97 protein-coding genes (1 of these 97 only partly in view) are annotated in these 115,343 nt (G+C 50.0%); 13 read left to right on the top strand and 84 right to left on the bottom strand.

All coding sequences use genetic code 11. The features are described 5' to 3' along the window. The 11 genes from JW814_03845 to JW814_03795 form a co-directional block, all read right to left on the bottom strand. Positions 1-42, bottom strand: partial view of an SDR family oxidoreductase gene (locus tag JW814_03845; GenBank protein MBN2070570.1) — the 5' portion only. 705 nt of this gene lie to the left of the window's left edge; 42 of the gene's 747 nt are visible here — the first part of the coding sequence; it begins with the start codon at positions 40-42; its stop codon lies beyond the left edge, outside the window. A gap of 45 nt (positions 43-87) precedes the next feature. After that, positions 88-483 (bottom strand): carboxymuconolactone decarboxylase family protein, encoded by a 396-nt coding sequence (locus JW814_03840; protein MBN2070569.1) that lies wholly within the window; start codon positions 481-483, stop codon positions 88-90. Positions 484-538: 55 nt separating this feature from the next. Continuing rightward, positions 539-1,150, bottom strand: coding sequence for a DUF4203 domain-containing protein (locus tag JW814_03835; protein ID MBN2070568.1), 612 nt, complete (start codon positions 1,148-1,150; stop codon positions 539-541). A 211-nt stretch (positions 1,151-1,361) separates the two neighbouring features. Next, positions 1,362-2,009 carry a signal peptidase I gene (gene lepB / locus JW814_03830; GenBank protein MBN2070567.1) on the bottom strand — a complete coding sequence of 216 codons (648 nt, stop codon included), beginning with the start codon at positions 2,007-2,009 and terminating at the stop codon, positions 1,362-1,364. Between the two features lie 148 nt (positions 2,010-2,157). Continuing rightward, a complete protein-coding gene (locus JW814_03825; protein ID MBN2070566.1) occupies positions 2,158-2,778 on the bottom strand; it encodes a hypothetical protein in 621 nt (206 codons plus the stop codon). A gap of 42 nt (positions 2,779-2,820) precedes the next feature. Continuing rightward, positions 2,821-3,366, bottom strand: coding sequence for a hypothetical protein (locus tag JW814_03820; protein ID MBN2070565.1), 546 nt, complete (start codon positions 3,364-3,366; stop codon positions 2,821-2,823). A 256-nt stretch (positions 3,367-3,622) separates the two neighbouring features. Then, positions 3,623-4,723 carry a linear amide C-N hydrolase gene (locus tag JW814_03815; GenBank protein ID MBN2070564.1) on the bottom strand — a complete coding sequence of 367 codons (1,101 nt, stop codon included), beginning with the start codon at positions 4,721-4,723 and terminating at the stop codon, positions 3,623-3,625. Beyond that, the gene (locus tag JW814_03810) at positions 4,720-5,085 is read right to left on the bottom strand and encodes a C_GCAxxG_C_C family protein (protein MBN2070563.1); all 366 of its coding nucleotides are present in this window, start codon (positions 5,083-5,085) and stop codon (positions 4,720-4,722) included. The genes JW814_03815 and JW814_03810 overlap by 4 nt, the downstream gene beginning before the upstream one ends. 125 nt (positions 5,086-5,210) lie before the next feature. Further along, entirely contained in the window at positions 5,211-5,795 is a 585-nt protein-coding gene (locus JW814_03805; protein ID MBN2070562.1) for a GNAT family N-acetyltransferase, read from the bottom strand. Between the two features lie 41 nt (positions 5,796-5,836). Then, positions 5,837-6,037 carry a hypothetical protein gene (locus JW814_03800; GenBank protein ID MBN2070561.1) on the bottom strand — a complete coding sequence of 67 codons (201 nt, stop codon included), beginning with the start codon at positions 6,035-6,037 and terminating at the stop codon, positions 5,837-5,839. Positions 6,038-6,365: 328 nt separating this feature from the next. Then, positions 6,366-8,648, bottom strand: coding sequence for a vitamin B12-dependent ribonucleotide reductase (locus JW814_03795; protein ID MBN2070560.1), 2,283 nt, complete (start codon positions 8,646-8,648; stop codon positions 6,366-6,368). 394 nt (positions 8,649-9,042) lie between these two features. Here JW814_03795 and JW814_03790 point away from each other — a divergent pair, with 394 nt between their 5' ends. After that, positions 9,043-9,720: a hypothetical protein gene (locus tag JW814_03790; GenBank protein MBN2070559.1), complete on the top strand. Its 678-nt coding sequence runs from the start codon at positions 9,043-9,045 to the stop codon at positions 9,718-9,720. 123 nt (positions 9,721-9,843) lie between these two features. Here the strand turns inward: JW814_03790 and JW814_03785 are convergent, their stop codons facing one another. Then, entirely contained in the window at positions 9,844-10,611 is a 768-nt protein-coding gene (locus tag JW814_03785) for a Stp1/IreP family PP2C-type Ser/Thr phosphatase (GenBank protein MBN2070558.1), read from the bottom strand. Between the two features lie 60 nt (positions 10,612-10,671). Continuing rightward, positions 10,672-11,199 carry a GNAT family N-acetyltransferase gene (locus tag JW814_03780; GenBank protein MBN2070557.1) on the bottom strand — a complete coding sequence of 176 codons (528 nt, stop codon included), beginning with the start codon at positions 11,197-11,199 and terminating at the stop codon, positions 10,672-10,674. A gap of 87 nt (positions 11,200-11,286) precedes the next feature. On the opposite strand from JW814_03780, the gene JW814_03775 reads away from it, so the two are divergent. After that, positions 11,287-11,979 carry an HAD family phosphatase gene (locus JW814_03775; protein MBN2070556.1) on the top strand — a complete coding sequence of 231 codons (693 nt, stop codon included), beginning with the start codon at positions 11,287-11,289 and terminating at the stop codon, positions 11,977-11,979. Positions 11,980-11,998: 19 nt separating this feature from the next. Here JW814_03775 and JW814_03770 read toward each other — a convergent pair whose 3' ends face one another. The 7 genes from JW814_03770 to JW814_03740 all read right to left on the bottom strand — a co-directional run bounded on the left by JW814_03770 (position 11,999) and on the right by JW814_03740 (position 18,648). Beyond that, positions 11,999-12,664 carry a response regulator gene (locus JW814_03770; protein ID MBN2070555.1) on the bottom strand — a complete coding sequence of 222 codons (666 nt, stop codon included), beginning with the start codon at positions 12,662-12,664 and terminating at the stop codon, positions 11,999-12,001. A gap of 105 nt (positions 12,665-12,769) precedes the next feature. Next, a complete protein-coding gene (locus JW814_03765) occupies positions 12,770-13,798 on the bottom strand; it encodes a hypothetical protein (GenBank protein MBN2070554.1) in 1,029 nt (342 codons plus the stop codon). Positions 13,799-14,000: 202 nt separating this feature from the next. Beyond that, positions 14,001-15,338 carry a replication-associated recombination protein A gene (locus JW814_03760; protein MBN2070553.1) on the bottom strand — a complete coding sequence of 446 codons (1,338 nt, stop codon included), beginning with the start codon at positions 15,336-15,338 and terminating at the stop codon, positions 14,001-14,003. A gap of 17 nt (positions 15,339-15,355) precedes the next feature. Next, positions 15,356-16,297 (bottom strand): fructose-bisphosphatase class II family protein, encoded by a 942-nt coding sequence (locus JW814_03755; GenBank protein ID MBN2070552.1) that lies wholly within the window; start codon positions 16,295-16,297, stop codon positions 15,356-15,358. 16 nt (positions 16,298-16,313) lie between these two features. Next, positions 16,314-16,745 (bottom strand): zinc ribbon domain-containing protein, encoded by a 432-nt coding sequence (locus tag JW814_03750; protein ID MBN2070551.1) that lies wholly within the window; start codon positions 16,743-16,745, stop codon positions 16,314-16,316. Between the two features lie 132 nt (positions 16,746-16,877). Next, the gene (locus JW814_03745; GenBank protein ID MBN2070550.1) at positions 16,878-18,071 is read right to left on the bottom strand and encodes a hypothetical protein; all 1,194 of its coding nucleotides are present in this window, start codon (positions 18,069-18,071) and stop codon (positions 16,878-16,880) included. A gap of 85 nt (positions 18,072-18,156) precedes the next feature. Beyond that, positions 18,157-18,648 (bottom strand): hypothetical protein, encoded by a 492-nt coding sequence (locus JW814_03740; GenBank protein ID MBN2070549.1) that lies wholly within the window; start codon positions 18,646-18,648, stop codon positions 18,157-18,159. 387 nt (positions 18,649-19,035) lie between these two features. Here JW814_03740 and JW814_03735 point away from each other — a divergent pair, with 387 nt between their 5' ends. The 4 genes from JW814_03735 to pyrE all read left to right on the top strand — a co-directional run bounded on the left by JW814_03735 (position 19,036) and on the right by pyrE (position 23,565). Next, positions 19,036-20,295 (top strand): T9SS type A sorting domain-containing protein, encoded by a 1,260-nt coding sequence (locus JW814_03735; GenBank protein MBN2070548.1) that lies wholly within the window; start codon positions 19,036-19,038, stop codon positions 20,293-20,295. Between the two features lie 37 nt (positions 20,296-20,332). Next, the gene (locus JW814_03730) at positions 20,333-22,267 is read left to right on the top strand and encodes a family 43 glycosylhydrolase (protein ID MBN2070547.1); all 1,935 of its coding nucleotides are present in this window, start codon (positions 20,333-20,335) and stop codon (positions 22,265-22,267) included. Positions 22,268-22,333: 66 nt separating this feature from the next. Further along, positions 22,334-22,969, top strand: a complete 636-nt coding sequence (locus tag JW814_03725) for a hypothetical protein (GenBank protein ID MBN2070546.1) — start codon at positions 22,334-22,336, stop codon at positions 22,967-22,969. 53 nt (positions 22,970-23,022) lie between these two features. Continuing rightward, positions 23,023-23,565, top strand: coding sequence for an orotate phosphoribosyltransferase (gene pyrE / locus JW814_03720; protein ID MBN2070545.1), 543 nt, complete (start codon positions 23,023-23,025; stop codon positions 23,563-23,565). On the opposite strand, the gene JW814_03715 is transcribed toward pyrE, so the two are convergent. The 9 genes from JW814_03715 to JW814_03675 all read right to left on the bottom strand — a co-directional run bounded on the left by JW814_03715 (position 23,530) and on the right by JW814_03675 (position 33,071). After that, positions 23,530-24,069, bottom strand: a complete 540-nt coding sequence (locus JW814_03715; GenBank protein ID MBN2070544.1) for a hypothetical protein — start codon at positions 24,067-24,069, stop codon at positions 23,530-23,532. The two genes, pyrE and JW814_03715, sit on opposite strands and share 36 nt — an antisense overlap. Before the next feature lie 134 nt (positions 24,070-24,203). Next, positions 24,204-25,001, bottom strand: a complete 798-nt coding sequence (locus JW814_03710; protein MBN2070543.1) for a hypothetical protein — start codon at positions 24,999-25,001, stop codon at positions 24,204-24,206. A gap of 59 nt (positions 25,002-25,060) precedes the next feature. Further along, positions 25,061-26,056 carry a N(4)-(beta-N-acetylglucosaminyl)-L-asparaginase gene (locus tag JW814_03705; GenBank protein ID MBN2070542.1) on the bottom strand — a complete coding sequence of 332 codons (996 nt, stop codon included), beginning with the start codon at positions 26,054-26,056 and terminating at the stop codon, positions 25,061-25,063. A 147-nt stretch (positions 26,057-26,203) separates the two neighbouring features. Continuing rightward, entirely contained in the window at positions 26,204-26,917 is a 714-nt protein-coding gene (locus JW814_03700) for a succinate dehydrogenase iron-sulfur subunit (protein MBN2070541.1), read from the bottom strand. A gap of 14 nt (positions 26,918-26,931) precedes the next feature. Then, entirely contained in the window at positions 26,932-28,716 is a 1,785-nt protein-coding gene (locus JW814_03695) for a succinate dehydrogenase flavoprotein subunit (protein ID MBN2070540.1), read from the bottom strand. Between the two features lie 6 nt (positions 28,717-28,722). Further along, on the bottom strand, positions 28,723-29,085 hold the full coding sequence (gene sdhD, locus JW814_03690; GenBank protein MBN2070539.1) for a succinate dehydrogenase, hydrophobic membrane anchor protein: 363 nt from the start codon (positions 29,083-29,085) through the stop codon (positions 28,723-28,725). Positions 29,086-29,100: 15 nt separating this feature from the next. Next, entirely contained in the window at positions 29,101-29,475 is a 375-nt protein-coding gene (gene sdhC / locus JW814_03685) for a succinate dehydrogenase, cytochrome b556 subunit (GenBank protein MBN2070538.1), read from the bottom strand. A gap of 152 nt (positions 29,476-29,627) precedes the next feature. Then, positions 29,628-32,063 carry a DEAD/DEAH box helicase gene (locus JW814_03680; GenBank protein ID MBN2070537.1) on the bottom strand — a complete coding sequence of 812 codons (2,436 nt, stop codon included), beginning with the start codon at positions 32,061-32,063 and terminating at the stop codon, positions 29,628-29,630. Between the two features lie 54 nt (positions 32,064-32,117). Next, a complete protein-coding gene (locus JW814_03675) occupies positions 32,118-33,071 on the bottom strand; it encodes a ribonuclease H-like domain-containing protein (GenBank protein MBN2070536.1) in 954 nt (317 codons plus the stop codon). 302 nt (positions 33,072-33,373) lie between these two features. Here JW814_03675 and JW814_03670 point away from each other — a divergent pair, with 302 nt between their 5' ends. Then, positions 33,374-34,744 (top strand): peptidoglycan DD-metalloendopeptidase family protein, encoded by a 1,371-nt coding sequence (locus JW814_03670; GenBank protein MBN2070535.1) that lies wholly within the window; start codon positions 33,374-33,376, stop codon positions 34,742-34,744. Positions 34,745-34,764: 20 nt separating this feature from the next. Next, on the top strand, positions 34,765-35,358 hold the full coding sequence (locus JW814_03665; GenBank protein MBN2070534.1) for an epoxyqueuosine reductase QueH: 594 nt from the start codon (positions 34,765-34,767) through the stop codon (positions 35,356-35,358). An 80-nt stretch (positions 35,359-35,438) separates the two neighbouring features. Here JW814_03665 and JW814_03660 read toward each other — a convergent pair whose 3' ends face one another. The 7 genes from JW814_03660 to JW814_03630 all read right to left on the bottom strand — a co-directional run bounded on the left by JW814_03660 (position 35,439) and on the right by JW814_03630 (position 43,709). Further along, positions 35,439-35,609, bottom strand: a complete 171-nt coding sequence (locus tag JW814_03660) for a 4Fe-4S binding protein (protein ID MBN2070533.1) — start codon at positions 35,607-35,609, stop codon at positions 35,439-35,441. A 71-nt stretch (positions 35,610-35,680) separates the two neighbouring features. Beyond that, positions 35,681-38,347 carry an insulinase family protein gene (locus JW814_03655; GenBank protein MBN2070532.1) on the bottom strand — a complete coding sequence of 889 codons (2,667 nt, stop codon included), beginning with the start codon at positions 38,345-38,347 and terminating at the stop codon, positions 35,681-35,683. 99 nt (positions 38,348-38,446) lie between these two features. Continuing rightward, entirely contained in the window at positions 38,447-39,820 is a 1,374-nt protein-coding gene (gene lpdA / locus JW814_03650; GenBank protein MBN2070531.1) for a dihydrolipoyl dehydrogenase, read from the bottom strand. Positions 39,821-39,833: 13 nt separating this feature from the next. Then, a complete protein-coding gene (locus JW814_03645) occupies positions 39,834-40,610 on the bottom strand; it encodes a response regulator transcription factor (protein MBN2070530.1) in 777 nt (258 codons plus the stop codon). Next, positions 40,607-41,923 (bottom strand): histidine kinase, encoded by a 1,317-nt coding sequence (locus tag JW814_03640; protein ID MBN2070529.1) that lies wholly within the window; start codon positions 41,921-41,923, stop codon positions 40,607-40,609. The genes JW814_03645 and JW814_03640 overlap by 4 nt, the downstream gene beginning before the upstream one ends. A gap of 26 nt (positions 41,924-41,949) precedes the next feature. Next, the gene (locus tag JW814_03635) at positions 41,950-42,519 is read right to left on the bottom strand and encodes a TlpA family protein disulfide reductase (GenBank protein MBN2070528.1); all 570 of its coding nucleotides are present in this window, start codon (positions 42,517-42,519) and stop codon (positions 41,950-41,952) included. A 38-nt stretch (positions 42,520-42,557) separates the two neighbouring features. Next, on the bottom strand, positions 42,558-43,709 hold the full coding sequence (locus tag JW814_03630) for an acyl-CoA dehydrogenase family protein (protein ID MBN2070527.1): 1,152 nt from the start codon (positions 43,707-43,709) through the stop codon (positions 42,558-42,560). 191 nt (positions 43,710-43,900) lie between these two features. Between JW814_03630 and JW814_03625 the strand changes: the two genes are divergently transcribed. Beyond that, positions 43,901-45,184 carry a tetratricopeptide repeat protein gene (locus tag JW814_03625; GenBank protein ID MBN2070526.1) on the top strand — a complete coding sequence of 428 codons (1,284 nt, stop codon included), beginning with the start codon at positions 43,901-43,903 and terminating at the stop codon, positions 45,182-45,184. 118 nt (positions 45,185-45,302) lie between these two features. Here JW814_03625 and JW814_03620 read toward each other — a convergent pair whose 3' ends face one another. The 27 genes from JW814_03620 to JW814_03490 all read right to left on the bottom strand — a co-directional run bounded on the left by JW814_03620 (position 45,303) and on the right by JW814_03490 (position 77,948). Continuing rightward, a complete protein-coding gene (locus JW814_03620; protein MBN2070525.1) occupies positions 45,303-47,126 on the bottom strand; it encodes a hypothetical protein in 1,824 nt (607 codons plus the stop codon). Between the two features lie 268 nt (positions 47,127-47,394). After that, positions 47,395-48,258: a hypothetical protein gene (locus JW814_03615; protein ID MBN2070524.1), complete on the bottom strand. Its 864-nt coding sequence runs from the start codon at positions 48,256-48,258 to the stop codon at positions 47,395-47,397. 11 nt (positions 48,259-48,269) lie between these two features. Beyond that, positions 48,270-48,668, bottom strand: a complete 399-nt coding sequence (locus JW814_03610) for a hypothetical protein (protein ID MBN2070523.1) — start codon at positions 48,666-48,668, stop codon at positions 48,270-48,272. A 64-nt stretch (positions 48,669-48,732) separates the two neighbouring features. Further along, entirely contained in the window at positions 48,733-48,918 is a 186-nt protein-coding gene (locus JW814_03605) for a hypothetical protein (protein ID MBN2070522.1), read from the bottom strand. Between the two features lie 233 nt (positions 48,919-49,151). After that, entirely contained in the window at positions 49,152-51,518 is a 2,367-nt protein-coding gene (locus JW814_03600) for a T9SS type A sorting domain-containing protein (GenBank protein MBN2070521.1), read from the bottom strand. Positions 51,519-51,667: 149 nt separating this feature from the next. Next, on the bottom strand, positions 51,668-52,450 hold the full coding sequence (locus JW814_03595; GenBank protein MBN2070520.1) for a hypothetical protein: 783 nt from the start codon (positions 52,448-52,450) through the stop codon (positions 51,668-51,670). Continuing rightward, positions 52,434-53,669 (bottom strand): hypothetical protein, encoded by a 1,236-nt coding sequence (locus tag JW814_03590; protein ID MBN2070519.1) that lies wholly within the window; start codon positions 53,667-53,669, stop codon positions 52,434-52,436. The genes JW814_03595 and JW814_03590 overlap by 17 nt, the downstream gene beginning before the upstream one ends. 240 nt (positions 53,670-53,909) lie before the next feature. Further along, positions 53,910-54,203 (bottom strand): HU family DNA-binding protein, encoded by a 294-nt coding sequence (locus JW814_03585; protein MBN2070518.1) that lies wholly within the window; start codon positions 54,201-54,203, stop codon positions 53,910-53,912. Between the two features lie 204 nt (positions 54,204-54,407). After that, entirely contained in the window at positions 54,408-58,316 is a 3,909-nt protein-coding gene (locus tag JW814_03580) for a hypothetical protein (GenBank protein MBN2070517.1), read from the bottom strand. Between the two features lie 192 nt (positions 58,317-58,508). Next, positions 58,509-59,453, bottom strand: coding sequence for an ROK family protein (locus tag JW814_03575; protein ID MBN2070516.1), 945 nt, complete (start codon positions 59,451-59,453; stop codon positions 58,509-58,511). Between the two features lie 10 nt (positions 59,454-59,463). Next, positions 59,464-60,783, bottom strand: coding sequence for a hypothetical protein (locus JW814_03570; GenBank protein ID MBN2070515.1), 1,320 nt, complete (start codon positions 60,781-60,783; stop codon positions 59,464-59,466). A 52-nt stretch (positions 60,784-60,835) separates the two neighbouring features. Continuing rightward, positions 60,836-61,741 (bottom strand): acetyl-CoA carboxylase carboxyltransferase subunit beta, encoded by a 906-nt coding sequence (locus JW814_03565; GenBank protein ID MBN2070514.1) that lies wholly within the window; start codon positions 61,739-61,741, stop codon positions 60,836-60,838. Between the two features lie 148 nt (positions 61,742-61,889). Further along, the gene (locus tag JW814_03560; GenBank protein MBN2070513.1) at positions 61,890-62,741 is read right to left on the bottom strand and encodes a hypothetical protein; all 852 of its coding nucleotides are present in this window, start codon (positions 62,739-62,741) and stop codon (positions 61,890-61,892) included. Then, on the bottom strand, positions 62,725-63,183 hold the full coding sequence (gene rimI, locus JW814_03555; protein MBN2070512.1) for a ribosomal protein S18-alanine N-acetyltransferase: 459 nt from the start codon (positions 63,181-63,183) through the stop codon (positions 62,725-62,727). The genes JW814_03560 and rimI overlap by 17 nt, the downstream gene beginning before the upstream one ends. 57 nt (positions 63,184-63,240) lie before the next feature. Further along, entirely contained in the window at positions 63,241-63,972 is a 732-nt protein-coding gene (gene tsaB, locus JW814_03550; GenBank protein ID MBN2070511.1) for a tRNA (adenosine(37)-N6)-threonylcarbamoyltransferase complex dimerization subunit type 1 TsaB, read from the bottom strand. A gap of 2 nt (positions 63,973-63,974) precedes the next feature. Then, positions 63,975-64,457 (bottom strand): tRNA (adenosine(37)-N6)-threonylcarbamoyltransferase complex ATPase subunit type 1 TsaE, encoded by a 483-nt coding sequence (gene tsaE, locus JW814_03545; GenBank protein MBN2070510.1) that lies wholly within the window; start codon positions 64,455-64,457, stop codon positions 63,975-63,977. 16 nt (positions 64,458-64,473) lie between these two features. Continuing rightward, positions 64,474-66,024: a response regulator gene (locus tag JW814_03540; protein MBN2070509.1), complete on the bottom strand. Its 1,551-nt coding sequence runs from the start codon at positions 66,022-66,024 to the stop codon at positions 64,474-64,476. 26 nt (positions 66,025-66,050) lie between these two features. Continuing rightward, complete coding sequence (locus JW814_03535) at positions 66,051-67,307, bottom strand: HAMP domain-containing histidine kinase (protein MBN2070508.1); 1,257 nt, start codon at positions 67,305-67,307, stop codon at positions 66,051-66,053. Then, complete coding sequence (gene serS / locus JW814_03530) at positions 67,297-68,568, bottom strand: serine--tRNA ligase (protein MBN2070507.1); 1,272 nt, start codon at positions 68,566-68,568, stop codon at positions 67,297-67,299. The genes JW814_03535 and serS overlap by 11 nt, the downstream gene beginning before the upstream one ends. Before the next feature lie 20 nt (positions 68,569-68,588). Next, complete coding sequence (locus JW814_03525; GenBank protein MBN2070506.1) at positions 68,589-69,491, bottom strand: hypothetical protein; 903 nt, start codon at positions 69,489-69,491, stop codon at positions 68,589-68,591. A gap of 101 nt (positions 69,492-69,592) precedes the next feature. After that, positions 69,593-70,729, bottom strand: coding sequence for an undecaprenyl/decaprenyl-phosphate alpha-N-acetylglucosaminyl 1-phosphate transferase (locus JW814_03520; protein MBN2070505.1), 1,137 nt, complete (start codon positions 70,727-70,729; stop codon positions 69,593-69,595). A gap of 104 nt (positions 70,730-70,833) precedes the next feature. Continuing rightward, positions 70,834-72,354, bottom strand: coding sequence for a flippase (locus JW814_03515; protein ID MBN2070504.1), 1,521 nt, complete (start codon positions 72,352-72,354; stop codon positions 70,834-70,836). Positions 72,355-72,369: 15 nt separating this feature from the next. Further along, complete coding sequence (wecB, locus tag JW814_03510; protein MBN2070503.1) at positions 72,370-73,458, bottom strand: UDP-N-acetylglucosamine 2-epimerase (non-hydrolyzing); 1,089 nt, start codon at positions 73,456-73,458, stop codon at positions 72,370-72,372. Then, complete coding sequence (gene rfbB, locus JW814_03505; GenBank protein MBN2070502.1) at positions 73,455-74,483, bottom strand: dTDP-glucose 4,6-dehydratase; 1,029 nt, start codon at positions 74,481-74,483, stop codon at positions 73,455-73,457. The genes wecB and rfbB overlap by 4 nt, the downstream gene beginning before the upstream one ends. Continuing rightward, positions 74,484-75,800: a UDP-glucose/GDP-mannose dehydrogenase family protein gene (locus JW814_03500; GenBank protein MBN2070501.1), complete on the bottom strand. Its 1,317-nt coding sequence runs from the start codon at positions 75,798-75,800 to the stop codon at positions 74,484-74,486. 201 nt (positions 75,801-76,001) lie between these two features. Further along, positions 76,002-76,967 carry a GDP-mannose 4,6-dehydratase gene (locus JW814_03495; GenBank protein ID MBN2070500.1) on the bottom strand — a complete coding sequence of 322 codons (966 nt, stop codon included), beginning with the start codon at positions 76,965-76,967 and terminating at the stop codon, positions 76,002-76,004. 12 nt (positions 76,968-76,979) lie between these two features. Next, positions 76,980-77,948, bottom strand: coding sequence for a GDP-mannose 4,6-dehydratase (locus tag JW814_03490; protein ID MBN2070499.1), 969 nt, complete (start codon positions 77,946-77,948; stop codon positions 76,980-76,982). Positions 77,949-78,201: 253 nt separating this feature from the next. On the opposite strand from JW814_03490, the gene JW814_03485 reads away from it, so the two are divergent. Beyond that, entirely contained in the window at positions 78,202-80,292 is a 2,091-nt protein-coding gene (locus JW814_03485; GenBank protein ID MBN2070498.1) for a transglutaminase domain-containing protein, read from the top strand. Between the two features lie 112 nt (positions 80,293-80,404). On the opposite strand, the gene JW814_03480 is transcribed toward JW814_03485, so the two are convergent. From JW814_03480 to JW814_03470, 3 genes are all read right to left on the bottom strand, one after another. Then, entirely contained in the window at positions 80,405-80,857 is a 453-nt protein-coding gene (locus JW814_03480) for a hypothetical protein (GenBank protein ID MBN2070497.1), read from the bottom strand. Between the two features lie 108 nt (positions 80,858-80,965). Continuing rightward, positions 80,966-84,163, bottom strand: a complete 3,198-nt coding sequence (locus JW814_03475; protein MBN2070496.1) for a PD40 domain-containing protein — start codon at positions 84,161-84,163, stop codon at positions 80,966-80,968. A gap of 303 nt (positions 84,164-84,466) precedes the next feature. Further along, positions 84,467-89,782: a T9SS type A sorting domain-containing protein gene (locus tag JW814_03470; GenBank protein MBN2070495.1), complete on the bottom strand. Its 5,316-nt coding sequence runs from the start codon at positions 89,780-89,782 to the stop codon at positions 84,467-84,469. A 303-nt stretch (positions 89,783-90,085) separates the two neighbouring features. Between JW814_03470 and JW814_03465 the strand changes: the two genes are divergently transcribed. Further along, a complete protein-coding gene (locus JW814_03465) occupies positions 90,086-90,661 on the top strand; it encodes a class I SAM-dependent methyltransferase (GenBank protein ID MBN2070494.1) in 576 nt (191 codons plus the stop codon). 43 nt (positions 90,662-90,704) lie between these two features. Here JW814_03465 and JW814_03460 read toward each other — a convergent pair whose 3' ends face one another. Further along, positions 90,705-90,947, bottom strand: coding sequence for a hypothetical protein (locus JW814_03460; protein MBN2070493.1), 243 nt, complete (start codon positions 90,945-90,947; stop codon positions 90,705-90,707). A gap of 71 nt (positions 90,948-91,018) precedes the next feature. After that, a complete protein-coding gene (locus JW814_03455; GenBank protein MBN2070492.1) occupies positions 91,019-92,395 on the bottom strand; it encodes a hypothetical protein in 1,377 nt (458 codons plus the stop codon). 224 nt (positions 92,396-92,619) lie between these two features. Here JW814_03455 and JW814_03450 point away from each other — a divergent pair, with 224 nt between their 5' ends. After that, entirely contained in the window at positions 92,620-94,377 is a 1,758-nt protein-coding gene (locus JW814_03450; GenBank protein MBN2070491.1) for an aldehyde ferredoxin oxidoreductase family protein, read from the top strand. Between the two features lie 9 nt (positions 94,378-94,386). Here the strand turns inward: JW814_03450 and JW814_03445 are convergent, their stop codons facing one another. Both JW814_03445 and JW814_03440 read right to left on the bottom strand, forming a co-directional pair. Beyond that, a complete protein-coding gene (locus JW814_03445) occupies positions 94,387-96,630 on the bottom strand; it encodes a patatin-like phospholipase family protein (GenBank protein ID MBN2070490.1) in 2,244 nt (747 codons plus the stop codon). Between the two features lie 237 nt (positions 96,631-96,867). After that, on the bottom strand, positions 96,868-97,521 hold the full coding sequence (locus JW814_03440) for a site-specific DNA-methyltransferase (protein MBN2070489.1): 654 nt from the start codon (positions 97,519-97,521) through the stop codon (positions 96,868-96,870). 354 nt (positions 97,522-97,875) lie between these two features. Here JW814_03440 and JW814_03435 point away from each other — a divergent pair, with 354 nt between their 5' ends. Continuing rightward, on the top strand, positions 97,876-99,114 hold the full coding sequence (locus tag JW814_03435) for a hypothetical protein (GenBank protein ID MBN2070488.1): 1,239 nt from the start codon (positions 97,876-97,878) through the stop codon (positions 99,112-99,114). A 125-nt stretch (positions 99,115-99,239) separates the two neighbouring features. Here JW814_03435 and JW814_03430 read toward each other — a convergent pair whose 3' ends face one another. From JW814_03430 to JW814_03365, 14 genes are all read right to left on the bottom strand, one after another. Beyond that, entirely contained in the window at positions 99,240-101,456 is a 2,217-nt protein-coding gene (locus JW814_03430; protein MBN2070487.1) for an amino acid permease, read from the bottom strand. Positions 101,457-101,510: 54 nt separating this feature from the next. Beyond that, a complete protein-coding gene (locus tag JW814_03425; protein ID MBN2070486.1) occupies positions 101,511-102,779 on the bottom strand; it encodes an arsenic transporter in 1,269 nt (422 codons plus the stop codon). Then, complete coding sequence (pyrF, locus tag JW814_03420) at positions 102,772-103,509, bottom strand: orotidine-5'-phosphate decarboxylase (protein MBN2070485.1); 738 nt, start codon at positions 103,507-103,509, stop codon at positions 102,772-102,774. The genes JW814_03425 and pyrF overlap by 8 nt, the downstream gene beginning before the upstream one ends. Next, positions 103,475-104,428, bottom strand: coding sequence for a dihydroorotate dehydrogenase (locus JW814_03415; GenBank protein MBN2070484.1), 954 nt, complete (start codon positions 104,426-104,428; stop codon positions 103,475-103,477). Before JW814_03415 ends, pyrF begins: the two co-directional genes overlap by 35 nt. Continuing rightward, positions 104,425-105,237 (bottom strand): hypothetical protein, encoded by an 813-nt coding sequence (locus JW814_03410; GenBank protein MBN2070483.1) that lies wholly within the window; start codon positions 105,235-105,237, stop codon positions 104,425-104,427. Before JW814_03410 ends, JW814_03415 begins: the two co-directional genes overlap by 4 nt. Beyond that, a complete protein-coding gene (locus JW814_03405; GenBank protein ID MBN2070482.1) occupies positions 105,234-107,084 on the bottom strand; it encodes a tetratricopeptide repeat protein in 1,851 nt (616 codons plus the stop codon). Before JW814_03405 ends, JW814_03410 begins: the two co-directional genes overlap by 4 nt. 106 nt (positions 107,085-107,190) lie before the next feature. Then, positions 107,191-108,492, bottom strand: coding sequence for a dihydroorotase (locus JW814_03400; protein ID MBN2070481.1), 1,302 nt, complete (start codon positions 108,490-108,492; stop codon positions 107,191-107,193). A gap of 73 nt (positions 108,493-108,565) precedes the next feature. Beyond that, the gene (locus JW814_03395; protein MBN2070480.1) at positions 108,566-109,516 is read right to left on the bottom strand and encodes an aspartate carbamoyltransferase catalytic subunit; all 951 of its coding nucleotides are present in this window, start codon (positions 109,514-109,516) and stop codon (positions 108,566-108,568) included. A 50-nt stretch (positions 109,517-109,566) separates the two neighbouring features. Then, positions 109,567-110,283, bottom strand: coding sequence for a bifunctional pyr operon transcriptional regulator/uracil phosphoribosyltransferase PyrR (gene pyrR, locus JW814_03390; protein MBN2070479.1), 717 nt, complete (start codon positions 110,281-110,283; stop codon positions 109,567-109,569). Positions 110,284-110,576: 293 nt separating this feature from the next. After that, positions 110,577-111,422, bottom strand: coding sequence for an SMP-30/gluconolactonase/LRE family protein (locus tag JW814_03385; protein ID MBN2070478.1), 846 nt, complete (start codon positions 111,420-111,422; stop codon positions 110,577-110,579). A 70-nt stretch (positions 111,423-111,492) separates the two neighbouring features. Next, positions 111,493-111,798 (bottom strand): MTH1187 family thiamine-binding protein, encoded by a 306-nt coding sequence (locus JW814_03380; GenBank protein MBN2070477.1) that lies wholly within the window; start codon positions 111,796-111,798, stop codon positions 111,493-111,495. A gap of 226 nt (positions 111,799-112,024) precedes the next feature. After that, positions 112,025-112,735, bottom strand: a complete 711-nt coding sequence (locus JW814_03375) for a tetratricopeptide repeat protein (GenBank protein ID MBN2070476.1) — start codon at positions 112,733-112,735, stop codon at positions 112,025-112,027. A gap of 95 nt (positions 112,736-112,830) precedes the next feature. Further along, on the bottom strand, positions 112,831-113,676 hold the full coding sequence (locus JW814_03370; protein MBN2070475.1) for an EamA family transporter: 846 nt from the start codon (positions 113,674-113,676) through the stop codon (positions 112,831-112,833). After that, positions 113,673-115,277, bottom strand: coding sequence for a M2 family metallopeptidase (locus JW814_03365; GenBank protein ID MBN2070474.1), 1,605 nt, complete (start codon positions 115,275-115,277; stop codon positions 113,673-113,675). The genes JW814_03370 and JW814_03365 overlap by 4 nt, the downstream gene beginning before the upstream one ends. Positions 115,278-115,343: the final 66 nt, after the last annotated feature.

The following is a 115,343-nucleotide window of genomic DNA, read 5'->3' as shown; positions in this document are numbered from 1 at the left end:
GCTGCCTCCTGTTACGAGTACCGTCATCCCGCTGAGGTCCATATACATAGATTTCTCCCTTCAGATCGCCTGATCCCCGATCCGCTATCATTTCTTTTTTTTCAGGTCCCTTTTTCCAAACAGATCACGGGCCGTATAGAGGGCGTTCAAAGCCCTGGGAAATCCCGTATAGACCGCCATCTGCAGTATTACTTCTATTACCTCCTGGCGCGTAGCTCCCACATTGAGAGCGGCATGGATATGAAGGCGAAGCTGCGGTTCGCAATTACCCGAAGTGACAAGGGAAGCTATAGCCGCCAGTTCCCTCGTCCTCAGATCCAGCCCTGGACGCGAATATATATCCCCGAATGGAAACTCTATTATATAGCGGCCGATCTCCGGAACCAGTTCTTCGAGATCCTTTACCGCTTTCTCTCCTCCCTTGCCGTCGACTTCCCTGAATCTCTCGATTCCCCTTATATCGCCGCTTTCTTCCCTTTTCATCTTACTCCTGTCGGTCTTGTCCGGTTTGATCGATACGAGTGACCGGTAACGCAGATCACTTTTTCCCGGATCTCTTTTGCCCGGAAAATCTATACTGGAATACGACTCCCGATAAGGCAAGAAAAAACCAGCTTAAAAGCACGATGAGACGGGATCCAATATCGGGGAGGACTACCTGTCCAGGCACTCTGAATACCACCACTGATGCCAGCGCGCTTCTGAAGAAAAGCAATATTCCCGTAACAATGTACCAGGCTCCGATCACAGCCGTCGAGACTGTCAGGACGAATCGCTGGAATGAGACAGCGAGTATTCCACCTGCTGCCGCAAGGATTATAAACAGGATTATATTCATCCCGTTTCCAGCCATACTGGCCATCATTACACATGAAAGCCATCCGGCGGCAGCACCGACTATGAAGATTCCCATATAGTACAGTGTGACAAAGATCGATCCGACGATAAGACCTCCGGCAACACCGGCGATCAGGGCGACGATCCCGATCCCCCCGGTAAAGGTAGCCGTGACACCTCCGGCAAGCCAGGCCCCCGTGATGAAACCGATGATCCCCAGGACTGCCCTGAAAGCGCGATACCCCCAGAAACATGAGACGGCGCCGAAGAGGACAGAGATGACGGCGTAACCGTTAAGCGCACCGGTATTCATTATCGTATTTCCTTCCCGATCCTGTGATTGACGCAAGAAAGATTAACCGTTTAACGACTGTCCGTCAACATCGATAGTCTTTTTCCAGCCAGACGCGCTTCGCTACCGCGCCTAAGGAAGGTTTTTTCGAATGGAATAAGCTTGCTCGAGTGACGTAAAAACGGCCGGATAAAAATTCGCGGCCGTCTTTCCCGGAGACAAACAGGTCTTTTCACATGACTCTGATCCTGTCGAACCGTGGCATCAGCCTTTTACTGTCGAACGAGAACCAGCAGACCGAGAGCTTGCCTTCAATATTCCCCAGGGGAAGCAAGCCCCAGTACCTGCTGTCATAACTGTTTTCCCTGTTATCGCCCATCACGAATACGTACCCTTCGGGAATACTCATCTTCATATTATCCGCGTGCCTCGCGGAACGGATATGCTGGATCTTGTGCACCCTGCCAAAAAGATCCTCTTCATACAGATCGGCCTCACCGGTTTTGCCGATGGCCCTCTGATCTATTTTCTCTCCATTTATATGGAGCCTCCCGTTCCTGAACTCGACGATATCTCCCTCTACGCCGATCACCCTCTTCGTGAACAGGGACCTTTCCCTACCGGGGAACTTGAAGACGACAACGTCTCCCCTTTCCGGCGAAGACCATTCCACAATGCTTGTCTTGGTAAAAGGCACTTTCAAACGGTAAGCAAGCTTGTTTGAATAGAAGAAATCCCCTTCAAGGATCGTGGGCCGCATCGAACCGGTAGGAACCACATAACTGGCAAAGACAGACGACCTGACGCAAAAGAATATCAGTATGAAAGAGGAATAGAACAGAATATTCCGTATCAGGCCCTTTCTTGTCTCTATTTTCATGACAGACCTCCAGCAAGTTCGAATATAACTATCATCTCGTACTGATTATACGCCTGATTTCCGGGAATGTTTCGCTCAAGAGCGCCGCACAGTTCACACCGGCCTGGTGACTTCCATAATGGATACCCTGTCACCGGCTTTATTCAGTTTACGGCCTGCCTGTTTCGAAACCGGAAAATGTCCTGAAGCCCTTTACTGTCTCTTTCAGTCTCCACTTTCCGTCCTTTTTCAGAAAGAATGCTATATTCCTGGTCTTCGGAAGGATACGTTCATCGCTGCACCTGTAGGCATTGCAGAAGTAGACAAGCGCCTGCGACCGGTCAGAATTGAATCCTGCCCTGGACAGGACAAGTACTCCCGGAGTGTCAGGATAGATCCTGTCGAAATTATCCCAGTCCTGAGAAAGACTGTCACCGAGAATACTGAAATATTCTTCCATCGATATCAACCTGTAATCGGCATCGATCTTCAGCTTCCTTTCAAGAACCACGGCGCTGGCGTTACGCCTGATAATCGAATCAAATGTCTCATCGCTGAGTTCCTTCCATTTTTTCTTAATCTCCCCGAGGTGGACGACGATACACCACGGTTCAGTCATCTCGGCTATCAGGATCAGATCGATATCGCTCCCGTAATACGATTCCACCAGTGCCGAGATCACTTCATATTCATCTTCGGTTAGAGTCTCCCCGTAGCAGGTATTTGCTGAAGCAATGAACAGAAGAAAGATGAGGACTCCCGTTATAAGGGTTTTTCTTCCAGCGTTCATGATTGGTTCCCCCTCCCGTGATCAGGACTGTTCGATAGACGCCTATTCAAAACGGAATGTCGCGGCAGATCTCTCGAACATGTTTTTATACTCGTCATACTTCAAATCCTCGGCGACGCAACTTATCAGGCAACTTTTTCTGCCCCTGACCATGGTATAACTTATCACCCTGTTCTTTCCCTCGGCCATCGCGATATCGAATATCAGAAATTTCGCCTCTTCACCATTGATCCTGATATCCCCCCTCTCGATCTCCGCGAAATAGTCGAATTCCCCTGCCTGTTCCTCGACCATGCTGTCAAATAAATCTGAAAGGCCCGTCTTCTGCGGCATCTCCTCTATATCTATTCCGATATATTCTGAAAAGATGTCCTCATCGCTTTCCCATGGACTCACTGCTTCGGTAAAAGAGCCGCCGAACGAGTCTTCGACCTTGACCTGCCAGCCATCGGGAAAAACTATTGAGAACTCTTTGTCCGGACTGTAATACCGTCCCGGGTCCTGAGGCTTCTTCCCCGAGCAGAGAAGATTAAAAAGAGATATCGAGACTATGGCAGCGGCAAGAAAGCATCTTCTGCCTTTATTCATAAAATCGCTCTCCTTTCAGGAGAATGATCTGGAGTAACTCCCGTCTCGACTATGGACAAGACGGCGCACCAGCCAAACCCTCTTTGAACGAGCCTGAACAGGAATCAGACTGACTATACCCGCTTATATCCGTTCGTTCAATTACTATCATTCATTCATCTGCCTGATCATATTTCCCGATCGGGGCATTCAGGGAATCTGCGCGAGAGCAGCGGATTTCAGTCCCTCGTTTTAAGATAGACAGGTGATCGTGTATTCAGCGATCTCCACTGCCTCCACAATATCTGAGAAACCTGCCCAGAAGCTCCTCGGCCACTTTTTTTTCGAGAAGACCTTCCTCTGTCGATCTCTCGAAGACAAACTCCAGCAGTCTTCTGTTTTCAGGATCTGTGAAAGGTTTAAACCTGTTTGAAGTCTTTTTCCCACAGTCAGTAGTTATAAATCGGATCATCGGCTCCTGTTCAAAATCGAAATCGCCGACGCTTAAAGAATGGATCGCCGGTGAGCATCCGGTTCTTAAATGGATCCCACCCCCCATAATATCATATGCGATACTCCATTTCGTGTCATCCTGCCGAACCGAATCGAGTACAAAAAAAGCCGCTGATAAAGCCGCCTTGCTTTTTGATCTTTCTTCATCGCGCAAAAGAGCGACAGTCCTTACAAACCTCTCGGGCGAAGTCGCCCCCCCGGGAATGGCGATATCTCCTCCAAAACCGCGGTGGCGCCGGAGGTATCGCAGGGAATTCTCATAACTGTTATTGGTAAGGACCTCTACCGCCGCATCGGTACCGGTATACGACCTTACCTCTCCAGAGATGAATTCAATGATCGCCGCCTGACCGGTTCGATCACATAAAAAATAATGCAGCCTGACAAGCAATGGAGAGACAATTATCCTGTCAAGGCTTTCAAGCACCTGCGAGACCGATCCTGAATTGTCCAGATGGTACTGGATCCACTGGAATTCGTTGAGGAAAAAGTTGCCTGATCCGGGATAGTCTGACAGGTTATAGCTCAGTTCCTCGATTACAAGGCCTTTTTCATTCATCCCGCCGAGCGGGAATTCTTTTCCAAACTGGTTAAAGGTCACGCTTCCATAAAGCGATCTCCACTTAAGGGGCTTCGTACTACCTGCAGGAAATGACGATTTGTCCACACTCCTGCGGTTGACGCAGATAAATCCTTCCCCCACCGGCCAGTCAAGATTCTTCGCCAGAATGATACTGTCATCGCGTTTCAGCACAAAAGCCGTACAGGCTGATACCGATGACCATATCGAAAGAACAACGAGAACTGCGACGACTGCCTCCGACAGAATTAACGTCCATTTCCCCAGGCCTGCGTACCATCTCAATCGTTACCGCCTATCAGGTCGAGCGCGAACCCGGCTGCCTCAGAAACGTAGTCACTGCACTTCTCATGCAGGTCATCATCCTCGAAGGCTCGCTGGCCCCTCTCTGTCGCCAGATCGCATCCGGTCAGATCGAGACAGTTGACAGAACCGAATCTGTTATTGAATATCTCTTTCAATCTCTGAACCGCTTCATAGCACTGCTCGGCGGACTGCGCAGGCGAGTTTCTTCCCATAAAGATACTCACAGCCATTATCGCCCCGCTGAGAGCTCCACAGAGATATCCAGTCCTGGAGATACCAGCGCAGAATCCGGTAGCTATCTTCGGGATCAACTCCGAGACGAGTCCCTTGCTTTCAGTCACGGAAAGCAGAACGCTTTCAGCTCAGCAGTACCCTGAATCGAACAGATCCCTTCCTCTTTGCCTCACCTTGTCAGACATTCTATTCCTCTTTTCTTCAGACAATTTCCACCGGTCCTGTACCGGTATCAGGTCGATCGATCCTTCCGGTCTATCTCTACCCTCATGACAGGTCTTGCGGGCGAGCGTCTTGCGACCTCTGTGAAACCAGCCCGTATGAAAGCGGCGGGGATCCCGGTCCACGCGAACGCCGGAGGTATTTCCTTACCGGAAGAGGGTTCCACGGGATACCCTTCGACGATTTTCGCGCCCCGGGACCTGGCATATTCAATCGCCGCTTTCAGCAACTCTGTCGATACCCCTTTTTTCCTGTACGATTTTTCAATAAAGAAGCATGTCACCGACCAGCATGGCCGGTCGTCGACAGGACTGAGGATCCGTGATCTTTCCAAAGCGCAATAACTCTCTCTCGGACTTATCGCGCACCAGCCTACCGGCCGGTCGCCATCAAAAGCAAGGATACCGGGTACTTCTCCAGCATCGACAAGCGCCTTCATAGCGAGCCTGTTACCTTCTCCCTTGCCGGCCCGGAACTGCTTTGGTGGAAGACGCCACAACATGCACCAGCATCCGCCACAGGCGCCGCGCTCGCCAAAGAGAGCGGTAAAATCATTCCATCTCTCCGGGGTCAGTGGATTGAATGACAATTCCATAGGCAAATTCCTTTTACATCGATCCGAGAACAAGATCGCGCCTACCGCGATTTTCTCGAATCGATCAATCCTGATAAAGCAAGGGCGACTCCGATACCTCCTGTCAACCCTGTCAGGAAACCGGTGATGAAACTCCATGGACCTGTCAGATCTGTCGCTCCGAAAACCGGCCCTAGTATCATGCCGGCAGCTCCTATGATCGACATCACCGATCCGAGCGCCAGCCTCTTTTTGTGATTCATCTGATGACCTCCGCTGGTCTTATATCCCTTAATCGGACATTTATTTCCATCTTGATTATTAAACAGCCAGAGATTGAATCTCTCCTGCAAAGATCGACCTGTCGACTGCCGTGGCGATCGACACGGATGAGAAACAGATCAATACGTCGAGGGGATCGAATATCTTTTCGAAGATATGCAGGTTGAAAATCTTTTCTTCTTTAAACAAAACTGTCAATAAACAGACAATGAGAGATTTCCTGTCCGATCCCGCGTCACAAGTAATCCTGCCGCTGCGAGCATCCGGGTATAACTGCCAGGTCTCCCCCCGTATTAAAGGTCTCTTATACTATCCGCATTTCGAAAAACCGCATCCCCGGCATACCGCGCACCCACCCTCATGTTCCATCATTCCACCGCAATCAGGGCAAAGTCCCGCGACGCCCTTCTGCGAGACCGCGTGCACAGTCTTCTTGTTGACTTTCTCTCCGGTCTGCTGTTTTTCTTCAATGAAATGCCTTTCAAGCGCCTTCGCTATCGCGTCGCTGCAGGATAGTATCATGCCACCTTTCTCCCAACCGGGATTTGGACAGCGGATACCATGCAGTTGTTTGAGGATCGATTTTGGATCGATCCCGGCCCTCAGAGAAAGTGAGATAAGCCTGCTTATCGCTTCCGACTGGGAAGCGCTGCAGCCGCCGGCTTTTCCCATTTGCGTGAATACCTCAAAGGGACCATGTTCATCTTCATTAATCGTGACATAAAGGTTCCCGCACCCGGTCGTCATCTTCCACGTCTTTCCGACTGTCACAGACGGCCTTGCCCTGGGGGTCAAAAGGTGGCCAGCAGACGGTTCTGCAACCGACGCTTCACCGACACCCGATTCATCTGCCCGGTTGACCTTGCCGATATTGAGCACCTGTTCTTCCCTGCTACCGTCCCGGTATATGGTGACCCCCTTGCAATCGAGCTCATAAGCCTTGAGATAGACCTCCTCGACATCCTTCCTCGTCGCCGATTTTGGAAAGTTGACAGTCTTGGATACGGCATTATCGGTATATTTCTGGAAAGCTGCCTGCATCTTGATATGCCATTCGGGTTTTATGTCATGCGCCGTGACAAAGATACGTCTCCATTTTTCAGGCACCTCTTCGATCCCCTGCACCGTCCCTTCCCTGGCGATCTTTTTCATAAGTTCCTCACCATCGAATCCTTCTTCGACAGCTATTTTCCTGAACATCGGATTTACTTCCACCAGCTCATCGTTGTCCATCACATTTCTTATGAAAGCAATGGCAAAGAGAGGTTCGACTCCGCTTGAACACCCGGCGATTATGCTTAAGGTACCAGTCGGCGCTATCGTCGTGGTCGTTGAATTACGTACCTTGGGTGCTCCCTTTGTATCGTATACGCTCCCCTTGAAATTCGGGAAAGCCCCTCTTTCTTCTGCCAGCTCGATACTTACATCGCGAGATTCCTTCTGGATGAAGCCCATGACCTCTTCGGCAACTTCGAGAGCCTCATCAGAATCATAAGGGATACCGAGTTGAACCAGCATGTCGGCAAATCCCATCACTCCCAGACCGATCTTCCTGTTGGAAAGAGTCATCTCCTTGATCTTTTCAAGCGGATATCTGTTCCTGTCGATCACGTCATCAAGAAATCTGGTAGCGACCCTTACGGTCGATCCAAGCTTCGCGAAATCGATCGTTTTCCTCCCCCCGGTATCTTTCACCATCCGGGAAAGGTTGATCGATCCGAGATTACATGATTCGTAGGGAAGAAGCGGCTGCTCTCCGCATGGATTGGTGCTCTCTATCTCTCCGACATGGGGAGTCGGATTATTCCTGTTCATCCTGTCAAGAAAGACTATTCCCGGCTCTCCGTTCTTCCAGGCCAGTTCAACGATCATGTTGAATACGTTGCGGGCCGGTATCGAATCGATCACATCCCCTCCATGTGGATTAAGAAGTTCGTAATCCTTATCGGCCTTGACCGCTTCCATGAACTCCTCGGTGACTCCGACAGAGATATTGAAATTGTTGAGCTTCTTATTATCCTCCTTGGAGGTTATAAATTCGAGGATATCGGGATGATCGACCCGCAGGATAGCCATATTCGCTCCACGCCTCGTTCCCCCCTGTTTTACCGTCTCTGTCGCGGCATCAAAGACCGTCATGAAGGAGATAGGACCGCTTGATATCCCTTTCGTAGTCTTCACCCTGTCATTCTTGGGCCTGATCCTCGAAAACGAAAATCCCGTTCCACCCCCGCTTTTATGGATCAATGCCGTGTTCTTGATCGTCTCAAAGATACTTTCCATCGAATCGTTAATCGGAAGAACGAAACAGGCTGAAAGCTGTTGCAATTCGGCTCCGGCATTCATCAACGTCGGTGAATTGGGAAGGAACTCAAGTTGCGCCATCCGATTATAAAATTCATCCTCCCATTTTTTCCTGTTATCGTTGTCGCCGTAGCGTCTCTCTGCCCTCGCAATATCGGAAGCTACCCTGGAAAAGAGTTCTTCCGGTGTCTCAGTGATTATCCCTTTCACGTTTTTTCGTAGATATCTCTTTTCAAGGACCCTGAGAGCATTGTTCGATATTTGAGGTGCGAGACGACCAGAAGACATGTTAACCTCCGTTTTTACAATCGCTTATAATTATTTAGATTTCTTGCCGGTACCCTGTACATTATCTCAATATGTTGGGGCCAAGGGCATACTGCCACACAATATATTGTGGCGTCAAACAAAAAAATAGCAAATTATTGATTTTCTCGAAAAAAATACCCTTCTTTATTTAATTGATTATATTATAACATATTATGCTATAAGTTCATATCCGTGGACCTTCATTTTCCAGTACCCCGGTCTACCTTTTTTTGGGTACCGTAAATCAGCTTTTCTGTGATATATTATCGGTCACGGGCGCAGATAGCGGGGAGGTTCTCGTTAGTCCTTTCTCCCCGGTCCTGGAAGAAAACTCGTTGATCGATCATGCGAGACAGGAAAGAGGAAATTTATCTTGAAGAAAATAAATAGACTACCCGGAAAGCCCCCTGGTCAGCTTGTAAGAAATTCTCTTTTATTTTTTGCCGTTTTATCTTCAATGATCCCCTCTGCCAGGGTGGAAGCACAGACTTTCGGTCAGTACACGACCGCGACTGTCGCTTCAGAGGGAGAGGGAGGACTCTTCGCGTCAGTCGCCGACGAACAGTTCAGGACTGGAGCAATCGCCCGGTTTATGATAAGCGGCAGAAGTGATCTGGGATTCCAGCTTGGATTCGACCGGTCGGGCGGAAGGAATTCCGCCGGGTTCGGCGCCGATCTCAAATACATCGTTACTGGCGATGATTCGTCGGTACCGATCGATATGGCGCTCGATCTCTCGCTCGGTCACTTCCGTGCGGAAAGTAATGGTTACAGCCTGGTCGGGTTCGCCTTTCTGATCAGCGGGACTCTTATAGCCGAGACGCAGGTTCCTGTGGAGCCTTACGGATCGATCGGTCTCTATACCTCATTCCTGCACAATGGCGATCAATGCGAAGGTCTCGGCCCCGAATGCGACGATGACGACACCGATACCGAAACGATGATCCACGCCGGAGCGAAAATAAGATTCTCTGATGAATACCAGTTGCTTCTCGAGGTCAGGATCGATGGCAGGACATCTTTCGGTGTGGCGATAAACGTCGTCTTCTGAACGACCCCCTGCGGGGCCTGCCCGACCAAAGGCAGGTCTCTGGAGCACCGGGACCAGATCACCTGATCTTTGAGGGATCGACCGGTTCCTTATAGCCCCGACAGATCGGAGATACCCTCTTTTTTATCCCTTCGAACTGCTGGCGACGATGAGAGTTATATTATCGGCTCCACCAGCCTTGTTCGCCCTGTTTACGAGCTTCTGACACGCGGCGGATGGATCATTTTCCAGAACGGCTTTTTCTATCTCTTCATCAGAGACCATTGAGAACAAACCGTCAGAACAGATAAGAACGACATCACCTCTGACAAATCCAACCGATTCGTAAAGGTCAGGCGTCACATCCTCTCTGAGGCCTATCGCTCTTGTGATAACATTTCTCTGCGGGTGCGTCCTCGCTTCTTCGGCATCAAGCAACCCCTTTCGGAACATCTCGCCGACGACACTGTGGTCCTCGGTCAGCTGGGTGATCCGCCCCCCGTGCACGAGGTACGCGCGAGAATCACCGGCATGAGCAATATGAAAATGATCTGGAAAGAGGGCCAGAGCAGTGCATGTCGTACCGGCAAGTCCGCTTCTTCCCTCTCCTATCTCTTCAAAGACCTTTCTGTTTGCCTCCCGGAACGCGAGACCAAGCGCCTCCATGGAGGGTACTCCTTCCCCTCTGAAATACGCGTCTCCCATCACCTTCACGGCAAGACGACTTGCCTGCTCACCTGAAAAATGGCCGCCCATCCCGTCAGCGACTACCGCGAGTACTCCAAGATCGACAAGAAGTTCCTCTCTTTCCGGCTCGAAGATCCCGAAGTAATCCTCGTTTCTCACCCTCACCTTCCCTTTGTCACTCATCGCAAAAATGGAGAATTGCCGGTTAATATTTTCTGTCTTCATAAAATCTTTCCCGCGACCATGAGATGTCTTTATATTGAAAGTCAATATAACATAATCCGACTAAACTATCGGCCATTTTTTCGGCATTTTCAGAATCATCACAACGATACCGGCAATCTCGATATCCTGCAGATATTCAGTCTCTCTTATATGATCGGGTAGAGCACCCGATCTGGCCTGTTCAAATCCAAAACGTTCGAAAAAACCTTTCATCTCCGGAAGAGAAAGAGCGTAACATCTTTCACAGATCCCGGAGTAGGATGAAAGAAATCTCCCGGTCAACCCACTCCCCGTACCTTTGTTCTGATAATCGCTCCTAACGGCAAGATGCTTCAAAAGACAATCTCCGTCAAACCTCTTCCCGGTAACTACTCCGAGAAGACTCCCGTCACTTGAGAAAGCCCCGAATATATCTTCCGTCCTGGATTTTCGAGCGGTAGATCCTTCCAGTCCGGGGAGTCTTTCTATCTCTTTACGCAGTTCGGAGTGCAGATCAGTTATTTTATAGATCTCCGCCTCCATAATATTCCCCCGCTGGAAAGAACAGACCGGTTCCTGAAATATAATATTGTCGGAGAAATTAATCACAATACATCCTAAACGTCAATTAAATATTGACTTTCACACTGATATTAATTCTTATTCAGCATCATCCAGATTGAAAGGAGCCTGAATTTGGACAAAGCCAAGACCCTCAAATCGATCCTCGAAGAAAGCAAAGCTGTCATATTTGATTTTGATAATGTGATCGCAGATTCCGAGCCCGCGCACTACCGGGCATATTCCGCCGTTTTTGAGTCGAATGGCCATTTCATAGATATCGATGAATACTGGACAGAATGGACTTCGCGCGGTGGCGGAGCTGAAGGTGAGATCAGCCGTTACGATCTCGATCTTGATCCTGACGAGATCCGCCGCGAAAAGGACCCTGTCTTTTCGGAATATTGCGAGTCCGGCATGATCCCCGTATTCCCCGAAGCGTTGAAAATAATCGGCTCCTTTGCCCGGTCGGGATATATCCTCGCCATAGCTTCAGGTTCTTATGAGAGCAATATCAATACGATCCTTTCGTTGAACGGCATCGACCATCTTTTTTCATCAGTGACTGGAAAAGACAATGTGGCAAGGACAAAACCTGATCCGGAAGTCTACGTCAAGGCGATTGAAGCGCTCGGCCTCTCTCCACGGGAATGCTTCGCGATCGAAGATGCTGAAAAAGGAGTGATAAGCGCCCATGCTGCAGGAATAAAAGTCATTACTGTCGAAACGGCCGTTACGAAAGGTATTTATCCCGGCAAACCGGACCTGGCCCTTTCAGGCCTTGAAGAATTATACTCTCTGATGATCATGGCGGGATTGGAAAAGTGAACGGAGAGAGGGTAAGAATTTATATCCCTACAGTCTCCCCTTCCTCTACCGGTTCATAAAAACTGTCGATTTCCGACAGCATCTGGTTGAATACTTCCCTCATCTGCCGCCTGGCCATCTCGCATTCCCTGAGCGAATCGATCCCATTCTGATTATTTCCGATGATCTCTTCAAGCCTGAGGAATTCAGATCTTAATTTTTCGACCGGCATCGATATGCGTTCAGCCAACTCTTCAACGACCGCCAGAACGGTTTTTTCCTTTATCAGTCCGACTTCGTATTTTCTCGAATTATTCTTGGATATCTGCAGTTTTATCCTTGCTATCAGTTCCTTGAAATCGAACGGTTTGAGGACATAATCATCCGCATTGAATCCCATCGCCTTCACCTTGTCCTCAGTCGCTCCCCTGGCAGTCAGGAATATAATCGGTATATCTTTCGTCCTGTCCATCGACTTGAGCCTCTTGCAGACCTCGAACCCGTCCATCACCGGCATCATGACATCAAGCAGAATGCAATCAGGTATCTTTTCCCTCACCATATCCAGAGCGATCTGGCCATTCTCGGCAAGCCTCACCTTGAAATCTCCCGATTCCAGATCGAACTGCAGCAATCTCCGAAGATCCTTGTCATCTTCGGCAACCAGGATATCTTCCTTTTCCAGTATATTTGAATAATTGTCCAAACCGGTATACCTCCTGTACATTATATCCGTTCACACACAGGGAATCGACAAACCGGCACAATAACTTTATATTTTTTTATCGATTTTTACGATCCGAGAGTCGGTCTATTCTTTTCCGAGACTCTTGATCCTGCCCCATGACATCTTCTCTGCAGCGATCTCATGGTGGACGAAAGTAGTATCGGTAGCCCCACACTCGACAAATGAAGTCTCGACTATTTCCCCCTCGCAGGCAGGTGACGCGGGGTATGTCTTACTGACCTCTTCGATTGTCAGAGACCACGCTACATAGTAAATAATAGCAAGGTCGGGTATATCTGTATCGAAGAAATAATATTCCTGTCCCGGGACTGTTTCCATCTCGACGACAAGACGACCGGACAGGTACCCTGAAGGGAACCTGTCTGTCCTTGCTCTGATGATCGTGTAGTTACCGCTACCGGCAGTCCACGTCAATTTGACCGAACTTGCATATCCAGCCTGCGCGACCAGTTCAGTCACCGGCATATTCGGTTCTTCGCAGAGAGGCTGCTGGCAAGTAAAAAGGCAGGAATCTCCGATATAGCCACCATGATGAGGAGTGAATGCATAGTGGCCCCTGCTGAAGGCATCCCATGTATACATCCTTTGCGTGTGGCGGTTGGCGACTATATTGATCCATGTGAGGTCGCTTTCCGCGCCCGGGGCGATATAAAGGTATCCGACAAGGAAAGGTCCACACAGTGATGGCGCCGCGAGCGTGAGGTTCATCTGATACGAGCTTTCATAGATATCATATGTGGAATAGTTCACTGTTATTCCGTTCTGCGGTGAAAAACTGAGGATAGAATCGTTGGACTGAAGGGCGAACTCCATATAACTTACGCCTTCATGAGCGTTGTAGCAATATATGGGGACCTCGACTATATCCTCCTGCCGGTTTCTCGAAATACTGCATTCTATATCTTCCGGGATCTGGGAAATATCGCCAAAATGCACACAATATCTTACCAGGTAGTCATATTCGAAAAATCCGGGATAAAGCGCAAGTGACCCATAGCACTGGGCGGACGCCTCCCCGGGACTGATAGACAGCATGATTATCGATATTATCGCGATCGCATTGAAGAAATGCAGGGGCTGTATTCTTCTCATGTTGCTCTCCTCTGTAGCGCCCCGTAATTCCCTATATATTTAGTCGGTACAGAATTATATTCAATCTGCTTGAACATACATTTACATAGAGAATTATGACATACTTGCATTTAAAAGTCAACAGGAGGTTTATGATAAATGAGTGTTTATACTTATTGAGGTGGGTTAAAATTTTTAACGGTTCGGGCGAAGCCGATCAGGTTCAGCTGCGCTCGAGCTCGCGCTTTTTCATCCTTACCTTCTGCCAGTATTCTAACCTCTTGATCATATCCCTTTCAAATCCCCTGTCAGCGGGGTGGTAGTAGCGTTTTCCCGCCAGTTCTTCCGGGAAATATTCCTGATCGACTACACTGTCGGGATCATCATGGGGATATTTATAACCTTCCCCATAACCGGTCTCCTTCATCAGGGATGTCGGAGCATTCCTGATAGCCATCGGTACGGGAAGATCCCCATATTCAGAAACATCGCTTGCCGCTTCGCCGTAGGCCCGGTAAAGAGAGTTGCTTTTTGGTGCCAGCGCCATATATGTGACCGCCTGGGCGAGGGCAAGCTTGCATTCAGGCATACCGGTAAACCTGACCGCTCCTGCCGCCGCCATCGCTATCGACAGCGCCTGGGGATCTGCATTTCCGATATCCTCAGAAGCGAACCTTACAAGGCGCCTGGCGACGTAAAGAGGGTCCTCTCCCGCTTCCAGCATCCTGGCAAGCCAGTAAAGGCCAGCATCCGGGTCCGAACCTCTCAGAGACTTGTGAAGAGCCGATATTATATTGAAGTGCCTCTCACCCTTCTTGTCATAAAAGATCCTTTTCGTCTGGGCAGCCTCCTCTATCGAGTCTCTCGTCAGGATCAACCGGTCTCCTCCGTCATCAAGCGATTCTACCACCATCTCGAAAGCATTGAGCGCTGTACGGGCATCTCCGGCGGCGAGATGAGAAAGATAAAACAGATCCTGATCGGAAACGGAGATCTTCTTTTTCCCGAACCCCCTCTCACTGTCCGTGAGCGTGCGCTTCATTATCTCGACTATATCCTTTTCTTCAAGCTGCCTGAGAACAAATACCCTGCTTCTTGAAAGCAGGGGAGCGATCACTTCAAAACTCGGATTTTCCGTAGTAGCCCCAATAAGGACAATCGTGCCGTTTTCGATATGGGGGAGAAAAGCGTCCTGTTGAGCCTTGTTGAAGCGGTGTATCTCATCGATGAACAGAATCGTCCTGACACCGCTCGTCCTGAGCCGTTGATCAGCTTCAGCCACTATCCTTCTTACATCGGCGATACCCGAAGTGACGGCTGAAAAGAAAACAAAATGGGAATCCACCGAACCGGCTATGAGATGTGCAAGGGTGGTCTTTCCGCACCCGGGCGGCCCCCAGAATATTATCGATGATTCCAGTCTTCCCCTGTCGATCACGCGGCGGAGAAGTTTCCCCTCACCGATAATCTCATCCTGTCCCAGAAATTCATCGAGGTTCCTTGGTCGCATCCTCTCGGCAAGCGGTGGACGAATGTCACGTGAAAAAAGATCCTGTCCCATATGAGAATCCGGCCCTTTTATGTATAATCAGGATCCCTGTCGAAGAAATGCTCGGTCTTCAGAAATCTGATCGTTCCCGATCTGCCTCTCAGTACAAGGCTGTGCGTAAGCGCTCCTCCCGGGCGAAACATGACGCCCTCGAGAAAATCGCTGTTCGAGACTCCCGTAACGGCAAACATGATATTATCGTTTTCGACCAGGTCGGAGATATTGTAGATCTTTCCGGAACCGTTTCCGTCAACGAACGGTTCGTCTTCGTCAACGAAGCGGACCTGAAATCCCGCTCTAAGGCATGAAAGCGCCGCCGCGGCAATGATCCCCTGTCTGGAATCCCCTATTCCCATAAAGACATCTATTCCCGTTCCAGGCATCGCCGCCGCAATGGCGGCAGCAAGGTCTCCGTCCCGGCAGAGTTCGATTCTGGCACCTGTTTTTCTGATTTCGGCGATAAGTCCCCTGTGCTTCTCCCTGTTCAGGACCGAGACGGTGAGATCCTCCACATAGACTCTTTTCGCCGCCGCTATCCTGACCAGGTTGTCATAGACAGAGGAACTGAGATCGACAGCATCAGCTGCTTCAGGGCAGACTACTATCTTTTGCATATATCTCGATTCCAGATCACAGAATACGCCCCTGGGTCCGAGCGCCACAGCAGAGATCGCGTTAGCCTGCCCGTCAGCGAGGGAATTCCTGCTTTCGAGGGGGTCGATCAACAGGTCGACTTCCATATCCCCTCCACTGCCGACAACGGCTCCCTGGTGAAGCTTCGACTGGTCAGAGACCCTGTCGTCCCCTATTACTATATTTCCAGTGATCTTGACCCCGCTGATAGCGAGCTCCATGGCTGAAGCGGCGGCTCTGTCGGCCCCGTCAGGATCCCCTTTGCCCATGAATCTTGCTGAGGCAAGTGCCGCGGCTTCCGTCACGCGGACAAGTTCGAGGGCCAGGTTTCGATCCACAATCTACCCTTTCGGATCATTGATCCTCTTTGTCCCATCGATCGCCGCCAGCCTCCCCGGTTCCGGCTCCATCTACTCTTTTCCCAAGCAATTTATCATTTAGTTCCCTGGCCATCTGGTATTGATGAATAGCGAATACTACAGGCAGTACGACGTACGCCACCCCTGCCGTCAAGGGTACGGCGAAGATCTGGATCACGAAAGTCAGCCAGAACCAGTTCCATTGACCGAGATAAACATATCCTACCGGACCAAGCATGATCCAGCCCAGGAAGAAACCTATCGCGGCGGCGACCCCGGGATTCCTCGTTTCCTCGGGGATCTTGAGCTTGGTCAATTCATGTCCGTACATCCCACGGGATCTTGATTCCTCTCTTGATCCCTTCCCGCAATAGACACAGAAAGTACCGCCTTCTTCGAGTTCTTTTCCGCAATGTTGACAGTACATCTTGTTTACCTCCATTCCTGAAACCTTCAATTATAATACGGTATCAGGCAATGAAATGTTTCGGACCTGTATCGCCAGGATCTGTATTGTATATAAATCTTTACGAAAAAGACAAGGAATTTTTATTTTATCTTATTCCCTGGAAGGGTCTTCCCTTGATTCCTTTATCCTGCGAAGGTTGACGGCCGCGGTCATATTGTCCGGTTCGATCTCAAGCACTTTCTGAAGTATCTGCCCGGCTCTGTCCAGCCTGCCAAGAGTCGCCAGCATGGCAGAGAGATTTATCATCCCCGTCGTCCAGTCTGGAAGGGACCTGACGACGCCTTCTTCTATTTCGAGCGCCTCTTCCGTCCTGCCGAGCCAGTGGAGACACATCGCGACTCTGTCGAGTATCTTCGGATCATCACCTCCATTTTCATAGACGGCAAGCGCTTCCTTGAACCTTTCCGTCGCGTAATAGATCCTGGCAAGCTTGCTTTCGATCTTCCAATCGCCGTTCTCCCCGCCCATTTCGAGGAGGACCTTCTCCGCGTCAGCGAAACTGCGGGACCTGATAAGGGATTCGGCGTAGTTCAATCCTCCCTCAATGTCATCAGGTCTTCTGGAATAGTATCTTTCAAGCGGCAGGATCGCTTCCCGCGCTCTTCCGGTAGTAAGGAAGAGAATCCCGAGTTGATAGATGAAATCATCGTTCATATCACCCTCTGAAATCGCCACGGAGAAAAGGCTTTCAGCGGCGGCGGGGCGCGAAGAAGCTATGAGCATTCCTTTAAGTCCAAGCAGATAAGAGTCCCCGGGCGCTCCTTCGAGTCCTTCCTCCACGTTGGCCAGAGCTGCTTCTTCCCTTCCCAGCTTGATATTCGCGACGGCTAGGTTGCGTTTTATCACCGCGCGGTTTTCTACTCCACAGAACTTGCCAGCTTCGGAGAACTCGGTCATGGCACGGCCGGTCCTGCCCGTTTTCATCAGAAGAACGGCAAAATTCAGATGGTTTTCACAATTCATATAATCTTCGACGATGATTTCTTCAAAGAGAGTGATCGCTTCGTCGACCCGGCCGATCTCGCCGAGAGAAAGCGCTCTCTGCCCGAGAAGCCACGGATTGCCGATCCCTCCCGAGATCATCTCTCCTGTAAGATCTACAACTCCCTGGTAATCCCGCGCGTCTATCATCGTCATGATCACCGTTTCGTGATCGATCCGCTCCCCGGCATGCCCCGCATCATCTACCTTCCGGCTGACACACCCTGGCAGGGAAAGACAGACCGCGGCGATGACTACCGCACGGAGAATCGAAAGACGCTCTTTTTTGTTGAAAAAGACCATAGACCTCCCGCCTGTACCGGATGTACGCAGCCAGATTCTACTCTTTCAATCCTCTTTTGTGAATCGAATAATACCGGAGGGATGATTATATGTTCTTCAGTTGCCCGGCCCGTCTCGTGTTTATAGCGTGTCGAAGTCTTCCAAGCTGTATATTCAGAAAGTGGTCTCTCCTGAGAAACCTCAGGACAGGTTTCTTCCTTACCCCCATCTTGGAAAGCTGCAGGGCGGCGGGAGAATTGGTATTATCAAGCTCATACGCTTTCTTGAAATTCTTGCGCGCTTCCGCGCGTTTTCCTTCTGACAGGAGAAGCCTTCCAATATTTACGTAGAGCATCGGATCTTTGCGACTGGCCATCTCAAGAGCCTGCCGGCAGAGTTTTTCACCGGTGAAGATATCCCCATTCATCCCTATGCAGAGCCCCCGGACCGACAGGTAAAAGGGATTGTCAGGGTATATTCTCAGAGCTTCATCGATCAGCTTCTCAGCATCGTCGAAAGCTCCCTTCATTATCCTCGATTGCGCTTTTTTATACAGCTCTCTTGATTCGAAAGTTTCCTTTTCAATCGTATCCTGCAACGAGGACCTCCATCTTGCGAATGGCCCCAAAAGTACTTATCTATTTACGCTGCATACAGATGCCACTGATGATGCGGAGCCTCCGACGCCTCTTTCAGCCCAGGATCATCTCCAGGATGATTTTTTGCAAGTATCGTTCCCGCTTATCGACAATCATGAGGCTCCGGCCCCTTCCGCGGGCCCCGGTGAGCAGGATAGCGATCTGGGTGTATATACTCAATCAAAACCCTGTGGGCAGGTCTGCCAGGAAAAGGAAAAGAGCCGATATCGCTTGTATATCTTTAAGATTGACAATTTTTTCCGCTTTCGGTATAATCTATGTAACAATTTATCAGATTCCTTTGGGGTTTGACTTGATTAAGATACGCACCGAATAAGGATATGATCGTGGCTGGACAATGCATAAAATTTTTCCTGGTATTCTGCGTCCTTCTCTTCCCCTTTGCCAATGCAGATGGGGCCGATTTTCAATCGATACAGCTTGTTGGGAATTTTAACGGGATCACGTGCGAACCTGACGATCCGGTAAATAATATGGAATCTGCCGGGAGCCATCTCTGGCGGAAACTGAAGTATATAGACGAACCGGGGCAGCCAGATACGATCTTTTTCAAATTCACCGCTGACAACACTTATATGCCGATGCACTGGGGTTATGATATTGAAGAAGATTACGGCTATTCCGGCTGGGGGATCGCCGTCTATCAATGGTCGCCTCCGAGCATCCCCGCGATACTCGAAGAACCGGGTTATTACTTTTTTCACTTCAACGACACGACCTGTGAATATTCCATGACCCGTCCAGACGCGTCTATCGATGGAATAGTCGAATCGGATATCGATTTCGGAGTGCCCGCCGATCTCGTACTTACGCTTCTAGATTCGGAAAACACACCATCCGGCACGATATGTGATTTTTCAGACGATTCGTTCTGTTTCACCCATCTTCCCGAAGGTGTCTTCTCGGTCTTCGCATCAGCCCCCGGATACAGGGACACGACGGTGACTGATATCCATACCGTGTCAGGATCGTCCACTTCGATAACCGTCCACCTGACGCCGCTGATAGGTATAAATTTCTCCTCCGCCGCGGCATCACGCGTGGAAGGAGGGATCGTACTGTCATGGTTCACATCATCCTGCTCCGATCAGGCCGGTTTTAATATCTTCAGGGGTACGACTCCTGATCTTTATCAGATGCGTATGCGTAATGATTTTCCCGTATTCTCCTCTTCGGAGTACAGGTATTTCGATTCCTGCGAGGAAAAGGAGATCGACTATTATTACTTTATAGTGGAAGCCGGAAGCGACAACCCCGCAAGTTATGGACCGATAAAAGCATCGGCGATCACTCCCTCATCGACGAGCTCGCTCGGACAGAACTATCCAAATCCTTTCAATCCGGCGACTTCAATTCCGTTCCATATCGCGGGCGTAAATTCCGGGAGCAGGGTCCGTATAACGTTCTATGATGTATCGGGAAAAGTCGTTGAAAGATATGACCTTGGAATACAACCCGCGGGAGACCATACCTTCGAGTGGAATCCATCTCTCTCCAGCGGAAGGAATATCCCTTCCGGAGTCTATTACTGCAGGCTGGAAGTCGGCAAGGAAGCTTTTACCAGAAAAATGATCATGCTGAGATGATCTTTCCCTGCCGATCTCGTAACCGGGGAGAGACAGGTTGAAAAGACCTGATTATAAATACTTCCCTCACAGTTCTTCAGTCCCGGCCTCGATCATGCCGGCAGGTTCTTTTGCCGCTGTATTCCTGTCGCTCGCCCTGCTGCTGGCGTTATTGCCTTCCGCGTCCTTTCCGGAAGAAAACACCCCGATTGAAAAGATGGAGGAACCGGTCCTCAAGGGGACGCATCCGGGCGACCCGGATCAAATGATCTTTTTTGATTTCGAGGGTCCCGTCTTCATCGAAAATGGAAAGATGATAAAAGATCACGCTTTTATCAAAACGGGCGACACATTCCATATTTTCTATATTACTGACGAGGAGAAAAGTTTCGGGCACGCGATCTCGACCGATCTCCGCCACTGGGAGATCCTCGGCCGGGTCCTTCAAGCAGGGCCGGAAACGGTCGAGATATGGGCTCCGTGCGTCGTTCCTTTTGAGGACTATCCGGGATATCACCTTATCTATTATACCGGTATAAATCATAACGTCTCGCAGACCACACACCTCGCCTTTTCAAACCTGGACCTGACTGAGTGGACAGAAGCCGTCCCGGAGCGTTTTGAACCCTTCCACCCTGATACCACATGGGCCGAGTGGAGTGAAGACACCTGGTCAAACTGCAGGGATCCCTGGTTTTTCACCGATGATGACGGCAGCAACTACTTGATAAACACCGCCAGGACGAAAACGGGGTTCGGCGCCATATCGCTTGCCGTATCAGACTGGTATTTCGATTTCACCGACATCGGTCCTCTCTATCTCCATAACAATTGGCATTCACTCGAATCTTCATTCCTTATGAAGCGTAACGGCATCTATCACCTCTTCTTCACCGAAGAAGAGATAGGTGGAATATCGCATATGTCATCGGCCACGCTTACCGGTGGCTGGAATATCATCTTCAGGGCGATAATCGATAACGGACACGCCTGCGAACTACTCAGGCTGAACGACGAAGCCAGCCTCTTCTCAAGACACAGCTCATATATCCTTCCATCGGATGAGATAGTATATTCTATCCGCGTAGATACTCTTACATGGTCCGGAACCCTCCCCGAAGTGACGATAGAGGACCCCCTTGGACCTGACTGGACGATACTCTGGGGAACTGCTTTCAACAGACAGCCTGTTTTTGGTGATGCCTACCACTACCGGGGTGACGATTCGACTGAAGTCGGATTTGAGGGGAACTGGTGGATCGGAACAAGTGAATCTTTCGATGGCCCCCTCCTTGGCTCAGCTCCAGGTGCCTCGCAGGGCGACCTGCCGACAGGGGCGATAAGGTCGAAAGATTTCATTGTAACTGGAAGGTCCATGAAGATGCTGGTGGGAGGAGGCTGCTACCCCGGGGAATGCTACATCGCCCTTAAAAGATCTCATGACGGTGCTATCCTTTTCAGCGAGACAGGCAAAGGTGTCGAATCGATGGATGAGAGGATATGGGACATAGAACGATATATGGGCAGAGAAGTCTACATCGAGATAGTCGACAACTCATCCGCTCCGATGGGCCATATCAATATCGACTCAATAAAGGAATCTCCCTTTCCAGTTACTCCCCACCCGCCCGCTCCGGGTGAGCTCGACAGGGACGGCGACAAGAGAGACCCTGAATGCTTTGAAGGGTCGACATCTGCGGCTGATATCCCTTCCCCGCGCTATTCGGTAAGTTGCTATCCCAATCCTTTCAACCCCTCGACAAAAATCGAGTTCAGAGGAGAAGCTGACCGGCTTTACCAGATCAGGATATTCGATATTTCCGGCAGGACTGTCGATTCATTCGTTATCCGGACGGGGAGTTCAGGAACGGGTTATATCAATTGGAACGGGACTGACAGCAGGGAAAAAGCTGTCGCCTCGGGGATATACGTCGGGGCTCTCTGTGACAAAGATGAGATCTTCGCCGTGTGCAAGCTCGTCCTTACCAGATAAGTTTCATCCCTTTCGATTAAGCCGTTTTTTCTCGCACCGTAGTAACTATTTTATTATCTTCGTCACATGAAAGCCATATTTTTAAAGCTCATAATCACCTTTGTCATTGTCTCTCTTTTCCCCTTTTCTCTTTATTCTGCTGACATGAAAAGCAGGGAGACCCTCGGAATCAGGATCGGCGGCGTCTTCAGCCCCGGAAAACTTGACCACAGTTTTGGAAAAGGAAGTGAGCTTGAGATCCATTTTGTAGAAGGACTGGGTTCATGGTTCGGACTCGGTTTTTCCCTTTCGACCCACTATTTTGGCAGGTCGCTCGACCGTGAACTTGATCTTGATTACACAGGCCTTAACAGAAGTATTAAACTTGAGATATATTCTCTCACAACGTGCTTCGAGTCATATTTCGACCTGGGACAGCGTCTCGTTTTCGGGACCGAGACGGGAGCAGGACTCTACACATCGAGCGCGGTAATAGTCTCGGGGTTCTACGAGGGAAGGATCACCAGGAACGACCCGGGACTTTATGCCGGCCTTAAACTTTATTACCGGATCACTGAAGGCGGGCTTGGCGCCGAGATGGCCTTTAAATACCATCATATCTATTCTGGCTCGGACAGGTCTCACGTGATTTACGCCTATACTGGCGAAACGGAAGCCGATTTCTTCCAGTTGACAATCGGCTTCAACTTCTTTACAAGATAGATACCCCTGTCATCGGTCTGACAGGCCCTGTATCATTCAGATGGAGGAATGATTTGGACGAAAGATCTGAGCTGAAGAAAATCATCATGACCCGCTCGATAAAAAAAGGCGATTTCACCCTTGTATCAGGCAGGAAAAGCAGTTATTACATCAATGGAAAAATGACGACTCTCGATTCAAGAGGACTGTATCTTTCAGCGAAACTGCTTCTCGATTCCCTTGACCAGAAACTCTACGACACCTTTGCCGGGCCTGTCATCGGGGCCGACCCGATCATCGGAGCCCTTCTGGCCCTCTCGGCGATTCGTGGCGAGGCGAAGGAAGGACTTCTTGTACGCAAGGAAGCGAAGGGCCATGGGACCAAAAGCAGAGTCGAGGGAAATATAAGGGAAGGCATGAGGGTCCTTATCCTCGAAGATGTCGTGACCACAGGTGGTTCGCTTCTCAAGGCGGCTGAGGCGGTAGTGGCTGAAGGCGGGATCATCGCCGGGATCAGGGTGCTGGTCGACAGGGAAGAAGGAGCTTCCGAACGGATCGCAGAAGCAGGGTACGAGTTCAGTTCACTCTTCAAGGTAAGCGAGCTGCTCCAGGACTGATCTGTTCTCACAGGGACGCGACAGTGTGACATCCCTCTCTCCTCCGGGACCATCCCAACGGATCGATACGACTACTCGCGCTGCGCTGTCATCGCTTTTTTTCATCACTAGAAAAGCTTCCGCGTGAAAAACAAGCCCGCCTTCTCCGGCTACATCTGCTCTGAGAAGACTCAATCTCCCCGCGTGACGACCGGCGGGAGATTTTCCGCCGTGGGCGGCTTGCCCGGTTCCCCGGTCATGATTGAAACCTGATATGCGGCCGATACCGGACCTGGACCGATCAGGGTGGCTGTCGACTGTCGAATAGACCTGCTCAGCGAGCTCTGAAGCGAAGATCAGCCGGCTTCTCTCCGACCGGGCAATATTTCTCTCGACAAGGGGACGCAAACCCGCCACGAGCATCAGGAAAGACGTCGCAACGACGAGGCTCTGAAGTTTTATCCGGATATTTCTTTCAGCCCCGAAAAGGGACCAGTCACCTGAATCAGTCTTTTCTCTATACACAGCAGCCATCCGCACAAGTTGTCAATAGTTCCTGAATATTCACCCGCGGATCATCAGCAATCCCTTTCATCCGCGCCAGGAAACGGTAAAGCACAGAATGTGCCAACCTGGCAGGCTTCGTTCGTCGCGGCGATCTACTTTGTGTACGATTTCGAGATCGAATTATAGAGTTTGACCGTATCCTCGGGAATAATGGTGAATATCGAATCGGGGATATCGATCCCGATCTCCACTTTTACGAGCAGATATTCGTAATAAAGCTTCCCCCTCATATATCCGGTAAACCTTCCAGGAAACCAGTCACCGTCAATATTCCGGTACTCACCGTATACATCCCTGCTGACAAAAGATGTATCGCTGACACTCTCGACGACAGATTCTTTCAGAAGCCAGCTATCGGTGTCGATGACCAGAGTTATCAGATCATCTCCATTCGAATAGCGGACCTTGCAGGTTCCATCCTCACCTGCGCTGTCAAGCAGTTCCGCTTTCGAACCGGTCTCTGCCACCCAGCCGAAGATCCCCGGAAACCTGTATTTGACAAGGTCGAGTTCCCAGGCGGGAACAGTACCTTTTCCTGTCAGCCCGGTCCAGCTGAAGAGTTCATCTTTATTCGCGACAAGGATACGCACATCTGTGAGGACTCCCTGTTCGACGATCATCACCTTGTTTTTAAACAACGGTCCTTTTTGATAGATATCGAAAGGATAACTTTCGGCGACATAAACATGAGGAATCTTCTTTATGAATCCCTTTCCGGAATAAGACATAAGACGAAGGGCCTTTTCTTCCCCTCCATACGCCTTCATCATTCTTTCTACTGCTGAATCGGCGTTTCGCACCTCTCCGGAGCAGGAGATCACAAGCAAGCCCATCGCCATAAGAGCGATATAGATCACTACATCCCTTTTCCCCGCGGGAATCTTTCCCATATTATCATCTACTCCCTTCCAACTGGATCTTTTGGTCGATCTATCTTCGGATCGAAACTCTATATGATATACTCTGCCTTGTATAAAACGTTCCCTTTTGCCGTCGCCACGGCGTATTCGAAACCATCCTCCAGCGAAGCGGCACCATACTCTCCATTTCGGCTGAGAGCGATGAATCCGACCTGGAAATCCGTCTTGCCGCCCTGGTGTTCTACGATCCTTTCGAGCGCCTTGACACATGCCTTTTTGGGCGAAAGGCCCTGCCTCATAAATTCCACTACCAGAAAAGAACCGCACACCTTGATGACAGCCTCACCCCTGCCGGTAGCGGCGGCGGCGCCGACCTTGTTGTCGACATACATTCCCGATCCGATCAAAGGAGAGTCCCCCACACGGCCATGTATCTTGAAGGCGAGACCTGACGTCGTGCAGGCGCCCGAGAGGTCTCCCCTGCTTCCCAGCGCGACCATCCCGATCGTGTCATGATCTTCGACAGGGGGGATCCAGTCGTCGTCGTCACTCAGTCCTGATTTCCACTTCAACCATCCCTGGCGGGCTTTTTCTGTGAGAAGATCCTCACTTTTAAATCCGTGTTTCCTTGCAAACTCCTCCGCTCCGGCTCCCACGATCAGTTCATGATCAGTCTCTTCCATGACTTTTCTCGCTATCGATATCGGGTGCTTGTAACCTTCCACGAAAGCGACCGACCCGCAGTTCCCGTCGGGTCCCATTATGCAGGCATCAAGAGTCACGTGGCAGTCTTCGTCCGGATACCCGCCAAATCCCACGCTTGTCACTTCAGGATCGCCCTCAGGTACGCGGACCCCCGCCTCGACGGCATCGAGAGCCGTTCCGCCTTCAGAAAGGATCTTCCAGGCCGCCTCATTCGCCGCTACGCCATGTTTCCATGTGGAGATCACTACCGGCCCTTCCGCCTTTTCAGCTCCTCTTGCCTGGGAAAACCCAGTAAAAAATGATTTAATCGGCATAAAACTTCCCGCCGCACCAAGCGTGGCAGAGGCCTTGATAAAACTTCTTCTTGAAAAACCGCCCATATCGTTCCTCCTGAAAGACAAAGACGCACATAGGACGACTTCGCTCAGGGACAGACTTCCTCGACCTTTACTTGACAGGCGTGACGACCTGTCCTCCCGAACGGCACCGGAGAGACAGACGTTCTGATGATCGATTCTACCCGAAGGCTATCCCATCTTCCCCTTGACAAGTTCCTTTTTCAGCTCCGCTATCGCCCTTGTAGGATTGAGATCCTTGGGACATGCTTCCACGCAGTTGAATATAGTATGGCAACGCCACAATCCGTGTTTGTCGTCCAGCGCTTCAAGATGCGCTCTGGCATCTTCATCCCTGCTGTCGGCGACAAACCTGTAAGCTTTCAGAAAGGCATGCGGGCCGATATACTCCTTGTCCGCCCAGAATGAAGGACATGCCGACGTGCAGGAACCGCAAAGAATGCATTCGTACAATCCTTCGAGTCTTTCACGATCCTCAGGGCTCTGAAGCCTTTCCTGGTCGGTCGGGGGAGGCGTCTTGTTTATCATGTACGGTTTTACCGCCATAAGTCCTCTCACTATAGGATCGAGTGATACTACGAGATCCTTCACGACCGGGTATCCCCTGAGAGGTTCTATCGTTATCACAGCGCTCTTGAGAGCGAGAGCCTGCGTCTCGCAGGCAAGGTTGTTCACTCCGTTGATCGTCATCGCGCACGAGCCGCATATACCACTCCTGCATGAGCGTCGAAAACTCAGCGTCCCGTCCTGCTTCCACTTTATATCATTCAGACAGTCAAGGACTGTATAACCTTTGGGGACATCCAGCTCATATTCCTGCGCGTAATGACCCCGTCTTTCATCGTCCGGATTGAACCGGTTGATCTTGAACTTAAGCATAGCCATTTCGGGGGCCTCCTTTAATATTTTCGCTCTTTCGGTTGAAAACGGGTGATCGTCACCGGTTTAAAATCAAACCTGACCTTACCCTCTTTCTTCCACCCGATCGTGTGCTTCAACCAGTCCTTGTCATCGCGGTCAGGAAAATCGATGCGGCTGTGCGCTCCCCGGCTTTCCCTGCGATTATATGCGCCCTCTACGATAAGCTCTGAAAATTCAAGCATATTGCCCAGTTCAAGCGCTTCAAGGAGATCTGTGTTGAATCTTTCACTCTTGTCGTCGAGGCTGACATTTTCGTATCTTTTCTCAAGTTTTTTCAGTTCGACCTTCAGTTCACCGAGTTGTTTTTCGTCACGGAAAATACCGCACTTGCTGGTCATCAGGACCTGCAGGTCGTTTCTGATCTCAGCCGTCTTTTCACTTCCGCTTGCCGAAAGAAGCTTCTGGACCATCTTTATCGCTTCAACAGCCGCGCCGGCCGGCAGATCGGGAAAATCGCGGTTCTCGCGCAGGAACCTTGTTATCGACTTTCCGCATCTCCTTCCGAAGAGCGAAGCTTCGAGCAATGAATTGGTCCCGAGTCTGTTCGCCCCGTGAACACTTACGCAGGCGCATTCTCCACCGGCGAAAAACCCTTTTACAGGCTTATCCTTCCCGTCGAGAAGGACCCTGCCTTCTATATCAGTCGGGATCCCACCCATTGAATAGTGTCCGGTGGGCTGAATCGGGATCGGGTCTGTTATGCAATCCACATGGAGGAACTTCCACGCCAGCTCATGGATCTGCGGCAACTGGCGCATTATTTTTTCGCGTCCAAGGTGGCGAAGATCTATGTAGACGTAGGCCTCGCCGCCTATACCCCTTCCTTCGTTGATCTCTGTCTGGATCGAACGTGATACGAGGTCTCTCGGCGCTAGCTCCATCTTTTCCGGAGCATATTTTTCCATGAACCTCTCGCCCTTGTCGTTGATCAGGTATCCACCCTCGCCCCTCGCCGCTTCACTGACAAGGATACCCTGCAGATAAAGTCCGGTCGGATGGAACTGTACGAATTCCATATCCTCCAGAGGCAGGCCGGCCCTGAGTACCATGCCGAGACCGTCTCCCGTATTGGCCAGAGCGTTGGAGGTGATCTTGAAGACCTTGCCATATCCTCCAGTACCGAACATGACTGTCTTAGCGTGAAAGACGTGTACCCCTCCATTGACGATATCCCACGCGACCACTCCGCGGCAGATTCCTTCATCGATGATCAGGGAGAGGGCATGAAATTCCGAATAGAACCTGACCTGGTTTCTCACGCATATCTCGTACAGGGTATGGAGAAGCACGTGCCCCGTGCGGTCTACCGCGTAACAGGCTCTCTGAACAGGGCCTCCTCGGCCGAAATCCCTGGTATGACCGCCGAAAAGCCTCTGCGCAATCCTGCCTTCGGAGGTACGGGAAAACGCCGCTCCAAAATGTTCATACTCTCTGACTACTACCGGGGCTTCCTTGACCAGAGTCTCGATCACGTCCTGATCGCCGAGATAATCGCTCCCTTTTACCGTATCGAACATGTGCCATTCCCAGTGATCCTCTTCTTCATTCGCCAGCGATGCGGCCACACCCCCCTGGGCCGCTCCACTGTGCGACCTTGTGGGAAATACTTTTGATATTACAGCTACGTCGAATTCTCCGGACGCTTCCACTGCCGCTCTCATTCCAGCAAGGCCGGCCCCGACAATAACCACGTCATGACGGTGCACACTGTGAACTGGCACCCCCTCGACGTCGTGAATGGTCTCGGGATCTTTGATTGTCATAATCTATCAACCTCCATGCTGGAAAGTTATCATGGTAAGAGTCCCGAAGATCGTAAAGACGACAGCGATCGCCGCTATCACACTGTAGACCAGGACCCTCATCCAGCCTTTATGAATATAATCCTCGAATACGACCCACATGCCGTAGAGGCCATGAAAAAGGGCAATAATCAGGAATGATATGTTCAACGTCTTCCACATCGGTGTCGCGACCCTCTCGGCTATCGCGGCAAAGGTGACTTCTCCGCCGATCAGAACGTGGAGATTGATCACGTGGATCAACAATATCGCCGCGAGATAGACACCGGTGATCCTCTGAAAAAACCACAGAAGAGCGCCGCCCGAAGTCATCGTCTCTCTATAATTCATTTACGCTCCTCCTTTCTATCCAAGTGCCGGAAGTACCATCCGTGTCACCATTACCGCACCGATAGCAGCCCATGATACGAGCCAGATGATAACCGCTATCAGATACAACATCTTTTGTCTTTCGATCAATATACCCATATCGACCAACGTTATCCGCAATCCGTTAAAAAGATGGTACAGGATCACACCGACCAGTCCCACTTCAAGCAATTTGAAGAGCGGATTTCCAAAAGCGTGCATGATACCGTCGAACGATTTCTCTCCCCCTGAAAGGTGACTGATCACCCATATGTGCAGGAGAAGGTAAAAGATCAATCCAAGTCCGGACAAGCGATGGAGTATCCATGCAAATGTACCCGCATGTATCCGGTACCGCTTGATCACCCTCATCGGGGCCTCCCAAGTTAAAGGATTTCACCGGGCAGCCAACGGGGCGGCCCTTCACGATTACTACCTCTGGTAGCACAATATTAGGCACAATAACATACGGAAAGCGGACAGTCAAACCATTGTGAAATTTTTTTGAAAACCAGGCGCGGCAGTCACCTCGATCGCCTTTTCCCTGAAAGCGACTTGCGAAGCTTCGCTTCAAGTTCCGCCGGAAGGGCTTTCCCCTCCGGCCGTTCCACTTCTCCCGCCCCACCTTTTTCCTCCAGCGGCAAAGGTTCGTAAGGCTTCTCCTCAAGAAGACAGTGCAGTATGACCAGAGCTGATTCCCTGTCTGGTATCATCCCGCGTCCACCGGTGTCCGGATCGAGCTGAGTGAAGGGAGGAATCGGTGAACCTACGCATGAAGGACACCCCCTCCTGCAATCGCAGGTCTCGATCAGTTCGCGCGATGCCTGCATGATCTCCTCTATAAGATCGTACGCTTTCAGGGCGAATCCGAGCCCTCCCGGATATTTGTCGTAGAGATAGACCGCCGGAAACGGTGTCGACCTGGAATTGACGGTAGTCCCGATATCAAGCGGATCACACATTATGAAGAGCGGGGCCACTTCGCGGAGAACGTTGGACAGGCCGAGAAGGCCCTCCGAAGGCACCCTGCCCCATTTTCTGACAAGTTCCATGACTTCGTGCGGGGGTTCTATCCACATCCCGACCGTTTCGAGCACCTGGGGCGGGAGATCGCATTTTCCATACCCGATCGAATCCCTGCTTCCGAATTTGATCTTGCGGAACATGAATGTCAGGTCTGTCACCGAGACATCGCCGAACGCTTTCCTGCTGACCCGCCAGGGACTGTTTTTCTCTTCATGATCGACTTTGACCTGCGTCTCCGTTATCGACTGCGTGTAATAGTCGACATTGGTCTTCTCGATGAAGGCTATTTTCTTTTCCACATCGAGATCGCGGACGAAATAGGTCTCCGCTTCATGGAGATATATCGCCTGGGGGTGTACCTGCTGGAACGCGCTTGCTTCGTCTATCGTGCCTATAATGACGTTACCTTCCGATTCATCGATTATCGTATATATATTATCAGAGATATTTCTCAGGTTGACATCCGCGCTCGGATATCCCCGACCCCGCCAGTACCACCTTCCCTTTACAAAGTTGAGGTCTTTCTCCTCTTCAAGAAGCCGGGCTATCGAGGGAGCATATTCTCCCATCTTCTCGACTTCTTTCCCGGAAAGGGGTAATTCGAACGCCGCCGCTCTGATCTGTCCGAGAAGAATATGCGGATTGGACCGGTCGATGATCGCGTTTTCGGGAGAACGGCCGAAAAAATAGTCAGGATGACGCACGAGGTACTGATCAAGAGGCATGTTGTAAGGCAGAAAGAATATCAACGATTCTTCTTCCCCTCTTCCAGCTCTTCCGGCCTGCTGCCATGTCGAAGCAATGCTGCCAGGATAACCGGTTATTACCGAAGCATGCAGTTCGCCGACATCGATTCCGAGTTCAAGAGCGTTTGTGCTTATGACCGCCCGCAGCTCGCCGTTGAATAGTCTCCTCTCTATCTCCCGCCTTTCCTCCGGCAGGTATCCCCCCCGGTATGGATGCACGAGGTCCTTCATCGACGCCCTGTGCCCGGCGAGTTTTTCACGCGTGTACCTTGTTATTACCTCACTGACAACTCTCGCCCGGACAAAAGCTATCGTCTTGACGTCATCAAGGACAAGTCTCGTAACGATCTCGGCAGCCTCCGAATTGGCACTCCTTCGTTCCATCGCCGCATCATCGATCGCCGGCGGATTCCACATCAGGAACTGTTTTCGGCCGCGGGGAGAACCATCCCTGCTGATGACCTTTACCTTCAGGCCGAGAAGTTTTTCAGCGTGTTCGGCAGGATTGGCGATCGTGGCCGAAGAAGCGGCGAAAACGGGATCCGCTCCGTAATGCTGGCATATCCTCAGAAGACGGCCGATGACATTGGCCACATGAGAACCGAAGACCCCCCTGTAGGTGTGGATCTCATCGACTACCACATATTTCAACCTGGTAAAGAAAGGCGCCCACTTCGCGTGGTTCGGCAGGATCCCGGAATGAAGCATATCCGGATTGGTCAGGAGTACTCTCGCCTCGTCACGCAGCTTCCTTCTCAGAGGACCTGGAGTGTCTCCATCGTACGTTCCTGACTGAAAATCTATCCCTCCCTCGCCTCCATACCTTCTTATCACTCTCAGCTGATCCTGGGCGAGTGCTTTGGTCGGAAAAAGATATAACGCCCTGGCCTGATCGTCGGCGATCATGCTTTCCATGACAGGGACATTATAACAAAGGGTCTTGCCGCTTGCCGTCGAAGTAACGACGACGATGTGTTCACCTCTTCGAAGCGCCTCGACCGCTTCGACCTGGTGAGTGTAGAGATTCTCGATCCCTGATCTGGCGAGCAAAGAGATGAGCTGTTCGGGAAGGGGCTTTTCAAGTCTGCCGAACTTCGCCTTGCGCTCCGCGATCGTATGCCTGTGCACGATCTGGTCTTTGTAGAAGTCTTCCGCCGTGATCTTTTTTAAGAATTTTCCCGAATCCAATTTCTTCCCTTTCCCTTTGAGATACCGGCCTCCCCATCCGTACGCGGGGCACCATCAATCAATCCCCGCCTTTTCACCCGCTGACAGAAAAACCGTTACAATTTCGAGCATCGACAGCAGATCAAGGCGGTTATGATGGATCACTCCGGCTATGGGACCGGCCTCTCCTGTCCTGACAAAATCGTGATACGCTCCCGGTATCTCGCTTCCTGGAATATCTCCTGTCCTCTTTTTACCGAGAAGATATCTTTCCAGCGTCTGCAATTTATGATTCGGCGTCCTTTTCCCGAGTAAGCGTCGTGAAAGAGGTAACAGATCTATATGGACACCTGGCGGAACGAACTCAATCGATTCTGATGCCATCCTTTCCGCGATAAAGGGCATATCGAATCTTATCCCGTTGAAAGTGACAAGGACTGAAAACTTCTGCAATATCCTCGATAGAAAGATCAGGACAGTTTTTTCCTCGGTATAGTCCCTGGCGAAAAGCAGGTCCTGGATCAATCTTTCACCTTCAGAATACATCAGACCGATTAAAAAGAGAGGAGAATTACCAAGTCCGGTCGTCTCTATATCAAGATAGCATATCTCTCCCGGATCGACATCCTGAATGGCGCTGAGAGTCTCAAGCCCCTTTATCCGGAAAGCCGACCCGGTGGCGAGCACTCCGAGATATTCGTCGTGTATCGCCGGAGCGTTCCTCCAGATATCACCGGCATCAGAGATAATCCTGTAAAATGCCGCCCCTTCGACATGACAATCCTGTCCATGGACCAGATCTTCGATCCTTCCCCCTGAGGAGAGTCCTTCGCTCATCCTCGCGGCAAGCTCCCTTCGTCCCGAGGGATCGACGGTATTGAATAGCTCCTCGCCTGCCGGAGGAGTATAAGCAACATTCTGAGCATCGTTGATTCGCGGCCCACTGGATCCTGACCTGTTGTAGACATTTTCAGCTTTTATTTTCAGAGCTTCGAGTCTCTCCCTCAGGTCACCCTTTTTTTCATCCATAAACAGGTCCCGTTCGCAAGAAGTACCGGGGATCCCGATTCACAGGCAGCCATTTCGGACCGGTGATCCACCGGCGGATGACAGATCCGGTAAACCCTAAAGACGATCAGGAATAATACCGAAATATACTTATGCGCAAAAGGTACTCCATATGCGCTTATATATCAAGAGGGAGGATCAATGAGCGGAAATCTCTTTTACAGACCTTCCGCGCCGAGCGCTCCCGATGCGGGGCTGTATCTTTTCCTTGACTAAAAAGGAGTCTTTTCGATATCTTTCAGCCAATTAAAAGGATCGCGAGAATGAAAAACAACAGGATAATATCAGCTTTAATAATAACTGGGACTATTGCCGCCATATTCTATCTGACAGTCAGAAGTGGGCGGCAGGTCGATGATCAGCCTGTGATCGTCGAGGCTGCCTTGATCTCCTCCAGCGAGCTTCCCGCGCGGGAACCTGTTCTTCATGAACCCGAGGCTCCGGCTCTTTCCGGGATGGTCACGAAAAACTCCTTTTTCTTCAATATATTACGTGATGCCGGTATCATTCCTAACCAGATCGACGCCATAATCCGCGCATCAAAACCTGTATATGATTTCGCCAGGATACAACCGGGGCAGTATTACGAAATATTCACCGGCGACGGTGGAGAACTTCAAAGGCTGACTTTTTCCCTCAAGGGGACAGAGTCATATATAGAGATAGTGACGGTCGATGGAGATTTCGTCACCACCAGAAAGGATTACCCGTTCAAAGTGGTAATAAGGGAAGCATCCGGTATAATCACCAGTTCTTTTTTCGCATCATTGATGGAACAGGGCCTGTCGAACGAACTTGGAGCTACAATAGCCAACATATACGCGTGGGATATCGATTTTTTCAGTCAGATCAGGAAAAACGATTACTTCAGGGTCATTTACGAGGAAAAAACGATGCTTGAAGGGCCCGGAAGCGATGAAGGACCAAGGATCGGCAATATCCTGGCTGCCGAATTCAATACAAGCGGAGACAACCACTACGCATTTCTTTTTGAGAATGAAGATGGGCTTGCCGACTACTTCGATGACCAGGGCAAATCGCTCCGCAAACAACTACTGAGAGCTCCACTGAACTATACGAGGATAAGCAGCAATTACAGCAAACGAAGGCTTCATCCCGTACTGCACACTTACCGTCCCCATCTCGGGATCGATTATGCGGCTCCGGCCGGAACACCAGTCCAGTCAACAGGGGACGGGACGATCATGACGGCATCGCGGACAAAGGCAAACGGCAATTATATCAAGGTCCGTCACAACAGTGATTTTATCAGTTATTACCTCCACCTGAGCAGGTTCGCCAGGGGAATAAAGAATGGCGTAAATGTAAAACAGGGCCAGACGATCGGTTATGTGGGAGCGACTGGCTATGCTACAGGGCCGCATCTGGACTACAGAGTGAAAAAGAACGGCAAGTTCGTCAATCCACGCAATCTGAAACTTCCTCCGGCTAATCCCGTGAGAGAAGATAAGATGATGGATTATCTCCTCTTTGTCGAATATCAGATCGCAAAGCTTAACCGGATCCCCGTCAAAGATCCGCGCGGCGATTATTTCGCTGAGAAAACCAGCGAAGAGAATCCGGTAATCGATGGGAAAACATCAGAAAGCGGCGGATCGAATCTATCCAATTGATCCTTTCGCCCGGGCATAAGATGGACCCCCGAAAAAAAATACTTGTTCACGCCTGCTGCGCTTCATGCTCAAGCCATGTCCTCGCTCTTCTTTCCGACAGGTATGATGTATCGGCATTCTTCTACAATCCGAATATCCAGCCGGCCGGGGAGTACCTGCAACGTCTCGATGATATGAAGAAGGTCTGTTCAGAGATGCGGATCCACCTTTTTGAGGGAGAATATGATCCCGGATCGTGGCAACGCGGGATAGAGAGATTCAGGCACCTCGGGGAAAAGAGTGAGCGCTGCTGGAGATGTTACGCGATCCGTCTTGATGCCACGGCTAAAAAAGGATCTCAGCTTGGTTGCGACCTTTTTACTTCTACTCTCTCGGTAAGTCCCCACAAGATACAGGAAAGGATCATCGAAGAAGGGGAAAAAGCCGCCGCGAAATACCATATCTCTTTCCTGGGCGAGGATTTCAAGAAAAAAGACGGTTTCAAAATAAGCGTTGAAAAAAGCAGGTCGCTGGGTCTGACCAGGCAGGATTATTGCGGTTGCCTTTTCAGCAGGGAAGAGGCCGCAAAGAGAAGAGATGATAATGCCCGGAAGGGCTATAAAAATCGGCCATGACCATCCACGAAACAACTGGTTCGGGATCCGGGCCATGGCCGTTGAATAATAGAAAAAGCTATCGATCCTGATGGACCGGCTCAGCCCGCGTCGATCGCATCAACAGGACAGACTTCGACGCAAGCTCCGCAATCGGTACATTTATCGGCGTCGATCACGTATTTTTCGTCGCCTTCTTCAATCGCTTCTACCGGGCACTCCGCCTCGCATGCACCGCAACTGATGCATTCATCATTAATAGTGTGGGCCATTCTGTCTCTCCTTTACCTGTAAAAAACGATTCATATCCCTATATAAATAAAATGGGGATTTTGGTCAATAATTATCGTCTCATCATTCCCGCGGGAGGCGATTTTTTTACATCGCCCTCCGCGGAGGGGATCATTCTCACGATCACCATTCTGTCAATGGAAAAATGAGTGCCCACCGTGGAATGGACATCCTCGTCCGTGACCTCCTCTAAAAGGAGGCTTTTACTGGTGCCATCCCATAAAAATATATCGGATGCCATTGAAAAAGCCTGATCGATGCTAGAGAGCGTGCGCCTGGCAAGCCGCGATATGATCCTGTTTCTCGCTATCGCTATCTCCTCAGACGAAGCCTTGTCTTCAAAAAGACCTGTTATTTCTTTCTTCAACGCGTCAGTAGCCTTTTCAAGGTTTTCTATCCCCGTCGCGACAGAGGCGGTTACCTGGATGGCGTTCTCGAGATATTTTACCGATGCTCCGGTCGAATAAGCCAGGCCCAATGTTTCGCGTATCTGCAGTTGCATCCTCCTGCTGAGGATCTCAGCGGCGACCGTTGCGGCGGCCTTTTCACGTATCGATGGGTCGTCCAGCCTCCACCCCGCCCCGATATACAATCCTGATTTCTCGCTCTTTTCATCCCGCGTCCCCGCCACTACCGGCCATTCGACTGCGGGGCAGGGAGATACTTTGCCCGCTGGCATGCTGGAAAAAAGGTATTCAAGGCTATCCAGGACCTCAGCAGGTTCTGAAGGAGAGACCAGGGTCACTATCAGGTTCGATCCGCAGATACTCTTTTCTCTGAATCTGTTGAGCTGTTCAAGAGATGTCCGCTCGAGGTCCGCAGGGTCTGGAAATACAGACCGGGAATATGGATGATCACCAAAAAGTGATCTTTTGACAGCGGCGCTCAATGCCGCGTAAGCTGAGCCCGACCTCACGGCAAGTTCTTTTCGCAAAATATGTTTCGCGCTTTCAAGGTCATCTTCGGTCAGAATCGAACCAGGCAGGTGCGCTGATACGAGTGCGGCCGCTTCATTCATATTTCCAGAAGGGGCTTCGAGCCTGAGAAATGACCAGGAAGGGTTCAGATAATAATCATCCATTGGCACGTATGGATTATCGGTCCACTTCAGGGAGCCTCCCAACGATCTCAACTTCGAAGAAAGCTGTTTCCCCTCGACAGAGTTCTCAAGAGCGGCGTTGAGGACGACCGTAATACCGGGGTAAAAACCTTCTTCATTGCAATTTCTTCCCCTGACCATAATATGCAGGGCGGCGATCTCTGAATCTGTCCTTCTCTCCGAGGCTGCCACCGCTCCGTTGCCAAAGACCCTCGTCAAAGGCTTCGGGCCGCTATCTCCCGATAGAACTGTGGTGTGACCCTGATCGATATATACGGCATTGAAACAGATCGGATCGAAATATGTCTTGAGGACCCTTACGATATCTTCCTCATCGGTAATTTTCACTCCTTCCGACACGGCAGAGAGATAGGTGTCGCCGAAAAGAGCGATTCTTTCCCCTTCGAGCATTATATAAAAATGGTATTTTTCCCTGTTTGCGGCATCTGCGGCAAGAAATGAGACTTTTGTCGCTTCGACCATCCCCTTCGATGGCCTCCATGAAGAGAGGTAAGATATCGCGCTGATCAGGTCGTCAACCTGCGATCGTGTCGTGGACAAAGCATCGAACTGAAACCTGAGGGCTGAAAAATCACTATGGACCTCAAGATAGACCTCCGCTTCGGGCAAGGAATATCTTTCCAGTGATTTTACAAGTGGAGAATCATCGCCGGAAAGGATCTTTTCGAGAAGTATCGCGGCTGCAAATCCCTTTTCGCCCACTCCCGGAACAGGCACGAGGATTTCCAACACCGGTTCCAGGCCGTTTTCGTGTCTCACCGTGACTTCGTTACTCCACCTGGGACTGGAGATATATCCGTTGTTTGAATGACCGGCCTCTCCCTTTGCCTTCTCTTTTTCATGCTGCCTCGATCCTCCCGCTTCGGCCTTAACGAAGGCTTGATCCCTCTTCCCCGTCGTAAAATAATCGTTGATCCATCCTCGCGCGCTCACCCTGTCGAATCCGCCGGTGACGATGATTCGCATCCTCAAAGGATTGTAATATTTTCTGTAATAGTCTATCACCTGATCCCGGCTGATCTCTGCTATCGTCGAAGGATACCCAAGGACAGGTTCAGCAAGATCACTTCCTCTGTAAAGATATCTCTCTACGATGGAGCTTCTGCGTTCTCCCGGCCTGTCTTTAGCCTGCCGCAATTCCTCAAGAACGACTTTTTTCTCTTTTTCAAATTCATCTGACGGAAATACCGAATGAAGCAGCATCTGTGAAAGTATCTCGAACGCTTCTTCAAGATGCGAGCGGTCGACAAGAAGAAAATATACTGTTGTTTCTTTTCTCGTGAAGGCGTTGAGAAAACCTCCGACATCGTCGATCCAATCGCTTATCTCCTGACGGGTAAACCGCTCTGTCCCGTCAAAACAGAGATGCTCGAGAAGATGCGTGACTCCCCTCGTGTCAGGGGCCTCGAATACGGCACCGGCGGAAACCGAGACTGTTACGCATACTACTCCTGATTCTGCGTGTTGTTGATAAATCACCTCCGGCCCACCCGGGATATTTTCCACATATCTGCCGCTTCGGGCTGGCGAAAATGGGGCAATGACAAACAGAATAAGTACTATCACGCAAATGGAATATCCTGAATTTCCCCTGAACATGAAATATCCTCCCGGCTGACCTATTTCTTTCAAGCTATATCACTATCAAGATCAATCGTATCATCTGATTCTCAGGGAACTGTTGATAAAACGGAATGATTACCGCAAGAGATGTATTGCTTTTCCCTCGACTGCTTCGGCCGCCTCCCCGATCGCCTCGCACAATGTCGGATGGGGGAAAATAACCGAAGCAATATCTTCTACTTTCATCTTTTTTTCAATCGCGAGGGTCCCGAAAGATATCAGCTCAGTCGCCTGAGGACCTATAATATGAAGCCCCAGCAACCTGCCATCCTCCCTTGAGGCAACCCACTTGACAAAACCATCCTCTTCCCTCAATCCCCTTGCTTTCCCGTTTGCGGCAAAAGGAAATCTTCCCGCCGCTATCTCGAAACCATGCGCTTTTGCTTCCGCTTCGGTAAGGCCCACGCGCGATATCTCCGGAAGGGTATAGATGGTGAATGGAACAGAGTCAAAATTGATCTCGCGGGAAGATCCAAGAGCGTTTTCCGCGGCCACTATCCCCTCTCTTGTCGCGACATGCGCGAGAAGCCAGCCTCCCGCCACGTCCCCCGCGGCGTAAAAACCCTCTGCCGTGCATTCCATCCTGTTATTAACCTTAATTCCTTTTTTATCCGTCTTTATCCCCAGAGCTCCCAACCCTATCCCGGAAATATTCGGAGATCTTCCGACAGAGACCAGGGCGACCTCGGCGGAAAGTTCTTCATCGCTTACAAGCCGGGCAGTCACTTTTCCACCATCCGATACGAGTTCCCTGACCATCGAGCCAAGCCTCAGAGTTATACCCTTCTTCTTCATTATAGACTGAAAGAATCTGATTATATGGATATCTTCAGTCGCAATTAGGGAAGGGAGCATCTCTACAACCGTGACCCTTGTTCCAAAAGCGGAGAAGATCGACGCGAACTCGCATCCGATGACGCCTCCTCCGATTACCAGCATACTCTCCGGGATCCTTCCCAGATCGAGCAGATCGGTGCTGCTGAGAATATTTTTACCGTTGAACTCCAGGCCGGGGATTTCTATCTCGGTCGATCCAGTTGCTATCAGGATCTTTCTGCCCTTTACCGTACCGGTTCCTTCCACCTCTATCTCGCCCGGAGAGGTGATCCTTCCCGATCCTTTCACTACATCTATCTTTCTGCCGGACAGAAGCTTCTCGACTCCTGAGACCAGGCTCTCTACTACATCATCCTTATGTAAAAAAAGCCCCGTGGCGTCGGCTTTTATTGAACCCGCCACGCCTTTTCCATCTCCTCCCGAGGAAGATTCTATAAGGTGTGCCAGAGCATGCATCGTTTTCGTCGGTATACATCCCCGGTTGAGGCAGACTCCGCCGATCGACTCTTTTTCGATAAGACATACTGAAGCTCCCAGCTGAGAAGCCCTGATAGCGGCAGGGTATCCCGCTGGTCCACCCCCGAGCACGAGAAGATCGAAAATCTGATCCAAACCGCCTGACCTCCTAAAAGATACCTTCGATTTTATTCTTGAGAAGTTGAGCCTGGGACCTCTGAAGACGGACCTCTGTCTTTTCTGAATCATCTATAGTCATTATATAGTTACCGCCCGACCATGGGATTATCTGGACGATCTTCCCGGGATTCACAAGATATTCCGCTCCAAGTCTGGTAAATACCTTCGGGTCTATCTGGACTTCGATCTCGTCTATATCGCTGTAGTTCGATTCATATCGCCCATCATCAGTATATGCAGTCACTTTTCCCCCCTCATTGTGCAGCATGGCGATTTTTTCCACTTCCACGAGCCCCATCATACCATCATCTTTTTTTATTACCAGGCGAGGCAGGAAACGGGTGCCACCCTTGATATTCTCCGTCAGTTTCCTTATCCTGTCGAGATATTCCTCCCTGCGGGGCAATATCGCCTTTGCCCTCTCTATAGCTCCGGAGAGCCTCTCCTTCTCGATCGGTTTGAGGAGGTAATCGATCGCGTTAATCTCGAAAGCTTTTATCGCGTACTGATCATATGCTGTCGTAAAGATGACCAGGGGGAGCTTTTTTTCTTCCATTAGAGTCCTGACCACCTGGAATCCGTCCACCTCAGGCATCTGAATGTCGAGAAAGACGATATCCGGCTGATTCTTCCTGATGATCGATATCGCATCCCCGCCTCCGGAAGCCTCCCCGATCACCTCGATCTCACCATAATCGCCGAGCAGGAACCTCATCTCGCTCCGGGCAAGTTTCTCGTCATCGACTATAAGCGCTTTGATCTTCATCCCTCCTGCCTCCTCCTTGCAGTATCAGGTATATACAATCTTACTACAGCGCCGCCTCCGGGTGTGGGGGTTATCGAAAGGCTTCCTTCGCCACGTGAATATATCTTAAGCCTCTCTACGACATTCTTCATTCCCACTCCCTGATCCATAAGTACCGACAGATCGAACCGGTCTACTTCAGGACCATCATTTGTGATCTCGACGACGATACCACTCTCTACGCATCTTGAGGAGATCTGAAGTCTTCCTCCGCAGGTAACGCAGGAAATGCCGTGTTTTATGGCATTCTCAACAACAGGCTGAAGAAGCATCGAAGGCAGATGGCAGTTCATGCTTTCCGGTTCGAGGTCCTTGATTATCTTCAATTTTTCCTCGCCAAACCGGATCTTCTCTATAGAGAGATAATCGTCAATGAACATTATCTCTTCGCTAAGGGAATGCGTATCAGAAGTGTCTTCAAGCGATTTTCTGAATATTGACGCGAGTTTCCTCGTCATCTCCCTGGCCTTCCCGGCATCAGTCCTGATCAGGGCGGAAATCGAATTAAGAGTATTGAAAAGAAAATGCGGGTTGATCTGGCTCTTCAGAGTAGAGAGTTTCGCGTGTACGAGCTGGTTCTCCTCTTCTCTGATAATCACTTCCATCCTCGCGTTGTTCGCCATCTTCAAAGATATCCCGAGAGTGTATACTATGACTGTCAGGTCGATCGTGATGAAGAACCAGTCTCTCACCGGATAACCGTACAGCATCCCCCTTCCATAGTAGGTGTCGAGCAGCCTGTATCTGAGGAGGGCCAGTACAATAATGAGGATAAAAGGAAGAAAATTCCTGTCAAGTCTGCGTCTAAACAGTTTTTCCATAAAATTGTAGATTATCAGGAATGGATTGAGTGAATAATTCCATATCTCCCCCATCTGGCCCAGTCTGGAATAGAGTATTCCAGCAAAAAAACCCGAAAGGGTATATAGAGGAAGCGCTACCGGCTCTCCAAGAAAATAACATGTCAGGCCTATAACGAATCCGGTCGCGGAACCTACGCGCATTCCTCCTATCAATCCGGCAAATATCGCTCCTTCAAGAGCCAGATCCATCGCCGCCTGACTGGATACCTTTCGGACCACGATTCCCATCGAGAAAATGACAGCGAAAAATATAACCAGTTTCACTTCTATGCCCCGGGAGACTTTCACTCTGGCCAGGTACTCGACGACAGACCTGAATTGCAGAAGAAGGCTGGTGATGCCAGCCATTACCGCTATTCTCAATAGAAGGTTTATGATCGCGAGCTGATCTTGTGAAAAACTTAACGGCATATCTCATATCCCCGCGTAGACAAATATCACAGATGCTGCCTGTAGAGGGCCAGAATCGCTTCCTCGTATTTTTTACCCTTGTACAATCCTTCCAGTTTCGTGGCTACAGTGCCATCTCGAAGCAGGATATATGTCACAGGCAGATTCCTGGCTCCACCGAAGGCATTCGCCGTTCTTTCCCCATCGACCATGATCTCGAAAGTCGCCGGATTGCGGATGAGAAAGGTCTTCAACACCCCGGGGTTTTTCGAATCCAGGGATACTCCGATAACGTCGACATTCTTGTAATATTTCTTCTGGATGTTATTCATGATCGGGATCATTTTCTGGGAATCGATATTCCATGTGGCAAAAAACGTCACAAAAAGAAATTTTCCACCGTAATCGCTTACCCGTGTCGTACTACCGTCAATCCTTCTCAGTATGACGTCCGATTTGTTATTCGGATCCCTTTTGACCATCGGGGTCTGCGCTTCCCCGCTGCTTTCTTTTCCGCCATTGTCATCCCTGGAACACCCGGCCAATACCGTTGCCATGACCAGGACGATCAGCACCGCGACCTGTAACGGGACGCGATTTATTAGTCTCACAGTCATTGAAAGGCATCTCCTTTTCTCCGCTTGAGGGACGGGGATCAAAACTCCTTGAAGATCTGGCTTGCTATCGTATTCTTCTGGATCTCCTTGGTCCCTTCATAGATCTCCGCGATCTTGGCGTCCCTGTAATAGCGTTCCACCTCGTATTCCGTCATGAAACCGTATCCTCCGAGAAGCTGTATCGCCTCGTCAGAGACATATACGGCCGTCTTTGCCGCGACATATTTGGCCATTGAAGTCAGTTTCGGATCAATTCTACCCTGATCGAAGTTCCATGCCGCTTTGTAAGTCAACAGCCTGGCATATTCCACGGCTGTGGCCATATCAGCCAGTTTATGCTGATTTACCTGAAATCTGGCGATCGGCTTTCCGAACTGTTCCCTTTCCATAGTATAAGCAAGGGCCCTGTCGAAAGCCCCGGCGGCTATACCGAGAGCGGTCGCCGCGATCTCGACGCGGCTCTCGTCGAAGAATTCCAGGACCTGATAAAAACCTTTTCCTTCGACACCGATGATGTTCTCCAGGGGAACCTTCACATCGTCATACGAGACTTCGGCCGTAGAAGTCATCTTTATACCCATTTTTGAACCGACATCCTCGGTCGTGAGTCCGCCAGTGTCTTTAGGGACAAGAATGATCGCCATCCCCTTGTATGAGGGAGTGATATCCTGGTCTATCTGGCAGAGAGTCAGATAGAAATCTGCTATCTGTCCGTTGGTAATGAATGTCTTGGTGCCATTGATCACCCAGCTGTCCCCATCCTTTACTGCCGTCGTATCCATGCGGGTGATATCGCTTCCATGGTTCGGCTCGGTAAATGCTCCGGCCGATATCATCTCTCCGGCTGCCACAGCCGGCAGATATTGCTCTTTCTGTTTCTCCGAGCCATGCCGCATTATTATCTCTGACGCAAAGTCAGAAAGGGCGATTGCCGTCCCGATCCCGGAATCTCTCCTGCAGAACTCTTCGACGACGATGACGTTCTCGATCACTCCAAGCCCGAGACCTCCGCATTCCTCCGGAAAATGCAACCCGATGAAACCGAGTTCAGCAGCCTTCTTCCAGAGCTCCCTCGGAAACGAATGTTCCTCTTCATGTTTAAGGGCTATTTCCCTTGTGAATTCCCCCTTGGCGAATTTTCTCGCAGCTTCCTGCATATCTTTCTGCTGCGTTGTCAGTTCGAAATCCATTACTACCTCCCAAGCCCTTTTAAATCAGGCTATTAACTCTGCTTTGTAAAATATTTACCATATCGCACCAGGAACACCACCTGGCGATTTTCGCCGATTCTATCAGAACAGTCACTATAAAATCAATAGATACTTGGTTTTTGTCCTTATTTGGAACGTTTATTGCGGATAATCCGGCGGGAGGCTAACAGATGAATCGATCGAGGAAAATATTCGCTCTGATGCTCTTGCTGATAATATTCTATTATCCCGGCGCGTATGGTCAGAATCCCGGCCGGATCGAAGCGGAGAAGATCTTCGTCGAAGCACAGAAAGCCCTCGCCCGGGGAGATGACGCGACTGCCGAACAGCAGTTGATGCAATCTCTTCAGCATGACCCGAGTTTCACTTCAGCGATATGGCAACTCTCGCAGATATATGAGAAAAGGGGACAGCTTGAATATGCCAGGGAATTGATCCTGCGCGGACTTCAACAGGACCCGAATGCCGCCTGGGCAAGGGATAAACTCAGCCAGGTCGAAAAACTTCTCGTCAACAGGCTGAAAATCGAGTCTGAAGCGTTCATGGATTCGGGGCACTACGACAAGGCGCTGCCGAAGCTGTCCCTTTATGTCGGAATCAGGCCCCATGACCCGGACCCCCTTATTCTCCTTGGACGATGCCATCTTGCCCTCGGCAACCTCAAAACAGCGAGAGAATATCTCGTCCAGGCTATCCAGCGCGATCCGACAAGCCGAAGTACAGCGAATCTACTCGATGAGGTAGATCAGCGTATATCGCTTTCCTCGGCTGAGACAGCGCTCGCGCGCGCAAGAACGATCCTTGCAAACTACACTCCCGAGAACAGGGAAAAAGCGGAAAATGCATTACGTGACCTTCTTGAAAAAGACCCCGGTAACAGCTGGGCGGCCGAAAAACTGAAAGAACTTACACTCCTTTCCAGGAAAGACGAAAAAACCAGCGAGCCGATCGAGGCGATCGAAAAGGGAGTGGATAAAATCAAATCGATCAGTCTTCCACAACCAGGGAAATTTCTCTCCCCGCTCAGGAGCAGGATCACCATTGCCCTGCTTGCCGTCATAATCGTCCTCCTGTCGTTCAACATCAGGCGCAGATCAAGGATCAGAAGCTATCCCCTCCAGGGAAGCCTCAGCCTGATACCGGTGCTCGATATCGTCTCACTTCTCAATTCCAATCTTAAATCAGGACGTCTGGCGATTTCCTCCGGCAAGCTCAGAGGTGAGATATTTTTTGAAAAGGGAGAGATCGTGCACTCGCGTTATAAAAGCTACGACGGCAAGAATGCCTTTCACAGGCTTATGGATATCAACTCAGGATCGTTTATTTTTTATAACCACCTTCCCAACGTAAGACATACGATCACCGAACCGCTGAGCCTTCTTCTGCTGTCCATGAAATCGATCGATGAGGAATCAACAGCAAGAAAGAAGGAGAGGACACTTTCTCCAGTCTAGATGGCAGTACTGATTATCCCGGCAATGACATTGATACGTTATGAATGACCGGCGGAAAGACCCGGACGAAACAGCTGTCTTCCGCCGCTGCAGATATGGCTATCCTGTGTGAATCAGCTCAACAGAGGGTCGTAAAAACGATATCATCCAACACAGGCGAGGATACTCCAGGCTTCCTTTCGAATTTAATCTCCCAATGCAGGTCGACAGAGTCTTCATCGCCCCTTCCCCTGGAGACTTCGATCATCAGGCTACGGATCTCTCTCATCGTCGAGACTACCTTATCTATCTCCCAACCGGAAAGAAAGAGCGAATAATTGGAATCTTTCTCGCTTCTAGAGATCACTCCGTCCGAGCCCGTCTTCGCCATAAGGCATCTCAGGAGAAGATCCGAATAATACTGCCTCTCCGCGGCAACGCAGGAGAGAGATATGTCGACGAGGCAGAAATGAGCGTTTGAGATATCGGCTCGCTCGATCATCATGTGAAGAGGATGGATCAGGTCTTTTTTACGCTCGAACGGCGGATCGAGGGGGATCGAGAGAGTAATTGTGTTTCCCCTGCTTATCTTGAGTTTTCCATTGAGCGCGGTGACGATCCTTTCCATTACAAGTCCCCTGTGCGCTTCATCGAAGGATAGAAAATCCCGGAAACTTTCCCTTGAATACCTGCTTCGTCCGTTTGTCCTGGGCCTGAGATATATATTCAGTTTTTTTCCGGAATTTCCAAGCAGATCAGTCTCTTCATGGATCGATGAGCTTATCTCGATGAATGGGGGCTCATCCAGCCATACTCCATAAGCAGCCGAGACGGAGGTCACAAAATCGGCAAGCCTTCCCCCTTCGGTAAATATCATCGAATCGGAAATACTTATTTTATACCCCTTGACTTTGTTATTGTCCTGCAGGTTCTCAAGCAATTTATCCATCTCATCCCTTACCGCGTAGACTGTCCTGCAGACATTCATCTCTTCCGATTCTATCATGAATATTTTCTGCAATTCGTCGAGATTCGATATCAGCTTCTCTATATTACGCCACCCTATGCCAAGCAGTTTTTCCTTCCGGTCGTTCTGCGCTGGATCATCGCTGCCGGTAAGGATCTTTACCACGTTCCGTATCGACGTGAGAGGAGTCCTCATCCTGTGCGAGAGGGATGTGATAAAACTCGATCGAAGCTGATCGAGCCTTTTCCATTCAGAAAAATCATGAAGAAGTATTAGATATGTATTGGATCCTTCATCTGCTTCAAGATAGTTGCCCTCCAGTCCGAGCAGCTTGTGCCCGCTGGAATCGGGTAATTTCACATCCATATAGACGATCGCCGATTGCTTCGTTCTGATCCTTTCAAAGAATCCTTCGGGGCATCTCTTTCTTATGAATTCAAAAGCTTCTTTTTTCGACGAAGCGTTCAGGATATCCCTCGCGCTTTTATTCAGGAATATCATCTCCCTGTTCCGGTCAAGAAGGATAGCTCCCTGGCTTATCGGTCCGAGGAATTTTTCCAAAAGATCGACAGCCCCCTGCCGAGGTTTTTTCGCGATCGATAATTTTTCTACTATGATATCGTATTTGATCTCGCGCGCGGGCATGATTATGATGTCGTCTGCTCCCGCCCTTGCGACAGCTTTCGCGGCTTCCCTGTTCTTTTCGGAAACCACCGCAACGATCGCTCCATCGAACCTGACTCTTCTCGCCGCGGCGATCATTTCAACTGCCGATTCATCGACTCCGGCGAATATCGCCTCGGGAGAAGTCGCTGTTATATAGTCAGGCAGGCTATCCGGGTCGCAGAGATGTATTTTTTCAACATAACACCTCTGCAGCTGGTCCACCAGGGCAGACTGGACAAGCTTGTCGCTGACCGATATCAATACGCTTTTCGCTGAGGGGTCTGGGGAAGCGATTGACATCTTTTTTTTGAAAGTACTTTTCTCGGTCATCCTCGAAGACTCCTCAGAGATAATTTCACCTGCATGGAGAAACGCAAAGGATGTGCCCCGAATATCAAGAAGCTGCCGGGCAATTACGATGACTACCTTCCACAATAAGGAACAACCGTAACCGGCCTTTTTCGCATATTGCACAATCGGAATTGATTTTTGAGCGGAGTACCCTGAAAATAAAACAGCATGACAGGCAGATTGTGAGGCCGGCCGATTTTCATTCCGGCCTATGCGATCTGTTTACGGATGCCTGACCAGAAGACAGTCATCGATTTGGAGAGGGACCTGGAGGAACCTGAACCAGAGGAGCTTCTTCATTCCTGTCCTTTTTTCCCGCCGGGAAAGCATATGAAAAGAAAATTGAGACTATAGAATCATAAAGTCTTTCATCCTCATCTCCTGAATCGAGCCCCCCCGTCAAAACGATTCTGACCTTTTGTGAAAATCTCCTGCTGAGACCGAAGAGATAAGTCTCCCTGTACCTGCCATGAATCGATTTTCTGGCAAAAACCGATGTCTGCAGCGAGATCCTGCTATTGAGATCAAATTCGAAAAGAAGGGCAAGCATCGAATAGTCGGTATTGGTCAGAGCGCCTTCGACTTCCTTCTGCCCGACCAGCGTATGAGTGATCGATCCCCTGATCCTGAAAAGAACTGTCTCTTTCCTTACCTCTATACCTCCGCCTGCATCCGGATATATCCCCCCGGTAGAGGATCTGAAAGAAAAAGGTCTCAGAACGTTCGATCCGATCGGTATCCTGAAATCAGCCCTGAGAAAGAGACCGTTTACATTCAGGGTATCGCCGAAGATCCTTACAGATGAACTTCCAAGAAGATCGGCAAAACCGTGGACATATCTGTCGGGGCGTCTTATTACCGGATACAGCATGCTTAACCGAAGCGAGCTTCTATCGTTGATCATTCCACTGATTCTCGCGGCGACTGCCGACGCGTCCTGATATTCCCCCTGCATTTCCACATGGCCCAGACCAAACACCACCGAGCCACTGTCAACCGGGGAAAACCAGGAGGGGTAGTCATTATACAGCCCATCTGCACGCGTCGGAACCGCAGCGAAGAGAAGATGAAGAGAGATCGAGAGGAAAAGAGGGAAAAAGAACCTGCTCAATTGTTATTCCTTTAACTTTCTCCCTCCAGGAGCCGGATTTTTCCCTGATGGCCAAAGTTAACGATGATCGTCTTTCTGTGCCCTGGAAGGACCTCTTTGGCAATGACATTCCCATAGTCGTTCCATGATCTATGATAAAGGATATTTCCTATCTCGTATTCATTCTTGTTGTCGTACTCAAGAGCGTTCTCTTTTTCCTCGGGACTGAAATCCTCGGGAGCTATATCCTCGGCCGGTATTTCTTCGTCATCCTCACCTTCCTCATCGCCCATATACGGAAGCACCCCTTTACAACCCGGGCATTTCAGCCAGGGAACACCGCTGCCAGCTGCTTCCTCAATGACTTCCATATCAAAATAATCATCGCAGACAGAACATTTTTGTTTGATTGTCCTTGTTTTTTCCTTCATCGTTTTCCTGCTCTGTGACACCTTTACCTCACACCATCTTGATCAGGGAAAGTAAAAGATCTTCCTAGTCGGATATAATCCTGCAGCAATCATCTGCCTCTTTTTCATAGTGGAATCTCATTCCACACACAGGGCACCTGTACTTTCCATCAAGCCTGCCATCTGCCTCGGCCTTGGCAAGCAATCTGTGGAATTTTACGTAATTCTTTCCCTTTTTTAAGACATTCCCTTCGTTAGCCTCTCGCTTCATTCAACTCCTCCCATCCCTGGAATAGAAGCGTACACCACCACACCATACTGTAGCTTTTTCTTGTTGCGGCACAACATATGGTAGTTTATACCATTAATGGAAATAGCCGTCAATATGAATCTTTTTCCCCTCTTCCGGCATGCGGCTACATGGGACAATATATCATGGAATGCTTTTTTTTGCAAGCCTGTCGGCCTGATTGATTCCAGACTGTGCACATTTTCCGTACAGCATTATCTCAGAACGACTATCTTCTTCGTCTGATCCTTCCCCGCCACCTTGACCTTCATGAAGTAAACGCCGCTGGAGACCGGCGCGCCCCTGTCATCAAGTCCGTCCCATTCGATATTCTTATACTGCCCCGCTGGAAGGGGGAGAGAAAAGAGGTGCCTTACCCTCTGGCCCTTGACGTTGTAGATCTTTATATCCAGGAAGGTCATGTCGGCGGATGAACCTGAATCGAGATTATCTCTTCCTCCCGATCCCCCGCGCGATGTCAGATCGCTGTCGAAGTCACCGGGGATCTTTATTGTAAAAAATATCTTTCCCGAGCTTCCGACCATAGGGTTCGGTACTATCGGTGATATGATACCTTCCGTAACCGCTATCGGAGTCACCGTCGTCAATATGCCGGTATCATGCTGATATTCGATCGGTTCTGAACCGGCGACATACTGGTACGTCCTGCCCAGAATATGATACCGGTAACAGTTTCCCGGATCAATCTCCTCATCTATATACGAGTACTGATTATATCCGCCTTCCTGGCTGTCGTATCCTTCTCCATCGACAACAATCAACAACCTGTCGGAAATACCGGTGTTGACATCTTCCCGATAGATCTCGAAATCCGAACCAAAGATCTCATCCGCTGTACTCCATCTTATCTCGACATGATCAGGCCGTGGCCTCAGGCTCCTCGTATAGTATTTCAATCCGATATAAGTCACGAAGACACTGTCGATGGCGGTGATGCCCGCCACATTTGCCACTCTGAAATATATCCAGTTATCCCCCGGTTCGAGTCCACTATCAATAAAATGCGTGATAAATTCAGTCGACTGGTCCCATCTTCCATCACTCGGGTGGATCGGGAGAATAATACTGTTATTTATCTGCATCCAGCCTTCCTTGATATACGGGGCATAATTGATCCTCGTAAGGGCGCTCTGGAATGGATTCTGATTCGGGATCGCTTCGTTGGTCGCTTTCATGCTTACCACATGATTTCCGCTGTACGTAGTATCGCTAAGGACATCCGGCCTGGAAATCACTTCCAGAACGGGAGCGATCTCATATAGATCGGGAGCATTATTATCATTGATATCCCTCAACCCGACCTGTCCCATCGTATGATAGCAAATCGGCAGAGGGTTGGAGAGAGTGGCGTTATTCATTATGCACGAAAGTCCCTCTCCGCATCGGCTCAGGTATGAGTTGCCGTTGGCCACCTTGAGATAGCCCGAGGTCGCGGTGCATGGCGTACCCGTTTCCCGTCCAGTCAGAGGATTTATCGTCACATATTCATCGAGAGCCCAGAACACATGACTCATCTCGTGAATGAATACGTGGGCGAAATGGATCCCCGTTCCGAACCGGCAGGCTGGATAGGGGACTACCATATATGGCCCTCCAAGCATTGCATATGCCGTGTACCCCTCATCAGTGAGCCAGCATCCGTTATAACTGGCGTCAGCCATGAATACCGTGAAGACCCAGTCGATCCGGAATCCGTCATCTATCCATTTCTCTCTTGTCGCGTTATTAAGAAGGTGCGCATTTCCTTCCTCGTTGACGCCGAAACCGTCAAAATGCCCCTGGTTGTAAAGATATTCGAGTGACTCGTTTATCCATATATAATCGGTCTCCATGTTGTTCATTATCGGTTCGGAAGCAATGGGAACAGGGTAGGCAATATCGGTATTAATAATATAATTAAGTTCGACCCAATGAGTCTGATTGATATATTGAGAAAGCCCCAGGTCAATATCGGCCCATAGATTATGGATTTCCGTCTCCGTCCAGTCCTCAATACTTCCATTGCTCTCCGGGATCACGACGTTGATGAGTACATTACCCATCATGAATTCGCTGTTCTGGTCAATTCCCCTGTCGAGGATCTCGGCGGGAGAGCCGGTCCTTGGCCCCGGCGCGCCACTGAATTTTTCCCTCATATCGTCGCTTACGCGAAGGACGATCCCCTTGAAAGGTTCCGCATTTTCCGCCGGTGCCGCGAGATCCTGATATTTTTCCCCGTTAAGGAGGCGATCTGCTATCGTCCAGGCTCCATCATCGATGCTTCCCCTGCTGAAATCATCTCCCTCCCATATAATCTCGACCATCAGACCCTCAAGATCAGAACCGGTAGTGGCTGGTGAGAACCTGCCATAGATCAGTCCGGGGGGATGGCATATCATCCCCCTGGCTCCGGCATCCTTAACGATATCAAACACCGTCCTGTATGTAGCTAATTCATCATCCTTGATAATGATTACAGCCGGTTTTAATCCATAGATCTCAAACGAATCAGCAAAAAGGGAGGCAGTTAAAAGAAAAGACAGGAGAATGAAATACAGCAGGCCAGCATAAGTCTTCCGCACTATCAACCTCACTTTCATATATCGGTACAATATATATAAAAAGATAATTACAAAATAAGGATATGGCAAATAAAAACAGGGAAGTTCCGATCATGAGGACCGATGCCCGTTCGAGGCATGAAAATATATCAGTTACGGGCGGGCCGAAGTCACTTCGCGTCCGGGATTGAAAACCCGATCAGCCTCGATTCGGTCACAGTTATCTTGGGTCTTGGAGGTCGTCCCCTGCCATCGGCGCTCCTGACCCTTGTAAAACTCCTTCTTTCGACCCTGCTGCTCACTACTCCCCAGAAAGGGACCCTGCCGGAAACCGCCAGCCTGCTCGTTTCTTCCTCGAATCTCACCGCGTCGACCCCACCGAGCCTTATGTCGTGTTCCTCGCTTCTGGCGAACTCCCTCACTGAACATTCGAAGCGTCCGGCGGGAGTTTCGACCTCTTCATTTCCCAACTCTTTTTCCTCCATCTCCCCTCCATCTTTCAAAAACAGTTTTTCAAGATCGAATTCGTCTATTTCGCTGTCATCAGGCTTTTCAAAAGCTCCGGTTCCCTTTTTGAGCAGGACCGTGCCGATACACTTTCCCGCCTCTTCCGCAGTACGGGCATTTACTATACCGCTGTCGAGATATAGCCTGATCGTCAGATTTTCTTCGGCGACTTCGGGAAAATCGGAAGAGACGATCTCGAGAAGTATCTGACAGCTGTCCGTTCCAAGGACCGACAACTTGACCTTTGAAGTATCATTGACCCCATAAGCTTCAGAAATGATCATATATTCAACCGAAGCGTCAGAGTCAAAAGAGACAGATTCAAGTGATACTCCCGGAATCAGCAGATCGATCCCCGAACCCTTCACGAAAGAAAAAGAACATAGAAGGAAGAGAGCTGATGATACTGCCGTTTTCCACAGAGTCAGTCTATTTATTTTTATCATCGTCTTCTCCAGGCGAAAAATGAGCGCAATGATCGAAACTTTTCATATATTGATCGAAATCGAATCCGGGACTCCTCTCCGGAGTATGACATACCCTGCAGGAAGAGACTGCTTCTTTTTTATATTTCCCATCACGCGAATGCTTTGTCCCGGGTCCGTGACAGGCCTCGCACTGGACGCCCTGCAGGTTTATACCGCCCGCCTGTTCTGTTTCAATATCATACCCGCTGAACAGGCCATACCCGGTGGTATGGCAGGGAAGGCAGGCTTTGTCGGTATCCCTCCCCGACAACGCCAGGTCGTTGAAAGCCCGGAAATGCTTCGTAAGCATGAACCCCGACATTATGTCGGTATGGCATCTTCTGCATATATCTATTCCAAGATAACTCTCTCTTATCTTTCCAGTCACGGTATCCCTGGAGAGGAAATCGCTCAGATTCATCTCCCGAATCCTCGCTCCTTCGCTTTCTCCGAAACTCATCACCTTTTCCGCGACAGGGCGATCAGGGGTCACTTCATCGGTCAACCTTATCAGCGTTGTGTCGGAAAGAGCATAGACACCACCAGCGCCGGGAAAGACCCTGGCCATCCCGACAGCTTTTCCGAACTCGCCGGCAAAAAGGACGGGGATCCCGGATGTCTCGAAACTACCCGGCAACGTTTCGGCACAATCGTCCGAGACATCTGCTCCTGTTTTCGCATGACCTCTGATCACAAGATCGATGCCATCTGTAAGCGACAGGAGTTCTGCCAGCCTTTGCGTCTTCATATGAGCAAGGAGAATGAGATAATCACACCGGTCCCTGAGTTGATCGATGATTACTCCAGCTTCAGATACGGGATCTCTGATCTCCAGAGCAAAATCTCTTTTTGGTCTTTCATCGAGAAGTGAAAATATCCCTATCGTGGCACCGGATGTCTTTTTGATAATATAGGGTGGAAATACCCTGCTGCCGCCTTCATAGAGATTGGCGCATATCACCGGGAGTCCCGCTTCCGAATCCTCTTTTATAGCCCTCAGCCCGTAGCTCAGCTCTTTTTCGCCCAACCCCACGGCCGTGTAGTCAAGATCTATCATCAACCCGGCGAGGAAACGACTTCTGTACATCTCGGCTATCCCCGATCTGGCATAGAAATCACCCGCGGAAAGGAGTATCAGATCGGTATCAAGTCTTCTCTGTTCATTGATCACAGTAGCCCGCCGGGCCACTCCACCCATTTTATTATCGCCTCACCCGGCCGGGACAAGTTTACCCTGATCGTCGCTCGTAAAGAGGATAGTAAAAGGTTCCTTGCCTGAACAACCGGAAAAAAGACCAAGTATGAAAACAGATATGATCAATCTCTTGAAGATCTTCATGTGACCAGCCCTTTGCCAGATGGAAAAGTCTCTCGCAGTGAATATAGAAAAAGGGACAGAGCGAATCCAGTCACTTTGTCCCTTCTATAAAAATACCGCTTACTTGTTTACGCGGCCCTTCAAAGATTTTCCAGCTATGAAAGCAGGGAACTTTGAAGCAGCAATTGTGATCTCTGCACCCGTCTGAGGGTTGCGTCCTTTACGTTTTTTACGCTTACGCTGAACGAATGTACCGAATCCGGTAACCTGAACCCTTCTACCAGCTGCGATCTCCGAAGCGATAATACCTTCTTTCGGCGCGGTGCTGAAAATTGCGTCTACTGCAGCGCGGGAATCCTTGATCGTCAGTCCGGTTTTCTTCGCGACCTTATCGATCATCTCCGTTTTATTCATTCGTCACACCTCCTTTCATGAATGATTTTTCTGACAGGACTTTAACGGCGATCCAAAAACCTGTCAACACTTTTATGCGGGTTTTTCCCCGTCCTTACAACTTTTTCTGTACTTTCGGAATGTCGAGATCATAATCTGACCTGTCGGTTTTCGGGAAAAATAACGATGGTAGATTTAGAAAAGTCCGAAGATTTTCTTCCCCTGTCAGAACGCGCTCATCCCCCTGAGCCCTCTCTTGCCACTTTCATAGAAGATGTCGGGAAGTTCTTTTATCCTGATCTGAAAATAATATCCCCAGTCATAACCAAATCTTCTGTGAACGAAATTTGCTTCCCAACAATGAAGATCCCTGTTGATACTGTACATCTGACTGGTGAATCTCCTTGCTTCAGGATCGTAATAGGCCGTATATTTGATCGTCCATCCCTTTGTCAAATTTAGAGTTCCATTAAGGTTAACCTTGCTGCTCATCGTACGGGTCAGGAATTTTCCATAGTTCGTCGAATAACTGTATCCGAGACTGACATTCCACGAAGGATAGTTGCCCGAGCCATTGAGATTGTCGCGCCCCGGATCTTCACCGTCGTGATCGCGCATCTCTGGAAACTCGTCAGCCAGATCATCCGAACCGGTGTCCCCGGCCGACCCCTCTTTATCAGATCCGATCGCGGCGGCGATCCTTTCTTTTTCTTCTCTTTTCCAGCCCGACCCATACGAGAAATTTCCGCTAAAACTCTGGTTCATGCTTACTGAAATATTTGTCGATAAAATATCCCATTCATAGGGATCGATCGTATGATCGAGCCTTACCGATGCCAGCCTGCCGATCGCTGTCCTGATATTGCTGTTGATCGTCGAGAACTTTTTCCCATCCTGAAGCTTTGGATTATAGGTCCCCCTCATCTCCCAGCTGAGCGCGTTGTTCTTCTTCACTTCTTCCTCGCCCCTGAGATATTTGAAATCGAGGATATTCCTCACCGTGTACGAGACAGACTGGCTTTCGACCTGTTTATCTGTAAGGCTTGGAGTGAAGGAATAACTGACAGTAGGATTGAAGGTGTGCCTGATTCCGCGCAATCTTCCTATCTTTGGATAGAACGTGCCGTAAATACTCGTTCCAATCCTGCTTGAAAATGACATCGAGACCTCGTTATTGTACGAAGTATCCGTAACCGGTCCAGTCCTGTTGCTGCCGGCATCGTAATCGCCCACCAGAATACCTATGAGTGGATATATCGGATTGACACCCGCGTCGGCCACCTCGAGGGAAGAAGATGTCCCATAACCTTCCGATCTGAAGGTGAAGTATCCGGTCCCACCCCCGGTGTCGGTGAATCCGACTTCGATTGCCGCGCCGTCGGAGAAAAGCACAGCCTCGATATCGGACGCGAGGACCTGCAGGTCTCCGGCAGTATTGCAAATCCGGGGCGTGACACTGAGCAACGACCCCTCGATACCGTCGACCAGGAAACGGAACTGGTTCGAAAGGGCATCTATATTTACGGGGACCGAGATGGTATCGCCCGAAATGAGAGCACGTGTCGCGTCCACGACGAGGTCCTCATTGATATTATCATAAAGGACATCGAGATAATTCCACCTGACGCTTACGCTCGGTGAAAAATTGATAAAACTCAATTTGTGCTGCTGACTCAACGACATCCCTGAAGACGCCGATATCTTTCCCCTTTTCCTGGCAAGACTTTCATCCGTCTTGATATCTCCCTTTATATTTGGCGCGAAACTTATGCTGCGCAGGATCTTTTCCCAGCTTCCACGCTGTGATTCCGGATGGTTATCCCCCTGCCAGAGCGAGGTCCTCGGCAGATTGAGACTGAAAGACGGCACTGTCATGGAAACCCTGTTCTCGTAGGGATTGTCATCGCTGACATTGAGTTTCTGGTCCCGTCTTGCCGATAGACTGAGGCTTGTACCGCCCCAGCTCTTTCTGAAACTTGCCGTGGAATAGATCCTGCGATCGATGACCCGCTGAACGTCATCGGCGCTGAAAACGGATGACTGTGCCTTGTCGCTGCTGACAAAACTCAGGTCCGCGTTGAGGGAGGCAGTCCTGCCGAATTTCTGACTGTGTTTTCCCTTTATCGTCCACTCGTTCGAATTGCTGACGAAATTCCTGAAATAGTTGAAATTGACATTCCCATCAAGCAGGTATCTGATCTTGTAACGATTATCCAGGCGGAACCTGAAGTTACTGTTTTCGTTGAAATCGGTAGTCAGGATAAAATCGGTGTAGTCGTTCGTAGCCCAGTAATAACCAAGACCCCTTATGAATCGCCCGTCTCTGCTGTTTATTCCGATATCGAAATTGGGCCTCAAGATCCCCGAGTGCCTGTCGCGATTCAGGGAATTTGCCATGAACGGAAGATAAAAGACAGGGATCTCCCCTATATACAGCCTGATCGGTCCCGAAACGATCTTATCGCCGATATATATTTTCATCTTGTTCGCCCTCATCGAATAGTGGGGCATCTTGAGGTCACATGTCGTATATATTGAATGGTAGACCTTGAGGACCTTGTCGCGGTCCTTGAATATATGATCTCCCCTGAAATATCCCGAATCGTAATGAGTGGAACCTCCCTTTACCAGACCACCCGCCGAATCGAGATCATACCCCATGTTCAGACCGAACATCTCCTGTTCGTTCTCGACGAGTACGGGACCATCCTCAGCCTCGAGGATATTAAGCCTTGAGTTGAAGACTATATGTCCCGCCCTCAACGACCTGTTCTGATAATCGAGTACCGCGTCGGCGTCGAGGACGATATCTTCTACCTCAGCGAAATATTCTATTTTTTTCGCTTTGTAAACGACCCTTTCGGCGTTTTTCCCGAAATGATGGAATTGAATTGTCGTGTCTATCGCCGCGGCAAGACTGTCGATCGTCTGCCTGGGTCCAAGATTCAGGTAATTATACAACCCCTCTGCATGTCCGGAGATCCTGACATAACTGAGGTCTTCCTCCCTGAATCTGAAATACATACTGTCGCCCTTGCTGTAATTGTTCGAGACCTTCGATTCATCCCCTTCATACGGGTAGTACATAGCCCTCGCGTTTCCGAATATCTTGACTGAATCGACAGCGTCTTCTGACATGTATATGATCAAAGAATCTCCTTCGAGCCAGGAATCTTCGCGCCAGGGCGATCCCTGCGCCGGCGCGTCAGTCAATCTCCCCGAATGGGGAAGGATTATCCTTTCGACCCCCCGATCGTTGTAATGAAGGATGACTTTCTCTCCTGACATTCCAGACGAACCGCTTGTGGCGACCGGATCTCCGAAAAGTTCAACAAACTGGAGATCGTTGAATATCGCGGCCGAATCGCAATTCGCCCTCGTATCCCCCTTGACCATCTGGACGTCACCTGTCGCGCTACCTATCGATTGATCCATGTCGAAATGCATGATCTTGCCGACGATCCTACCCTTTTCATCCGATCTGTCATCGAAAACCAGGACGGGGTTACTATCGATGACCGCTTCCCTTGACTCCCGGAAAAATCTGCCATGATTCCCGGATATCGAATATTCCTCGATCTGGTCGATGATCACAACGTGCCCGGTTGCATCGGCGATCTCGACACCGCGGTCATAGAATATGCTGTCGGCGTACATGACTCTCGTCTCGTCGGACAACCTTACACGGCCTATGAGGATCACCCATCCGTTTTTTCTATCGTACGAGGCCCTGTCGCAGACTATATCCATTCCTTCATCCGTGATATGTACGTTATCTATGAGTATGAGCAGATTATCGAATCCAAAATATTCACCGAGGTCCCCGTACATATCCATCGTCCCATCCTGGCCATGTATATTACCTCTGAGGTTTGTATATTTTCTTTCCCTGTAATGTTCTCCGTTTTCACCTGTTATCCAGGCTGACTGATGATCGATACGGACATCGCCCCTGAGATAGGTCACTTCCGCTCCATCGACTTCCCTCAGCTGCATGCTGTTGGCTACTACTTTGTAGAGAGTCGAGTCGGAAAGCGCCTGATCATTCCTTCGATCTGCCGCGCCGCGCGGGCTGGATGAAAAGGAGATCAAAAAAGCGGCTACCAGGAACAGGGATTTGAATGTAAGCGGCATAGCTCTTCCCGCTGGCCCTCCGTAGCGACAGATCCACGTTCCGCCTGGACAAAAATATTCACCGGCGCCCCGGTTTACCGTATCGCAGCGCTGATCTGATGGAACGGATAAGCCGAATTTTGGATCTGGATCTTTTCTGCCGGCGGCAAGGGACACGCACTACTCCCGGATGATAGTAAAAAGGCCCGTCAGTCAGGCTTGTTCATTAATACGTTCTTCCTGCGCCAGCAACGCGGCGCCAATAAAAGAGGCTTTATTGCCAAGTTCAGCGGCAACGACCCTGACTGAAGAAAGGATATCACCGATCAGGCACTCCCTCATCGATATCCTTGCCGCACCGAGTATCATCTCTCCAGCGCCGGAGACTCCCCCTCCGATGGCTATTATTTCAGGATTCAGTATATGCGCTACATTGGCAAGGCCTATCCCGAGAAATCTTCCCGTCTCTTCAAGCGCGGCCAGGGCACTCTTTTCACCGGCAGCGGCAGCGGCGGAAATATCCCTGACGGTGATTTTCCCCGAATCGCTATCCGCACCGCCGGCATCACCATTTATACGTTGGTAGCGTGCGACGATAGCGCCCGCGCCGACAAGAGCCTCGAGGCAACCCCGGTTGCCGCAGGAACACTCCGGTCCACCCGCCATAATCACCTGATGCCCGATCTCGCCGGCAAATCCCCTGGCTCCCCTGTAGAGATGGCCGCCGAGGACGATTCCACCTCCTACTCCGGTCCCGAGAGTGATGCAAACGAAATGAAGAGAACCGGCGCCGGCGCCGGCCCGGTATTCACCCCAGGCCGCGCAGTTGACGTCATTGTTTACCGTGACGGAAAGTCCAAGCCTTTCCGAGAATATCCTTGCCAGATCGGTACCTTCCCACTTTCGCAGATTTGGAGAATTATGAAGGTACCCTCCCTCTTCGACCAGTCCCGCGCAGGCTATTCCCGCGGCCTTGATCCCGGGGTTATCCTCCAGCCGCGACCTGTACCACCTGTTCACGCGGTCAGCGGCGTCAACGGGACCCCGATGGGGTTCGGTGTCGATCATAATATCTTCAACTACATTACCGTCCGGCGTGACTATACCCAGCTTTATATTAGTACCGCCGATATCTATTCCGATTATCCTCTCGGCCATCGTATATCCTTTACAGAATGAACCTGCCCACCGGACCAACAGCTTCCTCAACGCAGAGATGGGATCCGCAAATAAGAAGAGTATCATCGTGGCTGAGTATTTTCCCAGCTCTGCGAACAGCATCAGTCATGCCGCGGGCCAGCGTGACCTCTGCCCGGTCCTTACCGGTCTTTTTTTCGGAGGAACCTCCTTCCCGCCCCGCGACGCACCTCCCTTTCATGGAGGATGTGGAATCATTTATTTCGACCGCGCCGGTAAACCTCCGAAGAAGATCTTCCCCCGTGGCCGATCCTGTCCCCTTTAAAGGGACGAGTATTATCTCACGCGCCGAAACAAGGGCCCTGATCGGGAAATCTCCCAGCTGCTTTCTCGCCATGACTCCGAAGATAAGAACATTTTTTTCGGGAGGCGATATCCTGGCCAGCGTTTCCAAAGTCGAATCAAGCGCCTCTTCATTATGCGATACATCGAGGACGACACGTGGATTGCCTGAAAGGACCTGAAAACGCGCGGAGAAAAAGGCCTCGCCTGTTCCGGAGATGATCGCCTTTTTCCCGATCCCCTTCATCTTTCCGCTCAGCACCTCAGCAGTCCTGATCGCTGTCACGACATTTTCCATCTGGACTCTTCCCGTCATCCGGGATCTGATTATACCATAATCGCGTACGGGAGTAACAAGGTTGAAGTCCACCGAATCAGCCCTTATCCGCGTCATTCTCCTGGATATGCCTTTTCCCGCGTCAATAAATTCTATTCCCCTGCTGAGGCAGAACTTCCCTGCCATTCTTATGAGACTCTTATCTCCCAGATTGGCGACGAGGGGAGAACCCTGACGCGTTATTCCCAGTTTTTCTTCCAGTATCGCCGAATTCGTTCTTCCCAGATGTTCCTCGTGATCGCGAGATATCCCAGTAATCACCGTCACTAAGGCATTTACCAGGCGTGTCGCGTCAAGCCTTCCGCCGAGCCCGACTTCAAAAACGGCAATATCCACTTTCTCCCTGAGAAAATACAGGATCGCCGCGGCGGTGATCCCTTCAAAAAAAGTAAAAGGGTAGCGTTGATACCTTTCCCTGAGCGACCCGACAATATCGTCAAGAGCGCGGCTTGCTATCTCCTCTCCATTGATCCTGATCCTTTCATTGACCCTGAAAAGATGGGGAGAGTAAAAAGTCCCTGTCCTGTAACCCGCGCGGCGCAGGATCGAAGTAACGTATGTCGTGACCGACCCTTTTCCATTCGTTCCCGCGATCAGGATCGAAGGAAACTTTTCCTGCGGATTTCCGAAAGAGTCGAGAAGAGCTGTAATATTCTCCAGCCCCAGTTTCATACTCGACGGCCTCAAAGAAAACAGAAAATCTATATTGGGAAAGGGTCCGGCCCTACCAGATGAGTGAGATGGTTTTACCGTCATTCTCCAGATTCTTATCCTCCGCAATGGCGGAAACACCGCTCATGATACTATCGAGTAAAAATCCAAGTTTACCTTTGAGTTCATCGCGGCTGGCGATCATGTCAATCATCCCGTGCTCAAGCAGAAACTCCGAACGCTGAAAACCCTCCGGAAGCTCCTCTCCTACTGTCTCGCGAATCACTCTCGGTCCGGCAAAACCGATCAATGCTCTTGGTTCAGCAATGATTATGTCGCCTTGAAAAGCGAATGAGGCCGCGACGCCTCCGGTAGTCGGATTGGTAAGGATCGTGATATAGGGAAGCTCAGCTCTCGAAAGCATCGCAAACGCAGCTGAACTCTTTGCCATCTGCATAAGAGAAAGGATCGATTCCTGCATCCTCGCTCCCCCCGAGGCAGTGACCATTATGAAGGGAAGCCTTTCCTCGATGGCCTTTTTTACAGCCCGTACTATCTTTTCTCCCACCGCCGAACCCATGCTGCCACCCATGAAATTGAAATCCATTATCGCAAGGACTGCTCTATGCCCGTTAACTACCGCTGTCCCGCTCAGGATGGCGGAATTCCTTCCGGTCTTTTTCCTCGATTCTTTGATCCTGTCCCTGTATTTCTTGCTGTCCCGGAAATCGAGAGGATCGCATGAAGTGACACCGCTGTCAAACTCACTGAAAGAACTGTTGTCGGCAAGGATACCAATATAGTCTGAAGCGTTTATCCTGAAATGAAATCTGCACTTGGGACAGATCGAATGGTGCCGTCCCACTTCCTTGCGATAGAGGATTTCACCGCATGAGGGGCACTTTTCCCATAATCCGTCGGGAACATCTTTTTTCCCCCAGGTCTTTATCCCTTTCCTTGCCCTTGTAAGCCAATTCATATCTGTCTTCTTTCCGCAGTCAGAACCTGGGAGTTCGTCCATCACAAGGCTGATCGATCATCCAGGGCCCGGCTCCTTGAAAAAACCGCTACCTGATCAATGTAACACCACCCGGAAAATGCAAAAAGGGATTTTTTCAGCAAATCCCCTATAATTGACCAGGGCGCCGAGGCAATTCCCTTATGATCCGAAGCAGGGTCGCCGCTCCTTTTTGCCCCATTTCCACGACACCAGCGTGATCGACCGCTTCTCCGGCAAGATTCGGAGCGGGATTTGTTATCCAGCTAAGGCAGGCAGCTTTGAGTCCTGCCGCAAGGGCCGCAACGAGTTCAGGGATCGGTGACATCGTCGCCGCGTCGGCTCCCAGAAGCCTCGCCATCGCAGCTTCAGCGGAAGTCTCATAACACGGTCCCGTAGTCCAGTACAGAGTACCGTCAAAAAGAGGCACACGAGCGTCGCGAGCGGCATCGGCGAGCGCTTCTCTGAAATCGGCCGCTATCAACCGCCGATGGCGCCCTTCAGCGAGTCCTTTTTCCTGAAATGGGAAGAGGCCATTGTTCCTGTATGGAAGGGAGACAATATCTCCGGCCAGCATCCATGAACCGCTTTCCAACTCCGGCCTGAGGCTGCCTGCGGCCTGGGTAAGAAGCAGATTCTCACAACCGAGACGTGATGCGAGCCTGACGGCAAATGAAGAGGGATGATCCTCCCTGTTTTCCATGCTTCTTTCAGCCGACCGGCCGGATATATCATTATTCCCTTCGTAAAGATGCACCCTGCCGGCAAAAAAAAGGGTGTACGACCCTCTTTCCCTGACCAGGAGCAGCTTGCCCGGATGGCCCTCTACAGATGGGCTGCTGCAGCCTTCTATCATTTCAAAGGAAAGTGATTCAACAGGATCTATCGACTGAAGCAGCGCAGACAATCCCGACCCGAGTATGACAGCCGTATCTGCCATTCCGTAAAAAGGAGCAAGCAACCCTTCAAGTCGTGATCTCAATATCCCTCTCCAGGACCAGAGCATCCTCACCCGTCTCGCTGTAATATCCTTTCCGGATACCTACCTGCCTGAAACCGAGTTTTTGATAGAATCTCTGTGCCCTTGAGTTGCTTTTCCGCACCTCAAGTATCACCCTTGTACAACCTGCTTTCAGACTGCGTCTCATCGCTTCATTGAGAAGCGCCTCCGCTATGCCCCGCCCTCTGAGCAATGGGTTCACCCCTATGCTCAGTATATGCAGTTCCTCATAACCAAACCATCCTACGACATACCCACAGATCTCATCTTCTTCAGTATAGACGAGATTCGCCGATATATCTACAAGCCTGATCTGGCACAGGAACATATTCTCCGTCCATGGAGTAGGAAAACACTCCTTCTCGAGTCTCATCAACATCGGGATATCTGCCTCGAGCATCACTCTTATCAGACCTTCACTCAACTCTTTTTCCTCCTGGCTCTTTCCCAGATGAACTTATCCCTTCAGGAACAGATCTGTTCACTCTTTTCCTCCTCCATCATTCAACTTCACCCGTGAGGGAAGCTTCGCGTCGGGAGGCCTTATATACATCGGTTCAAGCCGCGGGATTCCGCTGAAATGAATGGGTTCTCTCGCCCTGACCAGGGAGATCATCCTGGCCGCCGAGGGAACAGACCATTCGCTGCCGGCCAGACGGCTTCCCGCCGGTATGACGCGAGACAGCAACTCTGAATATTTCTCCGCGCCCGTCCCGCATAAAAGAACCGGTCCACCCTTACAGGTTTCCTTAATCATCCCGACGACAGCTTCCGGTGAAACAGCCCGCGGCGAGGCGAGTTCAACGGGGAACCCTGATCCGGTGTCATAGGCCGCCGCATATACTTCAGAGCGCCTGGCATCTATCAGGGGAAAGACCGGCAACCTTGAGTAAGGAAAAGCGGCTGCCAGCAATTCCATGCTGTTTACGGTGCAGACCGGCTTCTGACGTATCGACGCGAACGCTTTGACAGTCGCCAGTCCTATTCTAAGTCCGGTAAAACTGCCGGGACCGATGACCAGCCCGAAAAGATCAATATCGCTTATCCGTGACTGCGCCTGCCTCAGACAGGTGTCCACCGCGGGCATCAATGTAGCCGAATGCGTATCGCTCGCGTCAAAGATTATCTCGCAAAGAAGATCGCCATTCGCGGAGAGAGCGACGCTGCCTTTCAGATGTGATGTGTCAAGAGCAAGGATCAGGCCGCTCGTCATCGTTATTCCTCCAGCATCATATCCACAAGGACGGACGGTCCCTCTATAGTCACTTTTCTGGTTTTTTCCCCGGTCACCGCAATATTGATAGAAATATCAAAATCAAGAGCGCCTTCGGGCAGCCTGTCGCCCCATTCCACGACGACGAGATTCTTCCCGTCTACCGCGTCGAAAAGTCCCGTTCCCTCTACTTCGGAAAGGTCCTCAAGCCTGTAAAGATCAAAATGGAAGAGCGGAAGCTCCCCCCTGTATTCCTCGACGAGGATGAAAGTGGGGCTCAGGACTTCATCCTCGATCAGAAGCCCCCTGGCGACCCCCTTGACGAAAAAGGTCTTCCCAGCTCCCAACCCTCCCTCCAGGGAGACAGCCATCCCGGCCGGCACTATCGTGCCGAACCTTTCACCAAGTTCAAGCATCTCATCCGGAGAACCGATATGAATAATCCGTTTTTTCCTGCTTCCGCCAGGATATTCGATCCGTTCCATACCTCTGTTCGCCTTTTTACCTTGGAGTCAAAGTAATCAGGGGGATGATCATCTCCTCCAGCGATATACCTCCATGCTGGAAAGTCCCCTGATACTGACGCTCATATTCGTGGAATCTTGTCGGATAGACGAAATAATAGTTTTCCTTGGCAATAATATAATTTTTCGATGGCGATTCCGCGGGCAGCCTGTATTCTGCCGGGTTCCTCATCGAGAACGTCTGTTTCTCGTCTCCATTAATATTCTCACCGAATTTGTACCTGAGGTTGCTCGACGTATCCCTGTTCCCGTGGACAAGCGTGGCCTTCTGCCCGAGAATTGATCCATGGTCCGTCGTTATGATCACCGTCGCGTCATGAGACGAGATCTTCTGAAGTATCTCGAACAGAGCCGAGTGAGTAAACCAGGACCGCATCAGGGAACGGAAGGCAGCTTCATTCGGAGCTATCTCCTGGAGGATCTCGCTCTGGCTCCTTCCGTGCGCCAGGATATCAAGAAAATTGAATACCATGGCGACAAGGTCTATAGCGCGGTAGCTGTTGACCTGTTTGCGTATCTCATTCGCCTCATCGCTGTCGTAGATCTTTATATATTTAGAGGATAGCCTCTCCAGCCTGGCTTTTTTAAGCTGTTCGTTCATCAATTCCTGCTCATAACGGTTCTTGCTGAATTCGTCTTTCGATCTTTCCAGCCAGTATTCGGGATACCTGGAAGCAATTTCTCCGGGATACAGCCCTGAAAAAACAGCGTTTCTCGCGTACGGCGTCGCCGTTGGAAGGATTGAACAGTATGTGTCCCTTTGAATATTGTAAAAAGGCGCGAGCATGTCCTCGATAGTCAACCACTGGTCGTACCTCATGCAGTCGATCACGATAAAATACAATTTTTTTCCGGCGTTAAGATGTGGGAAAACGGCTTTTTTGAAGACATCCACGCTCATGAGCGGTTCTTTTTCCGATTCGATCCACTTCCCATAGTTATTCTCAACGAAATTCCCGAATTCGAAATTACATCTCTTCCTGAGTTCTTCATGTATCTGTTCCATTCCTGTCGAACTGAACCTGTCGAATTCGAGATCCCACCCGGAAAGTTCGAGATGGATATTGACCCATTCTTTCCAGTCCGGACCGGCACTGACCGCTTCATCAATTCTGCGGAAGACTTCAAGATAATCCTTGCTGATCGTACCTTCCTGGATTTTATGGGATTCAAGCTGTCTTTTGATCGCGGAATAGATCTGAAGAGGATTGATCGGCTTCAGTATATAATCATCGATCTTCATGCCGATCGCCTGCTCCATCAGCCCCTCTTCTTCGTTTTTCGTTATCATGATGACCGGAATGTTGGACGCTATCTCCTTTATCTCCTGCAGTGTCTCCAGCCCCGATTTTCCGGGCATCGTCTCATCGAGAAGGACCAGGTCAAAAATCTCTTTTCCAAGCATCCTGAGAGCTTCAGCTCCGCTGGAGACGCCGGTCAGATCATACCCCTTTTCCTCGAGAAATATCTGGTGAGAACGAAGCATGTCTATCTCGTCATCGACCCAAAGTATCTTTTTACCCTTCACAAGAAATCCCCTTTTACAATCCAATATCAACTTACAGGGAACGTGATCATAAAAACCGTCCCTTTCCCGGGATGAGTATATATGACATTGATCGTTCCATCGTGGATATCCTCCACGATTCTTTTTACAAGCGCCAACCCCAGGCCCCAGCCTCTTTTCTTGGTTGTGATGCCCGGCGAAAAGATCCTTTTTTTCAGGCTTGAGCTCATTCCGCGCCCGTTGTCGCTGAATGTCACTTCGACCCTGTTTTCATCCTTGTTCATCCTGGCAGCTATATTGATCTTTCCTTCCTGACCGACCATCGCATCGAGGGAATTCTTGATAAGGTTCTCGAATACCCATCCCACAAGATCATGGCTGCATCTTATCAGCGGTAATTCATCCATCTCGACGCTGATAGTCGAATCGATCTTTAAAGCCGGCCTTCGGCGTTCGAAATATTCAACTGTCTCTTCAATTATCGGAGCCAGTTTCTGGTATTCAAGATCAGGCATGGAACCGATCTTGCCGAACCTGGATGATATCTTGCTGAGCCTGTCCACGTCAGCAGTCGCTTCCTGAGCGGCGCTGCTTATCCTTCCATCGCAACCTGATTTCTCCGCCTGGTCCTTGATGATCTCCAGCCATCCCATCACTGACGAGAGAGGCGTCCCAAGCTGGTGCGCCGTCTCTTTCGCCATCCCGACCCATATCGATCGCTGCTCTCCCGTCTTTACAGTCCTGAATCCGAAGAATCCGAGAAGAATAAATATAAGGATCACCACGAACTGGATATATGGGGCATATTGAAGCTCCCTTGTGAGCTTCGAAGGTCCATGGTGGACCACGAGCCGGAATTCTTTCCCCTCGACTATTATCGGATCGTTGATCCTGTCGAATTCCATCGCCTTGTTATACACATCGAGTAGAATTTCATCATTCGGCTGGAGAGGATTGAAATCGACGCAGCGCTGCCATTCGATATCCCCGATGTCATCCATACCTATGTCGTTCCAGATGAAAGGACGTCCCATTGTATCGGTCAATATATATGGCAGTGAGATCGATGACCTTATCTCGCGGAAGAAATTCCTGTTAGCTTCGTTTTCCGCCTGAAGAAGCGATATTCCGATGAACCTGGAAAACAGACTTGCCGTACTTTCCGCCTGGGCCGTCATCCTCTTCATCAGACTGTTGTTATAAAGAAGGGCCGCCGAGACCAGAAGGACTGTTCCAGCGATGAAGTAGACTTTAAGAAGAAAAGGAAGATTCCTCGAAGTCCTGATATTCAATTCATGCTTCAAGATACTCCATGCCCCCCATGTAAGGAACAAGGGCTTTCGGAATCCGGACCTTGCCGGTAGGCGTCTGGTTCAGTTCGAGGATCGTCGCTATTATACGGGGCAATGCCATACCGGAACCATTAAGCGTATGCACGAATTCGACCTTTCCCCCTTTCTCCTCCCTGGTCCTTATCCTTGCCCGTCTTGCCTGAAAATCCTCAAAATTGCTGCATGAAGAGACTTCAAGCCATTTTTCAATACCGGGTGCGAAGGTCTCTATATCATAACATTTGGCGGCCGCGAAACTGAGATCGGCCGTACATAGTTCGATCACCCTGTAGGAAATCTCAAGAAGTTCAAGTATCTCGCAGGCATCGGTCAGAAGAGATTCCAGCTCTTCATAAGAATCCTCTGGCCTGACGAATTTTACCATCTCGACCTTGTCGAACTGGTGCACTCTGATAAGACCCCGCGTATCCTGACCGTAGCTCCCCGCCTCTCTTCTGAAACAGGGACTGTACGCGGTACATTTCTTGGGAAGGATCGGCCTCTCAAGGACCGAGTCTCTGTAGATATTAGTTATCGGGACCTCAGCCGTTGGAATCAGGAAAAGATCGTCCTTCTCACAGTGATACATATCATCTTCCATCTTGGGAAGCTGGCCCGTACCAGTCATCGAATCCCTGTTAGCCATGTAAGGGATGATCAACTCTTCGTATCCCTGCTTCTGATGAATATCGAGGAAAAAATTGACAAGTGCCCTCGACAGGCGGGCTCCGCCACCGCGAAGGACCACAAATCCACGACCTGTCAAAGTCACACCCGCCGGCATATCCAGGATCGAAAGCTTCTCTCCGATCTCCCAGTGAGGCAAAGGTCTCTGCGGATAAGCCGGAATATCCCCCCAGGTTTTGATGACGGGATTATCCTTTTCGCTCGTTCCATGGGGGACTGATTCATGCGGAAGATTGGGAATCGCCAGTGAAAGAGAATCGAGCCTGTCGGAAATGGTTTTCAGTTCGGAATCCGCTTCCCTGATCCTTCCCGCCGTCTCCTTCATCCGGACCATGATCTCTGTGGCGTCCTTCTTTTCCTTTTTAAGCCTGGATATTTCCAGGGAAACGGTATTTCTTTCGTGTTTCAGCAGTTCCGTTTCCTGGATTATTTCGCGCATCTTCCTGTCGAGATCGAGATAATCTTCAAGATCGAACTCGACCCCCTTTGCTTTCAATCCCTTTTTTACCGTTTCAGGTTCTTTCCTGATAAATTTTCGGTCGAGCATTTTTCTGAAAGCTCCCCTGTCTAGTCACAGACTGTTTCAAGCAGGCCTTTTCCTCCTGATTGGATCAGGTGAGCGGCCAGTTTCCGCGCGACTGTTTTTTCCTCGCCAGTCGATCCGCGCATCGTGGCACTCAGCTTTTCCGAACCATCGGAAGTAATAAGCGCCACGCTAATCTTGAATTCGTCTCCTTCGGATTCTCCGAGAACGCCGACATTCTTCCTTCCATATTTTACCAGCTCAGTCAAAAAGATCCTTTCTATATCTATCTCGGCATGGCTCGGACCATGATCTATCTCTTCAACAAGCCCCTTGATCAGCCGGTCTCCTTTTCTCACGATCAATCCCATAGCCCCTTTTCCAGCCGAAGGCATGCAGATTGAGGAGGTGAAGACCTCGACCACATTTTCCTGCGTCCCGAAAGCTTCTACCTCGGCGGCATTTATGACGAATCCACCTATTTCGCCGGAAATCATCATCTCGCTTAAAACCTGATACCCGCCCTCAACATGCACAAGAAGAAGATCGTCCCTGAAATAACGTAATTGTCCCATGCTGGCTATATCGGAGACTCCTATCGGCACCCCGGCAGGCTGTTCTTCAAGGATCACGTCTTCCGATGATATCAGAACGTTGAAGGGATTCCCTCTTTTCGGCACGGCTCCTATCTCGAACTCAGGCTGAAGCCTGAGCGGTATCTCCGAAGCATCCGCGATGACTATGTCGATTTTCTTCTGGCCCAAAAGGTTCAGAGGCCCTGATAATCCTTTTACCGACTGAGCACTGACGCTATTTGTCAGTTCCCTGTAATCAATGAATCTCCTGCCCGGATTCGATTCAGTCAACAGATCGACTACCCGTTTTGATTTTATGAACGCGGCGGGGTCCTGCCTGCACGCGGTGGCAATTATCTTTGCGTTAGCCAAGGAATGATTCCTCCGATCAATCGTCAAACATCGCAACCTGACAAGGCAAACGTAGCACAGAGTGAAAAATAAGTAAACGGGAAAGGTCGAGATGCAAATGGTCAATGGGATCTGTCATGTCTGGGAATCGCCGTTGTCTGGGAAGAGACGTATCCACTGATGATCTCATCCATCTTTTCTACTGAAATATCGAAATTGACCATGTCCCGCAAAGCGAAACCAAAAACGACAAGCTCCATGACGAGTGATACCAGAAGGACGGGGAAATGAAACTTCATTGTCAATACTCCGAGCGCGCTGAAGACGGCCGAAAAACTCCACAGCAGAAGATCGACTTTCTTTACCGAGCCAAGCCTGTACAGCAGGATATGATGGAGATGCATGTGATCCGCTTCGAATGGAGGCCTACCCGTCATGATCCGCCTGAAAAACGCAAGAGCGCAATCCATCAGGGGGACGCTCAGGATCAACAGGCATCCCGACACAACGTAGAATATACCTTCGGTCGATACTACCATCAGCAGCGCGATCAGCCCGAATATCAATCCGAGAAAAAGACTTCCTGAATCACCCATAAAGATCCTCGCGGGAGGAAAATTGAATTTCAGAAACGCGAGAGCCACGCCGAAGATGACAACCGACAACACCATTACCAGGGGAATACCGAAAAGATATCCTGCCGCAAAAAATCCCGCCGCCGAAATGACCGCTATCCCGGAAGCCAGCCCGTCAATTCCGTCTATCAGATTGAACGACGTAGTCACCGTCAACATCCAGACCGATGAAAGGAAAAAAGCCGATATTACCGCCGGAAACGGGAGAATAACGATCCCGAAATGTTTAAGAAGTCCGATCCCTGAGGCCGAGACGAGAAGAGAGACGGCTACCTGGAAAAACAGCTTGTACAGATAGTGAAGCGAGCGAAGATCGTCTATTATACCAAGCAGAAACGTAATGAATCCGCTCGCTATAAGAATCGGGACAAAGACCCTGTTCAGTGGGTACTGAGGAAGAAAGAAAAGGAAAGCGGGGATCAGTGCGAAAAGTATCCCTCCTATTATCGCCACTCCTCCTATATGCGCTATCTCACGGTTATTCCTGCCGTTCGGCTTCTCGGCTATATTCCAGCGCAGAGCTATCGCTATAGCCAGAGGAGTGAAGACAAGCCCCAGAATGAAGGAAAGTATCAATGGCAATATCAGACCGGCAGCAGTCATTATTCCCCCGCAAAGATCCATCAGTCAGCCTCAGTAAGAATCGTTTATTACGCCTGTCATGTCAAGAAGTAACGGGATTTCCCCTCAATACCATTTTCGCCCTTCACGAAGATCATGCTCCGGCGTCATGCCTTCCGCCTGCCCCCCACGAATGGGCCGGCAAGATCCCTGATATCGACAGAAGTAAGTGCCCGGCTCAAAAAGAGAAGCACAATATAGACAAGGCTCAGCGCTGCCGCGTGCATGATCGTGGGGAAAAGGCTTTCCGGCCTGGTAATAACCACGCGGTAAAGGGCTATCGTAACAAGAGCCGCGGCAAAAACCTTTACCGCTCTTGTCCAGTCCCTTCTACTCCAGAAACCCGGAACGGCGGCGGCCAGGGATCTCAGTCCGAGGATCTCGATCGGGAGATATGATATAAGAGTGGAGATGACAGCACCGCTTGCTCCAAGAGGTGGAATGAGGATGATATTGAGAATAAAATTGGCAACTGCTCCCAGAAGTGTCAGTTTCGCGTAGGTATCCGCCCTGTCAGCCGCGATCAGGCCTGGAAGAATTACCGACCCAATGCTTCTCATCAATACCAGCGGAAGAAACAGAATAAGTATCCTGGACGATTCAGCGAAATCCGAAGTGAAAAGCCCTGTGATAAGAGGACCTGCGAGAGAAGCGAAAACAACCAACACGCAGGAAGAATAAATGATGGAATTCATGACAGACCGGTTTATTACCGACCTGCAGCGCTCCCTGTCCCCTTCCGACCACGCGCCGGCAAGAATCGGCCGCAATGTCATGACCAGCGCGAAAGTCGGAAACAGGCTTGTCTCAAGAAGATTTCTCGCCATCGAATATATCCCTACCTGGGAGGCTCCCTCGAAATAACCAAGCATCAATTTATCGAGAAGCGAATAGATAGTCACTGAAGCTCCGCTAATTGCCAGGGGAGCGCTTATCCTGAAAAGCCTTTTCCATATATCACCTATCGACTCGCTCTGCGGAGATCGGGCGGAAAGGCCGTTGGTCTCCGGAGTTTTGAAAAGATATATGAATATTATCAGAGCGGCTGCCAGTGTGGCGATTATATAAGCGGCCAGAACTCCTTCCGCCCCCATCGCAAACCTTATCGCCATGATGACTACCCCGACCCTTATCGCGAACATAAGCACTCTCATCGCGAAGAGGAAACGGAATTTCCCGAGGCCGATGATCAGAAGGACTGAGAGTTCATTGAAACTGACTGTAAAGATCATCAGGGCGCTTATCCTGAACAGCGGTACCAGGGCTTCTTCATGAAAAAACCGGGCGAGTTGGGGAGCGAAGACCGCTGTGGCAAAAGCTACCGGTATGGTAAAAAGCATCCTCATCCGAATGCTTGCGGTAAGAAGAGTACCGATATTCTGCGGGGCTTTTACCTTATATTCGCTGATAAGGCGCGACGCCGCACCATCGATCCCGAATTTTCCGGGAATAAGCAGAATCGTGGCGGCAGCCATCGTCCAGTTGATAAGCCCCACTATCCGCGGACCCATCCACCTTGCCACTATCAACGAGACAATAAAAGCCCCGAGGAGAGGCATCGCGGTAGATCCGAAAGTCCAGAAGTACCCGGCTGCTAAAGAATCGTTTCTGGAAGATCTTTGCGTCATCTGAAAATCCAGAGATCAGTCGAAATGTTTTTGAAGGACATCAGCTATCCGCCCGGCCGTCTTTCCATCCCATAGCGGCGGGATCCCGTACTCATCCCGACCGCTTTCAAGGATCCTGAGCGCTTCTTCTTTCACACGCAACGGGTCTGTCCCGGCAAGCACGTTGGTACCCACATCGATGGTGATCGGCCGTTCAGTATTGTTGCGGACAGTGATACATGGCACACCCAGGACCGTAGTCTCCTCCTGGATACCACCGGAATCGGTTATCACAATTCTGGCATACCGCATCGCCTTGAGAAATCCGAGATACCCGACAGGGTCGATCATCATAAGATTCTCACTTGTTTTGAACGGCGGATCTGCGGCATCGATCATCTTTTTTGTCCGGGGATGGACCGGGAACATGACAGGCATCCTTTGCGAGAGGCCGGTCAGCATCTCAAAAAGAGATCTGAGATCCTCGACGGTGTCGACATTCGACGGTCTGTGAAGAGTAACGAGGATATACTGCCCTTTTTTGACTCCTATATCCTCAAGGATAGTCATGCTTTCCGACTTCTCCATGTAATGGAGAAGCGAATCTATCATTATGTTTCCGACGAAAAAGATCCTCTCTCCTCCCACACCTTCCCTTCTGAGGTTTGTCTCCGCCTCCGGAGACGTCGTAAAACAGAATCTCGATAGGATATCCGTCACCATCCGGTTTATCTCTTCCGGCATATCAAGATCGAAGGAACGAAGTCCGGCCTCGACATGAGCCACCGGTATATGAAGTTTGGCGCCAACCAGAGAACAGGCGACTGTCGAATTGACATCGCCGACCACGATGATGATGTCCGGTTTTTTCTCAATCATGATCTCTTCGAAGGCGATCATCACTTTTGCCGTCTGTACGGCATGCGAACCGGAACCGACACCGAGATAGATATCCGGTTCGGGAAGTTCGAGATCCTCGAAAAACACCTTCGACATATTCTTGTCGTAATGCTGGCCTGTATGTATCAGTATCGTCTCGACACCCCTGCCAGCGAATTCCCTCATCAAGGGAGCTATTTTCATAAAATTCGGTCTTGCTCCTGCTACCAGGGCTGCTTTCATCATTTATCCTTCTTTAGAGAAGTGTCGATACGTTTTCGATACATCCTGCTGTAATATTTTTTAAATGACCCTTCCTTTATTTTCCTCCACCAGTTCTCATTCTCGACATACCAATTGACCGTCTTTCTCATCCCCTGATCGAATCCGACTCTTTTTTTCCACCCCAGGCTGGTTATCTTTCCGGTATGTACGGCATATCGCCGGTCATGCCCTGGGCGGTCGGTGATCAGCGTCAGCAGCGCCCTGTCCGCTCCAGAGATCTCTATGATCTTGCGGGCGATGTGGAGATTAGTCTTCTCCTCTCCCGCACCAATATTATAGATCTCACCGATCTTCCCCTTCCTGCCGACAAGTTCGATCGCCCTGCAGTTGTCATCGACATATATCCAGTCTCTGACATTCCTTCCGTCGCCATAAAGAGGAAGAGGTTTTCCTTCTATTGCATTGGTAGAGAAAAGAGGTATGAACTTTTCCGGATGCTGGTAAGGCCCGTAATTGTTGGAGCTGCGCGTGATGATGGCGGGAAGCCCGTACGTCCTGTGAAAAGACCTCACCAGCATGTCGGCGCCAGCTTTGCTTGCCGAGTAGGGACTGTTCGGTCTCATCGGGTCGGTCTCCCTGAACTTGCCCTTGAGGATGCTTCCATATACTTCGTCAGTCGAGATCTGGACGAAGCGGGGTATCTCGTGTTTCAGGGCGTTCTGCAGAAGAGTGTAAGTTCCCACGACATCAGTCTTCACGAAAGATCCTGCCTCAAGGATCGACCTGTCGACATGAGTCTCAGCGGCAAAATTGTATATTATATCGGCCCCGGGGAGAATAGCACCAAGAAGCCTGGCATTACAGATATCTCCTTTTACAAATGTAAATCGCCTGTCTTTCAAGGAGTCGGCCAGGTTATCAAGATTTCCCGCGTATGTAAGCTTGTCAAGCACGATCACTTTCGCGTTTGATTTCTTTTTAAGAAGCAACCTGACAAAATTAGACCCGATAAAACCGGCACCCCCGGTAACAACGATTTTCTTCATTTACATCTCCTGTTCTACGGTATCTTCAGGCCTTCCGAACGACTGGTAACGGAAACCCATCGCCTTCAACACGGCCGGTTTGTATATGTTACGGCAGTCTACTATCACAGGTTCGACGAGAAGTTCCTTGACACGGTCAAAATCAAGTTGTCTGAACTCGTTCCACTCGGTCATCAGGACGAGAGCGTCAGCCCCGTCCATCGCTGAATATTCATCGCTGAAGAACTCGATCTTCCCGCTGTATTCTTTACGGGCATTATCCATCGCTATCGGGTCATACGCGTTGATGACCGCCCCGAGTTCACGCAACCTGTCTACAAGCTTCAAAGAAGGGGCGTGACGAAGATCGTCGGTATTCGGTTTGAATGACAATCCGAGGAGCGTTATTTTTTTTCCTTTTAATTCGTCGATCTCGGCGCCAAGTTTTCCAAGGATCATATCGATCCTCTCCTCGTTGACATCGCTCGCCGCCCTTATCACTTTAAGTTCGACGCCCGAATTATCGGCCGTATGAAGGATCGCGGAGACGTCTTTGGGAAGACAGGATCCACCATACCCGGCACCGGCATGAAGGAATTTCGGGCCGATCCTCTTGTCAAGCCCGATAGCCCTGGCTACTTCATTCACATCGGCATCGACTTTCTCGCACAGATCCGAGATCTCGTTGATAAAAGAGATCTTCACCGCGAGAAACGCGTTGCTGGCGTATTTGACGAGTTCGGCCGTCCTGATAGATGTAAAGACGATCGGTGTCTCAAGAAGGTATAAAGGGCGATATATATCCCTCATGATCTCTCTTGCCCTGTCGCTGTTTACTCCTATGACGACCCTGTTCGGCCTCATAAAATCCTCAATAGCGGATCCTTCTCTTAGAAATTCCGGGTTCGAGACGAGATCGAACGGTATGTCGCCATTCAGGTTCTCTTTTATGATCCTTCCGACCTCTTCCGACGTACCGACAGGAACGGTGCTTTTCTGAACGAATATCCTGTACCCGTCGATATTCCGAGCCACATCCCTTGAAACGGAATAAACCGCGCTTAGATCGGCTGAACCATCATCATCCATTGGAGTCCCGACGGCGGAAAAGACGACGAGCGATTTCTTCACCGAACTGGACAGGTCTGTAGTAAATCGCAGCCTGCCCGCGTCGTAATTGCGTTTGACAAGTTCCTTCAACCCCGGTTCATAGATCGGCATGATCCCTTTTTTTATATTCTCAATACGTTCGCTGTCTATATCGACGCATATCACAGTATTTCCAAAATCAGCAAGACAGGCTCCGCTGACAAGTCCCACGTAACCAGTACCAACCATACAGATATTCGGCATTAACGACTCCTATCCTCTTAACCGACACAGTCCTTTTCGATACCTGCTGATATACCTTCCTGAAGATAAATCCTGCCAGTATCCCGGAATGAATTAATAATATATTCAGAGCCCGCGGGCCAGGGACTTGACCCCGGCGCCGGCTCTTAAAAACCCTCATCCGAGGAAGAACATCCGGCTCTTCCATTACCGCTCTTCCATGGAGACCTTCTCCCGCCACCACTCGAACAGGTCTCTCAGCATCGAATCCACATCGATCTCCGGCTTCCAGCCGGTAGCGTTTCTTATCTTGAAATTATCCCCGACAAGGACGGGGACATCGACCGGCCGGAGAAGACCTGGATCGGTTCCTGTTTCTACATCTATTCCAGCTTTCTTAATCATACTCTCAAGCGCGTCCGCCAATAAAAGCCCCGATCCGGAGCATACATTATAGATCTGTCCGTCTTCGCCCTTCTCAATCAGCATCCTGTATGCTCTTGCAACATCCCTGACATCGAGAAAATCCCGTTCGACTTCGAGATTCCCCGTCAGGATGACAGGTTCGTCGATTCCATCAGCTATCCTGGCGCACTGCCTTGCAAATGACGGAAGGACAAAGACCGGGGTCTGACCCGGACCGGTATGGCTGAAACTGCGCGTCATAAGGATCCTGCTTCCAAAAGCTCTGAAATACTGCATCGCAAGCAGGTTCTGTGCCGCTTTGCTTGCCGCGTAGGGACTTACAGGTTCGACGGGTGAATCTTCGGAGAGAGGCATCTCGTCAGGGTCCCTGACTCCATACTCCTCGCTTGAACCGGTCAACATGATCCTTGCCCCGAGGCCGTTTTTCCTGTCAGCTTCAAGAAGATTCAGGGTGCCGAGGAGATTGACCTGAAAAGTGCCGGCAGGATCTCCGAACGATCTTGCCGCTGAACTCTGGGCTGCAAGGTGAAAAATCAGATCCGGCGACCACTCCACAATGACCTTCTCCACCTGGGCCGCCTGGCGAAGGTCGCATTGTTCATAACTGAGCCCTCGAGGGAACCGGTCTTTGCCTGCCCCGCCCCGTGCTTCGAGATCGACCGCGATGAGATCGTACCCCGCTTCAGAGAGTTCCCTGAGAAGGTACTCTCCAACAAATCCGTTTGCTCCTGTCACCATCGCTCTCATCTGGATCTCTTTCTACCGTGATGATCGACCGGACGCGTTCCTCCAGAAATCAAGGAGATCAGAAAGCGTCTTGTCGACAGGTATTTCCGGTTTCCAGCCAGTATCGGTATGGAACTTTCCATAATCGCCTTCAAGCAGCGGCACGTCACTGGGACGCAACCTCCCTTTGTCAGTCTTTATATCTACCTCTACCCCTGAGATTTCCACGAGTTTGTCGAGTATCTCCCTTATACTATAACTTTTTCCGCTACAGATGTTGTACACTTCTCCCGGTTTTCCCTTCTCAAGGGAAAGCCAGTACGCCCTCACCATATCCCGCACATCGGTAAAATCCCTCCTCGCGTCGAGATTACCGACTTCCATCACCGGCTTACGGATTCCATTTTCGATATCGATGATCTGTTTGGCGAAATCACTGCATACGAATACCGGACCTCGCCTGGGACCTGTGTGGTTGAACCCCCTCGTCCTGACTATTTTCATTCCGTAACTCATGAAATACTGGTATCCCAGCATATCCTGTCCGACCTTGCTTACGCCATACGGACTGAGCGGTCTGAGCGGGGAAGTCTCCTTTATCGGCACCTCATCGGGATAGACCATCCCATATTCCTCGCTTGAACAGGCGATCTGGATCCTGCATTTCAGATCGAGTTTCTTCACGGCTTCAAAGATATTAAGCTGTCCGATAATATTAGTGATCAGCGATTCGCTCGGAGCGCTCCACGAGGTCGGAACAAAAGACTGGGCGGCAAGATGAAAGATATAATCGGGCATTATATCCTCGACGACCTGCCTGGTCGAAGAAGCGTCGCGCAGATCGCATTCGAGCAGTTTCAGCTTATCCCATATATGTTCGATATTTTCCGTGCGGCTTCTCCAGCGGATAATACCGTAGAGATCAACATCCTGGTTGGCCAGACAATAATCTGCCAGGTGGCTTCCGGCAAATCCGGTTATTCCCGTAATAAGGACTTTCATAAGGGTTCCCTTCTTAATTCACCGCATAGACCATGACTTTATGCCATGCCGGGTTAAGATATTACCGACTTCAGGATTTCCGATTATATCAGAATATTTCCCGCGGTCAAGCTGGTAATGCCGTTATTGCCTTGCAGGGCAAGCGTGACCATGCCTGATCACGCCGATAGTTGAATAATTCTCGACCTGTAGTTGTATATCATACATACTGAAGACCCTGAAATCGGATCTGCCATCGACAAAGGAGATTGTTATGCGAAAATTTTCCGTGTCCATTCTGGTTCTGATCTCAATACTGGCCTTTACACTTCTGCCGGGGTGCCGGTCGGAGATGGGGACGTTAGATACCACTCTTGCCGAGTCAGGAAATCATGCTTCCGAAAAAGAAGCCGGGATCTATTATTATGCGATCAGGATCAATGATACAGTCGGCGGTTATATAAAGTTTTCCATAAAAAACGAGATGATAGATGGCAAACAACTTACCGTCGTCAATGAATATTTTTTCGCCATGATCTCGGCGCTCGGAGCTGAGTTCAATACCGAGGTGACTCTTAATTACCATATCGATCCCACCACCGGGAGATTCATATACCACGACAGCGTCATCGACCAGGGCGAAATTCACAAGTATTCAAAGATCTTTATCGAGGGCGACAAGGCGAGATTCATCTCTGACGATTCGACCGGAGAGGAATTCTGCGATCTGCCAGCGGGTGTCATTCTGGAAAACACCTACTTTTTCCCTCACCTGAAAAAGGATTTCATCGACAGCGGACTTGTTGAGAAGACATATCATGTCTATGAAGTAAGGGAAAACGAGGTCCAGGAGACAGTTTATACTCTGGCCGGCAGAGAAAAGATCGAACTGGCAGGGAAAGAATACGACGCTTTCATCCTTGACGAATTGAACAAAAAAACGGGGCTGAAGATAAAATGGTGGCTCGATTCCGAAACGGCGGCTCTGCTCAAGACCCAGGTACCGGGTAACAGGGAAGTCTGTCTGGCGGATGAATCTGTGATCAGGAATCTCGAGTTGGCCAACCTCGACGAATCTATAATGACCAGGGCGAATGTCTCGATAATAGACATCCAGGCGATCTCGTACATGAAGGTCCGAGCTGTCATCGAACCGATGGGGCTCTGGGTGACAGACGAAGGTCTTAACGTCCGGGGGCAGAGATTCGAAGGAACAGTAGATGAAAATCTGATAGAAGGTATCTTCGAGATCGAACATGTAAAATATAATGGCGAAGAAGCGCCCCCCTTCCCTCCCGATTTTTCAGAAAACGAAAAAGTCGCCATCTACCTTGAACGATCAGATTTAGCCGAGTCGGACGATCCGGTGCTGGTAGAAAAAGCCCGTGAACTGACTGCTGGATCGAAAGATTCATGGGAAGCCGCGGTAAGGCTCAGCAGGTGGGTAGCTGACAATATCAGCTACGCTATCCCCGGCGGCGGATCGGCCAGACGTGCTTATGACAGCCGGGCCGGGGAATGCGGAGCTCATTCCCTTCTTCTTGCCTCCTTCTGCAGGGGAGTCGGCATTCCGGCCAGAGTCGTCTGGGGGTGCATGTACGTCCCGAATTTCGGAGGCTCTTTCGGGCAGCACGCCTGGACAGAGATATATATGGGAAAGGAAGCGGGGTGGGTGCCGGTCGACGCGACGGCATTCGAAGCGGATTTCGTAGATTCGGGACATATAAGGATAGGGGAATTCAGATCTGCGACGATCGCCTTGAACGCCAAATCTATTGAGATACTTGAACACAGGACAGGCGAAGAAAAAGTGGCAGGTCAGCAGCTGGATGGAAAATTCGATACATTTACGGGCGATTATGCCGGGCCCGAGGGAATGGTCTTCAAAGTGCTCGTGCAGAACGGCACGCTTGGCGTCGATATTCCAAACCAGATAGTACTTCTTCTTCACGATCCTGATGAAGATGGAAGGAGATACGCCAAGCTGACCAACAGGTTATTTATCACCTTCGACGAAGATGGGGAGGGAAAGATAAGCGCGATGATCCTGCATGAACTGCTTCAACTGCCAAAACGGTCAGAACCCGATTCGACGGCTGGCGAGATTCCTCAGGAACTGGCAGGATACCCCGGGACATATCACATGGCGCAGGCAAAGGCTGATTTTACGGTATCTATCGGGGAAGACAAAGGGCTGACGGTTTTTTCCACGATCGACAATAACAACATAAGACTCGTACCTCTTGATCAACCTGGCAGATTTATCGATGAATTCGGTAAAAACAAAATCTCATTCCAGAAAGACGGCGATGGAAAAGTCGTGAGGATGGAAATCGAAGCGATAAACAGGTTCGAAAAGCAGTAATGAGATCGATGATCAGTCGGCAGGGGCCTTTCCTGGAGGAAAGGCCCCTTTTTTTTCAGGATCTTCAACAGGCCCGGCCATCGCGCCGACGCCCCGGCAACAGGCCGGGCGCTCAATCCCTCGCGATCTTCACCACTGATATATTCTCAAAAGACTCATCTATCGTAAATCGGATCCCCGAAAAGTTGAGTCTGGGAAGAAGGCGAAGGGGACAATAATATTTAAACAGTTCTATCTCCCTGAACCTTTCATGATCGATTATCATCTGCAGAAGACTCCGCAATCTAATGATTGAGGGCTCTTCGCCGCCGTCAACAACATCTACGATATGAAGGGAATCATCAAAAGCACGGACGATGCGGGCAAAAAGGATCATCTCTCCTTCTTTCCCGGTAAGGATCGCGAATAAATCCGTCATGGCGATTATCTTGTCAAAGGCGCCGCGGCAATCACCGTCATCGCAACATCCCCCGGTCTCACACCGGGCTTTTTTAAAGAGCCCGAGCATGACGTCGATCTGTTCGGCGGACAGATCCTCGACAAGATGAAAATCATGGTCTACCATTTTCCCCCCCGGTCAAAATGGCGTCAGAGATCAATCTTTCAAGAGATTCCGGATTCTATTACTCCTGACACTTCCGTGTCAATTAATATTTACATGTCAAGACCGGTCTTATCGATCGATCTGGTTTAATAGTTCTTTTACAGCTCTCTCCAGCTGCGGGTCTTTTCCCTCCCCCTTATTGCCTGGCGGATTTTCCACGATTATATCGGGGACCGCGGGCATAATCTCCATATTCTCGTCGGTCGCCTTTACATACCAGGCTCTGAACGGGATCCTTATCAGCGAACCATCGATCAATCTTTTGCCGCCCGTTGAGATCACAGCTCCAAATGTCGGTTTCCCCACTAACGTACCGAGATGAAGAGTCTTGTAAGCGTGAGAGAAAATCTCCGCGTTCGAATAGCTCGATTCGTTGCAAAGTGCTATCGATGGTTTCATCCATGGATAGAAAGGAAGCCTTTCAGCGTACGGATAATATTCCCGGAACCTGATATGGTCTTTTTCCAGGCTTCCCGCCGCGCCTCTCGGAATCGTATAGGCATGCTGATCGACGTTAAGAACAGCCATAAGGTAGTCTGTCGTCCACCCGCCGCCGTTGTACCTGACATCGATCACTATCGCTTCCTTACCTGATCCAGCCGCGGTGAATTCCCTTTCGAACCTTTCAAAGCTTTCCCATCCCATTGCCTGGATGTGCAGATACCCAAGCCTGCCACCGGAGAGTTCCTCAGTCAATTTCCTGTTTTTCCTCACCCATTCATTGTACAGTTCGTTTCTCAGAGAGTTCACTGGCCGGATTACGACTTCCCTTTCCTTCTTCTTTTTGTCCCTTACCGAAAGAAGTACCTTCTCATCCCCCTTGTTGATGAAAAGAGAGTAGAAATTGATATCTTTCGTAACTGCCGCTCCATCGACAGAAGTGATCAGGTCGCCCTCGGCCAGAGTGCTTTCCGTCTTTCCCGCCGGCGAGTCAGGTATTACTCTTACAACCCTGACTCCCTCTTTTTCCGGTCTGATCTCAACTCCGAGAAGTCCGGTACGCTCCGTCTGGGTCTCGGCGCGATCGCCACCATACAGCCCCATATGGCTGGCGTTCAACTGTCCGAGCATGATATTGACCACGTCCCTGAAATCATGCTTCGTAGATGCTTCCATAGCCCATGGTCTGTATTTTTTCTTCAGGTCATTCCAACTGCGGCCATGGAACTGGGGATCGTAAAAATACGCTCCTAGAGTCCTCCATACTTCTTCAAATATCTGTTCACGCTCGGCGTCATGATCGATCTGGAGATTCGCCGTGAATGCCACATTCTCGACCTTATCGCTTTTTGCCTTAATCCTGGCTAGCTTTCCACTCTTTAGCATATACAGGTATTCTTTTTTATCATCCATTCTGAGATAGACCGGCTTCTGGGCTCCCTGCGTTATCTGCTTCAGGTCCTTACCGTCCCATTTTACGGAAAAAAGATCATTTCCCTCACCCGATCCTCCCGGAGCGGTGAAAAAGAACATCTTTCCATCTTTGGAAATCTGAATATTTCCCTCGTCCCCGGGAAGAGAGGTCACCTGGACAAGCCTTTCATGGATAAGATCGAAATCTATCCGCAGAGGTTCAACATCCTTTTTATCCTCATCATCGCCATCATTCTTCTTCTCTTTTTTTGCCTCAGGCGCAAGCGCTCTTTCTCCGTCTTCCTCTTCCTCTTCCCAATCGCTGGTCGTCTTTTCCCAGTCGCTTTTTTTCAACCATACGAACCAGATGTCACTGTTACGGTTGTTGCGCTCCGAAGTGAATCCGAGTTTACTTCCATCGGGGCTCCATACCGGATTGAAATCCCCCCTTGGATGCATGCTGACATTCACTCCGCTTGTTGAATTATCGGCCGGGTGAATATAGATCTCCGGATTGAAATTGAGATCCTCGAGGTAGTAGGCAAGATATCTGCTGTCCGGGCTCCATGAGATATTCCCCGGAGTCGCCCAGCCGTCAAGCAGGGTCACTTTATTGATGATCCTATCATTTTCGATCGAAGCTGTGATCAAAGTCCCGTTTCCCTGGATGAAGGAGATCAGCTTCCTGTCCGGAGAGACTGTGAGTTCTGATTCATCCAGATCGGTATTGGTCAATCTTGTCGTCTTATGCTTAAGACTCTTGAAAATGTCCGTCTGACCGGAGTCGTCCGATCTTACCATATAGATATCGAAATTGCCGCCCCTGTCGCTGATAAAGGCCACAGTCGTATCGCTGGTCCAGACCGGATCGATATCCCTCCATGGCGAACGGCTGATATTTACTGTCCTTTCTTTCTTCTTATGGTTCTCGGTTATAAAGATCTCTCCGTGTATCGCCAGAGCGCTGTACTTGCCGTTCGGGGAGATCGAGTACTGATCGATATCAGCCCTGAAACTTTCGTGGATGACGGGGTCGAACCTGTAATCGGTGCCGATATTAAGTTCAATCGCCTTTGCACCGGTACCACTCGTATCGATCGTGTAAAGACCCGTCTGGTATTCCGCAATGATCACTTTACCCGTGGCGCTTATATCAAAATGCCTGATCCCGTCATCTTTGAAGCCCGTTACCTGTACCGGCCGCGAGGCGTTTCCTTCTTCGTCGATGACTACCGAATGGATATTATAACTGCCTGGAGCGCTGCTCAGATAATACAGAGTCTTATCGTCATACCACCTTGGGCAAAAATCCTGAGCAGGTGATGAAGTGGCCTCTATATAACTTTTGTTTTTCGAATCGTAGATCCATATCTGCTTGTTGGCAGAACCTGTATACGCTTCCCGCTCTATCCTGCATGCGCCTCTCACAAAAGCAGTATACCTGCCATCAGGAGATGTGACAGCCTCTTCGCCGAAGGCGTCGAAAAACCTTTCAGGCGTCCCTCCACCGGGGCTTACTGAATATATCTCGCTGTCCCACTCGACCTGCCTGAAATCCCTTCTGGTCGAAAAAAGGATCCCCGATGAAAGGCTCCAGTCAGATGCCTCATCACCGGCCGAATACCAGGTAAGCCTTCTTACCGCGCCACCTTCAGCAGGAATAGTGTAGATATCGTTATTTCCATACCTGTTGCTGGAAAAAGCGATATATTTCCCGTCAGGGCTCCAGCATGGATTGCTTTCGTAAGCTTCATGTATGGTGATCCTTCTCGCCCCTGTCCCATCGAGATCAGCCGTCCAGATATCCCCCTGGTATGAAAAAGCGATCTTTTTCCCTGCCGGATCTATCGACGGATATCTCATCATCTTCGCGCCGACGGCAGCTCCCGAGGCGACCGGAATGAATGAAACCATTAATGGGACCAGAATAAAACCAGCGAATCTTCTCACGGCAGCTTCCTTTCCTTAAAAAACAATCGGCTTCTTTCCCTATCAACATCCGGTAACAGGCCGGGGCTGGTATTTTACTATTATCCCCCGTTTGACTCAATTATTAAATTTGTGGAATATGATGGATATCGATACTAACGGGTCCCAGTCATTCCGGATGACAGGCCGGCCTCCCGGCAGGTCCATTCCCCACCCTTAAGCCGGCCTGTCGGACTAAACCAGAGAAGAGCTTCATCTGCTCAAGGCGTTATACTTCGATCTTCAAATCTACCGGAAATAGATCATCTTTTTAGAGATCGTCTCTTCACCGGCAACAAGCCTGTAGAAGTATATCCCCTGAGCTACTTTCGCACCATTTTCATTTTGTCCGTCCCAGTTTACCTGATACGAACCGGAAGGTTGAATCGCTTCGACAAGCGTCCTTACCCTTCTACCCGCCACATCATATATCTTCAGGCTTACTTTCGCTCCCCCTGCGGGAATAGAATAATTTATGGAAGTACTGCCTCCATTGAAAGGATTGGGATAGTTTTGCGACATGAATATCCTGGTTGGATCACTCTTCGGCCTGGTCACTGGCGCGCCTGACAAAGGATCATTAAACAGGATCGGATCGTAAATCACATTTCCTTGCATATACGGAGCGAAATATCGCGGAGCGGGCATCTGGCCGGGTTCTGTACCCCAGTAAGAGTTCTGTGCCATAATCACGGTAGAGGGAGAAGAGTAATCCTGAAAAACGTAATAGGGCGAATTATAAATCGAGTTATTACCTCCCTGCCCGGTTGAAGCATTGCCGATCACCGGGGAAGCATCATAAAGGACATTTACGGCATAAAAACTGTTGTCGATGATACTGCAGTAACTGACCACCGGACAGGCATTCGCCCCGAGACACAGAATTCCGGCCAGACCATTATTCTCAAGAAATGAATGCTGAATCCCGCCGGTCGCAAAGGCAAAGATTATACCGTAATATGTATTGTTCCGCATCGTGCAATGATCGAGAAAAGCTTCCGGAGCAGCGACCGGGTATCCAGAGATGACAATTCCCGATGAGGTGTTGTAGGAAGCCTGGGTGTAGGTTATCTCGGGGTTGCAGAAATTAAACTGAGCCCCGCTCTGATTTCCATTTAATTTGCACATGTGGACGGTGATCGGGGCAGTACTGTTTTTGCCATAGATCCCGATCGCCGCGTCGCTTATCTCACACCGTGAAATCTCACCACCGAGATTATTTGCTTCGAGAACCAGACCGAACCAGTCCATTGGTTGAGGGTTATCACCATTTGAATAGAAAGATACTTCGAGATTATTTAGCCCCTTGATCGATACTCCGCCATAACAGGTCATCTCGATCCTGCCGGCATCGACACCAGTACCATATGGATCATCGTCCCGGATGCCGATCGTGGCTCCAGGCGCGACGTGGAGTACCGCCGGCGAATTGATCTGCAGATCGCCGATCACTTCCACTTCCCTGCAGAGAGTCACATTCTCGTCGAAAGTTCCCCTGATGAATCGCTTTTCTGCGTTCGTATGCTGATTATTACCCTTTTCCACCGGCATCGAGATATCTCCACCTGAAAGCCATGGAGTCCCGAAGAGATAGAGGAAACCACTCTCCTCTGTTTCAGCCATAAGGATAAGGTCATGCCTGCTATCCCTGTCGATATCATCGATCGCTATATCTCCATTCAGGATACCATAGAGTCTCACTGATTCCCACAGGGTCTCTTCGACAAGATTGTGATCGAGTATCGTTATCTGATAATAATCTTCCAGATCGTTTGCCGATCCGATTATTATTTCCGGATAGGTATCTCCATCGATATCAGAGATAGAGGGCCCGCTTGTTATCTTTGAGCCTGCGTTTTCGTATGAATAAACAACTGACAGGTTCCACAAACCGTCCACGGAGAGTATTCTTACCTTCTCTGATGATACCAGAACAAGCTCCCTGTTACCGGAGTGGTCGACATCAACACTGTAAACGGCGGTCCGGAAAGAATTATCCGTTCCGATCTTCTGAATATTTACTGTATTGCTGCTAATATCGGTCCCACTGATCGTCGCGACCCCATCATTGACCGTGGCTACCATGTCGAGATAATCGTCACCATTGATATCGGACAGGATCACATTACCGGATATATCGTCATTAGGGGTCACGGCAATCAAACCATCGAGCCCCTGGTTTTCATGCCTGACAAGTTCAAGCGATTCGTCATAACTGAAGATATCTATGAACATGTCGAAGCTGAATACCGGATATTCAATATCTCCACGGTACCCGATCACGAATATCTCGGGGATATTGTCGAAATCTATATCCTCAACCGCGACCTCCAGTGGTCTGTACGTACCGGCTCCTCCCCCCTCATCAAAGGTGTGGGAAACGATCTCAGTCAACTCTCCATTTTTGTAGCTGAATATCTTCATCATACCGTCAAACGCTTCCAACGAACCGTAATTCCGTTCGATATAGATGATCTCGTCCAGACCGTCACGATCGAGGTCATACACTAAAGCTTCTCCCTCGGTCTTATAACCGCTTGTCCCATCAGAGAGTCCTGTAAATTGAAGCTCCGCTACCAACTCTAGATCTACCGAATCGAATATCTTCACAGATCGATCCTCCGATGGAAGCAGGGAAAAGATGCCAATGACATTTCTTGAGTCCAAAGAATTGACGTTACCGACAGGTATATCGTAAGACTTCGAGTAATACCCGGCAACCTCACCAGTCGTAACTGTACTCCCGGACGAATTGATGATACCCGACTTGTAAAGGAATCTTTTATTCTCATCGTCTGTAGCCTGGTAGACGGTGGGAACGGCGTACGGCAGACTAACGCCGGGACCGGTAAACAGCGTTACTGGAAATCCGTCTCTGTTATACATCGCCGCTATACTTATACTTCCACTGTTATCGTCGGTGTGAAGCTCACTGATCACCTGACCCGGATTGATGGTGAACATATAATCGTGATTCCCCATCTCTGATACCGGGACAGTGATCGATACGACAGTCTCGCTCCCCGGTCCCAGCTCGGATATATCTCCGCTCCAGATAATATCCCCGCCTTCAGTGAGTTCGACAGGGATATTCCCGGCACTGAGGATCCCATCGTTTCTGACCGACACTTCAAGGAGGTTTGCCCCCCCGACTCCGAATATTTCGCTGCTTTTGACGAAACTTCCCTGTACTACAGAAAAGTCGACATTGTAATCGAACTCGATGATCGCTGTGTTGTTATCTTCGTTCAACTCATTTATCACTGCCCCGGGATCTACAGTCAGGATATATTCATGCAGCCCAAGTCCACTTACAGCAGCTGTCATCGACACTGTCGTCACATCATACGCTGCCAGAGCCGGGATCGTACCACTCCAGAGCAGTGTTGTTCCTTCTTTAAGTTCGAGATATATACCCGAGGCATCACCGACGCCGACATTTTTAATATCCATATTGATATCGACATTCTGCCCCGTGCCTTCTGTCACAACCGAGCTGCCCTGAACCACTGCGATATCGATATCATCGGAGGGGTCACCCTGATCCTCGACAAAGAATGGATTCAGCGCGGGATCGCCTAGATAAACGAGAAACTGTTCATTAGCAGGGTTTACAAGCGAGTAGAAAAAACTCGTGACTGTCTCACCTACCATACCCTGCGTGCGAAATAACTCATTGACGAAATCGGGTACGCTCTCCATGTCGTTTGCGCCGGCACTTCTCGTGTAACCAATATACCCGACCGCCCCCCTGTTCGGCATGACGGTAAGCCGTTCCGCCATACAATCATATATATCGACTTCCCCACGGTTGAACGCTGGACTGTAAGTATTCAATCCCGGATATTGCGCGGGATTACCATATTGATCAAGAAGCGGGTAGTCAAATGCCGCTGTCCTGCATGAAAAAGCATAAATGACCGGATATTCCGGACCATTATCGACCACCTCGTAATATGGAGGGTACCAGACCTTCATATTTGTATCGGGACAGGCCGACTGGTAAACCCATGTATCAGACCCCCAGTAATAATCGATTCCATGACCAGCCTCTACAATTATTGATACCCCGTCATTGATTTTTTCATTTATTAAACTGCTTATCGTCGGTGGAGCGAGACAATCCTTGTAAAGTTCATCATAAATATATGATGGGGGGACTTCAGCCTCGACTTCATCGCCAAGCTCGTGCAGATCATCGTAATGGCCGCCGATATATAGAAATTTCCTGTACCATGGGTCAGGTCCGGCGCTTGCTGAGTGAGGCTCATACGCTACGATCTTGTCTATTATCGCCGCCGCCTCACCCGGATCATCAACGCTGAGTCTGCCTATGAAGACATCTGGAGTGCAATCATTAAGATCATCGAAGGAAGCGTAGGGCATATCGTTGGCTGCACTTCTTGGGTCGAATATGCTGTAAGAATACGTAGGAAGGATCACTACCCTATCCCCAGGTTCGCATTGAGGAGTTAGACACGTGAAAGCATCCCCGACAAGCAGAATATATCCCAGCTTGTCGTCGGGCATATGTGCCGCCGAATTCGAATGATAGAAATTATATAAAGATTCCTTGATCTCGAGGTGATCCTGATAGTCGTCGATATTAGCGATATTTGTCACATCGATCACTGATACGTTGAACCCGTTAAAAACGGATCTCTTGCCTGCAAGCTGCAGAATCGAATTTTGCGCACCGGGATCATCCCATAGCTCGTGACCGACAACGATCAGATAATCCGTATTATTTGCTGTTGCCTGCGCCAATGTCGCGCAGATCTCAACAGTCCCCGGCCCTGAACCAAGGATCGTCCTCCCGGTCGATTCGCTGAATATGCCGAATTCAGGACCGTAGTTTACCAGTGAGTTTTCACAGACCCTGCCCATAGGTCCGTTATCCACGCAGACAGGTCCGAAAGCGCCTTTAAAGGTGATATCCAGTTCGATCTCCTGAGCGAACTCTGCTTCCTTTGTGACAGGATTGCACCTTATCGGATAAATTCTTATCTCGGCAACATGCTGATTCCGAATATAAAAAGTCCTTGTGAGCTCAGCACTATTTTCCGGGATTACTCCATTCTTTGAATATGCCTCCCTTTTCCTTGTATATACTTCTTTAATCCCTCCCTCGGGTGTTCTCTCAATCTTCGGTGCCGGATACATAATGAATCGTTCCATCTTTTCCGATTTGATCACCCTAGCGTTAATCAGAAGCTCTTCACATTCAGGAATCGCAACCAGTTTTCTTATAAATGGAAGTTCCGGACTTCCCTCTTCAGTCAGCACACCGCATCCGTCTATTCTGATCCTCGCGTAATTCTCACCATCGGCTTCTATAATCTCGTAATCGAAACCTTCAGTCCTGATATTGATATTTATTTTATCTGTATTAGATGTCATGGCTCGCGTAACGGGGACTTTTCCGGCCAATCGTGGACCCGATTGCCAGTTGCCGGCTGCTGACAATCCTGAAAAGCTTCGCATACCGGGAATCATCAGCACTAAACCCACCATAATTGCTATTAATAGAATATAGTTAGCGCTTTGGAACAGCCGAAGACGCATTTTGACCTCCTTGTCTATGCCCCGGAACCTGTAGGATTGAATGGATTTCATAGTATAATAACCGTGGCATCAATACAATTATTATTTTAGTATTTATACATCTAATTTTGTATTATCAACATCACGTAAACAAACAATAACATGTGTAATAAATGCTTTACACGTGTAATAAATATATTTCATACCAGTTTATTATTTATAGACAGTTTGTTTATATAAGTATATACTTTGAGGTTGAAAGCTGCTTTGTCTCTCAAAACCAGCGGCCGGTCTCCAGGAGATATATCGGAGGGAGGTGTCGACATTTCCGGCAGAAGCACCCGCGTCTGCCCCGTCGAAAAGGCGGGTAGCCTCGATACGAAGCTGAGGCGATGGTTCCAGAATCCAGCCAGGATACTGTCGCCTTACGTCCGGCAGAATATGACCGTCGTCGACCTCGGTTGCGGACCTGGATTTTTTACCATCGACCTGGCGTTTCTGGCAGGGCCAACAGGGCAAGTCATCGCAGCCGACCTCCAGGAAGGGATGCTCGACAAGGTACGTGCCAAGATCTCAGGGACAGTACTCGAGGAGACTGTCATCCTTCACAAATGCGAAGAAAACAGGATCGGCATCGATCTGCCCGTTGATTTTGTGCTCGCCTTCTACATCATCCATGAAGTCCCCGACAAGAAAAGCTTCTTTCGGGAGATATTCTCGTTTCTAAGGCCAGGAGGGAAGATCCTCATAGTGGAACCTCCATTCCATGTCTCGGAAGCCGGAATGAAGAAAACCATCAGGCTGGCCGAAGAAGAAGGTTTAAGACTCCTCGCGAGACCCAGGCTGTTTCTTCAGAAAACCGCGCTCATGGGAAAAGAAGCGCTGACCAGGAAGAAATAATATCCCGTTTCGCGGCCGGTCTCCGGGAAAAAATATCACCCCGTTAGGCGATTATCCTCAGCACGACATAGGGGACTATATTGAACATGAAGAGAAATATCTTGTAGATCGTCATCATCCTGTAGATGGCAAGATCGATCTGCTCATTGGAAAGCTTGTACCACCCGCCATGCACCGTATATATGTATCTGTGGGCTATCCTGAAAAGCAGAAAACTGACGATCATGATCCCGATGTTGAGGATCGATGACCATAGGAAAAACATGGTCAACAGTTCAATAGACATCTTTCTTCCTCCTTTTCCTTAAAGTTGAGATGGATAGTATAACGCAGGCAGGGCTTTTACCAGCAGAATAATCACCAGAAGTAATTACCTGTCATCTGCATAAGCATCGATTGAAAAAATACGAGAGAGAGAAGCAATATCCCCGTTTTCCCGGAAAGACCTGATCCAGGAGGAAGGACCGCCATTGGAAAAATCAGATAGGGATACAGATAGAGACATATTCGGGCTGTTTCGCCCGTTCTGTATGTTCCAGCTAGAATCATCAGAATGAAGACCAGGAGAGCGCCGATCGACAGAACATTAAGCCTGGTCATTTCTCTTGACTGGGCCCTGAATCCCTGAAACGCGGCGATAAGAAGGAACGGACCAAAAAAGATGGCGATCTCCAGCACAGATTCAAGCCTCGTCATCAGATACGAAAGCGGATCGGCGAGAAGATAGAATCCGCCTGGATTTTCCAGTTTTGACGCGGTTATGAACGAGGTCAGGTAGTTAAATCCTGAAAACATATGGAGAATAAAATGGAAGAGGCCCACACCGGCGGCTACAAAAGCAAGGCCCGCGCCGTTCCTTCCTGTAATGATATCGTTAAGAACAAAGAGGGGTATGACGAAAACCGCTCCGAAAGTCATAAATGAAGCAAGAAGGAGAAAGACGACAGAAGCGACCGAATTGACGACCGAACGCGGTTTAATGTAAAAATATAGGCTACCCGTCAGAAACGCCGCCACCAGAGCGTCGATACTCGCAGCAAAGTATATCTGTACCGCCGGGATCAATAGAAACAGGAAAGTTATATAACCGGCTGACGCCCTGTCCTCCCTGTGAAGGATGACGATCCCGTAGATGAAAAAAGACGTCAGAGATACTGCGACGCACGCTATCGCGATCGAGATCCACGCGGGAGACCCAAGGAGCCTTTCGAGAAAATAGATTGACAGGACTGCTCCGGGAGGATGGGATCTTGAATGGATATAGAGGTCGGCCTGCCTGGAATTAAAAGTGCGGAGGAAATCGGCAGGATGTGAGATCTTGACCGCGTCACCGTAGTACTGATAGTACCCTGGCTCCCCTCCCGATACCGGAGTCACAAAACCATCACGCCAACCCTGCATCATATTCGTCGCAAGAACAAGGATCAGCCCGGAAAGAATGACAAGAGACAACCTGTATCTCGTTCTTCTGAGAATTATAACCGCCAGAATAAATATAAGCAGCGCTGAAAGACCGCCAAGCACGCGCATCGGACCGGGGATCATTACCCGGGAGATACTGGCGGGCCAGTACAGAGGGCAGTCGAACCACGCGACATCGTTGAAAATATACCTGGCGCCACGGTTGAGAACAATTACAGCCAGAACGAAAACCGCGCCGATGACAAGTATCGCCCTGAAACCAAAAAAACGGCTTAGGCCGGAACTGTCACCTTTATCCGAAAATGCCGACAATATAAGATCTCCAGTCGATAAATGAAGATATCCCCTCCAGATCCTCCCCGTGTCCGAAAGACAGATCGGGTTCCCGGCGATTCTAACGCAAAATCTCTTTTCCCATCAAGAGATCAATCACCATGACAAAACAGCTCCGCTTGACACTCGTTATTATTTAATATAATCTGAACCGGCTGTTTTTAAATATAAAAGACAAGGAGAACAATATGTACGGTGGTTACATGAACAGGTATCTCGCGTTCGATCTCACGACAGGCAAATCGTCGGAAGGCGAACTCGACCCGGGCCTTGCCGAAAAATATGTAGGAGGAAAAGGCCTCGGCCTTAAACTTCTGCAGGATATCGCTCCCTCTGTCGATCCCCTTTCCCCCGATAACCCGCTTATTTTTGTGACTGGACCATTGACCGGTACTCTTGTCCAGACATCGGCGAGATCGGCCCTAGTGACAAAATCTCCTCTTACAAACGGGTTTCTCGACAGCCATGTCGGGGGACATTTCGGCCCCATGCTCAAAAGAGCTGGATATGATTACCTGATAATCACCGGAAGGTCCGACAGGCCGGTATACCTCCATCTCTGCCCGGATGGATCTTCAGCTTTGGACGCGGCTGACCTCTGGGGAAAAGGGATCTTCGATACGGAGAAGACTTTGCGGGAAAGGTATCCGAAAAGCAGGGTCGCTTCTATCGGACCGGCAGGCGAGAAGATGGTGCTCTTCGCCTGCATAGGCTGCGACCTTTACCGCCAGTTCGGCCGGGGCGGCGCGGGAGCAGTGATGGGATCAAAGAACCTCAAGGCGATAGTCGTCGAGGGAAACAAAAAGATCGCATACTCGGACGACCGTGTATTCAGGGATCTTGCCAAAAAACTTACTTCCGACGTCATTGAACATCCTAACGCGAAGAAAAGGTTCGATCTGGGCACGATGATGTGGATCCGTATGGGACATGAGGATGGAGAATTCCTGCCGACCCGCAATTTCAAGGAATGCCGGTTCGAAGGCTACGAGGCTATCTCCGCCGAGGCGATGAAGAAAGAACTCAACTGGAAAAGCGTCGGATGTTTCAACTGCGTGATCAGGTGCTCAAAACTGGGAAAATGGGATGATCTCGAACTCGAAGGACCTGAATATGAAACGACAGCCTTTCTCGGTTCGGGGTGCGGGATCAGCGATGCCAGAACAGTCGCTGTATCGAATATCCTCTGCGATGATCTTGGGCTCGATACGATATCGATGGGTGTGACCTGTTCCTTCGCGATGGAGTGTTTCGAAAAAGGACTCCTTGAGGATACCGGCGGGATAGAATTGAATTTCGGCAATGGAGAGGCCCAGCATGAGTTGATCCGGAAGGTGGCTCTAAGGGAAGGGATAGGAGACCTTTTCGCCGACGGCACGCGCATCGCGAGCGGCAATATAGGCCAGGGATCGGAATATTTCGCGATCAACACTTTCGGCATGGAGCTTTCCGGAGTCAACATCAAGGGATGCATGTCTATGGGGCTTGCTCTTGCCACGTCGGATTTCGCCAGCCACACGAGGCTATGGACTGCTACAGACGAAATGAAAGGGAACCTTTCGATCGAGATCCTGCCTAAATATGTTGCCAACGGCCAGGATGACGTCAATATCCGCAATTCGCTCGTAATATGCGATTTCCTCCCGTACGGACTGGACCGCCTCGCCCCCCTTCTCACCGCGGCGACAGGGATCGATTTTACGCCGGAAAGACTGATGCTCACCGGCGAGAGGATTCACAACCTGGCGAGATTGTATAACCTCAATAACGGCAGGACAGCCAGTGACGATACGCTGCCGGGAAGGTTCTTCGACGAGGAGATGACCGCTGGACTTCTGAAGGGAAAAAAGATGTCGAGGGAGTTCTTTGCCGGCCTGCTGCAGAAATATTACCAGCAGAGGGGATGGGACGGAAACGGCATCCCCTCGAAGGCTAAACTGCGCCAGCTTGAGATAAGCTGACCGGTAGTCCTAGTGACAACCGAACTGCCTCCCGACGGTCAGATAAAAACTGTCATAACCGTTTTCGGTCCGTCCGTAACTGATCTGTGCCGGAGCGAGAAATGTCCTCAATCCTATAAAGACTGATCCCCCATAGAGAAGGCCATCCGCCGATATGCTTTCCTGTTCCTGCCAGATATTTCCAGCTTCAAAATAACATCCAACGAATAGACTGGGATTGAACATTACCCCTCCGCCATAGACCGGCCGGTAATAACCAAGCCTTGCGACACCGAAAGCGTCGCCCCTGAGCTGTCCCGGTTTCAACCCCGAAAATGAATGTGGTCCTCCGAGAAGAAATTCCTCATCGAACGGGATCTTCGAATCAAAATCTCCCCCGCCGGAAAAAGTCATAAAAAAGGTATTCCTGTTAAATGTCGCGAACTGGGCAAAATCTAACGATATCTTTTCGTACTCGCTGCTTCCACCCCATAATTCCGATCCTGAAAAGAAAGTCATCCTCACGCTCGATCCACAGGTAGGGAAATCAAGTTCATCGAGCAGATCATATTCGATACTCGCTCTGAGGCCGACCTTGGTCCTTTCGCCCTCTGGAACCGATATATTACCGATTTTAACGTCGGTCCTCATCAATCTTCTCTCGAACCCGCATCGAAGTTCAAGAAACCTTCCGAGCTGAAATCCCAGGTCTACTCCTCCGCCGAGACTGCTGGTCTCGTAATCGCCTTCCCTGTGATCGCCAGAATAATAATTGTGAGTGATGGTCGCTGCATCGAGCCATGGAGCAAGGAATATCGATCTCGAAAATTCGATCGGCTGGTAAAACTCCGCTTTTATCGACCTTGAGATCCCAAGTCTCGTGTCGAGCCTGAATTCACCGCCGAGGCGATTTATCTCCATCCTGGTGTATCGATTGATGATCTGGAAATCGACATTCCCTTCAAGATCATCAAGGTGACTGTACCCCGCGTTGAGAATATTAGGCGAATAAATCTTCTCCCACGCGATAATCAGAAGTACCGTCTCGCCTCCCTCATCGACAAGCCGGTAATCGACCGTCTCGAAAACATTCATCTCGTGAATATATTCGAGATCCTTCTCGAGCACGTCGAGGTCAAATTCGTCGCCGGGGATGAACGAGATCCTCCGTAGTATCTCCCCGTCGCGTACGTGAGAATGGTTCTCAACCTTTACCTTGTTTATATATCTTGTCACCGGTTCATCATGTCTCTGCTTTCGGATATACCGTTCATACTCCTCCTCGGAGACTGAAAACCGCGACAGTTCATCTCTGTAAGCCTCGACTTCGAGCGCCGCGGCCTGAATCACCTCGGGAGCGAGTTCAAAGTCATATGACGAATATCCTTCCAGGACCATATTGACGCAGACGTCGGCAAGTTTTTTGACCTTTTCCGACGTCTTCCTTATCATTATCCCCGTTGTCTGATCGGAGACTTCAAGCAGAGAGTGAAAGGAGCTATGATCAGCTTTTTCAATCGGGGCGCCAAGATCGACAGCGATTATTATATCCGCTCCCATGTCTTTGACGACATCGACCGGAAGTATATTGACAAGCCCTCCGTCGACAAGATACCGGCCGTCCATATGGACCGGAGCAAATACGCCCGGTATTGACATGCTCGACCGGATCGCGTGGATAAGGCTTCCAGATGAACATATTATTTCTTCACCGGTAAGAAGATCTGTCGCGACAGTCCTGAGCGGGATCTTGAGATCGTCAAAATCCTGATCGGTCGTAGTATGAAGAAATGGGGATTTTGAAGCGAGCTGCATCTTCTGTCCCCCGACAACCGCTATCGGAGCTATAAGTTCAAGATCCTTGAATCCGAATTCAGCAAGTATAAAGTCGCACCTGTCGTCTTTTTTCCTCCTGAAAGAACGTTCCCTCCTGTCTCTCCTGTCCGAAAAAAGATCGGCCCAGTTCATACTGATCATTACATTTTCCATCTCGTCGGGAGATAATCCCACCGCGTAGAGCCCGGCTACTATCGATCCGGCGCTTGTTCCGGCTATGTAATCGACTGGTATCCTCAGTTCTTCAAGGAGCCTTATCGCGGCGATATGAGCCGGACCTCTGGCCCCGCCTCCTCCAAGCACGAGGCCTATCTTTGGCCGGCCTGGCTCATCGGTCGCGCCTGTGGTATCAGCGGCTCCCCCGGCGGCGACAGGCAGAAAAAAGATGATCAAGAGGATTGCGGCTGACATGCGATAGATCATCAACAAAGGTCTCATAAAGATGCCTCCCGGCTGTTTCGATTGATTTTCCAGGCAATAAAGATAACGGATTCATCATCGACCCGCACTCTACCAGTTAAGAGGGTGGTGGTCAAGACTGCCGTATCCGTAACTGAAAATAAGAATGGAACAGTCCGGGACTTGCTGGGAGGGGCTTTGGCAGATAAGCTGCATTGATGGCACTAATCGACCTGACGGTAATCGAAGGACTTGCGGTCAAAAGCAGGACCGCGGTCACCTTTTTCCTGAAAAAATAAGGCAGTATGTATGGTCGAACCCGAAGTTCGGTCTATCCCATTTTACGACACGCTCTCCCTCGAACCGGAACTCTCTCGATACCGCTTCGGCAATATCCCAGGCAAGAGGTATCACCTTTCCGGCAAGCCTGATATTCCCCGCTTCGATGATCAGCCTTGCTCTCGGTCTCATAATTCCGCGGACCTGCGCGAAGATATACCTGAGACAGTTGATGTAGGAGTCATAGCCGTTCTCGATCGCGGGACACTCACTGATCGCAGGAGAAAACCTCTTTCCCTCCCTGAAAGGGTACGGAGGAGAGGTGAGGGTAAGATCGACCGGCGGAAAGGCGAACGATGAAAGCCTTCTTGAGTCCCCGAAGATCAGGTTATCAGGCTCTTGCATCCTCGAACGGATATACTCAGAGCGTCTCCTGTCGCTTTCCACACCGAATCCCCTGCGCCCCAGGTTCTCAGCGACGATGAGAGTGGTGCCGAATCCGGCAAAAGGATCAAAAACAGTATCTCCTTCTCTGGAAAACTCATTTATCAGAGGTTCGACGAATCTTTCCGGAAATCTTACGTCGAAATCCCTGAACTCGTCTGGAAGTCGCTCTGAAGACTTGGCGCTGAGCGTCATATAGGAACTCATTAATACCCCCGGATACTTGCCCGCACTTTTCCCGGCCGATGGACCAGTATGTCGTTTTATTGATCTGTGTACGGAAACCGGCCACCCCCGGCCACGAAAGACGGCCAATTTCATGACAAAAAGAGCTCTGATGCCCTCTTATATTATAATCGTGCAAATTGATTGCCAATCTTCCGCGGCCATGCTCGATATTACGTATTTATTTATCATACATGATGTTACAGTGATTGATCGAAAATCGATACTGCCAACGCATTTTTTCCCGGGCAACTGTAATATGATGCAACTAAACAGCAGCGAATCCGTATTCTTAAACAGAAGGAATATCGAAACCCGGTAATGGAGGCATCAGCAATGAGAACGGTAAAAATATCCGCTCTGGCCCTTCTCCTCGTCCTGGCATCGGTCGCAGTGGCAAACGCCGACGGCACAGGGAGGATCTACGGAAAGATAACGACAGTCGATGGCGATCGTTTCGAGGGATTGATCCGCTGGGACAAGAACGAGGGCGCCTGGATTGATTTTCTTAACGGAAACAAGGAATTGTCGAAACGACACAGATCATCACGTGGAAGATATCAGGATAGAAAGAAAAGGATTACTATTTTCGGCATCCTTCTCGGATACACCGATTCTGACAATTATTATTCGAGCAGCGCCCAGTCAGGGATCAGGATGGGACATATCGAATCGATAGAGGTAGTAGATGACGATGTCGTCATGCTGACCCTTAAATCGGGAAATACCCTTGAACTCAACTCGGGATCGACCGATATCGGCACCGCCAACCGCGAGATAGTGATCGAGGACGAGAATGAAGGTGAGATCGGATTCGACTGGGATGACCTTGAGCGGATAGATTTCATGCAGGCCCCCGCAGGACTAAAATCGATATTCGGGGAACGCCTTTACGGCACGGTAAAGACAAGACGCGATGATGAGTTCTCCGGGTGGATAGCCTGGGATATCGATGAAGCATTCGAATCGGACGTGATAGATGGAAAACAGGATCACCGTAACAGAAAGATCAAATTCTCCAAGATAGCCTCAATAGAGAGACATTCATCGGACAGCGCCATTATCATCCTGAAGAGCGGAAACGAATTCAGGCTTCGCGGCACGAATGATGTCGATGACAGCAACCGCGGAATAATAGTGACAGACCTCGAGCTTGGAGAAATAAATATCGGTTGGGATGATTTCGACAGGCTCGACCTGAAGTCGCCTTCCGCCGAAGTAAGATATGACGCATTCGATGGCGGTGGATATATAGAGGGTACGGTATTTACCAGCGACGGGGAAGAATTTACTGGAAGGATACGCTGGGACAACGACGAGGAATTCACGTGGGAGTATATAGACGGCGACTACCATGATATAGAGATGGATATCGAATTCTCCAATATTGCCGAGATAACCAGAAAAGGATCCCGTTCTTCGGTAGTGACCCTGCGCGATGGAAGGTCTTTCCGCCTCAGGGGCTCAAATGACATCGATGACGATAACAAAGGTATCTTCATCGAGACCGCTCAGGGAGAGGAAGTGGAGGTCGACTGGGACGAATTTGAAAAAGTGGTGTTCAAGAAGAGATAGAGCTGAGCGGCACCCCGCGCTGTACCACACGGCCCGGAAGATGACTCTTCCGGGCCGGCTTTTACCGATAATTTGGAGGGGCGGAGGAAATGCCCCTTTGCTCGATCCCCCAGGGAACTTCCCGTCTAGATAAGCCTTCCTGAAAACTCGCTCGCGTTCCTAATGAAGACTACCGAAGGCAGGCCATCAGCAAGAGTGATCAGCCTGTCAGCATATTCTTCTTCCTCACCCGCCCCGGGAATCATCAACCCTATGAATACAAGATCGGAGTCTTCGCTGCTCGCGCAGATGATCTCATTTATCGACAGATCGGGATTCTTTACGATGACCTCCGTCGAAGCCTGTATCCTCACCGACTGAATAAGGTTGGAAATACTCTCTTCCATACCTTTTTTTTCCTCCGGTGAGATCACTATGGTATGAACGACCAGCTCCGATTTCTCCCATTCGGGATTCATCATCAGCAGGTGGGCAAGCAGAAGCATAAGGTCACCATTATATTCCAGACCGCCCCACCACAGGTCGATCCGTTTTTTGATCGCTCTGCGGTTTATCATACCGAGTTTTGAAATAATCGTATTTTTCCTGATCTTCGCTACGGACCGCATCAGCCCGAGGAGGGTCACGAGTTTTTCCTTCTCGTTAGGCCATCCGAACATCACTGTATTCGATTCCAGTCCGGCTATCCCGTTGGCCTGGACGATATTTGTCACTCCGGTCTCCAGATCGGATGCGACATGCGCCTCGCAGAATCCGACAAGTCCATAGGCTTCAAGCACCTCGTCCATCTCTATCTTGTCCCTGACTGTCTCATACGCCTCCCCGTCAAGTTCCCCTTCTATCACCTTGCAGGCGGTGACGATCCCGTGTTTTTCGTTGAAACAATTGGCAAGATATACAACATCGATATCCTTGGTTATATCCCGCGTGAATGATATGATATGGGGACGCCAGTTCCGCGGATCGACTTCATGCCCCTTCAGTTTAAGCAAGGCGAATCGGGCTATTGAAAACCACATGCCCGCTCTTACATCTCCCCATCTTTTACTCAACGCTTTTTTCCTCAGGAACAGGAAAATGACCAGTTCGAGCAGGGAAGCGACTATACAAGCGGCGGGATTCAGTAGGAACATAACGAAAAGGGCGCCGGCAGCGCCTAGCAGCGACACAGCCCAGGGGACATTAATCGTAGGCCTGTACGAAGGGTCTCCGACAAGTTTTTCAATAGCAGCGCTTATATTGATGATGACATAGAGAGTTAGAAAGAGGACCGTCACGTACTGGGCCACGGTGTTCAGATTCCCCATCATCACCGCTGAAAGAGCAAGAAGCCCCGATATCCACGTGGAGATCGTCGGTTGTCCCTCTCTGGAAAGTCTCGAAAGAAATCTCGGAGCAAGTCCGTCATTCGAAAGCGCCTGCAGCACCCTCGGGCCGGCGAGGACACTCCCGAAAGCCGAGGAAAGTATCGCTCCCCACATCCCCGCGAAGACAAAGAGAGGACCGAACAGGGATACTGTGATCCAGACATTTTTTCCAGATGAGGCAAGCTGCTCGGGAGAAACCGCCTTCGATATCGAAAGAAGAACCGGGACGGCCAGATATACGAGAGTCCCCGTCAGAACGGCAAGAAGCGTCCCTCTCGGAATGCTCCTGCTCGGATCCCTGAGATCGCCGCTCATCCCGATTCCAGCGGTAAACCCAGTCGCGGCGGGAAAGAATACTGCGAATACGTACCAGAATCCTTCGGGCGCGGATCTGTATGTCGCCACCAACTCTGGCGCGCCTGTTCCCTTGACTATCACACCGACAAAAAGCGCAAGGATCGAAAGACCCACAGTTATCAGTATTGGAATCTGAAGTTTGAGAGCGATTTCGGCGCTTTTCCCCGACAGGTACGTGATCACTATGATTATCACGGCAGTGGCCAGCTGGATAAAATAAGGAGGGATCATTCCCCAGGCAGATGGCCACAGGACGGCAAGAGACTCGGCCAGACCGAAACTGTAGAAAGTGATACTCAGCGTCCGGCAGAGGTAAAGTGGTATCCCGATCGCGCCTCCGAGTTCAAGCCCGAGGCTGTGAGAGATCATGTAGTATTCCCCTCCGACTCCGACGTGCATGTTCGTCGAAATCGCCGAGGCGCTGAGCCCGGTGATAAAGGTGATCGCGCTTGCCATTAGAACGACCAGAAGGGTCAGTGGCAGGCCAAGGTTACCCAGTACCCAGCCGAATCTCAGGTACATGATCAGTCCCAGGATCGTCAACGTGCTGGGAGTGTAGACTCCCAGAAAAGTCCCGAACTTGACCGCTTTATCTTTTTTAGTATCGCTTGTATTCATTTGATCTTTTCGCTATTAAACCTTTACCAGCTTACACCGGGTGTCCTCACCTCTTTAGCCTTTTGGCCCATAGATAAACCAGAGGCAGATCCAGGAAACAGCAGTAGCTGCCAGAGTAAAAGGCAGGCCGATCCGTGTGAACTCTCTGAAAGAGACGGGAATTCCTTCCCTTTCGAGGATACCTATGGAGACGAGATTGGTCGTCGCTCCTATCGGCGTTATATTTCCCCCGAGGCACGAACCTATCAATAATCCAAAAGCCATAAGGGCGGGGTTGACGCCCAGCGTCGTACTGAGCCCCGTAACAAGAGGAAGCATCGCGGCTATATAAGGAATATTATCGATAAAAGAAGATATAAGTACTGAAAACCACACGACGACGGAATAGATCAGAAATACATTTTTACCCTTCAACCCGGCAAGTTGATCGACCAGTCCCTCGACAACGCCCCTCTGGACGAGCATATGGACCAGCACAAAAATCGCCATCAGGAAAGCGACTGTCTCATAGTCCAGCTTTAGACCGGACTTCTCGTGATCCCTCGCGACCCTTGCTTTCTGCCAGATGAAACCGGCCGCTCCCACACTCATGCAGGCGACTCCTCCAAACCACCTGAACCCCGGATCGACCCATGTCATAAATGAAAGAAGAAGTATCGCGACCAGTATCAGCCAGATCGGGACCCAGCTCCTAACGGGAGTTATACTGATCCTTTGGAACTTCTGCTTATCTCCACGAAAAAACCAGTAAAGGACGATAAATCCGGCTACAGCTCCGATCTGCACTATCCAGAATATGCTCGGCATGCCGTCGAGCCAGAAAAAATCGAGAAAACTCAGCTTCATTCGAGCAGCCAGGAGCATGCTCGGAGTATCCCCTATAAGAATCGCCATTCCCTGTAGATTGGATGAGATGGCAAGTCCTATTATCACAGGCACGGGAGAGACTCCAGCCTTCCTTGTCAACTGGAGAGCTATTGGCGCGATTATCAATACTGTAACGACATTATCCATGAATATCGAGAAGATAGAGGCAAAGACTATGATCGCCATAAAGGCTATCCCAAGATTCGGTGACTTGTTGATCAGGTGATCCGATATCGTCTCAGGCATCCGTGAATATATGAAGGTCTCGGCGAGCAGAAGAGATCCGACAAAAATGCCTATGACATTCCAGTGTATCCCGTAAAACACTTCTGCCGGATACAGAGCCCTTATCAGAAGAGCCGCCACGACTCCGCTCCAGGCTATAAGCCACCTTTTCCTTTTGAATATTACCAGGCTTATATAGACGATCAGGAATACGACAGCACTCTTAAGCATCTGATCTTCCCTGTATTCCATCGAGTTCGTCAATTATCGCCCTGGCAGCTCCCGCCGGAGAAGGCGCTTCGTAGACAGGCCTTCCTATAACGAGATAATCCGAACCGGCTTCTTTGGCCGCCCGGGGCGTCGCTATTCTTTTCTGATCCTGGCTAGCTGATCCCGCCGGGCGGATCCCCGGAGTAACGATGACGGGGCGTCCACCGAATTCCCTTCTTATAGCTGCCGCTTCTTTCACCGAGGAGACTACTCCGTCAAGACCCGCTTCGAGGGCGAGTGAAGTCCTTCTGAGAACGAGGCTTTCAACATCGCCTTCATAACAGGAGACCGCCGCGAGATCTTCCGAAGCCATACTTGTCAGCACCGTCACCCCGACAAGGAGTGGCCTGGCAGTTCCCGCCCGCGCCGAGGCTTCCACCGCCGATTCGGCTGCCGCCTTCATCATATCGATTCCGCCGCATGTATGCAGAGTCATCATATTTATGCCATGGCCGCAGGCTGCTTTGACCGATCCTGATACGGTGGCAGGTATATCGTGGAATTTCAGATCAAGAAATATTGACGCGCCCATTTCAGTAATTTCGTCGATCAGTCCCGGACCTTCGGACGTGAACAACCTGCTTCCTACCTTGAAATATCCGATCACTCCCCTGAGAGACTCCACCATTGCCAGAGCACCCTCGCGGTCTTCAACATCAAGTGCTACTATTATGCGGGGCTGTTCCGTCATCATCTTTCCTTTCGGTCTTGTCGACAGAATATTTTATCGCTGGAGGTATTCCACCGGCCTCAAGCTTTTCGATGATCCTCGCCGGAAGGCCGGGATCATAAAACAGCGCCGTTCCGACCTGGATTCCCGATGCTCCGGCCATGAAAAATTTCAACGCGTCATCGACTGATGATATCCCACCAACTCCGATTACCGGTATATCGACAGTACGCGCGATCCTCCATACTGCGTCCAGAGCGACAGGCCTTATCGCCGGACCGGAAAGCCCCGCCCTTACCCTTTTGAATACAGGCTTTGCCCTGGATATATCAATATCCATTCCGATGACAGTATTGATCGCCGTTATCCCGTCGGCTCCCGCTTCCTCTGCTGCCAGCGCAAGCCTGGCGATATCACTGACATTCGGCGTAAGCTTGGCCAGGATCGCGATCCGCGGCAGCAGGTCTTTCGCGTGCCTGACGTACCTGCCGAGAAGACTGGGATTTGATCCCACCGCCATCCCGCCGCGTTCGACATTCGGGCATGAAAGATTGAGTTCTATGATCTCGATATTTTCCTGCCGGGCGATGAAATCGATGAGTTTCCGATAGTCCCCCCAATCCTCCGCCGCTACGCTGATCACGGGTTTGACTCCGGCTGACACAAGGACAGGTATCTTCTCTCTGAAAAAATATTCCGCTCCGACATTCTCAAGACCAATACTGTTTAAGAGGCCGGAAGGCGTTTCCTGAAGTCTTACCCCGGGATTTCCCTTTCGAGGTTCGAATGAGATCGTTTTCGTGACGATCCCTCCGACTTTTGTTATATCAAGGTAATTCGCGTATTCGATACCATACCCCGCAGGACCGGAAGCAAGAAAAACGGGGTTTGCGAAACAGGCATCACCTATTTTCAAACCAATATCGTTATTATCGCTCACTCCCACTCCTCCCAGTCGATATCCTCCGCTCTGAAAACAGTCCCTTCCATGCAGACAGACCTGAGTGTCTTCTCCCCGTCCTCGATTACCGGAACGGTACATCCCCTGCACGCGCCCAGGCTGCAGGCCATGACCGATTCGAGTGAAGTATAGTGATTTTCAAATTTCGGGCCGACCCTGTCGATGAGCGCTCGAATCATCGGTCTCGGACCGCACGAATAGAGGATCGCCGCGGGAATACCGCCTTTTTCGATCTCTTCTTCGAGGAGTTCCACGATATTTCCCTTGTGACCTGAAGAACCGTCGATCGTCGCGGTATATACCTGATCGAAATCTTTCTCGTACAATCCTTCAAGCAGTTCCTCTTTAGTCTGAGCTCCTATAAAAAGATGCATCTTCCCGACTGTAGCTTCACGTTTCCAGCTTCTCGCGCAGAATATTATCGGCCCGAGTCCCGTTCCTCCACCTACGAAGACTACATCTTTTCCGCCAGGGCGGCTGAAAGGCATGCCGCCCAGAGGTCCCGCCATTTCCACCTGCTCGCCGGCGGCTTTCGAAGCTAGTATAGTTGAACCGGGCCCTACCGCCTTTACAAGAATCGTCATCGTTTCGCTGTTGATATCCATTATTCCGAAAGGCCGGCGCAACAGCGGAACAGTCTGGTCATTGACCCTTACAGAAATAAACTGGCCGGGATAGGGATCAGGGAAATCATTCGGCCTTTCAAGGATGATCAGATATGTCGATGGTGACAACTTTCTGTTTTCGACGATCCTGACAGTAAACGGCCGTTTCTTCTCCAGGCTCAATCCTGCTCCTTCCTTTTACCGGTTATCAGGCTGTCTGCTTCGTTTTTCAATAATGAATCGGCGTCGACCGGTCGGTTCCTCTCTGACGCTGCCCTGAGCGAGTCGATCAGGGCGGGCGGAGGTCTGCTGAAATTCTTTCTCACCGAATCAGCCGCCGATACCGAAGCCCCGGCAAGGCTGTCTCTTTCCGCCACAGAACGGGATAAGGGGCCGGGGACAGGATTTTTTCGGGAATCAACCGGCAACTTCGCCTTGCTGTCAGGATCTGCGGGAGTCCCGCTCTCCATGCCGCGCTTGCCCGACCGGACCGATGTCGAATCGGTCATTCCGTCCTTCATCATCTTTCGCGCCGCCTCGATACTGTCGGCGCGCGCTTTTTCCATCCGCATCCTCACCTCGGCAGCGGCGGCGGCAGTATCTGCCATCGCTGAATCTATATACGCCTGCATCATAAGTGCGCTGTCCTCATCACCGAGTCTGACGATCTGCGCCACAGCTCCTCTGGCCTGCTGAGACCGTGGATATCTCAGGACCGTTGCCCGATACGCTTCGAGGGCTTTTTGCGCGTCACCCAGTTTTTTCTGGTATATCCACGCTACCGCGTAGGAAGCCGCGGGAGCGAACGATGTCGATGGAAAACTGTCTATCACGGCCATGTAATTATTTTTTGCCGATTCGACTTCGTCAAGCCTTGTCAACTTTATCTCGGCTGCTGAAAACCTCGCCTGCGCTATCTGCTCTTCACTCGCCCCTTTTCCTGATGATTTCTCAAGCTCGATCAGTTTTTTGATGCTTCTGCTTTTTTGCATCGCCAGCGGGGCGAACTCCGAACTGCTCGCTTCCCTGCTTACGCTGGCAAACGATTCCTCGGCACTCTGCAGGGAATCGAGTTTTTCATGATAGATCATTCCAAGCCTGTAATATGCTTCGGCAGAGAAGGTAGAGTGGGAGAATTTTCCCGTTATCTCCCTGTATTTGGCAATAGCCGTCAAAAGCGAATCCATGCACTCATAAGCACGGGCCTGGCCAAGCATTACAAGACCCTGGTCTTTTACCTTGGGGACATCCGGTAGAAGTTCATCGAATATGTTCCTTGCCTCCTCGCACCGCCCGGTCCGGGAGTAACAGTCACCAAGCGCCAGGGAGATATCATATCGCAACTCCCAGGAAATCCCTTTCCTGAGAAGCTGTTCATAGCTTTCCGCCGCCTTCTGCCAATCCTTGAACCTGTAATGCAGTCTTGCCGACTTCAACAGAGCTTCATCAAGGATCTCACGACTGGCATCCTCTCCGGAGACGGTGGAGTACAGTTTCAGCGCTTCTTCATTATTCTCAAGTTCGAGATTAATGTCTCCCGCAAGAAAGATCACCTGGTGACGGATCTCGTGATCAGCGAAATTATTGAGGAACCTGTTCGTAAAGACGAGGGCCTGGTTGTATTCCCTTTTTTCGAAATGAGCCAGGGCCAGCCAGAACAACGCGTGGGGAACATATTCACTTTCCGGATAGTTAGTAAGGAGTTCCTGAAACTTTCTGATACCTTTGCTATACTCTTCCTGCCTGACAAGGGCTTTCCCCATAAGGAATATCGCGTCATCGACCCAGCTGCTCTCCGGATGATCGCGAAGTATCTTCGAACACTTGAAGATCACCTCACCATATTTTGTCTTCAACCCCCGGCCGCTGTCGGTACCTGTCCTGATCGACTCCTCGCGGGCTTCCTCCGCTTCGCTGTAAAGCCTTCTCGCGTTATACATCGTGTTGAAATAGATGCACGAAGAAGCGAAAGAAAGCATCACTAACGGTATAACCGCTTTCAGAAAAGATGATTGAAAAGATCTTCCCACAATATGACCCTGACTCAGGGGAACACTGAATATTTATTCCGGCAGATCTTTTGATGATCAACCGGGGCCGACTTGCCCGGATTTTCCGGGATCGCGCATCCACCGGTCAGGATACATCGGAACACCATCTTCCCTCAAGGAAAACTCCCTTTATCCTGCCGGTAAATTTCTTTCCGATCAAAGGCGTATTCGACGCTTTTGACCTGATCATTTCTTTTTTAAAGACCCATTCTTCCTTTGGATCGATCAGGACCAGGTCGGCCGGAACCCCTGCTGCCAGCTTACCTCCGGAAAGTCCGATGACTCCAGCCGGTCCGGTCGTCAGCATCCGTATCAGGTCGATAAGCTCAAATTTTCCGTTAAGGACAAGTTCCGTATGGAGTTGGGCAAACGATGTCTCGAGACCTGTCATCCCCGGAGGAGCAAAATTGAACTCGACCTGCTTATCGATCTCGGTGTGAGGAGCGTGATCAGTAGCGATACAATCAATAGTCCCGTCGTTAAGAGCCGTTCTCAGGGCGGCTATATCAGAAAGCCCTCGAAGCGGAGGGTTCACCTTGAGGTTGCGGTCATAACTTTCGAGCAACGATTCATCGAGAGTCAGATGATGCGGCGAGACTTCCGCGGTGACCGCGACACCTTTCTTTTTCGCAGCTTTTATAAGCTCGAGTGATCCTTCCGTCGAGACATGCGCGATATGAAGCCTGGCGCCTGTCAACTGAGCCAGCCTGATATCCCTGGCGACTGCTATCTCCTCTGACGCGGCATGTGCCCCCTTAAGGCCAAGACGCGTTGAGACATAACTTTCGTTCATCTGCGATTCGTCGGTCAGATAGGGATCCTCACAATGAACGATGACCGGGAGATCGAGCATCCTGGCGTATTCCAGCGCGGTTCTCATCACGCTTGAATTGGCTATATATCTGCCATCGTCGCTTAAAGCTACTATGCCGGCTTTTTTAAGATGGAAGAACTCTGTTATCTGCTCCCCATCGAGCCCTTTTGTGACGGCCCCCGTCACGTAGACCCTGCAGTTACCATCTGTCTGGGCCCTTCTGTTTACGTATTCAACGACGCTTGGATCGTCTATCACCGGATCGGTATTGGCCATGCAGAGTATGGACGTGTATCCACCGGCAACAGCTGCCGCGGTTCCAGTCGCTATCGTCTCCTTGTCCTCGTTTCCAGGCTCTCTCAGATGCGTGTGTATATCAATGAAACCAGGGGCGATAAGAAACCCTTCACAATCAAACACCGGCAGTTCGGTCTCTACCTTCTTCTGCCACTGGATCTCCGAGATAAGGCCTTTCTGGACCAGTATTGAGCCAGCTTTTATCTTCCCCGCTTCAGGGTCGGCCAGCTTCGCGCCTGTGATCCAGAACTCCTTTTTATCTTTCCAATTGACCATCTGCTCTCCTCTTTTTCGCTCTTTAACAGGCAATCGATACTGAATATATCTTTCGATACGCGTGAGGGATCTTTCAACTATTTTCGTCTTCTTCTACCTTGCCTCCCGCTATCAGGAACAGGACCGCCATCCGCACCGCCACGCCATTTGTCACCTGTGGCAGGATTACCGCCTGCTTTCCGTCTGCTACTTCCTGCGCTATTTCCACTCCCCTGTTTATAGGGCCGGGATGCATCACTATACAATCCGGGGGCGCTGCCTTCAGTACTTCCGAAGAAACTCCGAAGACCTCGAAGTACTCCCTTGAACTCGGGAAAAGAGAATTCTTCTGCCTTTCGAGCTGGATCCGAAGGATATTGATAGCGTCAGCGCCTTCGATCGCTTTCCTGAGATCATATTCAAGCCTGACGCCTCCTTCCCCGAGTCTTTCGACATCTACGGGCATCATCGTGGGAGGTCCACAAACCGTCACCTTCGCCCCCATCTTGGTCAGGCCCCAGATGTTCGATCGGGCTACCCTGCTATGAAGGATGTCGCCGATGATCGTAACTCTCTTGCCATTGAAGGTCCCCCAATGTTCCCTTAGAGTCATCATATCAAGAAGAGCTTGCGTGGGATGAGCGTGCCTGCCATCACCGGCATTGACTATCGAAGCATCCAGAAATTCGCTGGCAAACTTGTGAGCACCTGACGATCCGTGCCTCATCACCACTATATCGACTTTCATCGCTTTGATGTTCTCAAGTGTATCTCGCAGGGTCTCGCCTTTTTTAACCGATGAAGTGGCCTTTGAAAAATTTATTATGTCCGCGCTAAGCCTTTTTTCCGCCAGCTCAAAACTCATCCTCGTTCTTGTGCTCGGTTCGTAAAAGACATTGGCGATCGTGACACCTCTTAGAGCCGGGACCTTTTTTATTTTCCGGCTGAGGACTTCCTTGAAATTGTCGCCTGTATCAAGGATCAGTTTGATATGCTCTGCGCTCAGGTCCTCGAGCCCGAGGAGATCTTTGCGGTTAAATTGCACTTTCTGATTACCTCCTTCCAGCACCGGCCGAATACCAGCCGCTACCGTGATTACTTTTTACGGGCCTTCGGCGCAGTTTTCTTGCCGGCCGCCGGTTGCTTCCGCGCAGTGGATATTTTCCTGGCCGGGGCTTTCTTGCCGGTAGCAAGTCTTTTCTTCAATAATTTTTGCCCGGCCGGAGAGTCCTTGATATCCTGATATCCCGCTTCGCCAAGTTTAACCTTGTCAGTGATTATATCGCTCAGGACTACCTGCTCTTCCCGGTCGATCTCGCTCAGAAGCACCTTAACCGTCTCAGCCGCAGATGTAGGGACGTTTTTCCCCACGAAATCGGCGCGTATCGGATATTCCCTGTGCCCCCTGTCCACGAGTACCGCCAGCTGAATGGATCTTGGCCTCCCGAAATCCGTCAGTTCGTCAAGAGCAGCCCGGACAGTCCTTCCCGTGAAGAGGACGTCATCGACCAGGATGACCGTACGGTCCGTTATATCGGATCCGATCTCGGTTTTTCCCACTACAGGCATACTCGCTATCATCTGCACGTCATCCCTGTAGAGAGTGATATCAAGAGCTCCTACCGGCACTTTTGTACCCTCGATCTTTTCGATCGCCGAGGCGATCCGTTCGGCGAGGGGTACGCCCCTTTTTCTGATCCCCACAAGAATAAGTCCCTCTACTCCCCTGTTCTTTTCTACGATCTCGTGGGCAATCCTCATGATAGTCCGCCTCAGCTGCACGGAATCCATGACGACAGCTTTCCTGATAATCTTCAAAATACCTCCTCTTTCTCCGGTTAAAAAAAATCCTCCCGGCCAGGGAGGTTGATAGGAATCGATTAAAGATCATTATCCTTCTGATCCTTTTCTGGCCTCCCGGACCAGATTAAAAGGCATAGTGGAGTGATACTATACGATATCGTGGCTGATGGCAATACTTTTCTTTACCCCACAATTCGCTGCGTTACAGACTGCCCTTAACAATACCATCGATACTGATAAATTCGCGTCTTCCCTGGATAATCAAAGATAATTCTTCTCTGAAACTTTTCATGACTTTCCTTTTAATACTTCAGTGTACACGCCACGACCCTGTTGTCATAAAAAGTCGGTATCAGAAGCATATTCCATTTACTCAGAAAACATATATCGGCGGCATTTATCTTCTCCGCGCTTGTGTCAAGAAGGACAGTCGTCACTCCGTCCGGTTCGATGAAGACCGTCCTGCCTTTCCAGTCGCTGGCGATGAAATTACCCTTTCCGTCGACAGCCACTCCATCAATATTAGACCCGGTCGCGACCCTGTCGGATATTTCTTTTGTTTTCATATCTACCTGACGAAGCATCCCATCTCCCGATACGCCGACGATGAGGTTGCCATTGTCAAAACAAAGCCCGTTCGGCCTGAGGATCTTCCTTCCCTGGAGCCATAACACGGCATTCTGCCCGTCGAAACGATAAATCGCGTCCTGGTCCCTCATCGAATCGGATATATAGACGTTTCCTCCTTTGTCGACCGCTATATCGTTGAGGAATATCGAGCCAGCGACCTTGTAGCGCTGTACAACAGCGCTTTTCGCGATATCTATTACAACAAGTTCGTCTATATCAGAGACAAAAAGCTTGCCCCTGAAGATTCCCATCCCCTTTGGCGCATTAAGACCGGTTATCCATTTTAATTTTTTAATCTCGCCTTTCATCGATAATCTGGAGATAAAACCCATCCCGTTCTTCTCGTCAGGACGGCCGGAGATGTTCGAAACGAACAGAATGTGGTTCTCGTCATCATAAACAACCGATTCAGGCGTCTCAAACAAAGGCTCCGTTGCCCACTTTTTCGCCAGCGTCTGAGCGTTAGAGCCGGCAGCCGCTATCGAGGTTATCAGGATCGCGATAGTCAGAATTCTCATTTCACTCCTCCTGCCGGGTAATTACCTTCTTATCCCGGATATGCGTGGGTCTCACTCAAGCAGGCGACAGTCATTTCCTTACCTGCCGTCCGAGAATCTTCTCAACGTCAGCGATCTTCCCGTGAAGCCTGCCCTGCCCTGAATCGAAGTCATCGATTCTTATCGTCGTCAGGACGCGCGGCGCGAGTCCTTTCATATGGTGATGACACCTGGTTATAAGCCGGATAAGATCATCAAATTCTCCCTCGACCGTTGTTTCCATCGGTCCCATCCGGTATTCCAGCCCCGATTCATCTATGATCGAAATAATCTGCGCGACTTCGTTGCCCAGATTCGCTCCGATACCCACAGGTACTATCGAAAAACTGGCAAGCATGATCCTCCTCCTGAAAAAACACGGGGCTTTTCATCCTCTCTCAGCCGGGGACAGCGTGTCAATCGATCCGGCAATTCGTACGGCGATCCTGTTATATCTCCGGCTATCGCTCCGAGCATCCTTTTCCTCCAGTACAGCGTGGACGACACGGACCGGAACGACAACAGCCCGGTTCCTCTTCGCAAAGGAAGACCGGGCTGTCAGTCAGTTTCAGTTCCCGCCGGTGTTATTGGCTGAGCCTCTCATCGCCGGGAGATAGCTTTTCCAGTCTCGCTTTCAAAATATCTGCATCCTCGATCCTGCCATTCTCCCTGAGAAGCGTCAGGTAGAGAAAATTGATATCGAGCATATTCACTTCTTCCTCTGGATCCTCGATATCCTTGCCATAATAAGTAAATCCTTTTTCCAGGACTTCGAGAGCTCTCTTGTATTCTTTCATATCGGTAAGGACCTGAGCGAGCTGAGTATAGGCATCGTAATGCGTCTCTCTGGTCTCGATCGCTTTTTCAAGACTCGCCACGGCCTCCTCATATTCCCCGTTCTTCCAGTGAGCCTCTCCACGGTGCCGCCATGGACATGACCATTTCGGCGTTTCCATATTAAGCTGCTTGTAAATCTCTATCGCGTCATCATATCTTCCAAGACTAAGCAGGATATTGGCATAGTTGAACTTGTGCTTTCCGCTGAGGCTCCCGATATTCTCCTTGAGCATATCAAGGTTGCGGTTCATCTCTGACATGTGAAGATAGGCGAGAAATATTGTGGCCATATTGTTGACAGTATCCGCCCGCTCCATCTCGTAATTATTATAGGCGGCGACAAAATTGACCGCGGTCTTGTCCTCGACATATTTCGCGTAAGGGCTCTTTTCCTTTGTCGCCGCTGCCGAAGTAAAAGCGACTGCGAGGATGATACTCAGAAGGATGCTTCTTTTCATCACTGCTCCCGTCTAAAAGATCCTTTAAAATACCTTGACTCCCATCCGCGATATCGCAAACGATAAATTTGCCGTTCGACACCGGGATCGGGTACTCATTTCATTGATAATAATATAATAGCAACCACCGCTGCCGCAAGCCCTGTTATTGCCACCTTGCCGAGCCTCTCCTTCCAGATGAAAAAGGCGGCAAGCGTCGATCCCGTTATCACAGTTACATTTATAAACGGGAAGACAATTGAAGCGGGTACAGATCTGAGAGCTATAAGGGCAAAAAAAGTGCTGAGAAGATTGGGGATCCCGAGAAGAAGCCCCAGCATGAAAGTCCTTTTGTCGAAAGGTACTCTTCTTACGGCAATCATTATCCAGGTAAAAACAGCCGCTACCGTAAAAAGAATCCAGGTAAATACCATTCTGTCTACATCACGTAAAGTCTCGCTGAACGACTTGAGAAGGATACTCGTGATACCTGTGACGAGGAAGAGGATCATCATAACCGGCCAGAAGTTCCTGCCGGCTGAACGCGTCTTCCCCTTTCCGGCAACTCCTGCCCCGAAAAGAATAAACGATACGCCGCCGAGAATCATTCCCGCCCACTGGCCAGGAAGAGGTTTCTCGGCCCAGAAAAAGATCGAGGCCAGAACGGGAAGAGCGACCGACAGACGCATCACAGTGACTGATACGGCAAGGGGGCCTTTCGATATACCAGCCATAAGTACCAGGAATGCCAGTACGTAATTGATCCCTGTCACGCTGGCAAGCCAGAAAGTCGATGCCGCCGGCACATGAACCCTGAATCGAATAAAAAGCAGCGCCAGAGACGATGCTACTATATAATTCGCTCCGGCAAGAAGAAGACGGTCACCCTTCCAGCCTTCATTAACCTTTAGAATGACAGCGATTGCTATCGACGCTGCGGCGGCAGGTAAAAGCCAGATCAAACCTGCTCCCTCACAAATTGTTCCACGAAATACCGGGCTGTCAGAGGTTCACCGGTTGCCATTTCGACATGTTTGTCCCAGGGAAGTATATTGCCGGGTTTGTACACCTTCTCGCGGAAATACTCTCCAATAGCGCAGTTTCCGTATATACCGTTTGGACCGTTCAGAGCCAGGGGACCCGCTTCGAGACAGTGATGCAACTGTGAAGCTATAAGTTCCCCCAGCATATAGTTATGGTAATATACGGGTGAGGAGATTATATGGATCTTGGCCGCGTAATCAGGCTTGTTCCTGCCTTCGGGCCGCCTCACCATCTGGAACCGTTCCTTGAGATCCCACCAGAGGGAACAGAGATCCTGCTGCGGATCCCGGTACATCTCCCTTTCGAAATTGAACATTACCTGGACCCATCGGGCAAAAATCAACTGTTTGTTTCTCATCGCCTTCTTCAGTTCCGGTCCGATCTCGCCTATTTCCACTTCACTCAGGCCAAGCGATTCTTTCATCCAGAGTGGATCGTGAGATAACCGGCCGAAATACATCGCCGATGCTTCAGTGGTGCAGAGGTGGGGATAGATCCTTATCAGCCAGGGGAGATCTCCGTCGATATACTTGTCATAGACTCCGTGCCCCAGTTCGTGAAGCATTGTATCCATCCACTGGTTGTTATCGATAATATTGCAGAGTATCCTTATGTCGCCCTTCCTGTCGATATCGGTACAGAAGGCATGGGGATTTTTGCCATGCCGCTCATAAAGATCACTTCGCGAAAGGATGTCGTCAACGGGCATCCCGATCCCCGAATAGAAATCCGCGGCGAGCCTGACTATGTCTCTTCCCTTGTAATAATGATTGAAATCGCCGGCACCTGTCGCGGGAAGTTCCTGGAAATAAGGATCATGGTAATGCCACGGCATGATCATAGACGACTCGATCCCGTATATCCCGGACAACTTCAGATCGAGTTCTTCCTTGAAGTATCGATAGGGTTCCTCAGTAAGCCTGTCGAGTTCATCAAAGATCCTAAGGAGTTCTTTCTCGTCCTGCTCGCCAAGGACCATCGCCATCGTGTAGTAGTTATCGAATCCGACCAGCCGTGCCGATTCGTTCCTCAATCCAATCAGCTCGAGCAGCTTCCCATTGACGCTCTCTCCGACAGCTTTACTCGCTTCCCAGACAGCTCGCCTTTCTTTTTCGTCATGGCTCTCTCTGAGAATATTATATACGTCATTAGTCGATATCTCGCTTCCTTCGACTTCAGGCCTGTATGTACTGAATCGTTTGTCTATCTCACTGGACAGATCCACCATCCGTTCGAGAAGATCACTGTCGATCTGGTTACCAAGATATTTGAGATAAAGGATATCACATATCCTTCTGAGCTCCGGGTCATCGAAAACGAGAGATTCTCTGGTCTTTTTCACATATTCGAAATCTCTTTTGTCAGCGTATATCTTCTCAAGTCTTTTTACAGACGCGGCATAAACTGCGTAATCATCATTGCTGCCACTTCGTGAGGCGTTCCAGTATGCCAGGCTTCCTTCTCTTTCGAGTTCTTCCACTTTCAGCGTATGATCTCTGACAAAAGCCTCGAATTCCATCCAGCACTCTTTCCCGAGGTCAGTCGGGCTTTGATCTGCCAGCGGCACGATCATGCCCACCATCGA

This window comes from Candidatus Krumholzibacteriota bacterium (assembly GCA_016932415.1).
Taxonomy (GTDB): domain Bacteria; phylum Krumholzibacteriota; class Krumholzibacteriia; order Krumholzibacteriales; family Krumholzibacteriaceae; genus Krumholzibacterium.
Note: the sequence above shows the minus strand (reverse complement) of the source record. Positions and strands in the feature narration are given on the sequence as shown.

Bases quoted from the DNA above. Each gene is read 5' to 3' on its own strand.
- JW814_03840 (MBN2070569.1), bottom strand. From the start codon at position 483: ATGAAAAGGGAAGAAAGCGGCGATATAAGGGGAATCGAGAGATTCAGG.
- JW814_03835 (MBN2070568.1), bottom strand. From the start codon at position 1,150: ATGAATACCGGTGCGCTTAACGGTTACGCCGTCATCTCTGTCCTCTTC.
- lepB (MBN2070567.1), bottom strand. From the start codon at position 2,009: ATGAAAATAGAGACAAGAAAGGGCCTGATACGGAATATTCTGTTCTAT.
- JW814_03825 (MBN2070566.1), bottom strand. From the start codon at position 2,778: ATGAACGCTGGAAGAAAAACCCTTATAACGGGAGTCCTCATCTTTCTT.
- JW814_03820 (MBN2070565.1), bottom strand. From the start codon at position 3,366: ATGAATAAAGGCAGAAGATGCTTTCTTGCCGCTGCCATAGTCTCGATA.
- JW814_03805 (MBN2070562.1), bottom strand. From the start codon at position 5,795: ATGGAATTGTCATTCAATCCACTGACCCCGGAGAGATGGAATGATTTT.
- JW814_03800 (MBN2070561.1), bottom strand. From the start codon at position 6,037: ATGAATCACAAAAAGAGGCTGGCGCTCGGATCGGTGATGTCGATCATA.
- JW814_03795 (MBN2070560.1), bottom strand. From the start codon at position 8,648: ATGTCTTCTGGTCGTCTCGCACCTCAAATATCGAACAATGCTCTCAGG.
- JW814_03785 (MBN2070558.1), bottom strand. From the start codon at position 10,611: ATGAAGACAGAAAATATTAACCGGCAATTCTCCATTTTTGCGATGAGT.
- JW814_03765 (MBN2070554.1), bottom strand. From the start codon at position 13,798: ATGAGAAGAATACAGCCCCTGCATTTCTTCAATGCGATCGCGATAATA.
- JW814_03760 (MBN2070553.1), bottom strand. From the start codon at position 15,338: ATGGGACAGGATCTTTTTTCACGTGACATTCGTCCACCGCTTGCCGAG.
- JW814_03750 (MBN2070551.1), bottom strand. From the start codon at position 16,745: ATGTACTGTCAACATTGCGGAAAAGAACTCGAAGAAGGCGGTACTTTC.
- JW814_03745 (MBN2070550.1), bottom strand. From the start codon at position 18,071: ATGGTCTTTTTCAACAAAAAAGAGCGTCTTTCGATTCTCCGTGCGGTA.
- JW814_03725 (MBN2070546.1), top strand. From the start codon at position 22,334: ATGAAAGCCATATTTTTAAAGCTCATAATCACCTTTGTCATTGTCTCT.
- JW814_03710 (MBN2070543.1), bottom strand. From the start codon at position 25,001: ATGGGAAAGATTCCCGCGGGGAAAAGGGATGTAGTGATCTATATCGCT.
- JW814_03705 (MBN2070542.1), bottom strand. From the start codon at position 26,056: ATGGGCGGTTTTTCAAGAAGAAGTTTTATCAAGGCCTCTGCCACGCTT.
- JW814_03700 (MBN2070541.1), bottom strand. From the start codon at position 26,917: ATGGCTATGCTTAAGTTCAAGATCAACCGGTTCAATCCGGACGATGAA.
- JW814_03695 (MBN2070540.1), bottom strand. From the start codon at position 28,716: ATGACAATCAAAGATCCCGAGACCATTCACGACGTCGAGGGGGTGCCA.
- sdhD (MBN2070539.1), bottom strand. From the start codon at position 29,085: ATGAATTATAGAGAGACGATGACTTCGGGCGGCGCTCTTCTGTGGTTT.
- sdhC (MBN2070538.1), bottom strand. From the start codon at position 29,475: ATGAGGGTGATCAAGCGGTACCGGATACATGCGGGTACATTTGCATGG.
- JW814_03675 (MBN2070536.1), bottom strand. From the start codon at position 33,071: ATGGATGAAAAAAAGGGTGACCTGAGGGAGAGACTCGAAGCTCTGAAA.
- JW814_03670 (MBN2070535.1), top strand. From the start codon at position 33,374: ATGAAAAACAACAGGATAATATCAGCTTTAATAATAACTGGGACTATT.
- JW814_03665 (MBN2070534.1), top strand. From the start codon at position 34,765: ATGGACCCCCGAAAAAAAATACTTGTTCACGCCTGCTGCGCTTCATGC.
- JW814_03660 (MBN2070533.1), bottom strand. From the start codon at position 35,609: ATGGCCCACACTATTAATGATGAATGCATCAGTTGCGGTGCATGCGAG.
- JW814_03655 (MBN2070532.1), bottom strand. From the start codon at position 38,347: ATGTTCAGGGGAAATTCAGGATATTCCATTTGCGTGATAGTACTTATT.
- JW814_03645 (MBN2070530.1), bottom strand. From the start codon at position 40,610: ATGAAGATCAAAGCGCTTATAGTCGATGACGAGAAACTTGCCCGGAGC.
- JW814_03640 (MBN2070529.1), bottom strand. From the start codon at position 41,923: ATGCCGTTAAGTTTTTCACAAGATCAGCTCGCGATCATAAACCTTCTA.
- JW814_03635 (MBN2070528.1), bottom strand. From the start codon at position 42,519: ATGACTGTGAGACTAATAAATCGCGTCCCGTTACAGGTCGCGGTGCTG.
- JW814_03630 (MBN2070527.1), bottom strand. From the start codon at position 43,709: ATGGATTTCGAACTGACAACGCAGCAGAAAGATATGCAGGAAGCTGCG.
- JW814_03625 (MBN2070526.1), top strand. From the start codon at position 43,901: ATGAATCGATCGAGGAAAATATTCGCTCTGATGCTCTTGCTGATAATA.
- JW814_03620 (MBN2070525.1), bottom strand. From the start codon at position 47,126: ATGACCGAGAAAAGTACTTTCAAAAAAAAGATGTCAATCGCTTCCCCA.
- JW814_03610 (MBN2070523.1), bottom strand. From the start codon at position 48,668: ATGAAGGAAAAAACAAGGACAATCAAACAAAAATGTTCTGTCTGCGAT.
- JW814_03605 (MBN2070522.1), bottom strand. From the start codon at position 48,918: ATGAAGCGAGAGGCTAACGAAGGGAATGTCTTAAAAAAGGGAAAGAAT.
- JW814_03595 (MBN2070520.1), bottom strand. From the start codon at position 52,450: ATGATAAAAATAAATAGACTGACTCTGTGGAAAACGGCAGTATCATCA.
- JW814_03590 (MBN2070519.1), bottom strand. From the start codon at position 53,669: ATGGGTGGAGTGGCCCGGCGGGCTACTGTGATCAATGAACAGAGAAGA.
- JW814_03585 (MBN2070518.1), bottom strand. From the start codon at position 54,203: ATGAATAAAACGGAGATGATCGATAAGGTCGCGAAGAAAACCGGACTG.
- JW814_03580 (MBN2070517.1), bottom strand. From the start codon at position 58,316: ATGCCGCTTACATTCAAATCCCTGTTCCTGGTAGCCGCTTTTTTGATC.
- JW814_03575 (MBN2070516.1), bottom strand. From the start codon at position 59,453: ATGGCCGAGAGGATAATCGGAATAGATATCGGCGGTACTAATATAAAG.
- JW814_03570 (MBN2070515.1), bottom strand. From the start codon at position 60,783: ATGAAACTGGGGCTGGAGAATATTACAGCTCTTCTCGACTCTTTCGGA.
- JW814_03565 (MBN2070514.1), bottom strand. From the start codon at position 61,741: ATGAATTGGCTTACAAGGGCAAGGAAAGGGATAAAGACCTGGGGGAAA.
- tsaB (MBN2070511.1), bottom strand. From the start codon at position 63,972: ATGACGAGCGGCCTGATCCTTGCTCTTGACACATCACATCTGAAAGGC.
- tsaE (MBN2070510.1), bottom strand. From the start codon at position 64,457: ATGGAACGGATCGAATATCCTGGCGGAAGCAGGAAAAAACGGATTATT.
- serS (MBN2070507.1), bottom strand. From the start codon at position 68,568: ATGCTCGACCGAAAATTTATCAGGAAAGAACCTGAAACGGTAAAAAAG.
- JW814_03520 (MBN2070505.1), bottom strand. From the start codon at position 70,729: ATGGATCTTTGCGGGGGAATAATGACTGCTGCCGGTCTGATATTGCCA.
- JW814_03515 (MBN2070504.1), bottom strand. From the start codon at position 72,354: ATGACGCAAAGATCTTCCAGAAACGATTCTTTAGCAGCCGGGTACTTC.
- wecB (MBN2070503.1), bottom strand. From the start codon at position 73,458: ATGATGAAAGCAGCCCTGGTAGCAGGAGCAAGACCGAATTTTATGAAA.
- rfbB (MBN2070502.1), bottom strand. From the start codon at position 74,483: ATGAAGAAAATCGTTGTTACCGGGGGTGCCGGTTTTATCGGGTCTAAT.
- JW814_03500 (MBN2070501.1), bottom strand. From the start codon at position 75,800: ATGGTTGGTACTGGTTACGTGGGACTTGTCAGCGGAGCCTGTCTTGCT.
- JW814_03495 (MBN2070500.1), bottom strand. From the start codon at position 76,967: ATGAGAGCGATGGTGACAGGAGCAAACGGATTTGTTGGAGAGTACCTT.
- JW814_03490 (MBN2070499.1), bottom strand. From the start codon at position 77,948: ATGAAAGTCCTTATTACGGGAATAACCGGATTTGCCGGAAGCCACCTG.
- JW814_03485 (MBN2070498.1), top strand. From the start codon at position 78,202: ATGCGAAAATTTTCCGTGTCCATTCTGGTTCTGATCTCAATACTGGCC.
- JW814_03480 (MBN2070497.1), bottom strand. From the start codon at position 80,857: ATGGTAGACCATGATTTTCATCTTGTCGAGGATCTGTCCGCCGAACAG.
- JW814_03475 (MBN2070496.1), bottom strand. From the start codon at position 84,163: ATGGTTTCATTCATTCCGGTCGCCTCGGGAGCTGCCGTCGGCGCGAAG.
- JW814_03470 (MBN2070495.1), bottom strand. From the start codon at position 89,782: ATGCGTCTTCGGCTGTTCCAAAGCGCTAACTATATTCTATTAATAGCA.
- JW814_03460 (MBN2070493.1), bottom strand. From the start codon at position 90,947: ATGTCTATTGAACTGTTGACCATGTTTTTCCTATGGTCATCGATCCTC.
- JW814_03450 (MBN2070491.1), top strand. From the start codon at position 92,620: ATGAACAGGTATCTCGCGTTCGATCTCACGACAGGCAAATCGTCGGAA.
- JW814_03445 (MBN2070490.1), bottom strand. From the start codon at position 96,630: ATGAGACCTTTGTTGATGATCTATCGCATGTCAGCCGCAATCCTCTTG.
- JW814_03440 (MBN2070489.1), bottom strand. From the start codon at position 97,521: ATGAGTTCCTATATGACGCTCAGCGCCAAGTCTTCAGAGCGACTTCCA.
- JW814_03435 (MBN2070488.1), top strand. From the start codon at position 97,876: ATGAGAACGGTAAAAATATCCGCTCTGGCCCTTCTCCTCGTCCTGGCA.
- JW814_03430 (MBN2070487.1), bottom strand. From the start codon at position 101,456: ATGAATACAAGCGATACTAAAAAAGATAAAGCGGTCAAGTTCGGGACT.
- JW814_03425 (MBN2070486.1), bottom strand. From the start codon at position 102,779: ATGCTTAAGAGTGCTGTCGTATTCCTGATCGTCTATATAAGCCTGGTA.
- pyrF (MBN2070485.1), bottom strand. From the start codon at position 103,509: ATGACGGAACAGCCCCGCATAATAGTAGCACTTGATGTTGAAGACCGC.
- JW814_03400 (MBN2070481.1), bottom strand. From the start codon at position 108,492: ATGGTCAATTGGAAAGATAAAAAGGAGTTCTGGATCACAGGCGCGAAG.
- JW814_03385 (MBN2070478.1), bottom strand. From the start codon at position 111,422: ATGAGAATTCTGACTATCGCGATCCTGATAACCTCGATAGCGGCTGCC.
- JW814_03380 (MBN2070477.1), bottom strand. From the start codon at position 111,798: ATGCTTGCCAGTTTTTCGATAGTACCTGTGGGTATCGGAGCGAATCTG.
- JW814_03375 (MBN2070476.1), bottom strand. From the start codon at position 112,735: ATGAAAAGAAGCATCCTTCTGAGTATCATCCTCGCAGTCGCTTTTACT.
- JW814_03365 (MBN2070474.1), bottom strand. From the start codon at position 115,277: ATGGAATTCGAGGCTTTTGTCAGAGATCATACGCTGAAAGTGGAAGAA.